Source organism: Patescibacteria group bacterium (assembly GCA_018817715.1).
Lineage (GTDB): Bacteria > Patescibacteriota > Patescibacteriia > Veblenbacterales > UBA10138 > JAHITT01.
Window position 1 is genome coordinate 115,344 of sequence record JAHITT010000006.1, and the last position, 115,343, is coordinate 230,686.

112 protein-coding genes, 2 tRNA genes, 1 pseudogene and 1 other annotated feature (2 of these 116 cut by a window edge) are annotated in these 115,343 nt (G+C 36.6%); of the genes and pseudogenes, 17 read left to right on the top strand and 98 right to left on the bottom strand.

Annotated elements, in window-relative coordinates:
• The 17 genes from lysS to KKC17_03730 all read right to left on the bottom strand — a co-directional run.
• Nucleotides 1-115, bottom strand: the 5' end (the start) of a protein-coding gene (lysS, locus tag KKC17_03650) for a lysine--tRNA ligase (protein ID MBU1039286.1). The gene continues 1,370 nt to the left of window position 1, outside the view; the window shows 115 of its 1,485 coding nt (coding positions 1-115); its start codon is at nt 113-115; its stop codon lies off the left edge, out of view.
• A gap of 103 nt (nt 116-218) precedes the next feature.
• Nucleotides 219-689, bottom strand: coding sequence for a transcription elongation factor GreA (gene greA / locus KKC17_03655; GenBank protein ID MBU1039287.1), 471 nt, complete (start codon nt 687-689; stop codon nt 219-221).
• Between the two features lie 122 nt (nt 690-811).
• Complete coding sequence (mrdA, locus tag KKC17_03660; GenBank protein ID MBU1039288.1) at nt 812-2,764, bottom strand: penicillin-binding protein 2; 1,953 nt, start codon at nt 2,762-2,764, stop codon at nt 812-814.
• Nucleotides 2,757-3,263: a hypothetical protein gene (locus KKC17_03665; protein MBU1039289.1), complete on the bottom strand. Its 507-nt coding sequence runs from the start codon at nt 3,261-3,263 to the stop codon at nt 2,757-2,759. Before KKC17_03665 ends, mrdA begins: the two co-directional genes overlap by 8 nt.
• Nucleotides 3,264-3,269: 6 nt before the next feature.
• On the bottom strand, nt 3,270-4,082 hold the full coding sequence (mreC, locus tag KKC17_03670) for a rod shape-determining protein MreC (GenBank protein MBU1039290.1): 813 nt from the start codon (nt 4,080-4,082) through the stop codon (nt 3,270-3,272).
• A gap of 15 nt (nt 4,083-4,097) precedes the next feature.
• Complete coding sequence (locus KKC17_03675; protein ID MBU1039291.1) at nt 4,098-5,135, bottom strand: rod shape-determining protein; 1,038 nt, start codon at nt 5,133-5,135, stop codon at nt 4,098-4,100.
• A 39-nt stretch (nt 5,136-5,174) separates the two neighbouring features.
• Nucleotides 5,175-6,422: a hypothetical protein gene (locus KKC17_03680; GenBank protein MBU1039292.1), complete on the bottom strand. Its 1,248-nt coding sequence runs from the start codon at nt 6,420-6,422 to the stop codon at nt 5,175-5,177.
• 68 nt (nt 6,423-6,490) lie between these two features.
• Nucleotides 6,491-6,634 carry a hypothetical protein gene (locus KKC17_03685; GenBank protein ID MBU1039293.1) on the bottom strand — a complete coding sequence of 48 codons (144 nt, stop codon included), beginning with the start codon at nt 6,632-6,634 and terminating at the stop codon, nt 6,491-6,493.
• Nucleotides 6,635-6,638: 4 nt separating this feature from the next.
• Nucleotides 6,639-7,004: a hypothetical protein gene (locus tag KKC17_03690; protein ID MBU1039294.1), complete on the bottom strand. Its 366-nt coding sequence runs from the start codon at nt 7,002-7,004 to the stop codon at nt 6,639-6,641.
• 369 nt (nt 7,005-7,373) lie between these two features.
• Nucleotides 7,374-7,871, bottom strand: coding sequence for a DUF2127 domain-containing protein (locus KKC17_03695; GenBank protein MBU1039295.1), 498 nt, complete (start codon nt 7,869-7,871; stop codon nt 7,374-7,376).
• Entirely contained in the window at nt 7,864-8,535 is a 672-nt protein-coding gene (locus tag KKC17_03700) for an ROK family protein (protein MBU1039296.1), read from the bottom strand. Before KKC17_03700 ends, KKC17_03695 begins: the two co-directional genes overlap by 8 nt.
• Before the next feature lie 3 nt (nt 8,536-8,538).
• The gene (locus tag KKC17_03705) at nt 8,539-9,186 is read right to left on the bottom strand and encodes a YdcF family protein (GenBank protein MBU1039297.1); all 648 of its coding nucleotides are present in this window, start codon (nt 9,184-9,186) and stop codon (nt 8,539-8,541) included.
• Between the two features lie 18 nt (nt 9,187-9,204).
• The gene (locus tag KKC17_03710) at nt 9,205-9,966 is read right to left on the bottom strand and encodes an SDR family oxidoreductase (protein ID MBU1039298.1); all 762 of its coding nucleotides are present in this window, start codon (nt 9,964-9,966) and stop codon (nt 9,205-9,207) included.
• A 7-nt stretch (nt 9,967-9,973) separates the two neighbouring features.
• On the bottom strand, nt 9,974-10,624 hold the full coding sequence (locus KKC17_03715; GenBank protein MBU1039299.1) for an HAD family hydrolase: 651 nt from the start codon (nt 10,622-10,624) through the stop codon (nt 9,974-9,976).
• A 5-nt stretch (nt 10,625-10,629) separates the two neighbouring features.
• Nucleotides 10,630-11,994 (bottom strand): NAD-dependent succinate-semialdehyde dehydrogenase, encoded by a 1,365-nt coding sequence (locus KKC17_03720; protein ID MBU1039300.1) that lies wholly within the window; start codon nt 11,992-11,994, stop codon nt 10,630-10,632.
• 137 nt (nt 11,995-12,131) lie between these two features.
• Nucleotides 12,132-13,793: an acetolactate synthase large subunit gene (locus tag KKC17_03725; GenBank protein MBU1039301.1), complete on the bottom strand. Its 1,662-nt coding sequence runs from the start codon at nt 13,791-13,793 to the stop codon at nt 12,132-12,134.
• A gap of 149 nt (nt 13,794-13,942) precedes the next feature.
• The gene (locus KKC17_03730; GenBank protein MBU1039302.1) at nt 13,943-14,638 is read right to left on the bottom strand and encodes a VTT domain-containing protein; all 696 of its coding nucleotides are present in this window, start codon (nt 14,636-14,638) and stop codon (nt 13,943-13,945) included.
• 128 nt (nt 14,639-14,766) lie between these two features.
• On the opposite strand from KKC17_03730, the gene KKC17_03735 reads away from it, so the two are divergent.
• Nucleotides 14,767-15,474 (top strand): hypothetical protein, encoded by a 708-nt coding sequence (locus tag KKC17_03735; GenBank protein ID MBU1039303.1) that lies wholly within the window; start codon nt 14,767-14,769, stop codon nt 15,472-15,474.
• A gap of 122 nt (nt 15,475-15,596) precedes the next feature.
• Here KKC17_03735 and KKC17_03740 read toward each other — a convergent pair whose 3' ends face one another.
• From KKC17_03740 to KKC17_03775, 8 genes and pseudogenes are all read right to left on the bottom strand, one after another.
• Complete coding sequence (locus tag KKC17_03740) at nt 15,597-16,418, bottom strand: inositol monophosphatase (GenBank protein MBU1039304.1); 822 nt, start codon at nt 16,416-16,418, stop codon at nt 15,597-15,599.
• A gap of 72 nt (nt 16,419-16,490) precedes the next feature.
• Nucleotides 16,491-19,232, bottom strand: coding sequence for a DEAD/DEAH box helicase family protein (locus KKC17_03745; protein MBU1039305.1), 2,742 nt, complete (start codon nt 19,230-19,232; stop codon nt 16,491-16,493).
• Nucleotides 19,229-20,760 (bottom strand): annotated as a pseudogene (locus tag KKC17_03750) (site-specific DNA-methyltransferase). The gene KKC17_03745 and the pseudogene KKC17_03750 overlap by 4 nt, the downstream one beginning before the upstream one ends.
• A 666-nt stretch (nt 20,761-21,426) precedes the next feature.
• Nucleotides 21,427-21,497: transfer RNA gene (locus tag KKC17_03755), tRNA-Gln, on the bottom strand.
• A 71-nt stretch (nt 21,498-21,568) separates the two neighbouring features.
• Entirely contained in the window at nt 21,569-23,131 is a 1,563-nt protein-coding gene (gene dnaX / locus KKC17_03760; protein MBU1039306.1) for a DNA polymerase III subunit gamma/tau, read from the bottom strand.
• Between the two features lie 124 nt (nt 23,132-23,255).
• A complete protein-coding gene (locus KKC17_03765) occupies nt 23,256-23,960 on the bottom strand; it encodes a hypothetical protein (GenBank protein MBU1039307.1) in 705 nt (234 codons plus the stop codon).
• Nucleotides 23,961-24,132: 172 nt separating this feature from the next.
• A complete protein-coding gene (locus KKC17_03770; GenBank protein ID MBU1039308.1) occupies nt 24,133-26,682 on the bottom strand; it encodes a type IV secretion system DNA-binding domain-containing protein in 2,550 nt (849 codons plus the stop codon).
• Between the two features lie 3 nt (nt 26,683-26,685).
• Entirely contained in the window at nt 26,686-27,144 is a 459-nt protein-coding gene (locus tag KKC17_03775) for a hypothetical protein (GenBank protein ID MBU1039309.1), read from the bottom strand.
• A 75-nt stretch (nt 27,145-27,219) separates the two neighbouring features.
• On the opposite strand from KKC17_03775, the gene KKC17_03780 reads away from it, so the two are divergent.
• Nucleotides 27,220-28,920, top strand: a complete 1,701-nt coding sequence (locus tag KKC17_03780) for a cation:proton antiporter (GenBank protein ID MBU1039310.1) — start codon at nt 27,220-27,222, stop codon at nt 28,918-28,920.
• Nucleotides 28,921-29,044: 124 nt separating this feature from the next.
• On the opposite strand, the gene KKC17_03785 is transcribed toward KKC17_03780, so the two are convergent.
• Nucleotides 29,045-29,470 carry a hypothetical protein gene (locus tag KKC17_03785; GenBank protein MBU1039311.1) on the bottom strand — a complete coding sequence of 142 codons (426 nt, stop codon included), beginning with the start codon at nt 29,468-29,470 and terminating at the stop codon, nt 29,045-29,047.
• A gap of 1 nt (nt 29,471) precedes the next feature.
• Nucleotides 29,472-29,942 carry a hypothetical protein gene (locus tag KKC17_03790; protein ID MBU1039312.1) on the bottom strand — a complete coding sequence of 157 codons (471 nt, stop codon included), beginning with the start codon at nt 29,940-29,942 and terminating at the stop codon, nt 29,472-29,474.
• Nucleotides 29,943-30,030: 88 nt separating this feature from the next.
• Between KKC17_03790 and cysS the strand changes: the two genes are divergently transcribed.
• Together cysS and KKC17_03800 are read left to right on the top strand one after the other, a co-directional pair.
• Nucleotides 30,031-31,407: a cysteine--tRNA ligase gene (gene cysS / locus KKC17_03795; GenBank protein MBU1039313.1), complete on the top strand. Its 1,377-nt coding sequence runs from the start codon at nt 30,031-30,033 to the stop codon at nt 31,405-31,407.
• 366 nt (nt 31,408-31,773) lie between these two features.
• Nucleotides 31,774-32,793, top strand: a complete 1,020-nt coding sequence (locus tag KKC17_03800) for a tRNA-dihydrouridine synthase (GenBank protein MBU1039314.1) — start codon at nt 31,774-31,776, stop codon at nt 32,791-32,793.
• A gap of 661 nt (nt 32,794-33,454) precedes the next feature.
• On the opposite strand, the gene KKC17_03805 is transcribed toward KKC17_03800, so the two are convergent.
• The 24 genes from KKC17_03805 to KKC17_03920 all read right to left on the bottom strand — a co-directional run bounded on the left by KKC17_03805 (nt 33,455) and on the right by KKC17_03920 (nt 54,338).
• A complete protein-coding gene (locus KKC17_03805; GenBank protein ID MBU1039315.1) occupies nt 33,455-33,706 on the bottom strand; it encodes a hypothetical protein in 252 nt (83 codons plus the stop codon).
• Between the two features lie 127 nt (nt 33,707-33,833).
• The gene (locus KKC17_03810; GenBank protein MBU1039316.1) at nt 33,834-34,202 is read right to left on the bottom strand and encodes a hypothetical protein; all 369 of its coding nucleotides are present in this window, start codon (nt 34,200-34,202) and stop codon (nt 33,834-33,836) included.
• On the bottom strand, nt 34,196-34,564 hold the full coding sequence (locus KKC17_03815) for a hypothetical protein (protein ID MBU1039317.1): 369 nt from the start codon (nt 34,562-34,564) through the stop codon (nt 34,196-34,198). The genes KKC17_03810 and KKC17_03815 overlap by 7 nt, the downstream gene beginning before the upstream one ends.
• 92 nt (nt 34,565-34,656) lie before the next feature.
• Nucleotides 34,657-35,781, bottom strand: coding sequence for a molecular chaperone DnaJ (dnaJ, locus tag KKC17_03820; GenBank protein ID MBU1039318.1), 1,125 nt, complete (start codon nt 35,779-35,781; stop codon nt 34,657-34,659).
• A gap of 348 nt (nt 35,782-36,129) precedes the next feature.
• Nucleotides 36,130-36,555 carry a hypothetical protein gene (locus KKC17_03825; GenBank protein MBU1039319.1) on the bottom strand — a complete coding sequence of 142 codons (426 nt, stop codon included), beginning with the start codon at nt 36,553-36,555 and terminating at the stop codon, nt 36,130-36,132.
• Nucleotides 36,556-36,565: 10 nt separating this feature from the next.
• Complete coding sequence (locus KKC17_03830) at nt 36,566-36,874, bottom strand: hypothetical protein (GenBank protein ID MBU1039320.1); 309 nt, start codon at nt 36,872-36,874, stop codon at nt 36,566-36,568.
• 217 nt (nt 36,875-37,091) lie between these two features.
• Nucleotides 37,092-37,382, bottom strand: coding sequence for a DUF3467 domain-containing protein (locus KKC17_03835; GenBank protein MBU1039321.1), 291 nt, complete (start codon nt 37,380-37,382; stop codon nt 37,092-37,094).
• A 71-nt stretch (nt 37,383-37,453) separates the two neighbouring features.
• Complete coding sequence (gene dnaK, locus KKC17_03840) at nt 37,454-39,382, bottom strand: molecular chaperone DnaK (GenBank protein ID MBU1039322.1); 1,929 nt, start codon at nt 39,380-39,382, stop codon at nt 37,454-37,456.
• 115 nt (nt 39,383-39,497) lie between these two features.
• Nucleotides 39,498-39,914: an Hsp20/alpha crystallin family protein gene (locus tag KKC17_03845; protein ID MBU1039323.1), complete on the bottom strand. Its 417-nt coding sequence runs from the start codon at nt 39,912-39,914 to the stop codon at nt 39,498-39,500.
• Nucleotides 39,915-40,228: 314 nt separating this feature from the next.
• On the bottom strand, nt 40,229-40,780 hold the full coding sequence (locus KKC17_03850) for a nucleotide exchange factor GrpE (GenBank protein MBU1039324.1): 552 nt from the start codon (nt 40,778-40,780) through the stop codon (nt 40,229-40,231).
• Complete coding sequence (locus KKC17_03855; protein ID MBU1039325.1) at nt 40,758-41,447, bottom strand: hypothetical protein; 690 nt, start codon at nt 41,445-41,447, stop codon at nt 40,758-40,760. The genes KKC17_03850 and KKC17_03855 overlap by 23 nt, the downstream gene beginning before the upstream one ends.
• 116 nt (nt 41,448-41,563) lie before the next feature.
• Entirely contained in the window at nt 41,564-42,817 is a 1,254-nt protein-coding gene (locus KKC17_03860; GenBank protein ID MBU1039326.1) for an ABC transporter permease, read from the bottom strand.
• Entirely contained in the window at nt 42,818-44,062 is a 1,245-nt protein-coding gene (locus KKC17_03865) for an ABC transporter permease (GenBank protein ID MBU1039327.1), read from the bottom strand.
• 15 nt (nt 44,063-44,077) lie between these two features.
• Entirely contained in the window at nt 44,078-44,803 is a 726-nt protein-coding gene (locus tag KKC17_03870; GenBank protein MBU1039328.1) for an ABC transporter ATP-binding protein, read from the bottom strand.
• 1 nt (nt 44,804) lies between these two features.
• Nucleotides 44,805-46,373 (bottom strand): efflux RND transporter periplasmic adaptor subunit, encoded by a 1,569-nt coding sequence (locus tag KKC17_03875; GenBank protein ID MBU1039329.1) that lies wholly within the window; start codon nt 46,371-46,373, stop codon nt 44,805-44,807.
• Between the two features lie 12 nt (nt 46,374-46,385).
• Nucleotides 46,386-46,718 carry an AbrB/MazE/SpoVT family DNA-binding domain-containing protein gene (locus tag KKC17_03880; GenBank protein MBU1039330.1) on the bottom strand — a complete coding sequence of 111 codons (333 nt, stop codon included), beginning with the start codon at nt 46,716-46,718 and terminating at the stop codon, nt 46,386-46,388.
• Between the two features lie 84 nt (nt 46,719-46,802).
• Nucleotides 46,803-47,843: a tRNA preQ1(34) S-adenosylmethionine ribosyltransferase-isomerase QueA gene (gene queA / locus KKC17_03885; GenBank protein ID MBU1039331.1), complete on the bottom strand. Its 1,041-nt coding sequence runs from the start codon at nt 47,841-47,843 to the stop codon at nt 46,803-46,805.
• Nucleotides 47,840-48,976, bottom strand: coding sequence for a tRNA guanosine(34) transglycosylase Tgt (gene tgt / locus KKC17_03890; protein ID MBU1039332.1), 1,137 nt, complete (start codon nt 48,974-48,976; stop codon nt 47,840-47,842). The genes queA and tgt overlap by 4 nt, the downstream gene beginning before the upstream one ends.
• A complete protein-coding gene (locus KKC17_03895) occupies nt 48,973-49,725 on the bottom strand; it encodes a prolyl oligopeptidase family serine peptidase (GenBank protein MBU1039333.1) in 753 nt (250 codons plus the stop codon). Before KKC17_03895 ends, tgt begins: the two co-directional genes overlap by 4 nt.
• A gap of 4 nt (nt 49,726-49,729) precedes the next feature.
• The gene (locus tag KKC17_03900) at nt 49,730-50,704 is read right to left on the bottom strand and encodes a hypothetical protein (GenBank protein MBU1039334.1); all 975 of its coding nucleotides are present in this window, start codon (nt 50,702-50,704) and stop codon (nt 49,730-49,732) included.
• Between the two features lie 14 nt (nt 50,705-50,718).
• Nucleotides 50,719-51,639 carry a DUF2090 domain-containing protein gene (locus KKC17_03905; GenBank protein MBU1039335.1) on the bottom strand — a complete coding sequence of 307 codons (921 nt, stop codon included), beginning with the start codon at nt 51,637-51,639 and terminating at the stop codon, nt 50,719-50,721.
• A 33-nt stretch (nt 51,640-51,672) separates the two neighbouring features.
• A complete protein-coding gene (locus tag KKC17_03910; protein ID MBU1039336.1) occupies nt 51,673-52,932 on the bottom strand; it encodes a divalent metal cation transporter in 1,260 nt (419 codons plus the stop codon).
• A gap of 16 nt (nt 52,933-52,948) precedes the next feature.
• Nucleotides 52,949-53,344: a hypothetical protein gene (locus KKC17_03915; GenBank protein MBU1039337.1), complete on the bottom strand. Its 396-nt coding sequence runs from the start codon at nt 53,342-53,344 to the stop codon at nt 52,949-52,951.
• Nucleotides 53,345-53,405: 61 nt separating this feature from the next.
• Complete coding sequence (locus KKC17_03920) at nt 53,406-54,338, bottom strand: GerMN domain-containing protein (protein ID MBU1039338.1); 933 nt, start codon at nt 54,336-54,338, stop codon at nt 53,406-53,408.
• A 107-nt stretch (nt 54,339-54,445) separates the two neighbouring features.
• Here KKC17_03920 and KKC17_03925 point away from each other — a divergent pair, with 107 nt between their 5' ends.
• Nucleotides 54,446-55,852 (top strand): DnaJ domain-containing protein, encoded by a 1,407-nt coding sequence (locus tag KKC17_03925; GenBank protein MBU1039339.1) that lies wholly within the window; start codon nt 54,446-54,448, stop codon nt 55,850-55,852.
• A gap of 73 nt (nt 55,853-55,925) precedes the next feature.
• On the opposite strand, the gene KKC17_03930 is transcribed toward KKC17_03925, so the two are convergent.
• Nucleotides 55,926-56,801: an EamA family transporter gene (locus KKC17_03930; GenBank protein MBU1039340.1), complete on the bottom strand. Its 876-nt coding sequence runs from the start codon at nt 56,799-56,801 to the stop codon at nt 55,926-55,928.
• A 100-nt stretch (nt 56,802-56,901) separates the two neighbouring features.
• Between KKC17_03930 and KKC17_03935 the strand changes: the two genes are divergently transcribed.
• The gene (locus tag KKC17_03935; GenBank protein ID MBU1039341.1) at nt 56,902-57,702 is read left to right on the top strand and encodes a 1-acyl-sn-glycerol-3-phosphate acyltransferase; all 801 of its coding nucleotides are present in this window, start codon (nt 56,902-56,904) and stop codon (nt 57,700-57,702) included.
• 108 nt (nt 57,703-57,810) lie between these two features.
• Here KKC17_03935 and KKC17_03940 read toward each other — a convergent pair.
• The 9 genes from KKC17_03940 to KKC17_03980 all read right to left on the bottom strand — a co-directional run bounded on the left by KKC17_03940 (nt 57,811) and on the right by KKC17_03980 (nt 64,922).
• Nucleotides 57,811-57,888: transfer RNA gene (locus KKC17_03940), tRNA-Glu, on the bottom strand.
• A gap of 139 nt (nt 57,889-58,027) precedes the next feature.
• The gene (locus tag KKC17_03945) at nt 58,028-59,314 is read right to left on the bottom strand and encodes a UDP-N-acetylmuramoyl-tripeptide--D-alanyl-D-alanine ligase (protein ID MBU1039342.1); all 1,287 of its coding nucleotides are present in this window, start codon (nt 59,312-59,314) and stop codon (nt 58,028-58,030) included.
• Between the two features lie 4 nt (nt 59,315-59,318).
• On the bottom strand, nt 59,319-61,049 hold the full coding sequence (locus KKC17_03950; GenBank protein ID MBU1039343.1) for a penicillin-binding protein 2: 1,731 nt from the start codon (nt 61,047-61,049) through the stop codon (nt 59,319-59,321).
• A 6-nt stretch (nt 61,050-61,055) separates the two neighbouring features.
• On the bottom strand, nt 61,056-61,394 hold the full coding sequence (locus KKC17_03955; GenBank protein ID MBU1039344.1) for a hypothetical protein: 339 nt from the start codon (nt 61,392-61,394) through the stop codon (nt 61,056-61,058).
• Nucleotides 61,395-61,417: 23 nt separating this feature from the next.
• Entirely contained in the window at nt 61,418-62,347 is a 930-nt protein-coding gene (gene rsmH, locus KKC17_03960; protein MBU1039345.1) for a 16S rRNA (cytosine(1402)-N(4))-methyltransferase RsmH, read from the bottom strand.
• A gap of 18 nt (nt 62,348-62,365) precedes the next feature.
• Nucleotides 62,366-62,797: a division/cell wall cluster transcriptional repressor MraZ gene (gene mraZ, locus KKC17_03965; protein ID MBU1039346.1), complete on the bottom strand. Its 432-nt coding sequence runs from the start codon at nt 62,795-62,797 to the stop codon at nt 62,366-62,368.
• 261 nt (nt 62,798-63,058) lie between these two features.
• The gene (locus tag KKC17_03970; GenBank protein ID MBU1039347.1) at nt 63,059-63,436 is read right to left on the bottom strand and encodes a hypothetical protein; all 378 of its coding nucleotides are present in this window, start codon (nt 63,434-63,436) and stop codon (nt 63,059-63,061) included.
• A gap of 6 nt (nt 63,437-63,442) precedes the next feature.
• Nucleotides 63,443-64,345: a DMT family transporter gene (locus KKC17_03975; protein ID MBU1039348.1), complete on the bottom strand. Its 903-nt coding sequence runs from the start codon at nt 64,343-64,345 to the stop codon at nt 63,443-63,445.
• A gap of 10 nt (nt 64,346-64,355) precedes the next feature.
• Entirely contained in the window at nt 64,356-64,922 is a 567-nt protein-coding gene (locus KKC17_03980) for a hypothetical protein (protein ID MBU1039349.1), read from the bottom strand.
• Nucleotides 64,923-65,041: 119 nt separating this feature from the next.
• Here KKC17_03980 and KKC17_03985 point away from each other — a divergent pair, with 119 nt between their 5' ends.
• Nucleotides 65,042-67,195, top strand: a complete 2,154-nt coding sequence (locus tag KKC17_03985; GenBank protein ID MBU1039350.1) for a hypothetical protein — start codon at nt 65,042-65,044, stop codon at nt 67,193-67,195.
• Nucleotides 67,196-67,276: 81 nt separating this feature from the next.
• Here the strand turns inward: KKC17_03985 and rplL are convergent, their stop codons facing one another.
• The 17 genes from rplL to rpsB all read right to left on the bottom strand — a co-directional run bounded on the left by rplL (nt 67,277) and on the right by rpsB (nt 84,791).
• Nucleotides 67,277-67,681, bottom strand: a complete 405-nt coding sequence (rplL, locus tag KKC17_03990; protein ID MBU1039351.1) for a 50S ribosomal protein L7/L12 — start codon at nt 67,679-67,681, stop codon at nt 67,277-67,279.
• Between the two features lie 46 nt (nt 67,682-67,727).
• Entirely contained in the window at nt 67,728-68,249 is a 522-nt protein-coding gene (rplJ, locus tag KKC17_03995) for a 50S ribosomal protein L10 (protein ID MBU1039352.1), read from the bottom strand.
• 3 nt (nt 68,250-68,252) lie between these two features.
• Nucleotides 68,253-68,411 (bottom strand) — a sequence feature (ribosomal protein L10 leader region).
• Between the two features lie 77 nt (nt 68,412-68,488).
• Nucleotides 68,489-69,463, bottom strand: a complete 975-nt coding sequence (locus KKC17_04000) for a lytic transglycosylase domain-containing protein (protein MBU1039353.1) — start codon at nt 69,461-69,463, stop codon at nt 68,489-68,491.
• A gap of 207 nt (nt 69,464-69,670) precedes the next feature.
• A complete protein-coding gene (mltG, locus tag KKC17_04005) occupies nt 69,671-70,714 on the bottom strand; it encodes an endolytic transglycosylase MltG (GenBank protein ID MBU1039354.1) in 1,044 nt (347 codons plus the stop codon).
• Between the two features lie 12 nt (nt 70,715-70,726).
• Nucleotides 70,727-71,794, bottom strand: coding sequence for a hypothetical protein (locus KKC17_04010; protein MBU1039355.1), 1,068 nt, complete (start codon nt 71,792-71,794; stop codon nt 70,727-70,729).
• A gap of 60 nt (nt 71,795-71,854) precedes the next feature.
• Entirely contained in the window at nt 71,855-72,478 is a 624-nt protein-coding gene (locus tag KKC17_04015) for a protein-L-isoaspartate(D-aspartate) O-methyltransferase (protein ID MBU1039356.1), read from the bottom strand.
• A 37-nt stretch (nt 72,479-72,515) separates the two neighbouring features.
• A complete protein-coding gene (locus tag KKC17_04020) occupies nt 72,516-73,052 on the bottom strand; it encodes a phosphatase PAP2 family protein (protein ID MBU1039357.1) in 537 nt (178 codons plus the stop codon).
• 4 nt (nt 73,053-73,056) lie between these two features.
• Nucleotides 73,057-73,914, bottom strand: coding sequence for a DNA-formamidopyrimidine glycosylase (gene mutM, locus KKC17_04025; protein MBU1039358.1), 858 nt, complete (start codon nt 73,912-73,914; stop codon nt 73,057-73,059).
• Nucleotides 73,915-73,920: 6 nt separating this feature from the next.
• Nucleotides 73,921-75,501, bottom strand: a complete 1,581-nt coding sequence (gene gpmI, locus KKC17_04030) for a 2,3-bisphosphoglycerate-independent phosphoglycerate mutase (GenBank protein ID MBU1039359.1) — start codon at nt 75,499-75,501, stop codon at nt 73,921-73,923.
• 2 nt (nt 75,502-75,503) lie between these two features.
• On the bottom strand, nt 75,504-77,072 hold the full coding sequence (gene gpmI, locus KKC17_04035) for a 2,3-bisphosphoglycerate-independent phosphoglycerate mutase (GenBank protein ID MBU1039360.1): 1,569 nt from the start codon (nt 77,070-77,072) through the stop codon (nt 75,504-75,506).
• A 4-nt stretch (nt 77,073-77,076) separates the two neighbouring features.
• On the bottom strand, nt 77,077-78,336 hold the full coding sequence (eno, locus tag KKC17_04040) for a phosphopyruvate hydratase (protein MBU1039361.1): 1,260 nt from the start codon (nt 78,334-78,336) through the stop codon (nt 77,077-77,079).
• A 4-nt stretch (nt 78,337-78,340) separates the two neighbouring features.
• Nucleotides 78,341-79,525 (bottom strand): phosphoglycerate kinase, encoded by a 1,185-nt coding sequence (pgk, locus tag KKC17_04045; protein MBU1039362.1) that lies wholly within the window; start codon nt 79,523-79,525, stop codon nt 78,341-78,343.
• Nucleotides 79,526-79,823: 298 nt separating this feature from the next.
• The gene (gene gap / locus KKC17_04050) at nt 79,824-80,852 is read right to left on the bottom strand and encodes a type I glyceraldehyde-3-phosphate dehydrogenase (GenBank protein MBU1039363.1); all 1,029 of its coding nucleotides are present in this window, start codon (nt 80,850-80,852) and stop codon (nt 79,824-79,826) included.
• A gap of 145 nt (nt 80,853-80,997) precedes the next feature.
• Nucleotides 80,998-81,657 (bottom strand): hypothetical protein, encoded by a 660-nt coding sequence (locus tag KKC17_04055; protein MBU1039364.1) that lies wholly within the window; start codon nt 81,655-81,657, stop codon nt 80,998-81,000.
• 930 nt (nt 81,658-82,587) lie between these two features.
• Entirely contained in the window at nt 82,588-83,301 is a 714-nt protein-coding gene (locus KKC17_04060) for a uridine monophosphate kinase (protein ID MBU1039365.1), read from the bottom strand.
• A 113-nt stretch (nt 83,302-83,414) separates the two neighbouring features.
• Nucleotides 83,415-84,032 (bottom strand): elongation factor Ts, encoded by a 618-nt coding sequence (locus KKC17_04065; protein ID MBU1039366.1) that lies wholly within the window; start codon nt 84,030-84,032, stop codon nt 83,415-83,417.
• Nucleotides 84,033-84,059: 27 nt separating this feature from the next.
• Nucleotides 84,060-84,791: a 30S ribosomal protein S2 gene (rpsB, locus tag KKC17_04070; protein MBU1039367.1), complete on the bottom strand. Its 732-nt coding sequence runs from the start codon at nt 84,789-84,791 to the stop codon at nt 84,060-84,062.
• 247 nt (nt 84,792-85,038) lie between these two features.
• On the opposite strand from rpsB, the gene rpmE reads away from it, so the two are divergent.
• The 4 genes from rpmE (at nt 85,039) to KKC17_04090 (ending at nt 87,567) form a co-directional block, all read left to right on the top strand.
• On the top strand, nt 85,039-85,293 hold the full coding sequence (rpmE, locus tag KKC17_04075) for a 50S ribosomal protein L31 (protein MBU1039368.1): 255 nt from the start codon (nt 85,039-85,041) through the stop codon (nt 85,291-85,293).
• 110 nt (nt 85,294-85,403) lie between these two features.
• The gene (gene prfA, locus KKC17_04080; protein MBU1039369.1) at nt 85,404-86,453 is read left to right on the top strand and encodes a peptide chain release factor 1; all 1,050 of its coding nucleotides are present in this window, start codon (nt 85,404-85,406) and stop codon (nt 86,451-86,453) included.
• Nucleotides 86,453-87,301, top strand: a complete 849-nt coding sequence (gene prmC, locus KKC17_04085) for a peptide chain release factor N(5)-glutamine methyltransferase (GenBank protein ID MBU1039370.1) — start codon at nt 86,453-86,455, stop codon at nt 87,299-87,301. The genes prfA and prmC overlap by 1 nt, the downstream gene beginning before the upstream one ends.
• A gap of 14 nt (nt 87,302-87,315) precedes the next feature.
• Nucleotides 87,316-87,567, top strand: a complete 252-nt coding sequence (locus tag KKC17_04090) for a hypothetical protein (GenBank protein ID MBU1039371.1) — start codon at nt 87,316-87,318, stop codon at nt 87,565-87,567.
• A gap of 46 nt (nt 87,568-87,613) precedes the next feature.
• On the opposite strand, the gene KKC17_04095 is transcribed toward KKC17_04090, so the two are convergent.
• From KKC17_04095 to KKC17_04110, 4 genes are read right to left on the bottom strand one after another with little or no spacing between them, the layout of a single operon-like run.
• The gene (locus tag KKC17_04095) at nt 87,614-88,285 is read right to left on the bottom strand and encodes a 50S ribosomal protein L25 (GenBank protein MBU1039372.1); all 672 of its coding nucleotides are present in this window, start codon (nt 88,283-88,285) and stop codon (nt 87,614-87,616) included.
• Between the two features lie 3 nt (nt 88,286-88,288).
• Nucleotides 88,289-88,609: a hypothetical protein gene (locus KKC17_04100; protein MBU1039373.1), complete on the bottom strand. Its 321-nt coding sequence runs from the start codon at nt 88,607-88,609 to the stop codon at nt 88,289-88,291.
• A gap of 35 nt (nt 88,610-88,644) precedes the next feature.
• Entirely contained in the window at nt 88,645-89,793 is a 1,149-nt protein-coding gene (gene rodA / locus KKC17_04105; GenBank protein ID MBU1039374.1) for a rod shape-determining protein RodA, read from the bottom strand.
• Between the two features lie 3 nt (nt 89,794-89,796).
• Nucleotides 89,797-90,624 (bottom strand): hypothetical protein, encoded by an 828-nt coding sequence (locus tag KKC17_04110; GenBank protein ID MBU1039375.1) that lies wholly within the window; start codon nt 90,622-90,624, stop codon nt 89,797-89,799.
• A gap of 83 nt (nt 90,625-90,707) precedes the next feature.
• Here KKC17_04110 and KKC17_04115 point away from each other — a divergent pair, with 83 nt between their 5' ends.
• The 4 genes from KKC17_04115 to thrS all read left to right on the top strand — a co-directional run bounded on the left by KKC17_04115 (nt 90,708) and on the right by thrS (nt 97,787).
• A complete protein-coding gene (locus KKC17_04115) occupies nt 90,708-91,010 on the top strand; it encodes a hypothetical protein (GenBank protein ID MBU1039376.1) in 303 nt (100 codons plus the stop codon).
• Between the two features lie 93 nt (nt 91,011-91,103).
• Nucleotides 91,104-94,571, top strand: coding sequence for a DNA polymerase III subunit alpha (locus KKC17_04120; protein MBU1039377.1), 3,468 nt, complete (start codon nt 91,104-91,106; stop codon nt 94,569-94,571).
• Between the two features lie 57 nt (nt 94,572-94,628).
• Nucleotides 94,629-95,774, top strand: coding sequence for a baseplate J/gp47 family protein (locus tag KKC17_04125; protein MBU1039378.1), 1,146 nt, complete (start codon nt 94,629-94,631; stop codon nt 95,772-95,774).
• A 258-nt stretch (nt 95,775-96,032) separates the two neighbouring features.
• Nucleotides 96,033-97,787, top strand: coding sequence for a threonine--tRNA ligase (thrS, locus tag KKC17_04130; protein MBU1039379.1), 1,755 nt, complete (start codon nt 96,033-96,035; stop codon nt 97,785-97,787).
• A gap of 45 nt (nt 97,788-97,832) precedes the next feature.
• Here the strand turns inward: thrS and KKC17_04135 are convergent, their stop codons facing one another.
• A complete protein-coding gene (locus KKC17_04135) occupies nt 97,833-98,402 on the bottom strand; it encodes a hypothetical protein (GenBank protein ID MBU1039380.1) in 570 nt (189 codons plus the stop codon).
• Between the two features lie 64 nt (nt 98,403-98,466).
• Here KKC17_04135 and miaA point away from each other — a divergent pair, with 64 nt between their 5' ends.
• Nucleotides 98,467-99,429, top strand: a complete 963-nt coding sequence (gene miaA / locus KKC17_04140; GenBank protein ID MBU1039381.1) for a tRNA (adenosine(37)-N6)-dimethylallyltransferase MiaA — start codon at nt 98,467-98,469, stop codon at nt 99,427-99,429.
• 2 nt (nt 99,430-99,431) lie between these two features.
• Here miaA and gatB read toward each other — a convergent pair whose 3' ends face one another.
• The 6 genes from gatB to KKC17_04170 all read right to left on the bottom strand — a co-directional run bounded on the left by gatB (nt 99,432) and on the right by KKC17_04170 (nt 104,058).
• On the bottom strand, nt 99,432-100,886 hold the full coding sequence (gene gatB, locus KKC17_04145) for an Asp-tRNA(Asn)/Glu-tRNA(Gln) amidotransferase subunit GatB (GenBank protein ID MBU1039382.1): 1,455 nt from the start codon (nt 100,884-100,886) through the stop codon (nt 99,432-99,434).
• 43 nt (nt 100,887-100,929) lie between these two features.
• Entirely contained in the window at nt 100,930-101,331 is a 402-nt protein-coding gene (locus KKC17_04150; protein MBU1039383.1) for a hypothetical protein, read from the bottom strand.
• A gap of 20 nt (nt 101,332-101,351) precedes the next feature.
• On the bottom strand, nt 101,352-102,023 hold the full coding sequence (tmk, locus tag KKC17_04155) for a dTMP kinase (protein ID MBU1039384.1): 672 nt from the start codon (nt 102,021-102,023) through the stop codon (nt 101,352-101,354).
• A gap of 85 nt (nt 102,024-102,108) precedes the next feature.
• Nucleotides 102,109-102,528 carry a hypothetical protein gene (locus KKC17_04160; protein ID MBU1039385.1) on the bottom strand — a complete coding sequence of 140 codons (420 nt, stop codon included), beginning with the start codon at nt 102,526-102,528 and terminating at the stop codon, nt 102,109-102,111.
• Between the two features lie 115 nt (nt 102,529-102,643).
• Nucleotides 102,644-103,177, bottom strand: a complete 534-nt coding sequence (locus KKC17_04165; protein MBU1039386.1) for a dihydrofolate reductase — start codon at nt 103,175-103,177, stop codon at nt 102,644-102,646.
• A 62-nt stretch (nt 103,178-103,239) separates the two neighbouring features.
• Nucleotides 103,240-104,058, bottom strand: coding sequence for a thymidylate synthase (locus tag KKC17_04170; protein ID MBU1039387.1), 819 nt, complete (start codon nt 104,056-104,058; stop codon nt 103,240-103,242).
• Between the two features lie 162 nt (nt 104,059-104,220).
• Here KKC17_04170 and KKC17_04175 point away from each other — a divergent pair, with 162 nt between their 5' ends.
• The gene (locus KKC17_04175; GenBank protein ID MBU1039388.1) at nt 104,221-104,889 is read left to right on the top strand and encodes a hypothetical protein; all 669 of its coding nucleotides are present in this window, start codon (nt 104,221-104,223) and stop codon (nt 104,887-104,889) included.
• 38 nt (nt 104,890-104,927) lie between these two features.
• On the opposite strand, the gene dut is transcribed toward KKC17_04175, so the two are convergent.
• The 9 genes from dut to gyrB all read right to left on the bottom strand — a co-directional run.
• Nucleotides 104,928-105,353 carry a dUTP diphosphatase gene (gene dut, locus KKC17_04180; protein MBU1039389.1) on the bottom strand — a complete coding sequence of 142 codons (426 nt, stop codon included), beginning with the start codon at nt 105,351-105,353 and terminating at the stop codon, nt 104,928-104,930.
• A 48-nt stretch (nt 105,354-105,401) separates the two neighbouring features.
• Nucleotides 105,402-105,980, bottom strand: a complete 579-nt coding sequence (locus KKC17_04185) for a hypothetical protein (protein ID MBU1039390.1) — start codon at nt 105,978-105,980, stop codon at nt 105,402-105,404.
• Nucleotides 105,981-106,040: 60 nt separating this feature from the next.
• Entirely contained in the window at nt 106,041-106,598 is a 558-nt protein-coding gene (locus KKC17_04190) for a dCTP deaminase (GenBank protein ID MBU1039391.1), read from the bottom strand.
• Between the two features lie 89 nt (nt 106,599-106,687).
• Nucleotides 106,688-107,407 carry a 50S ribosomal protein L1 gene (gene rplA / locus KKC17_04195; GenBank protein ID MBU1039392.1) on the bottom strand — a complete coding sequence of 240 codons (720 nt, stop codon included), beginning with the start codon at nt 107,405-107,407 and terminating at the stop codon, nt 106,688-106,690.
• A 68-nt stretch (nt 107,408-107,475) separates the two neighbouring features.
• Entirely contained in the window at nt 107,476-107,904 is a 429-nt protein-coding gene (gene rplK, locus KKC17_04200) for a 50S ribosomal protein L11 (GenBank protein ID MBU1039393.1), read from the bottom strand.
• Between the two features lie 66 nt (nt 107,905-107,970).
• A complete protein-coding gene (gene nusG, locus KKC17_04205) occupies nt 107,971-108,516 on the bottom strand; it encodes a transcription termination/antitermination protein NusG (protein ID MBU1039394.1) in 546 nt (181 codons plus the stop codon).
• 11 nt (nt 108,517-108,527) lie between these two features.
• Complete coding sequence (secE, locus tag KKC17_04210; GenBank protein ID MBU1039395.1) at nt 108,528-108,716, bottom strand: preprotein translocase subunit SecE; 189 nt, start codon at nt 108,714-108,716, stop codon at nt 108,528-108,530.
• 137 nt (nt 108,717-108,853) lie between these two features.
• Nucleotides 108,854-114,103: a hypothetical protein gene (locus tag KKC17_04215; GenBank protein MBU1039396.1), complete on the bottom strand. Its 5,250-nt coding sequence runs from the start codon at nt 114,101-114,103 to the stop codon at nt 108,854-108,856.
• A gap of 3 nt (nt 114,104-114,106) precedes the next feature.
• Nucleotides 114,107-115,343: the 3' portion of a DNA topoisomerase (ATP-hydrolyzing) subunit B gene (gene gyrB, locus KKC17_04220; protein ID MBU1039397.1), read on the bottom strand. The gene runs 785 nt beyond the window's last position; only the last 1,237 of its 2,022 coding nucleotides appear in the window; its start codon lies off the right edge, out of view — the gene reads right to left on this strand; it ends in the stop codon at nt 114,107-114,109.

Below are 115,343 nucleotides of genomic sequence, written 5' to 3' on the forward strand. Positions count from 1 at the left end.
CGGCTATGGTCTGTTGTCTTTTAAAATCACTAGGATATTGCTTAAAACCCAAATCCTGCCAAGTTTTTAGCTTGGCCTGACGACTTTTTAATTCTTGATCTTGGCGTATAGACATAAGTTAAAGATATGGCTAATTTTACCCTTTATTTAGCGGCTTGGCAAACTAAAACAAGCCATCTTAAAAAACTAAAGATGATTAAAAAAATATTCAACAATTATTAACTTATTTTAGTAATTTTATAAATCACTCGACCAACTGGCAAACTAACCTCTACTTTATCTCCCACCTTGCGCCCTAAAAAAGCCTGGCCCAAAGGTGATTCATTGGAAATTAAACCCATTACTGGGTTAGCCTCATTGGAACCCACAATAGTGTATTCTTTATCACCCTGAGGAGAAGTAAAAGCCACTTTGGAACCAACCTGCACCTCATCACCGCCGGTTGAATCTGGTATAACCTCAACATTTTTTAAAATATTCTCCAACTCAATTATTTTACCCTCAATAAAGCCTTGTTCAGTCTTAGCTTCCACGTACTCGGCATTTTCCGACAAATCTCCTAATTCTTTAGCCTCTTGAATGCGCCAAGCAATTTCCTTACGCTTAATTGTTTTAAGCTCCTTTAATTCAATTTTAATTTTCTGCAAACCGTCTTTAGTGACGTAATTTTGTCCATTATTATTTGTCATAATATATACAATCTAAAAACCGGCTCTAAATTTATACTACTTAAAAATGGCCGGTCATTAAGAATAGCTAAAAGATACTGGTCGACACTTATTTTGTCAAGATTTAATAAATACCAAGATGCTTAAATTTCTGAATCTAAAAAATCAGAGCCAGTAGGTGCATTAGAAAAATATTCGGCCATCATTTTACGCACAATTGGCACAGCTACACTAGAACCTTCTCCACCTTGCTCCACCATAGCCACCACTAATAAAGTTGGCTTATCATAAGGCGCATAACCCATAAACCAAGCATGGGTTAAGGTCTGACTACCGGTTTGAGCCGTACCGGTTTTACCAGCCGCTTTAACCGGCAAACTATTCAAATACCTAGCACTACCATCGGTAACGGTTTGCCTCATACCTTTTTGAACAATTTGTAGAATTTCATCACTTAAACCAAAATCTTCCATTTCTGTAACAGGTGTTTGTTGTGTCCGACGGTCCGGCCAAACTATTTCTTTTAGTAAATGAGGTTTTTTAATTCGACCATTAGTAACCAAGGCTGAATAATTAACAGCTAACTGCAAAGGGGTAACCAATAAATCACCTTGACCAATAGAAATATTATAAGTATCACCTTTATACCAACGCTCATTTAATTTATCTAACTTCCATAAAGGGGTTGGAATAAAACCCAACCTTTCACCAGGTAAATCTATGTTTCTTGGTTGCGAAAAACCAAATTTTTCCAAATAAGCGGTCAAACGACTTATACCTAAACCGCTGTCTGCTTCACCACCGCCACCCAACAAATAAAAAAAAGTATTAACAGATTCAGCAATCGCCTTATAGACATTAACTAAACCATGCCCACCGGCTTTCCAATCAGCAAAATATTGATCTCCCAGACGAACCCCTCCACTACTAAAAAAAGTAGTTTGCTCGGTTATAACACCTTCCTTTAAACCAGCGGCTGCCCAAAAAGGTTTAATAGTGGAACCAGGCGGATACTCGCCAGCCAAAACTCTATTAAATAAAGGTTTGGTTTGATCTTTAAGCAAATCCCTAATTTTATTATTATCACGATTAATAGTAAAAATATTAGGATTATAACTAGGATAACTAACCAGGGCTAAAATTTCACCGGTTTGCGGATTTAAAGCTACCACACTGCCACCTTTTTTAGCTGGACTAGCCGCCTCTTTTAAAGACTCATAAGCAACTTTTTGTAAGCCGGCCTCTACTGTTAAAACCAATTTAGCGCCCGGCACAGAAGCTTGGGCGGCATAAATTTTTCTTTCTTTCCCAAAAGCATCCACTTCCACTTGTTTTTTCCCAGGCTGACCGCGTAAAGCCTCTTCATATTGCATTTCTAAACCAGCTTGACCTATATAATCATTTATTTGATAACCTTGATTTTTTAAATCAGTATATTGTTGAGCAGAAATTTTTCCTACATAACCCAATAAATGAGCAAAAGATTCACCAGACAAATAATCTCGAATATTGCTAGGCTCAACTCTTAAGCCTTGGTAATCACGGCTAACCACCATAAGTTTTAAAGCCAAATCATGAGGAATATTTTGGGCAATAATAACCGGTAAATAAGAAAAAGTAGACAAATCAACTAATTCATCTTTATCAATGTATTCAGCTGGCACCGAAGCCAAAATCTCGTTTAAAAATTGCTGACGAACAGTTTCATCGCGTGGCATATCAGCTGGAATAGCCACCACGCTAAAAGTAGAATTATTCCGTATTAAAGGTTGGCCCTGCCGATCGGTAATCAAGCCTCGTTGAGCGCTAATTATTTCTAACCTAATACGGTTACCCTCAGCCACGCTACGCCACCTTTGGCCTTGCCAACCTTGTAAATAAAAAAGTTTTATAAAAAATATAAACAAAACTAAAGCCACAGCCACAGCCAAAACCATAGGCACGGCCTGACTAATAACTCGTCGCAAAGTACCAACACCGCTTTCTCCCAAAGTAGTACCCTCTAATCTGCGCCAACTAAAACCAGTCACCTTACGGTCCTTTATGTTACCGCCATATTCTTTTATAACAAAGGGATCACGACGCCAATTAGACATAATTAAAAGTTTTTTTAAATTTAACTTTATACCAACCTATTATACTCAAAATTATTAAAACTCCGGCAATATAGCCCAACCAACTTAACCAAGATAACCAACTAAAAGACACTGGCAAAAAATAATCAAAACCCAAACGCCAACCTAACCACATCACACCCCAACGAATCAGCCGCCAACTAATAACCCAAGCAAACATATTAAGTGCCCGACCTAAATTAGAAGATTCGGCTAAAAAATCTTCAATAAATTGACGATAAATTATGCCGGATAAAAAAGCGGCTATAGTATAAACCGGCCAATTAGAAAAAGTTATAACATCTATTAAAAAACTGGCTACTAATAAAGCCGTCCAAGGTTTTAAAAAACCCATTTGCCAAACTAAATAAATTGGCCAAGCTAACAATACAGCATCAGCCAACAGCGGATTAAAAGTGGCTAAAGCTTGGCGCACTAACCATAAAACAATCCCGAATATAATATTAAACCACCAAGACATAATAGCTTATGGTTTTTTTAAAACGTAAAGATATTTAAAACGGTCTAATTTAACTGGCGGAGTTACCACAGCCGATTTAAAAAAGGATCCTTCGTTAGCCTCAATAGCCGAAACCACTCCCAACAAAAGACCGCTCGGTAATTGCGGATCAGTATTACTAGTCACAGCTAACTCTCCTACCTCCACCGACTGATCCTGAGGTAAATAACGAATACGTAAAGCTAAATTATATTCACCCACTGCTAAACCCTGAGTACGACTATCATTTAAGACTTGGGAAACTAAACGACTATTAGGGCTAGTAGTTAAAATAAAACCAGCTGTTTTTTCATTAACACTTTTTATAGTACCTACTAATAATCCACCGTAAGAACCTTCATTAGTTTTAAGTCCAGCGACCACAGCCAAACCAGGCTGTAAATTCTGTTGCTGACCAGCGTTTATTAAATATAATGTCCCACTATCATCGCTTTGTCGCCCAAGCACTTCAACAGCTTGAGCTTGCCAATCTAAAGGTTTAGATAAATTCAGTAAAGATTTTAATTCAACGTTATCTTTTTTTAATTGTTCTTTGTCCGCCTCTAAAAAAGATAACCCAGCTACCTGATCTATTAATTCGTTATTCTGTTTTTTTAGTTCTTGAGCTTTTAAAAATACCCCAAACCAATCAACCGTCCGGCTCCAAGTGGTAACCACTGGAACAGTAACATATTGAAATGTACCAACTATAAAACCCCAAACATAAGGATTGGCTAAAAGAAAAATAATCAGTAAAGCCGCTCCTATTTTACCTAAGCGGCGCCCTAAACTAACTGGCATAATTTTTATTGTCCATTATTTAGTGGAAGGCAATAATAAATCCCTAGTATGTTCAATATCATCCAAAATAACTCCAGCCCCGCGCACCACAGCGGTTAAAGGATCGTCGATTACTTGAATCGGTATAGCCAATTCACCAGCCAACAATTTGTCCAAACCTTTAAGTAAAGAACCCCCGCCAGTCATAACGATACCTCTTTCATAAATATCAGCTACTAATTCAGGCGGGGTGTTTTCAATAGTCGATTTAACATTTTCCACCATAGCCCGAAAAATCTTTTGTAATGATTCACGAACTTGCGTATCATTAATAACCACTTCCCTGGGTAAACCAGTCATTAAATCGCGTCCCCTAATTCGCATTTCTATTGGTTCGTCTAGGGCTACAGCACTGCCTATTTTCATTTTTATTTCTTCAGCTGTCCTATCGCCCAACAATAAATTAAAATGATCACGAACAAATTGAACTATATTGTCCGTCATTTCATCACCAGCAATACGCAAAGAGCGTGACATTACCACGCCACCCAAAGAAATAACAGCAATCTCGGTAGTGCCGCCGCCAATGTCAATAATCAACTGACCGGTAGCATCCCTGACTGGCAAACGCGCGCCCAAAGCCGCCGCCATTGGTTCTTCTATTAACAAAACTTCCCTGGCTCCGGCCGACTGTGCAGCATCTTCCACTGCTTTGCGTTCCACTTCAGTAACATCCAAAGGAATGCCTATGACTACGCGGGGCCGGGGGGAAATGGCATAACTTTCTTTATGCACGCGATCAATAAAATACTTAAGCATTTTTTCGGTAACTTCAAAATCCGAAATTACCCCGCCAACCAATGGCCTGGTGGCCACAATATGCGGTGGAGTTTTGCCTATCATTTTTTTGGCATCATGACCAACGGCCACAATTTGATCGGTTCTGGTGTTTATAGCCACCACCGAAGGTTCGTTTACGACTATCCCTTTATCCTTAACATAAACCAAGGTATTAGCCGTACCCAAATCAATTGCTATATCGCGGGAAAATCTACCCAAGAAAGACTTAAACATACAGCCTAATTCTATCTGATGCTAAGCCTTATGTCCAGACTAAGATTGAACACTAAATTTATTCAGTACTTCCGACACTGTCAGCAAAATACTTTCCTGAGAATTTCTAGCTTTTAATTCTACTTTGGGCAAGTTTTTTTGCCCAACTATAACTCGCCAAGGCATACCCAACAAATCAGCATCTTTAAATTTAACCCCGGCTGATTCATCCCGATCATCATATAATACCTCCACTCCGGCCTTACTTAGTAAAGTATATAATTCTTGGGCTGATTGACTAACACCAGCCTCTTTACCCAAATTAAGCAAATGAATTTTAAAAGGCGCCACTGCTTCCGGCCACATAATTCCCGCCTCGTCATTAAAAACTTCTACAATCGTACCCATTACCCGCCCGGGCCCAATACCATAAGAAGCCATAATAACCGGTTTTAACTCGCCGGCTTCATCGCTGTAATAAAGTTTAAGGCTTTCGGAAAATTTAGTGCCTAATTTAAATATATTTCCAACTTCAACGCTCTTGCCTTTAAGCAACTTGGTTTGGTGGCAATTAACACACTCTTCACCTGCCTGGCCTTTGGCTACTTCTAAATTCTGAGCATAGCTACAATTTGGACAATAAATTACGTAATCCTCACCCGCTTCAGTTAAAACCTGAAATTCATGGGAATATTTTTTAGTAAAAGCCCCACCCGAAGCTTCCACCACTAAAGCCTTAAGTCCACAACGTTCAAAAACTTTTAAATAAGTTTGTTTAACTTTTTCATAATAAGCATCCAAATCCTCTTCCGTAGTATGAAAACTGTATAGATCCTTCATAACAAATTCCCGGGTACGCATAATGCCCGATTTAGCCCTGGGCTCATTGCGGAATTTGGTCTGCAATTGATAAACGTATTTAGGCAAATCACGATAAGAACTGATAAAACGTTTGGCAATTTGCGTTATGGGCTCTTCATGAGTCCAAGCCAGCCCCACACTGGCACCTGATTTTTCTTCAAATTTATACATTATTTCTTCCGGCGTTACCCAACGATCAGTTGTTTGCCATAATTCTTTGGGTTGCAAAGAAGTCATAACCAATTCTTGGCCACCCACGGCATTCATTTCTTCCCTAATAATCTGGCAAATCTTATTAAAAACCCTTAAACCCAAAGGCAAATAACTATAAGCGCCAGACATTTGCTTGTCTATGTAACCGGCCTGGGTTAATAAACGGGCATTAGTTGATTGTTCTTCACTGGCCACTTGCCGAGCGGTTTTACTGAATAATTGTGATTGCAACATATTCTAAGGCTAGCAAACTAAACCACAAAAGACAACTTTTGTTAACTATAATCAACTTTATTTAAAAATTAAAATTTTCCCCTTTTGTACCAGGCCATTAACAACAACACAACAGCCGCCAAAAGCAACCAAGAAGTAACTGTCCAATCTACAAAAGCCACAAATAACATTAAAACTATGGCGCTGGCGGTAAAAATTTGATCTTTAGGCATAAAATTAATCAAAAATAATTTTTTCCAAAGCATTTAATTTTTCTTGAAACTCAATCATTATTTCCTCAGGTATTTTATCAACAAACCCGCTATATTTTTTAGCCCTATCTTCGACCCATTGACGCATTGTTTCTAATTGCATTTTAACTGTTTCATAAACATTCGGATCCAATTCCCCTTGAGCTGCTTGCAAATGTAAAAAAATAGCGTCAAAGCTAGTAATAAAACAATCCGCTAAATTATAAGCCGGTAAACCTTCTGGAGACTTTGGCCTATTATAAAATTCCATTTGGGCGGCGGCTGGAGTTTGTTTAAAAACATTACGCAACGCTTCTAATTTATTTTTTTCTGCTAAAGGTTCTTTTTCCATAAATTAAAGCAACTATCAAGAATAAACTCTCTGCTACTGTAGTTTAATACCTAAACCGCTTGCTTGACAAACTAGTGTAGAACAATCTTATTAAACCTTACTCTAAGCTTAAAAATAATTTACCTAATTTACCTGTTCCACAACCCTTGACTTTCTCACCTCTAATTATATATTTAACTGTTATTTAACAATCAAGTTTTGTGCTTAATAACTTGGAGGGGAGACAAAATTAATTGTGCTGGTCTGTTTAGCTGGTACTAACTAGCTCTAACCAGAGGTCAATTAATTCGAAACAGTGATCTTTGGATCAAAACTGTTTCCTAAGTTCTCCTCCAGATTAATAAATTCAAACCATAAATATCCAGCTTACTACAAGCTGGATATTTTATTCAATAATCTTTTCCGGTATTCCATTTCTATTAACCAAATAGCTAAACAATCAAAAATTATAAAACCAGCCAACCACCAAGTTGGCCTAATTAACCAATGATACGCTTGGTATGTTAATATAATAGCCAAAAATAATTCATACCAACGGTAAGACCAAAGCCAGCCACGATAAACAGCTGCCGATAGCACTATTTTAGCTGAGCCCTGTAATAAAAAATATACAGCCAAAAAAAACTGCACTTTAAAAGAAATATGGCTGGAAAGATTGGTTAAATAATTGGCTATAAAATCTGATGGATCTTCAGCTAATTCCCGCCAAAATAACCAACCCACTAAACCCACAATCGATCCGGTCGGGTTAAACCAAAGTATTAAGCCGGCAAATAATTCAGCCAAACCTTCCAAAGATTTACTAATAATCGTAATATCAAACAAACCGTGTAAAACCTTATAAAGCCTGGCTTTTTTCTTAATCATAAACAGCCACTAATTTACTACCAAATTTTTTAATTTTTTTTAACAAGACAAATAACAAATCCTTTTTTCTTTTTAATAAGCCACCAGCTAATATTAATATCTCCGGATTATATTTATTTGCTAGATCAGCTATTTTTGGATGTAACCAACTAACAAAGTTATCTAATCCGTCAGATTTTTTAATTTTATACTCGCTTTCCCACGGTTCGCGCTGTTCCAACTTTTTTATTTTCTTAACCCGACCGTTCTCGGCCACAGCTCTCCCCACACCCGTACCTAAAGTTATAAGCAAAATTTTCTTAGTTTGCCAAAGTGGTTTAGTTTTTAAAATTTGCCGCAAACGCCATCTGGCATCATTATCTACTATTAATTTAACACCAACTGGCAGTAATGTTTTAAAATTAAAATTCTTTAAAAAAGGGATGTTACTGCAACTTATAACTTTAGTACCACTTACCCGCCCGGCCACGCCAATATCCACCACACTAATCTGCTGATCGCCTGATAATCGACTAAACAATTTGCTAAAATTTTTTTTAAAATCTACTAAATTAGCTAACTGTTTAATTTTAATGGTCTTAATTATTTTTTGTCCACTAACCAAGCTAGCTCGAACATAAGTACCGCCGATATCAAACAAAATTTTAAAAATTCGTTGGCTCATAAATCAGTCTTTTATCAAGTGTCTATTATATCCTTCTTTTACTAAAAATTCATAAGCTGCCCAAACGTCATCAGGAATCTCTTGCGGTATTTGAAAACCTTTTTCTGGATATAATTTAATCCTTTGTAAATCTCCAACTATGATATTTATTAAATCGATTTCGGGTATCTGCTCGTTAGGGTAATCTTCAAAAGATATTCTAGGTGAAGTAACTATTAAACTCTTTCCCGGCCATAATTTTTTAAAAGTTGCGTAAGCTCTTCTCTCCATATAAGGCTTTTGTACCACCATAAAAGAATTAGGATTGACGTTCTTTTTCCTTAAAAGCTCTTTGGTAAACAAAATATTTTCTCCAGTGTTAGTGGATTTATTCTCGATAATAATTTTTTCCTTAGGTACTCCTTTGTTAACGGCAATTTCAGCAAAGATATCCGCTTCACTTTTTGACCAAATATCCTTAGTCAAATTACCCAATCCACCGGAAAAAATAATCAAAGGGGCATAACCTTCCAAAAACAAATCAGCACCCATCTCGCCCACTCTGACGTCATGACTGCCTAAAACAAATATACAATCAGCTTTTTTCAACGATTGATTAAGCCGGTGGTAGTTCCACAATATTTTAGCCGCTTTATGTACCTCATTACCCATAAAACTAATTAACGTAAACTAAGTAGCTAGCCAACCGCCGTCCACATGTAAAGTGGCGCCGGTTACATACCCAGCTTCCCCTGAAGCCAAAAACACAGCCGCGGCCGCCACTTCTTCGGGTAAACCCATTCTGTTAAGCGGTATGCGAGCCATAAGCCCTTGTAAAGCTTCTTTGGGTATATCAGAGGAAGAGGCCATAGGCGTATCTATAGCGCCGGGGGCTATAACATTAACTGTAATACCCAAAGGCGCCCATTCTATAGCCATAGTTTCGGACATACCAATAACCCCTCCCTTAGAAGAGGTGTAATGAACACCCCCAGCAATACCCACACCTACCTGCCCCGAAGCTATAGAAGAAATATTTATAATGCGACCCCATTTATTCTTAGTCATCAACTTAGCGGCCGCCTGGGCGCAAAAAAACTGACCTTTTAAATTTATATCTATAGTTTTATCCCAATCGCCTTCTGTTAATTCAGTGGCGGCTTTAGGCAGATAAACTCCGGCATTGTTTATTAAAATATCCAGCCGGCCATAGTGTTTTTCCACTTCAGCAAATACCTGATTAATTTCTTGTAAATCAGTTACATCCATTTTAAAAGCTATAGCCTGGCCACCAGCGCCAATTATTTCTTCGGCTACTTTTTGGCACTCTGCCAAATTTATATCTGTTACCACCACCTTAGCGCCCTGACTAGCTAAAGCTTTAGCATGCGCTAAACCCATGCCCTGCTTAGCTCCAGTAATAAGAGCGACCTTGCCTGTTAAATTAAACATAAATTTATTAATTTAAATAATTAGCTAAAGATTTTATCTTTTTTATCTGAATATCAGCTGCCGATAAATCCCCACTGACTTGCGAATACAAACCTACTGTTTTAAAACCGATTTTACTGGCCACAGGAAACATTTTCGGCATATCATCAACATAAATAATTTCTGTGGGTTGTAATTTAAAAAGTTTAATAGCTTTTAATAAGCCTTGCGGGTGCGGTTTGGGCTTAACAACGTCTTCCCCAGCCACAATAAAAGAAAAATAATCTTCTAAATCAAATTTTTGCAAACCATTTTTTACAATATCTTGCCCGGCCGCACTTAAAATTCCCATTTTTATATTATTTTTATTTAACTTTTGTAATAAACTTTTAACACCCGAATTTGCTTTAATGTATTTTTCGTATTTTTTATATCGACTGTTCATTAAATTATGAACTTTAGATAATTTATTTTTAGGTACGCCGTGCTCCAAATAAAACCCCTGCCAATCTTGGTGTATGTTTTTAAACCAATAAGCCATAGACAATCTTTTTCCGCCTAAATCGACTATCACATCACACTCGGCCCGACCACAAGCGCCTAAATCATCCACTATAACCCCGTTATAATCGAATAAAACAGCTTTTATTTTATTTTTTGTTTTAATTTTGCGAATCATAATAACTACTTTATCCACACTGTTTTAATATTAGTAAAAGCCTTAATACCATAGGCACCCATTTCCCGGCCATAACCGGATTTTTTTATGCCGCCAAAAGGCAACCGGGGGTCAGATTTAACCATAGAATTCACAAACACCGAACCGGCTTTTATTTGTGGCACTAATTCTTGTATTAATTTTTCATCCTTAGTCCACAACGAAGCGCCCAAACCAAAACGGGTGTCGTTGGCTATAGTAATAGCTTCGGCTGAATTTTTTACTTTTATAACCGCCGCTACCGGACCAAAAACTTCTTCCTCATAAGCCGGCATACCTGGTTTAACATCTGTTAAAATAGTTGGCTGATAAAAATAACCGGTTTTAGCCAAGCGCCGGCCACCGCACAAAATTTTGGCCCCTAATTTAACCGAAAGATCCACTTGTTTTTCCACTTCTAATAAAATTTGCTCTGTAGCCAAAGGGCCAACATTGGTTTCTTTATTTTCCGGATCGCCCACTATTAAATTTTGATAATGTTTTAACAACTGACTAACAAACTGATCATAAACTGGTTCTTCCACAATAAATCTTTTAGCCGAAATACAGGTTTGTCCGGCATTATTAAGCCTGGCTGTTACAGCCACCTGGCAACTTAAATCCACATCCGCCTCTTGTAAAACTATAAAAGGATCACTACCGCCTAATTCCAAAACTGATTTTTTAATAGCTTGGCCGGCAATAGCGGCCACGCTTTGCCCGGCTGCTTCACTGCCGGTTAAACTAACTCCTTGTATTCTGTCATCCTTTATCACCTCGGCTACTCTGGTTGAGCCTATTAATAAATTTTGATAAATATTTTCCGGACAACCACTATCTTTAAAAACTTTAGCAATTAATTCAGCTGATTGTGGCACATTGGAAGCATGTTTTACTACCACAGTATTACCAGCCATTAAAGTAGGCGCCACAAACCGAAAAACCTGCCAAAACGGAAAATTCCAAGGCATTACTCCCAAAATAACGCCTAAGGGTTCAAAAACAACATAACTGGAACCAGCGTCGGTTTTTATGACTTCTTTATTTAATAAATCTTCTCCAGCTTCAGCGTAATACTCCAGCACCCAAGCACTTTTTTCTACCTCACTATTAGCGGCCGCCAGCGGCTTACCCATTTCTTTAGTAATAATAAACCCTAAATCTTCTTTATGGCTTCTTAAATAAGCAGCTAATTCATTTAAATGTTCTGCTCGCTCCTTATAACTTAAAGCACTCCAAGCGGTAAAGGCCTGCGCCGCCAAAGCCAGCTTATTATCAAGTTCGCTTGAAGAAATTTCTTGATACTCAGCTTCGACTTTTAAAGTAAAAGGATTTTTGGAAATAAAAGGCATAAAGTTTAAATCCTAATTAATTGACACGTTAGATGTCATCCTGAGGCCTTAGCCGAAGGATCTCAACACCTAAAAATTTGCTAACAAAATTCTTCACCCTACGAACGAAGGGTTCAGAATGACCCTACTTTTGATTCTTACAGTTCACAGGTTTTTTGTTTTAGCTCTTCATCAAAAACTTTTTTATTTTCACTGTAATCTATAGGACAATCTATTATTTGCACCCCGCCTAAAACCTTAGCTTTATCTAAAGCCTTGGTAAAACCTTCAGCCGATTCTACTTTTAAACCACCAGCGCCAAAACTTTTAGCTAAACTAACAAAGTCGGGGTTAGTAAAATCTAAACCAAAATCAGTAAAACCCATTTGCTGTTGTTTCCACTTTATCATACCCAGGCCTTTGTCATTTAAAACAACCACTACTAAATCCAAACTCAAACGAACAGCTGTTTCCAAGTCGCCTAAAGACATCATAAACCCGCCATCACCCACCACGGCCACCACCAATTTTTCCGGATTAAGTAATTTAGCCGCCATAGCCGAAGCTAAGCCGGCGCCCATAGTAGCTAAAGCGTTATCTAACAAAACTGTATTAGGTTCCCGAGCAGGAAAATTCCTAGCCAGCCACAATTTATACATACCATTATCCAAAGCCAAAATACTGTCTGCTGGCATAAAATCCCGCAAGTCTTTAGCTAATCGTTGCGGTTTTAAAGGCCAAGCTGAATCGTCAGCTTTTTCTAAAATATGTTCTTTTAATTTTTGGCTTAACTTTTTATAATAAGAAAAATCCCAAACAACACTAGGTTTAATTTTTTCGGCCAGCGCCCACAAAGAATGAGCAATATCGCCTACCACTTCCAAGGTTGGCGCATAAACATAATCCACATCCGCCTCGGAAAAATTTATATGAATAACCTCTCTGTCACCCTGAGCCATAATTAACGGCGGTTTTTCCACTGTTTCATGACCAACAACAATTAATAAATCTGCTTTTTGCAAAGCGCAGTGAATATAATCTCCCTCGCTTAAAGCTGTATTGCCGATATAACATTCTTTGGTTTCGTCTAGCACGCCTTTACCCATTTGCGTGGTTATAAAAGGAATACCGGTTTTTTTTACAAACTCGCTTAAGTGCTTATGAATTCTTTTGCGATTGGCCCCAGCGCCAATTACTATTAACGGCCGTTGAGCTGACATTATTTTGTTAGCCGCCTCGGTAATAGCTTTGGGGTCGGGCCCGGGTCGTCTAACTTTTACTGGCAACAAAACTTGCTTGTCGGTTATATCTTCGGCTATATCCTCAGGCAGTTCTAAATGAACCGCGCCCGGCCGTTCGCTTTCGGCCACTTTAAAAGCTTCCCGCACCATAAAGGGCGCCCGATCAGCGCTAACTATAGTACTAGCCAGTTTAGTAACCGGCTCCATCATTCTAACCACATCTAATATTTGAAAATGACCTTGCCTAGATTTACGCAAAGCTTTTTGCCCAGTAATTATAATAAGTGGCATACCACCTAAATTGGCATAAGCCGCGCCGGTTACCAAATTGGTAGCACCGGGGCCCAAGGTACTTAGCACCACGCCAGCTTTACCTGTTAAACGGCCATAAGTAGCCGCCATAAAAGCGGCGGTTTGCTCGTGTCTGGTTAAAATAAACTTTATTTGCGTTGATTTACTTAAAGCTTGTAACAAAGACAAATTTTCCTCACCAGGCAAGCCAAAAACATATTTTACGCCTTCTGTTTCCAAGGCTTCCACTATAATTTCCGCTGCTGTTTTAGGGTTTTTATTTAACATAAACGTCCATCTATTTTAGCAGACTACCGAGCTTGTATCAAAAAAACCCGCTAACCTTCTTAAATTCACAAAAACATAAGGAACTGACGAACACCTCAAAGTAAAAAACACTGAGCCGTTCAGTGATTTTTTGGCTAAAATTAAATAATTTAACCTGCCTTTTCCTTATCAAACAAATAATGTTTTAATAAAATAATCAGCACCCACGCGACGCAAATAATTAAAACCCACTTTAAACCCATAATTTTAAGGGCCGATGGACCAAGTTTAAAAACCAATATACCCCAAAAAGTTTCCCAAAATACTATGCCAGCCAAAGAATAAGCGGCAAAACGACGCCAAGGAATTTGTAAAATTCCCGCGGCCGTAGCTGTCATGGCGGCTAGATTAGGATTCCAGTAAGTAAACAAAACCGCTGTGGATTCCTTACTAACTAGTTTTTGTTTAGCCAGTTCAATGGCTTTGCTAAAACCGAATTTCATAAATAGTTTGTACCAACCATACTTACCTAATAAATAACTGACTGAATAAGAAGCCACAAAAGCCAGCATAACAATAAGCACCATAGTAACGACTTTTAAAATATCCTGACCCGAAGATATTACTCCCAAAAAAATAATGACTCCACCCGGAAAATACTGGCCAACAATAAAAAACCCTTCTAAAAAGGCGCCCAGAAATACCACCCACAAACCTAATTCAGAAAACTTTTCCAAAATCATGTTAGCGACTGATTCATCCACTGGCAATCCCAATAGGCGCCAAATTACGTAAACAACCAAATAAGTGCTCAGCACTATAATGGGTAAAATCAACAGACCGATTATTTCTTTAAATTTAGTCATACTCAAAATATAACATTAATTTAATAAATAATCACAGAAAAACTAATAAATTGACTTTTCTAAGTATTGGCTTTAAGGTAAGGGCAAATAAATAAAGCATTATTAAAAACAACATATAAAGGTGCCAAATGAATCTACAAAAATTAATGGAGCATTTTTTTAAACTCTACGGCAAAAGAAATAGAATATTCCTGCAAAACTTATTGCAGCGCATAGTCTTTTTAAATCTGGCTATAGCCGATTTACAAGAAGCTATCAGAAAACAAGCCGACCCAGCTGATTTAAAAATAGCTTTAGCAAGAATAGTGTCTAGAATTTTCTGCGTAGCCGATTACTTTGCTAGCGACCAACTGGCGGTTGTTATGTCTCAAAAATACCCCAATAGCCATTGCAGTTACTGCCAAAAATTACCTTGTAAGTGTCCAGAAAAAAGACCTAGCAGTATATTAACAAATCCAAACCCTACTCAACTGAACTGGACCTTAAAACAATGGTGCCGACATTTTAAAAAAATCTACGGCGCTAAAAATAAATCCAAGGGTCTTGAAAATATTCTTAACCGCTTGTTCAAGGAAATAAGCGAACTATTGATACTAGCTATGAAAACTCCCAGCACTTTTTCCGCCCATACAACCATAGACGACATAGAAATAGAATTTTCCAAAGAACTAGCTGATACTCTAGCCTGGACAATAGCTATAGCCAATTTATTGACAGTTGATTTAGAACAAGCTGTTTTGGAACGTTATGGTAATGGCTGCTGGAAGTGTCATAACACTACCTGTACCTGCACGGAATTCAATTATGACCAAGTGTTTTGGCCATCGGTAAAATAATAATTATTATGACCAAGTTGTTTAAAAAACAACTTGGTTTTTTAATATTAAAAACAACAAAATAACCTAAATTAACCTGTGGATAACATAGGCTAATTCGTACGAATTAGCCTATAAAGAAATTATTTAAAGGGATGAGACTTTTTAAACTCTTCTAGGACTCCAGATTTTTTGGCTATGGACAACAATTTTTTATGCAAATGTTTGTTACTTAATAAAGCGCCTTTAATAAACCCGTTATACTTTTGTTCCTTCCCCCATAAATCTGTTACCTTACCACCAGCTTCCTCCACCACTATTTTAGCCGCCGCAATGTCATGGGCTAATTTACCATTAAATATACAACCATCAAACCCGCCAGTAGCTATTAAAGAAGCCGCTTCAGCTACCGAATAAACCTCGGGCGTGCGAGCGTTTTGTTTATGAAGTAAAACAGAAGCGGACGAACTTTTCCAACCGGTTTTTATTAAAGCGCCAGCCAAAATTTTTTTATTGCTTACTGATAACTTAAAATTCTTTTCCACCAAATAAGCGCCCTTGCCTTTTTCGGCCAGTACTGTGCGCCTGGCTAAAGGATTACACAGCACTCCAGCCACTGGCCGACCATCTATAACAATAGCGGCCGAAAAAACAAACAACGGCGCGCCAATAATAAACATATGCGTGCCATCTATGGGGTCCACCACAAATAATTTACGACCAATTGTTTTAGAACTTATTTCTTCACCCAAGACATCAAAATCCGGGTAAGCCTTGGCCACCTCGCGCAGAACCATTTGGTTAACAGCAATGTCGGCCTTGGTTACGGCATCCAATCCCCAATCAGCCTTTTTATTTTTAATAGTATAACTTACCCCACAAGGATTGTAATACTTAAGCATTAGCCGACTAGCTTTGCTGGATAAGTTTAATAGGAATTTTGTTTGCTTGCTAAATTTTTTCATAAAGACAAATTAAGATTGCCATTCAAAACTATCTCCCAACCAACCGCTTTGGATAACAAGTTTGTAGTAAAATTATTCTTTATCAAACAATGTTGGCTTCTGTCCGTTTGTAAATTCTTCGGTTGCCAATTCCTTGTGGCGTAATTCGTCATATCCCTCAAAATCGCTCACGCTCGCAATTTTAACTGCCTTGAACCCTCTTTTTTCCATTGCCTTGTCCACGAGGAAAAAAGTTTGAACGCCGCCCTCTTTTTCTAAAAGTTTTAGGGCTTTCTTGCGGTCATCAATTTGTTTCGCTTCGGCAAGATGCTTGCCTTTAACATCAACGACTATCCACTTGCCTTCGATAAACGCAAGAAAGTCCGGATAAAATGGTGCTGGCTTTACTTCAACGGGATACTCAAAAGGATCATTTCTAACCCAAAAACTTTTCTTTTTCTTGTCCAATGAACAAAGATGCTCCAAAGCGTCAGCGACCCATTTTTCGGGCGGCGAATCAAACTTTACAAACGGACGAGCAGAAAATTTATATCCTTCAACAATAATACCTTTCTGCTGTAAGTGCGAGGACATGGGTTGATGAGAAGGAATCAAGTTGAGAGTAAGTCCGTCTCGTTTTCTAACAGTAATTTTGCCATCCACAAAAATATCTTTTACATTTTTCTTTCGGAATATAAATTGTCTCTTGAACATCAATTCAAATGCGCCTTGTCCGTAAAATTCAATAATACTCTTTTTTAGAGCTTTCAAGGCGCGTTTATAGTCCACCGCGTAGGCGGTATCAACCTGTATTCCGGCACCAATAATGTTTTCTATCAGCTTCTTTGCAGTATCAAATGAGTTATTTCCGATAAATGAGCCAGTTTGTTCTATAAAATCTAACGCCCAGCGCGCAATTTCGTTTTTAGGCAAAGCTATTGTTCTGCGGGTAGTCGCTGGCTTGTCAGTCTGCATGGCGATTTCATCAGTTGTAATTTCCGCATAGTCAATCATTGCCAAAACTTCTGGCTTTAGAACTTTGTCACCCTTGGAAAGCCCGCACACCTCATCAACAAACGCTTTAACGCTTAACGATTGATCTTTTAGCGCGTCTTCAAAACTTTTACCGGTTGCAGTTGGTTTGATCTGCAAAATTGGAATTTCGTAGTCATCAATAATTTTTCTGTTTACTTTATTCTCGCGGTCTTCTTCCTCGGTTGGAATTTCAACATTTGCCGGCGACAATGCTAATTTTTGCCGAATTTCTTCTACGATTTGATCAAAGCGGCGGCCCCTCTCGCAAATAACATGTAAAATTTCGCTCTGCTCTTTTAGTTCATCGCCCAAAATATCAAACTCCCGTTTTTCTTTGTAAAGTCGGAGACCACGCCCGATAAGTTGGGCCGCCGCGAGACCAACTTTCTCAACAGTATCGCCCAAAACAACGATTGTATAAAAATTGTCGTAATCAACGCCCTCGGTGAATATACGGACTTGGTTTACAACTTCGGCATTATTGTCGTCGAGCGATTGATAATCTGTCCAGACCTCTTCCTCGCTTTTATTTTCGCTATGAATGGTGAAAACAGATTTTGCCACTCGCGACAATTTTTTTACTAATTCTGATTTGTTTTTTGGTATATTCGTACGAACAATTTTAGCAATATCGGTTCCTTCACGATTTACTTGTTCCAACACATCATCAAGCTCGCCCGCAACCGAATCAGGCCAATTTTTGAGATAATCATCAATCGCGTCCGCGTGTTTTATAGTTCTTGCTTTGGTAAGCAACATCGCTTTTTTCACTGGCGCGTTAGCGGCGGCAAGCGACTCGGTTTTTAGCAAATGAATCAACATGCCCCAAACCAATTTCTGCTTATCACTATCGGTCACTTCGTCTGAAATTTTCTCGTCGCTTGTTCCGCAACCAACCGCAAAAATCCTCTTGCCATATCCCTCTCCAATATATCTTTGCATTGGATACTTGTATAAGTTGTCTTGTCCAAAACTCTCGCTACCACCTTTTTCAAGTGATGTTGCGGTAAATTCCAGCACAGCGCTCGGCAAGAGCTCAAAAATTGCTTCTGCGGTTTTCTTTTGCTGGTAGTGGTGTGCTTCATCAGAAATAATGACTGGCCGCTTTTCGCGTAAAAATTCCACAAACGATATGGTGTGTTGCCCGCTTTTATCACGCCACAATGATTCTTCAAGCGGCCGGCGAACATATGGTGTCCCTTTCATTGTATCTTCACCGTCTTTTTTGTTCGATGAAGCCGCTTTATCGTAAAACTTCTGCATGTTGAAAACATAGAAAGAAACGTCGCGATCATCTTCGTAATTGCAGGTTTTATCACGATAAGAATTTCCCGTAACCAAGTTGTAGGTTAAATTCCAACCGTCGCCAAAAATGCTTTTTACTGCGCGCGGCGTAAAGTTTTCTATCGTCTTATCAAACAAAATTGTGTTCGGAGTGAGAATAAGAAAATCTCTAAAACCTCGGTGGTATAAGTCCAAAATCGCCGCGCCCATCAAAAGGGTTTTGCCGGAACCGGTCGCCATTTCAAAACCGACCTTATTCCACCCAACAATCTTATCGTCATCGTCTTTTCCTTGTTGAAGTGTTTTCTGCTTTAAGCTCCGGCTGTCAAACTTGTCTTTCCAAAAAAGTTGAAATGCGCTCAATGCTTCTATTTGATACGGGCGCAAGGCAAATTTAAGCAAATGCTGTATCTTTTCGTAATTCTCAATCGTTTTTGGCGACGGCGAACCGACGGCAATTTTGTATTGCTGGTCTTGGCTCACTAAATCGTAAAATGTTTGCGGTTTTGTTCTCATAGTAATTTATATTCTCTCAAAATTGCTGCCGGTATCTTTTTTACCATAACGCGATCGTCCAACGAATCTGGCGGCACGGAAACGGCGACATTGGTAAAAATTGTTAGGTGTTTGAATTTTTCTCTTTCCAATTCGGCAATAATTTTTTCATATAGATCAGCCGTTAGTGTTTTTACTTCTCTTGAAGCAAAAGAAATGGCGAAATGATAGCGTGCAGATTGGTGCTTGCCGAGATACATACCTTCCTTCTCCACCCACTTCGTCTCTATCGGTCTGTATTGGAAATGTAAAAATACTGCTTCGGCCATTTCTGCTGCTTTCAGCGACCAATTCATATCTTGTTCATGTATCACGCTCTCGCCTAGTTGGTAGTATTTGAACCCTCCGCCACCTTTCCAGTTCACATCCTTGCTTATCCCTGTTTGATCTTTCCCAGAGATGATTTTTTGTAGGCGTGGCATGATGAGTTCGTCAGCGTGACGTCCCATTTCTACCATAATCCAACGACGTTCCATTTTGTGCGCCACGGCTCCCGTGGTCCCAGAACCAGCAAAAGAGTCAAAAACCAAATCATTTTTTCAGTCGAGATTGAGATAATACGCTGTATAAGTTTTTCAGGTTTTTTTGATTTGGGAAAGTCAACCCCTCCTTCGCCCGCAATTCCTTCCCAAGAAATATCGTCCCAAATATCTGTTATCGCCTCTACTGGCAATAGATTTCCATCCACTTCCTGTAATCTTTCTCTATAAAATAGGACTCTCTCGCCCCCAATGAATAAATAGTCCATATCATCATTTGGATGTCTAACAATTTTATTCTTGAGTTTGCGCGACTTTTCAAGAGTCTTAATCCTCTTGAGACGAGCTCCACCAGTAACCGACGCCGTACGAAAGACTCTCTCGGCATTTTTAATTGCAAAAACTCCTCTTTCAGCATTAAATTCATCCTCTCTTAATTCTTTTTTTGCGTCCCTTGCATTTGAAAATCCAAGCTCTAGCGCCACAACTTCATCAATATTCTTCCATGACCATTTATCTTCTGGTTTTTTTATATCGTCAAAAACCCAACGATATGCTTGATCATATCCCTTTTCAATAAATGTCTTTTTGAATTTCAGTTGAGCAGAGTCTTTTGCGAAAATCAAAAGGTTATTTGCTGATTTGAAAAGCTGATTTGAAGTGTGCTTAAAACCAAAAGGACTATTTGCTTTTATAGTCACAGTATTTAGATAATTCTGTCTGCCAAATGTCTCATCAAGCAAAACACGGCAATACGCGACTTCTTTATCATCCAAATGTACGAAAAGAATCCCGTCCTTTCTCAAGAGTTTGCGTAGCAGAAACAACCTGTCGCGCATCATTGTTAGCCATTCAGAATGTTCAAGATTGTCGTCATAGTGTTTGAAGGCGTTCCCTGTATTAAATGGAGGGTCAATATAAATACATTTCACTTTTTCCTTATCCGGTCGGCCCTTAAACATCTCAACCAAACTTCGCAAAACTAACAAGTTATCGCCCTTGATAAGCATGTTATCGCCTGTCTTGTCGCCAAAGTCTTTGGCAAAGCGTAAAATGCGCGGTTCGGCAACGCGAATATCATTTTTCGGCACCCAAACCGGCCGGACACCCTTGCCCTCCTTTTCGTCAATTTCGTAGTAAAGCGAAAGGTCTTTGTTTATCCAATCCAGCCGTAACGAGCCCTTGTAACTTCTTTTTTGCATAATTACTTTATTAAATCATCTAAGGTAACACTAAGAGCCTTAGCGATTTTCCGCCAGAGGAGGACAGATTTTAACTATCTCAATAGTCGGATTAGGGGTGGCGCCGGCTTTGATTTTGGCCATAGTTAGCATATTCATATAGCTTTACTATACCAAAAATTACCAAACAAGATAACTAAGCTAAAATCAGCCAAAACCAGCCTGTGGATAACATAGGCTAATTCGTACGAATTAGCCTATGAGGAAAATTTAGGCCAAAATTCAAAAAATTATAAAATCCTATCAGATTGCTTCCTCCTTCGCTATCCTCCTTTATTAAAATTTCGGCAGGACTAGAAGCTACGGCGGACAAGTCGTCGCCGTGCTCCTCGCAATGACAAAGGAAATATCATCGCGCCCTTCGAATCCATTAACTTATCCCAAACAAAAAAACAGACTAATGTCTGTCATCTTATAAACCATTTATGTACAAAGCTGGGAGACATGGATTCGAACCATGATTACCAGGGCCAGAACCTGGCGTCCTACCATTAGACGATCTCCCAGCTTTAAACACAAATACCAAAAAAGCCAACGACCAATATTGTAATGTTTAACAATATAAAAATCAAGACTCTTAGACTAACTCACCGCCAAAAGTGCTTAAAACATTACTAAGCAAATCCCCGCTTTTTCCCTTAGTAACTTCTTCCATTTCAGTCTTAACCAAAATAGTTCCGCCGATAACCTGGCTTAAAACATCTTCTACCTGCTGTCTTATTTTTTTATCTCGCACTCTTTCCTGATGCAATTTATATTGAAAACTAATAGTTAATTCATTACCAACCAATTTAAACGGTTTGGCAATACTAAGAATAAAAGATAATGAATGATTAAGGTCCCGTAATTTATTTATTACCTCGGCCCAGTCTTGGTTTATTTTTTCCAAGGTTAATTCAGCTGAAAGTGTTTTGGCCCCTAATTTAGGCTGTTGTGGCTCGGCTGGTTCCACTACTGGCGCCAGAATAGGTTTAACCGCTTCTAGAGGCTGGTTAGTCTTAGCCGCTGGCGGATTAATCTTGCTAGATGGCTTGGTAATACTTTCTTCGTTCTGGCAAATATTTATAACTGCCAATTCCAAAGGAATTTGAAAAGACTGCGATTGTTTTCTTAAATTATCCACTTCCAGCCAAATAACCATCATCCTTTGCAAAGCATTTTGGCTTATCTTTAAAGCCCACTGAGCCAGTTCTTTTTCTTGCTCCTCTTTTAGTTGCAAGGAAGAATAATCTGTTAAATTGCCACCTAATTTATAAAGAAGTAATTTACGCAATAATTCCAAAACCTGGCTATAAAAATAACCTAAATCTCCGCCAGCTAATAAAAAATCATTTAATTCAGCAATAGCCTGAGCTGACGAATTATTGACTAAATGACCAATAAAGCCCAAAGCAATAGCCGCGTCGGCCCTGGGTAAAACCAAACCGGCTTGAGCATAAGTAATAGTGGCTTCGTTTAAGCTTAACAGTTTACCTAAATAACTTTCGGCATCCCGCGTAGAACCATTGGCTAAATGAGCCACTTCGCGCAAAACATCCTCGGCTATATCCACCTTTTCGGCAGCGGCTAATTTTTTTAAACGAATCATCAGGTTAGCCACGGCTAAACGATGAAAATCAAACCTTTGGCAACGGGATAAAATTGTTTCGGGTAATTTATGCGGCTCGGTGGTGGCCAAAATAAAAATAACGTGGGCTGGCGGTTCTTCCAAAGTTTTTAACAAAGCATTAAAAGCTTCGTTAGTTAACATATGCACCTCGTCAATTATAACCACTTTATATTTAGACCGGGCCGGACCATAAGGCACCTTATCTCTAACTTCCCGAATGTCGTCTATACGCCTGTTAGAAGCCGCGTCAATCTCGATTAAATCCAAAGAACGCCCCTTATTTATTTCCAAACAAGACTGACACTTATTGCAGGGCTCGGCCAGATTATTTTTTCTGGTTTCACAATTAATCGATTTAGCTAAAAGTCTGGCCATAGTGGTTTTGCCAACTCCCCTGGTACCACAAAATAAATAAGCATGGGTTAGCTTATTATTAATAATTTCCTGTTCAATAATAGTTTTTACATGATCCTGCCCAATAACTTCGGCAAAGGTGCTGGGACGATATTTACGGTAAATTGTTTCAGTCATAGCAAAACTTATTGTAACGCGTAACTGCCGCTTAAGCAAACAATTAAAAAATTACCAAATAAAACACCCGCCTTTGTTTAAGTTTAACCAAGACGGGCGCTTAATTTACTAAAATAAGATAGGATTAAATCTCTATTTTTTCCGCTTTCAGCTCGCCAACTTTAACCTTTAAACCGTTTTTAACCGCTGTTTTAGTGGTTTTTTTAAGCGGGGCTTTAGAAGTTGTTTCTAAGGTGTCTGTTGAACTATTTTCCAAAATTGGCGCTTCTTGGCCAGCTTTAATAACATTTTCCACAGCCGCCCAAGTGGAAGTAGTATTCTTGGGCACCAGAATAACAATCTCATCGCCCAATTCACCTTTAAAATAAGTAACACTGGCCAACAATAATTTATAATAACGACCCTGGCACAAAACTCTAAAATCTTCACTCTCTTCGTCTTTTACCAAAACACCCATTAATCTATCCCGATCCACCGGACCAATTTGTTTATAAATAAAAGAACCATTAGCGCTAATGGTTAACTTAAGCAAATCACCTTCAACTAATTTAGATTTAGAAGCATAGTTGGCTGGCACACTGTACATTTTTCCATCCGGACCGACCATATTTTGCCCGTCAAACACGCCTTCAATTATAACCGCACCCTGCTCGGTTCTTTGAATTCCGCCACCGCCCTCTTCGTTTGAAGTAGGAGGCAAAATTTTCTTACCACCGCTGGTAGTTGGAGTTCCAGCCACATCATTTAATAATTGATTGGCTGTTATAAGATTGTTACTGGCCGCTTCCACCAGTTGTTTTATCAGCGTAATTTTATTTGTGCTCGGCATACTTTTGTTTCCTTTAGCAAACCTTTTTGGTTTAACTTTTTAAGTTTTATTTTAAATAAGAACCTATAGCTAAATTATATAGCTATAACTTAAAGACAGTCAAACAAACAACAGCGGTTCCTGCTACCGCCCTGAACACAAAAATTATTCAGCTGTTTAAAAGTCTGCTAACCTAAACAACTTCGGTGCTAGCCTTAACCCGATTAATTATTTCTTGTTCCACTTCCTGCCGCGGCTTACCATATTTTTGTCGGGATTCTTCCTTTAAGCGATTAGCTATAGTTAAATCGGCGGGCGGTGGCGCTAAAGTTTTAAAATTAAAAGGCCTAGACGGTATATTGTTTATTAACAACTTAGCGTAAGCATTATAAAGCTCCAAGTTAATTAAATCATAAGTGGTAAAAACCGGAGAAAATTCTTTAGCCAAAAACTCGGAGTCTTCCACACCCACCCTAAAACTAACAATGGTGCCAACGTTGCCAAAAACAGCATCGCGAATGGAAGTATCGTTATGTTTAACCAATTGGCCAATATATTGGTGCGCGATTATTAAATTAAGGCGATATTTTCTAGCCTCAGATAAAATAGTGGCTATAGAATCAGTTATAAAATTTTGAAACTCGTCTATGTACAAATAAAAATCCGGTCGCTGTTCTTTGGGCACATCGGTTCTAGATAAAGCGGCCATTAAAATTTTGCCCACCATAACCAACCCTAATAAATAAGCATTGGTATCGCCTAATTTACCTTTACTTAGTTTAACTAAAAGAATTTTTCTTTCATCCATTACTTGCCGTAAATTAAAAGCACTGGTTTGTTGGCCAATAATCGGCCTCATTAAATCGTTAGCTACGAATTGTGTAAGTTTAGAAGTAATATAAGGCACCATATTGGCCAAAGCCGCTTCACCGCCGGCTTTTTGCGCTTCTTTTACCCAAAAATCATAGACTACAGGGTTTTTTACTTTAGCTAATTTAGCTCGGCGATAATCGGCATCAGCTAACACTCGAGGTATTTCCATTAAAGTGGAACCAGATTCCGGATCTTCCATAATAAGCAACATGGCGTTGCGCATGTACTGCTCAAACATCGGACCACCGGTTTGTTTAAGGTCGTAAAGCTTATCCAATATTTTAATCATTTCGTTAATAACAAAACTTTTTTGTTCCGGATATTTTGGGTCGTATTCCAAAAGATTCAAACCTTGTGGCCGCTCGCTATCAGTCGGGTCAAACAAAATAACATCTTTTAACCGGTGGGCTGGCAAACGGCCTAAAATAGCCTCTACCAAATCGCCATGTGGATCAATAACGCACAAACCTTCACCATTAGCCGCGTCTTGCACTGCCATATTTTCAATTAAGACACTTTTGCCTGTACCGGATTTTCCACAAACATAAAAATGTCTGGCCCGATCCTCCCGACTTAATTTAATTTCCGTTTTTGTTCCCCGATATTCACTGGTGCCTAAAACCACACCATCGGCCAACATATTATTGGGCGGTGGGGCCTTACGCGAAGTTAACCAGCGTATATTGGGTGCTTCGCTATTAGGTAAAGGAAAATGATAAAGCGAAGTAAGCTCTTCGGTATTTAAAACCATTCTAAATCTGTTATCAAAAACCCGATGTATAAACTTATAAAGAAAACGATTTAAATTTAATGGCCGACGAGCTTTAAAACTATTACCATATTGATAAAAATTAAATTGGGCAAAAGAATTTACTAAACTATGTAAACCACTCTCCGCTGTTTGGCGATTGGGCGCCGCTACCACTAAACGAATTACCACATCCAAACCGGCTTTAGCGGCTTTTTGTTCCAAACCTTTAACCATCTCCTCTTCCAGAGGTGACAGGCGATAATTTTCCTGACCGGTAACTTTAGCTTTATTTTTCTTTACGGTGCTAAAAAAATCACCCAAACCTTGAATAACCCGTAGTCCCCAACTTAAACCAGCCGCTTCCACTAAACTTTTACCTTGTTGCATTTGCGAAGCCAGCCACACACCGCGCCGACGCCAACTTTTATGAGCCGACCGAACAACCAACTGCACAGCAGCCGCTGAATCAGCTGGTATTTTAGCTAAACCGTTAGTTAATCCGTTTAAAGTATCACTATCAAACTGTTTATAAGTTTTTATGGGAAAAGCCGGCGAACGACTAAGCCTAAGGCGTGCTGCCGCAGTTACTCCGCGAGCAGAAAAAATATTATAGTCAGCAACTTCTTCCAAAATAGCATAAGGATAACTGGATTGAATTTGTTGTTCCAAAAAAATTCTTAATTTTTTAGGCACGGCCACATAAAAAGAAGTTAAACCGCCCTGATAAACCATTTCAAAAGATAAATGGTCCCGTCCGCCCATAAACCAACGTTTTAATCTGGATTGTGGCTTTAAACCGCCTAAAGCCGACCACAGAACTTCGGCCACACCCATTTGATCCTCTATAGTTTCTGGAGTCTGGTTGGTTTTATGGTCCTTATCTGTTGGCGAGCCGATTTCTCTGGGTAACAAGACCAACAATAAAACCATATCTAAACTGGCTCGTAAGGCACTTAGTCTATTAAATAAAAAACGTAAAAAAAACAACAAAAACACTAAAGCCAAAATAATCCCCACCACTGGCCACAACCAAGAGGTTTCCTGGCTTAAATCGCTGGCTAAGGCATCGGCTAAATCAGAATTTCCCAAATGATATTGAAATAAAAAACCGACTAGCATAAACTAATGCAATTTTAAAATTTTATCTGCTTTAATTTTAGCAGTTTGCTCTAAAAAATATTTATTAACGCCCGGTATAACCGACAACCACTGGCGAATTATTTTTATAATCTGACTTAAACTTATTTTAACTTTCCGCATAAGTCGGCTTATTTTTTTAGCAGCTATTTCTCCGGCTTTTTTAAATTCCTGTTGTTTATCCGGACTTAAACTTAAATAAACATCGGCCAAATCTTCTTCCAAAACATTTTCTACTTTTTTTTCAAAAGATGTTAAATCTGTAGGCTTAACCGAACCTAAACCATCTGCCGGAGTTGGTTTTAAAACCACGCCACCCACTATTTCAGCCTGGTCTGGTTTTTCGGCTTTTTTAACCAAAGGATCCATTTCCGGTTTAACCGGCTGCTCGGGTAGAGTATCGGGTCGTAAAATTTTATGCTCTGTCTTTATAATTTCAGGCATAGATGGTCTAACTATACCACTTTTCTAGCCAACTAACAATAAAAACTGATATACTATCTTAAGTATTTAAAATATATGCAAAATTTGTTCACTGACGTTAGCTTTATTGTTATTGGTGCCTCAGTTTTAGGTTTACTGGCCCACTTTATTAAACAACCAGCTATTTTAGCTTATGTGGCTGTAGGTATTATACTGGGTCCTTTTGGTTTTGAGCTTATTAAAGAGCCTGAATTCATACATACTCTATCTACCTTTGGCATTGCCCTATTGCTTTTTATGGTCGGTTTAGAATTGGATTTAAGAAAACTGGGGGAAATTGGCAAAGTATCTTTATTCTTAGGCGTGGGCCAGGTTTTATTCACAGCGGCCATTGGCTTTTTTTTAGCCACCTTATTCGGCAACGGCCTTATTCCTTCAGCCTACATAGCAGTAGCTTTAACTTTTTCCAGCACCATAATAATCGTTAAATTGTTATCGGAAAAAAAAGCGGTTGATTCTTTATACGGCCGTATAGCCATTGGTATGCTTTTGGTACAAGATGTTATGGCTATTATTGCTTTAATTATTTTGTCTGGCTTTAACAACGGCCAAGGGCCTTCTTTGGTAAATTTTATATTCATCGCTGGTAAGGGCCTAGCTTTGTTAGCTGTTGTTATGTTAGCCTATCGTTTTTTGGTAGAAAAATTATTCCGGTGGCTAGCGGGTTCGGGTGAGTTGTTACTGTTGTCGGGCATTGCCTGGTGTTTTGCCCTGGCTATCTTATCCGTTTGGTTGGGTTTTTCTGTGGAAATAGGCGCTTTTATTGCTGGCCTATCTTTAGCCTCCTTACCCTACCATTTAGAAATGGTCGGCCGGGTACGCCCCTTGCGCGATTTTTTTATTACCATATTCTTTGTTGGTCTGGGCAGTCAATTAGTATTTAGCGCCGCCTCTTCGTTATGGCTTCCTATAATCGCCTTGTCTTTATTTGTACTCATAGGCAACCCCATTATTGTTATGGTTATTATGGGTTTAATGGGTTATCGCAAAAGAACCGCCTTTTTAGTTGGTTTAACAGTTGCCCAAATTAGTGAATTCTCTTTAATCTTAATGAGTCTGGGTGAAAAATTGGGCCATTTATCCATTGAACAAGTTTCTTTAGTAACCATTATTGGAGTAATAACCATTACTCTGTCCTCTTATTTTATTACCTATGACGAAAAACTGTACCGCTTCTTAAAACCTATTTTGCGAATATTTGAAAAAAACAAAACTAACGAACCTGTTGATTTATCAACCGGGCCTTTAACCAACCATACTGTGGTGTTTGGTTATCATCGTTTAGGCGAAAAAATCGTAGCCACCCTTAAAAAACTTAACCAGGAAATTTTGGTTATAGATTTTGATCCTGAAGTTATAAAAAAAACAGCTCCTGAAAAAGTTAGTTTTATTTATGGCGATATGGCCGACTTGGATATTTTGGAAAAAGCCCGCATTGACCAGGCTAAAATGATAATTTCTACAGTACCCGATGTCAACGACAACCTGCTACTTATTAAAGATATGAAAAAACAGCAAGCTACAGCCCCGGTGTATTTAACAGCTAATAACTGGCCCGACACCAAAACTTTATACGAAGCAGGCGCCGATTATGTTATCTTTCCTCATCATTTATCCGGTGAACACTTTAGTTTAATGCTACAAAATCAACTGGTAAATAAAAATCGTTTTTTGGTAGATAAAACTAAACACTTAAAAGAACTGGAAATACATTACTCTGCCAGACAAAGAAACTAGAATTAATCTATTTTTTGTTGTTGCGAGAATAACGACTTGTCCGCTGTAGCTTTTAGTCCTTCCGAAATTTTAATAAAATAAATACCGGACAATTCCATTACAGAATCGTCCGGTTTTGGTTTTATTATTGAAATAATTTTAAAGCTAGGCCGCCGAAATAGATTAAGCCAAATAGCATAGTTAAACCGAATAATTTCGGGTGACGTTTTTTTAGATCCAGCCTGTGCTCGTCAGTATTATCACTATAAACCATTAGGCTTAATAAAAAGCCTATTAAGCAAACAACCGCCACTAAAATATTCAATCCGACCCCAAAATTAATGCTATGTTGAATCGATGTTATTAAACCAATGGTAAAAGAAATAAAAGCCGCCACTAAATAATTAATACCATTGGCTAACTTTTTTTCTTCATCTTTCATAACACCGGTTATGGCCGCAATTATACCAATCAGACAGAAACTGGTATGAGCAGCCACTTCCACTGAACGAGCTAAGTAATACAAGAAAATAACAAGTATTACAACGAATATTAAATGAATTTTTTTCATTTTAGACTCCAAATTGATGATAAAAAATTACTATTATAAATAAGATTAAATTACTAATAACCAATTTAATATTTTTTTCTGAATAATACAGTACAAATAATCTTGTCCCTATCAAAATTACTGAAAAGGATAACAAAATTATAACTTTTAATTCACCTACCCCCGAGCTGTAAATAGCTACCTGAATCAAGCAAACCAAGCGGGCCAAAAGCGTAGTCAGTAAAAACTGGCTAAACATTTCGCCTAAACTACCATTTACCTCGGGTGCGTCTAATTTTTTTATTTTATCAGCATACCACAGCAACATATGTGGCACTAACAAAAAAACAAAAAAATCCAGCATCAATAACAATAAAAAAATCAATAACTCGTAACTGAAAATAAAACTCACCAATACTTGAGACAAAACAACATACAGTAAACAGACCGCCGGCACCAGCAACCTTTTATCTATTATTTTTTTAAATAACATTTTTACCTCTCCAATTGTTTTTATTAAACACATCTAAATACATCTAGACCGATTTGTCAACTTAAGCGTAAAAAAGTAGAATTAAACTATGTCTTTATATCTCTACAATACTTTAACCCGAAAAAAAACAGAATTTAAACCACTTACTAAAGGTAAGGTGGGTTTATATACTTGCGGACCGACAGTTTATGCACCAGCTCATATTGGTAATCTGCGTACTTATATTTTTGAAGATGTTCTAAAAAGAACTCTGTTATTTAACGACTTCAAGGTAAAACACGTTATGAACATAACCGATGTTGGCCACCTAACTAGCGATGCCGACGATGGCGAAGACAAAATGGAAAAAGGCTCGCGCACCTCTGGCCAAACTGTCTGGCAATTAGCCGAACAATACACTAATCTTTTTAAACAAAATCTTAAAGACCTAAATATTTTAGAACCAACTATTTGGTGCCAGGCTACCGACCACATAAAAGAACAAATCCAGTTGATAAAACAATTAGAAGATAAAGGTTTTACTTATAAAACATCAGACGGCTTGTATTATGATACTAGTAAATTTTCTCATTATCACGAATTAGCTCGTCTTAATTTATCTGGCCAAAAACAAGGCACCCGCCTAGTTATTAATAAAGAAAAAAAGAACCCGACTGATTTTGCCTTGTGGAAATTTTCATCCCAAAAACAACAAAGACAAATGGAGTGGCCCAGCCCTTGGGGAGTTGGGTTTCCGGGTTGGCATATTGAATGCTCGGCTATGAGTATGAAGTATCTGGGTAAAACTTTTGATATCCACTGTGGTGGCATAGACCACATACCAGTCCACCACACTAATGAAATTGCCCAATCCCAAGCCGCGACTAATAAACCGCCGGCTAATTGGTGGCTGCATGGTGAATTTTTGGTAATTAATGAACAGCGTATGGGTAAATCTGAAGGCAACCTATTAACATTGACTACTTTAATTGAACGGAATATTTCTCCCCTAGCTTATCGCTATTTTACTTATTCGGCTCATTATCGCAGTCAACTTAATTTATCGTTTACCGCCTTAGAATCGGCTCAAAAAACCTTAAACAATCTACAAGCTAAAGTAGCTATGCTAAAAGGTAAACCGGCTGTCGGCTGTGCCGAGTTTGAAAAAAAATTCCAAGAGGCTGTAAATGATGATCTAAACATGCCCCAAGCACTGGCTATAGTTTGGCAAATGCTTAAAAGCGATTTACCGGATAAAGCCAAAAGAAAATCCATTAATTTGTTTGATACCATACTAGGTTTGGGCTTAAAAGACATAGAAACTATTAGCATTCCCAAACAAATAGACAAATTAATAGCTGAAAGAGAAACCGCTCGCCAACAAAAAAATTGGCCTAGGGCCGATGATCTAAGAGAAGTTATAAAAAACCAAGGTTTTTACTTAGAAGATACCGAAGCTGGCCCCGTAGTTAAATTAAATAAATAAAGAGCGGTTTTGTCTTATTTTTTAAGACCCGCTCTTTAATATTTATTTGTTTTTGATTTTTTGGTCCATTTTATGAGACCAAGATAATAAGGCAAAAGGACCCACCAGACAAATAATAACCCAAGTAATATAAGACAATATTATAAATATAATCATTTTATTTCCTTTTTGTTTTTGTTTTTAAAAAATTTTAGGAGAGTGCTTTTATGTTAGATTTTTGGTTGGCAAGTGGGTAAGGTGCGTCCCCAATAGAGTTTAGCACTCTCCTTTGTTTCCTCCTTCTTTTTGTTGGAGAAAGTTATAACACAATATATTTTTATTATTCATTTGTCAACCAGTCGACTTTATAGTTAGAATATAGGCCATATGGTAAATTTTTGGCAAAACCTGCCTAAACCCTTTTTGGCTCTAGCGCCCATGGCCGGCGTAACCGACACGGCTTTTAGACAAATGTGTAAATTATACGGCGCTGATGTTATATATACCGAATTTGCCTCGGCCGATGCTTTAATTTACGAAAATAAAAAAACCAAGGAATTTTTATCGTTTACTGATTCGGAGCGACCAGTGGTTTGCCAAATTTTTGGCCGAGAACCTAACAAATTTTATAAAGCCGCCGCTATTTTAGAACAAATGGGCTTTGATGGTTTAGATATAAATTTCGGCTGTCCGGCCTATAAGGTAGTAAAAAACGGCGGCGGTGTTAGCCTGATGCGCAATTTAAAGCTTTACCAAGAAATTGTTCAAGCAACTTGTGAAGGCTCTAACTTACCAGTTTCTATAAAAATAAGAGCTAGTATAAAAAAAGGGCAAGACACTAAAGATAAAATAACCGCCGGCGGACAAGGAAACGACAGTGATTCTACAGCCTGCTTAAACAATTCCATAACAGCCGTAGATTTAGTTTCCCAAATTAAACACCTACCCGTTAGCGCCATAATGCTCCATGCCCGGTCTTTTGAACAACCTTTTGACGGACAACCCAAACTGGAAATTTTAGAGCAAGTTCGGCAAATTTGGCCGGGTTTATTAATTGCCAATGGCGGCCTAATAACACCAGAAATCGCCATAGAAACACTTAAACAAACTAAAGTAGACGGCTTAGGAATAGCCCGAGGCGCTTGGGGTAAACCTTGGCTGTTCAAACAAATTAAAGATTATCTGGCAACTAATACCTACCATACCCCTCTGTGGCCAGAAATTAAACAAATTATGCTCCAACATGCTAAATTGGCCTTACAAACTAAAGGAGAGCACGGCTTAATTGAACTTAGAAAACATTTAAGCTGGTATGTTAAAGGCTTTACCAACGCCTCAGACATCCGCTCTCAATTAGTACAAATTAAAACCTTAGACGATGTTAAAAAAATTTTAAAGGCTAGTTAATTTTAATATGAGTCTTTAATTTTTAAAACAATCTATTTTTACTCCCTTCTCTTTCTTTTGCGGGGAAAAGTGTCCACGTGGACACTTTTCCCCGCAGGTATTTTTTTGTTAACTAAAAATATAACAACTAAAAGTTTACTACCTATTTTAATCAACAATAGTGAAATTCCGCGACCGCGGAATTTCACTATTGTTACAAAAATAAAAGCGTTCTTCTGTTTAATTATTCACAGAAAAACGCTTGGTTTAAAATTTATTTTTTATTATATAACTTTAATTTCCAATCATAATAATACATTAATAATATTGAAAATAAAGTAATTCCTAGCCAAATCATTATTGGAGCGGCAAAATTGACATCTGAATTTATTGTCCAAATAATAATATGACTTATCACTATAACTGATAACAAACTAAATAGTCTACTAACTGGATTTTTTATAACTTGGCTATATTTAAATTCTTCTTTAAGTAATCTATTATTAGTCTTTCTAAATACAAGAAGAAAACAAAAAATCCACAAAGAATTAAACCAAACCTCCGCTATTTCTTTGGCTTCTACATTTTTAATAACGAACAATAAAGAAAAAATTATAGAAGAAAAATAAACTAATTTTATAAAACCCGTTGAAAAACTTATACCCAGCGTCATTTTAGCCTCCTATAATAGATATTTCTTCAATAGATTAATAATTTCTTCTTTTTCTTCATTACTACCTAGTAATGAAGAAATAAAATCAACCACGTAAGAATAAACTAAAATAGGTTCATAATAATTAAACAACTCAAATTGAACCTCATTTAAAACCTCTTCAGCTAAAGGATTATTAATAGCCAAAGTAGAAAGCTCCGAATTAAGTTCAACTATTTGGGTTTCGTGGCTAGCCACTAAATCATTTTTAAAAGAACTCATTTTCTCTCCGATTGTTGTTTATAATTTTTAATTGTTATTTTTATTTTAATAGATTATTCTAGTACATTTCTTTAAAAAAATCAAGCCCTTGGGGAAATTATAATATTCCAAGGGCTTTTTAATATTTTTAAGCGACCATTCTTTTTGCTCTGCTTATATTACTGTGGAAAAAACTATTAAATCTAGTTTTTTCCAATTTGGATATAAGAGACTCATAAATTACCATTAATTCGACCTGGTCTCTTTCTAAATATTTAGAAATTTTATCCCAAGCAAAAGAAAATGAAAAGGCTATACTACTAGATAACTGACAAAAATTTATAAAATTATCATAAACAATTAATTCTTCCGGAGAAGCTACTTCACTAACAATATTTTTTAATAATTTTTGAGTTGCTTCCGTCACCTTCTGGTTATTCAATAGATAAGAAACAGAACTATAATAACTAGCTCCAACCAAAGACGAAATTACTATTTCTTCTCCCGGTTTTAACATAATATTTCCTCCTCAACTTTGAAAATTATTTCTGTAACGCTTTCGGGTGAATGACCAGACGTAATTTTACTTGAAGAAGCATATTCTTTAAACAACTTAACAAAATTAGATTTGATTAATTTGTTATGAATTTCATTTAAAGATATCTCCTGATTAGCATCGGGAATTATAATTGGCTCACCGTTTTTATTGATTCCATAACAACCAAAAAATAATTCTTTTTCCCTTGTGTCTAACAAATTTTCACAATCAATTACTAGAAAACTTAACATCCTCTTTTCATCTTCTGTAGAGAAAGCTAAATATCGATAAGCGCCTGCATAAGCCGCGCCAAACAGTTTAACCAACAGTTGACGATACATTTCGCCTGATATTTTAAGTTGCATTTTTGCCTCCGTGGATTGTTTTTATTTTTTGTTTAGTATATCTGTTATTAATTTAACAAGCAACTATATCAAAACCAACCACTATTGTCAATATCCTCACCATTAAGCTCGGGTAAATTTTTTAAAGATTCTTTAGCTTTTTTGCTTAATTTATCCGGAGTTTGTATTTGCACAGTAACCAGTAAATCTCCCCTATTTTTACCCCGAACATGTGGCACGCCTTTACTTGGCACTTTAAATACTTGCCCGCTTTGCGTACCAGCTGGAATTTTTAACTTAATATCACCATCTAAAGTAACTACTGTAGCTTTACCACCTAAAGCTGCTAGAGTAAAACTTATTTGTTGTCTGGTTAGTAAATCATAACCGCGGCGGTTAAATACCTTGTCCGGTCGTACTTGAATAGTAAGTAATAAATCGCCAGCTACACCGCCTTTAATTCCCGGCTCGCCTTCGCCAGCTAATCTAATACCTTGCCCATCATTAATACCAGCTGGAATTTTTACTTTTAACTCTCGCACTCCCATAACCGCTCCTTGGCCATCACATTTTTTACATTTTTGGCTAACGCTTTTGCCTTCACCCGCACAATTAGGACAAACACCCACGCTACGCATAGCACCCAAAAAAGTGCGTTGAATTTGTTCTACTTGGCCCCGGCCGCCACAAGTGACGCAAGTTGTTACTTTGGCTCCTGGTTCCCCGCCAGAACCTTGGCAATTGTTACATACTATGGCTTTTTCAAAACGCAAAGTTTTAGACGCGCCAAAAACAGCTTCTTTAAAATCCACAGCTGTTACAAATTCCACATCACTACCGCGCCTAGGCCCGGCCCGTCTGCTAGAACGACCGCCGCCGCCAAAGATATCACCAAAGATATCGCCTAAATCTCCAAAATCAAAATTGGCATTAGCGCCACCTTGATTACTATAACCACGTTGAAAATCCTGCCAGTTAAAACCGCCAGGTCCCGAACCAGCTTGATTAAAGTTGGCGCCAAATTGATCGTATTGCTTTCGCTTTTCGGCATTACCTAACACCTGATAAGCTTCATTAACTTCTTTAAACTTATTATCTGTGCCACCGTTTTTGTCTGGATGGTGTTGGTGCGCTAACTTACGATAAGCTTTTTTAATCTCTTCGGCTGAGGCGTCTTTTTTTACGCCTAATATATTATAATAATCTGTGGACATAATTTAATTAGTATAAAATCCTTACCAAAAAACCAATTGTGCCTTAAACACAAAATAATCAAAATGGCAAAGTAAAATTCACAATAAACTTAATTTGCATTCTGAAATTTACTCTGACATTAAATAAGACGCAGTCAATACTACAACTGCGTCTAAAAAAATTAATTTTTTAAATGAGTACCGCGATGATCGGTACTATTTTTTCTTTTTATCCTGAGGTAGCTTCGATTAATTATTGAAGATGAACCTCTTAAATGTTTAATATTAATCGTTAAATAAACCGATGTTGATTTTGGCATACTAGCCTGACCCCTAAGATGAAACAAACTATTGCTATTGCCTCTCATTTTACTTGCCTCCAAATGGATTTTGATGTGATATGTGTATATTAAACGGTTTATTGCTATAACTATATGAAGCAATTTTTGCTAAATTTTCCTCTTTATCATTTTCTTCATTACTATCATCATCATTTACATTTTTAACAATAAGCCTTATCTTTTCTTTTACTAATATATTAACAACCATCATCTTTCCAGAAAAAGAAAAAATATTATCAGGAATATCAATAATTTGTTCTAAAAATACTTTTTCGAATTTTACAATCCATGTAGCTTTATTAAAACAAATTTTTAATCTGTTTTTTTCTACCACTTGAACTATAAATTCTATTGACTTCTCTGAAGCTTTAACACACAAAAAAAATTTTCTACCTTTTGGCAATTCAGTTATATCCAACTCCGAAACAGACACGTAGCCATTATTTTTAGACATTTTTAGCTCCCTATTTTAACATTTTTTGAGAAAATTGGCTTTTTTTAATAATAATATCCTGAAGTGTCATACTACCGCATTGATTTATTGGAATTATATTTCCAATAATTAACTCAGTAACTATTGTTACTCCACAGTAACCATTTAAACTCAAACTTATCTGACCAGATTCATTTTTAACACCTTTAAACTTTTTAACTTGATTACCTGTATTAGGGTCAAATTTTTTGAATGAAGCGTGAAAAGAATCCGGCAATTGAGCTATTTCAATTGCTTGACCGAGGTTAGAAATAACTACAAACTTATCATTTTTAGCCATAACAAGTGCCTCTTAATTTAGTTTTATGTATTGATTTGTTAATTAACTTTTTTTATCTTAGTTTATTACTCTACTAAGACGCAGTTCAATTGTCAAATTGTAAAAGAGCTTATAACTAAACCTCTTTTTAAAAAAGAGGAGTAAGAGGAAATTATTAAGACAAAGTAATAACCCCCTCTCACTCCCCCTTAAGATAAGGGGGAGAATGAATAATTTTTTACTCAGTTTTAAAACCAATTTCTGGAGCATTGTGTCCAGTAGATTCTATTTTACCAAACTGCTCTTCATGCTTTTTTATATTTTCTGTTAAAGCTGCAGCCAAACGTTTGGCATGAGCCGGATTCAGGTACACTCGAGCTGCCACAATACCCTGAGGCGGCATAAGATTAAGAAAATCAATCACGAATTCTTCTTTAGTATGAGCAATTTGCGCCATATTGGCATAAACGCCTTTTAATACTTCGTCGGTTATTTTAACTTGAATTTGTTGGGGTTGTGCTTCTGACATAATGTTGATTAATAATAATGATAATTTCTCTAAGAGTAAACGCTAAGAACTCTTACTCTTAAGCATAATATTTACTTTTTAACTTCCTCGTATTGACCTTCTACTGGACCTTGGTCTTTTTTGCCTTCGGTTGTTGAAGAGTCACCTGCTGGCTGTTCTCCATCATCACCAGGCTTAGCTTCGGCTGCGCCAGCGGCTTGTTGGGCCTTATACATAGCCTCACCTATCTTAATAGCAGCCTGCTGCAAAGCATCTAAAGCGGTTTTAATAGCTGCGGCATCTTCACCATCTTTAACTTTTTTAACTTCTTCCAATTTAGCTTCCACTTCAGTTTTAACTTCGGCCGGCACTTTATCCGCCTGTTCTTTTAACATTTTTTCTGTTTGGTAAACAGTGGATTCGGCCACATTTTTCATATCTATCAATTCACGACGTTTTTTATCATCTTCCGCATGAACTTCCGCTTCTTTTTTCATTTTTTCCACATCTTCCTTAGACAATCCAGAAGAAGCTGTAATAGTGATATGCTGTTCTTTATTAGTGGCCTTATCTTTAGCTTTGACAGATAAAATACCATTGGCATCCAAATCAAAACTCACTTCCACTTGAGGCATACCCCTCGGTGCCGGTGGAATACCATCTAAAATAAATCGGCCTAAAGCTTTATTATCTTTGGCAAATTCTCGTTCACCTTGCAACACGTGAATTTCCACACTGGTTTGACCGTCGGCAGCTGTAGAAAAAGTTTGGCTCTTGGAAGTTGGTATAGTGGTATTTCTATCTATTAACTTAGTCATTACCCCACCCAAAGTTTCTATACCCAAAGATAGCGGTGTAACATCCAACAATAAAACATCCCGAACCTCCCCCTGCAATACTCCACCTTGTACAGCCGCCCCAATGGCTACCACTTCGTCTGGATTAACTGAGACATTAGGTTTTTTGCCAAAGAATTTTTCCACAGTTTGAATTACCAAAGGCATACGAGTCATACCGCCCACCAAAACTATTTCGTTAATATCGCCAGGTTTTAAACCCGCATCAGCCAAAGCCTTTTTAGTCGGCTCTAAAGTTTTAGTTATTAAATCACCAACCAATTCTTCCAATTTAGCCCGCGTCATCTTCATAACCATATGCTTAGGACCCTCGGCGCCCGAAGTTATGAAGGGCTGATTAATTTCTGTTTCCGTGGCAGTAGATAATTCAATTTTAGCTTTTTCGGCCGACTCTTTAACACGCTGTAAAGCCAAAGAATCTTTAGATAAATCTACACCGTTTTCTTTTTTAAACTCTTCGATTATCCAATTAATTATTTCCTGATCAAAATCATCCCCGCCTAAGTGGGTATCGCCATTAGTGGCCTTAACTTCCACTGTATCGGAAGAAACTTCCAAAATAGATACATCAAAAGTACCGCCGCCTAAATCATAAACAACTATTTTTTCATCTTTTTTCTTATCAAAACCATAAGCCAAAGCAGCAGCTGTTGGTTCGTTAATAATACGTTTTACCTTAAGACCGGCAATTTCACCAGCATCTTTAGTAGCCTGGCGCTGAGAATCGTCAAAATAAGCTGGCACAGTAATTACCGCTTCAGTTATAGTTTCACCTAATTTCGCTTCCGCATCGGCCTTTAATTTTTGCAAAACCATAGCCGAAATTTCTTGGGGACTATATTGCTTGCCGTTCATTTCTACCTTAACACCTTCTCCGGATTTTACCATTTTAAAAGGCAAAACTTTAAGATCACGCTGAACTTCTGGGTCTTCCCAACGACGCCCGATTAAACGCTTTAACGAATAAAGAGTATTTTGTGGATTGGTAACTGCTTGACGTTTAGCTAATAAACCAACCAAACGTTCACCTGATTTATTAATGGCTACCACCGAAGGAGTTGTTCTGGCTCCTTCCTTATTTTCCAACACTTTAGGCTGGCCGCCCTCGATAACAGCCATACAAGAGTTGGTTGTTCCAAGGTCTATTCCTAATATCTTAGGCATAAATTTTATTTGCTAATAATTATTAATATAGGCTCAAGCGAAATTTTAAATTATCTTAAAACCTCGCCCGAGTTTCGTATTTTTAATTAAAAATACGAATCGGGAATAAACTTAATTATTTAATCTCTACTTTAACTGTTTTTGGTTTAGCTCTTTCTTCTTTGGGAATTTCTATTTTAAGCATACCTTTTTCGTAAACTGCTTTAGCTTTATCGCCATTAACAGCTGTAGGCAAAGCCACCGAACGATGAAAACCACCCGAACGAATTTCCTTACGATAATAATCCCGCTCATCCACTTCTGTCTTTTTTTCAAACTTACCTTCAATAGTCAAAACATCGTTCTCAATGGCGATGTTAACATCCTTAGGATCTAAACCAGGTAATTGGGTTTCCACCACAACATTATCCTTGGTTTGGTAAACATCTAAGGCTGGTACAAAGCCGCTTAAAGATGGTGCGCCAAAATCGTCAAAAAATTTATCCGCATCAAACCAGCTAGGCATTATTGGACTGTAACGTATGATAGACATATTAACACCTCCCTTCTTTAAAAATTTAATTAGCTTTTTAACAAAACTATCAGCTAACAGAAATAAATGGAGTCTTTATTCCCCGGCCAGACTAACTAATGTAAAATTAGCCTGGCCGGAGAGGCGATCTATTATCGCCTCTCCAACTCTTTAAAAAGAATCATTGTTATCGGCCTCACTATCCGATTCACTCTCACCCACATCATCAATGTGAATAAGAGGAACATTGCAAGATGGGCAACGCCCTCTGGCATCATCGGTGTAGGCACATTCCGGACAAATATAGTCCATATATTACATTTTAATGTTAATTTTTATTTAGCAACTTTTACTTGGGCTGGCTGCAAAACCTTGTCGTGCAGTAAATAACCAGCCTTAACTTCCTCCACCACCAAACCTGATTCTTTGGTCGTTTCGGCCACTTCTTGAACAGCTTCGTGATAGTAAGGATCAAATTTTTTACCTACTGATTCTATTTCTACCAAACCATGACCGGCTAAAACCTGCCACAGCTTACTCTGAATATGAACAATTCCTTGTAACCAAGATTCAGTTGATTGCTCCTTAGGAACTGTCTTAAGAGCCTGCTTAAAATAATCTAACACTGGCAAAATCTCCAAAATAAGCTGGCTGTTGGCAAATTTAGCCAAAACTACTTGTTGGTGCTCTGTTTCTTTTTTTAAATTAGCATAATCAGCTTGAGCCCGTCGCCAACCAAATAAATAATCCTGAACTTGTTTTTTTAATTCCACCAAGTCTTCTAACTCAGAATCATCCGGACTAGAGGTTGGCGAATTGCTTTTATTTTTAATATCTTCAGACATTTCTTGGTTTTTTAAAGAATTATTGGAAAAGTTTTTTAACATATTGCAAAGTTCCTACGTTATAATCATAATCCATTCTTAAGGGTCCTAATAAACCGACTAATTGCGGATGATGCTTACCAGGATAAGCCAAACAAACAACGGCACAATCAGCACCAAACGGATTATCACGGCCAATTTTTATTTGCACATCACTAGTCATAGTTTTATAAAGCTGAGCCATAGATTCATCCAACTGATCTATTGCCGAACTAATAGAACGAATCATATCCAAATGGCTAAACTCTGGCTGATAAAACAAATTAGACAATCCAGTGTAATAAACATCGTGGCCACTAAAACCAATAACCGCCGCCTGATTTGTTAGGCTGGCTAATTCCTTAGCCAATTGTCGTAAAACAGTTTCTGGCTCTAAAGAGGTTCTTCCATAAAAAATTTGTTCTAACTTTTTTTTGTCATCTTGATTAGGCTCCACCGGAAACATTATCTTATCTAAATAATAACGGTAAGCCTTAATAGTGGGCTGGCGACCAGCTGAGGTATGAGGTTGTGCTAAATAACCTTGATCGGTTAAATCCACCATTTCATTACGAATAGTCGCTGAAGAAATACCTAAGTTCCCTTGCAAAGCTTTAGAACTTACCAATTCAGCATTTTTTATGTAACTTCTTATAATTTCCGCTAATAAAGTGTGTTGCCGTTCATTCATAAAATTATCCTCTATTAGCACTCTCCAGCTTAGAGTGCTAATTCATTGTAGGTATAACTAAAAAACCTGTCAAGAGACAGGATTCCAAATAATATTTTTAGCTAAAATTAGCCTTTTTATTCTCGACGTAAAGCTTCGATAGGGTCCAAGGCAGCAGCTTGCCTAGCTGGATAAAGACCAAATACTAAACCACAAACAACCGAAAAAGAAGTGGCCAATACTACTGAATACAAAGGCACTACAAAATCCCAAGCAAAACCCTGCCAAGCAGCAACTAAAGATATTAAATAAGACACAGCCACACCAGCTAAAATACCGCTTAAACCACCCAAAGTAGTTATTAAAACAGCTTCAGTTAAAAACTGTAACAATATTTGTTTGGGGCGAGCGCCAATCGCCTTTCTTAAACCTATTTCAAAGGTTCTTTCCAAAACCGACACATACATAATATTCATAATGCCCACCCCACCGACAATCAATGAAATGGCGGCCAAAATAATCAGTAGTATAGTAAAACCACCTATCACCGTATCTAAAATATTTACAAAATCATCATTGGATTGAACTTGAAAATCATCTTTATCGGGATTAGAGTCGTCTATATTATGACGGTCACGTAACAAATCTTCTACTGCGGCCACTGTTTGGGGTAATTTATTTTCATCTTGATATTGATTCAAAATATAAGACACATGATCTATACCCAAAATTTGTTTTTGCAAAGTACGTATTGGTAAATATACAAAATCATCATAATTAACAAACATCACAGCTCCTTTAGATTCAAACACTCCGATAACTTCAAAATTTTTCTGCTTTATTTTTATATCTTGACCAATAGGATTACTATCACCAAATAATTCACTAGCCACATTAAAACCTAAAACCGCTACTTTAGCCAATGAATCATCTTCTTCTGGACTAAAAAATCGTCCCTGAGCAACTTTACTGGTGTCAATTTCTAAAAATGTCGGTGACACACCAAATAAAGTTATAGTTTTTTTGGCTGAACCAGAATTAGCCACAGCCTGACCCATTTGACCGGCATAATTATTTTTTATATTAGGCAACTTACGTAAAGCTTTCATGTCATCCAGGGTTAAAGTTTTAATAACAGTGCCAAAAGCTTGGGCATTAGCCCCTTCGGAAGAATTTTTAGCTGTTTCCGGAACTTTAACTTCCACATTCAAAATATTGGTACCATAAGTTTCAAACTGACCAATAATAAAACCCTTAACACCTTGAGCCGCCGAAATAACCACAATAACCGCCGCAATGCTAATAACTATACCCAAACCAGTCAACATCGTACGCGTTAACTGACGGCTAAAAGAAAATATAGCTAATGATATGTACTCTTTAAATTTCATTTATTCGTAACGTAAAGCTGTTATGGGATCTAACTTAGCAGCTCGCCTGGCAGGATAATAACCAAAAGCCAAACCAATTGATAAACCCACCAACAAAGCAACTATGACAGATAGTGGTGACACAATAAACGCCCAATCATAATTAAGAGCTTTAACCACTACTGTGATCAAACCAGATAAGATAGCTCCGCCCAAAATACCCAAAGTTGAACCGATTAAAGTAATAATTATAGTTTCCAACAAAAATTGATTTTGAATACTAGAATTGGTAGCGCCAACCGCCTTCCTTAAACCAATCTCCTTGATTCGTTCGGTAATGGCCACCAACATTATATTCATAATACCAATACCACCAACTAATAACGAAATGGCAGCAATGGCTGCCAAAAAATAACGAAAAGCATCGGTAATACTTTTAAGCATGTCCACTGCCTGAGCCATAGATCGAACGGAAAAATCTTCCTCATCAGCTGTATCTATTTTATGCTGAGCGTTTAAAACTTGTTTTACGCCAGCCATTGCCGAATCTAAATAAACAGGATCACCTAACTTAGCCCTGATTAAAGACAAATGACGCCAACCCAACATTATTTTTTGAGCTGTTTGCAAAGGTATAATTACTTGATCATCTTGGTTACTAAAACCAGCTGAACCTCTTTTTTCTAAATAACCAATAACTTTAAAGGACTCTTTTTTAATCTTAATAGTTTTACCTATGGGATCATCACCTTGGAATAACTCCTCCACTATGCCACTACCTAAAATAGCCACCCGGGCCAAACCACCATCTTCTTCCGGTGTAAAAAAACGACCAGCCACTAAAGTAATATTTTCTACTTGAGGAAAAGATGGTGAAACACCCATGTAAGTTCCGCCCTCAATCACTCTATTCTCATAAGTCATTTTACCCAAACCGCTGGCATAACCGGAGATGGCTTGTAAATGTAAAGATTGAGCATTGTTTTCCAAAGCTTTAATATCGTCATTAATTAAAGTTTTAACCTGAATGCCAAAAACCGAAGCTGGCGGACCGCTGGCATCGGAAGCCCCGGGTAACACCGCTATTAAATCGCTACCCACTCGGTTAACTTGAGATAAAATTAAAACCTGAGCACCAGCGCCAACCGATATAATAAGCACTACTGAACCTATACCAATAATAAGTCCAAGCATGGTTAAAAAAGAGCGCAACGGATTGCCCAATAAATTAGCTAAAGTAAGTTTTAAAGTATTACGTGCTTCCATTAGCAATAATTAAAGCTATTTAAGCTGACCGTTGATAGCTGATTGTCTAACTTGTTCTGGCACAACCTCGTCTGACTCAATTAAACCATCTTTAATCCGTAAAATCCTACGAGCATAATCAGCTGTATTTTTTTCATGAGTAACTAGAATAATAGTTTTACCTCGCTGATTCAGATCATCCAGAATTTTCATTATCTGAAGACCTGATTTAGAATCTAAATTACCTGTTGGCTCATCGGCAAAAATAACTGAAGGGTCGTTAACCAAAGCTCGAGCAATAGCCACCCGCTGCTTTTCGCCACCTGATAATTGATTGGATAAATAATCCAAACGATGCGTTAAACCAACCGCCTCAATGGCTTGTTTGACTAGTTCATCTTTTTTGGATTCTGGCATAGTCACATAAAGCAGGGGTAACCTGACATTTTGCAAAACCGAAGTTTTAGATAAAAGATTAAATTGCTGAAAAACAAAACCTACTTTAGTAGAACGCATAAAAGCCAATTCATCTTCGCTTAAGGTATCCACTTCCTTACCTTCAAACCAATATTGTCCACTAGTTAAGCGATCCAAAAAACCTAAGATATGCATTAAGGTTGATTTACCTGAACCAGAAGGGCCCATAATAGAAACAAACTCCCCGGCCTGCAAAGTAAAAGAGACTCCATGCAAAACCGGTGTGGCCACACCCTCATTTTCGTAAATTTTTTTTAAGTCTTTAACTGTAATTAAATCAGACATGTTATTTAGAACCGTTAGATTTAAAAGTTATAATTGCCTCCCCATCCTTTAAACCTTCTTTAATTTCCACTAAACCATCATCACCCTTTAAACCTATAACTACATTTTTTCTTACCAACTCATTATTAAGTAAAACTTCTACATAAACTTGACCACTATCATACCTAACAGCCCGCAAAGGCACCACCAAAACATCTTTAACCTCCGCCGACATTATATCTAGATTTGCCGTCATGCCAGGTTTAATTCTATCATCTTGAGCATCATCAAAAGTTACTGTAACTTCATAATAAACAACGTCTTGTATGACCGTAGCCGCTGGATCAATAAAAGCAATATGGCTACTAAAATGCTCACTGCTACCAAAAGCGTCTAAAGTAATATCAACTGGTTGACCGATTTTTAATTTAGCAATATCTGATTCAGGAACCTGAACTTTAATTTCTGTTTGGCTATCGGTTAATAAAACCGCCACAGCCGAAGACAAAGAAGTTGTTTCCCCTATTTCATAATTGACTCTAGTAATGGTGCCATTAACCGGCGTCGTAAGATAACGATCACTTAAATTATTTTGCGCTTGAACCAAAGTAGCCCGAGCAGCTGCCACCTGTGCTTCAACATTTAATATATCATAACTCCTAGGTGGCGCTGTTTTAAAATTAAAATTAGCTTTAGCTTGAACTAAAACTTGTTCAGCGGTTTTAATCACTGCCTCAGCCGTATCTATTTGCTGCAGTTTATTAACCAAAGCCGCTTCATAAGCCGCCTTATAAGTAGTATAAGAAGCAGCTGAAGTATTTGGTATATCTATGGTCCAAGTATCACCAGTTGCCAAAACACCAGTAGATGAAAACTGCAAACGCAAACCTAATACACCAATTGGTGTTGAAGTAGTATAACTACCTTCTTGATAATCATTTTCCAAACCATACACCGAATAGGCCAAATTAGAACGATTATCAAACCTAATAGTGTAAGTACCAAAATTAGTTCCCTGATAAGTACCACTTAAAGTAAAGCTACCTGTGGAGATATTGGTTCTAGCTGGTATAGCTTGTGGTGTTAAACCAACCAACTGAGCTAAAGCATTAGCCACTGCCCGATCTTGACTGGCTTTAATATTTATTAAAGATTGCTTAGCATTATTTAAAGTGGTTTCGGCCGCTGACACCCCAGCCTGACTAACCGCCACATCCTCATCTTGAGCACCAGCCTTTAATTTGGCTAAATTAGCCTCGGCTGATTTTAAATTAGCTTGAGCTGTTAATACCGAAGCTGCTGCATCCTTACTGTCCAAACGAGCTATTACGGTATTGGCTTTAACCTTATCGCCCACCTTAACCATTAAAGAAGTTAATCGTCCAGGTGCTTTAAAATTCAAATTCACTTGTTCGGCGGCTTTAACTGTACCGGTCACCGAAACAGTCTGTTTTAAATCTTGTTGCTTAACTGTTTCCGTAGTATATTTGGGCTTGGCTTGTTGATTACGACTATAAAACACCAAACCAACTATTATTAACACCAACAAAACAGGAATCCAAACTTTTTTGAGCTTTAATATTTTCCACATAGTATATTTAAATTAAAATTTATTTTTTTTATTAGTAAAAGAGGATAAATGCCGGGTAAATTCTACCAGCATATCCTCCAGGTCGTCCATTTTAAAAATAGCCGCTACTTTACGCATTTTTACAAAAATCATCAATTTTTGACCAACTTTTATATCCATAGCCTTCCTAATATCAGCTGGTATAACAATTTGGCCTCTTTGACCGACTGTTACAGTATTAAAAAATTCAAAATTACCAGGCAACAAACTTTTTAAATCACCAACCGCCTTGGACTTAGTTAAATTTTTTATTTTCTTATTAGTATTTTTAATAGATAAATTCTTTGATTTTGTAAATGTTTTCATAAGTTTATAAAAACTGATTATACAGATAAGTATGAAAATTCATACTTATTAATAATAGCATACTTTTATAAATAAGTCAACCTGTTACCTAATAAACATACCGTCTCCAAAAGAAAAAAAACGCATTTTTTTCTTAATAGCTTTTTGATAAATACTTAAAAGTCTTTTACGACCTATTAAAGCTGCCACTAACATCATTAAGCTGGAAGATGGCACATGAAAATTAGTAATTAAACAATCAACAATATGAAATCTATACCCCGGACTAATAAAAAGTTGGGTTGAACCTTGCTTATTCAAACAGTCAGCTTGCTGATTAAAAGCCGATTCCAAAGTCCGTACCACTGTCGTACCTATGGCCACAACCTTATCTCCCCGCTTTTTAGCCACAGCCACAGCTTTAATCGTTTTGGCAGGAACTTGCCAAAATTCATTATGCAACTTATTTTTTCTAACCTGCCCCTCCTTCAAGGAGGCAAAAGTACCTAAATTAACATGCAAAGTAACAAAACAAACTTGATGACCTTGTTTTTTTAAATTATTAAATAAACGTTTGGTAAAATGAAGCGAAGCTGTCGGAGCGGCTATTGAACCAAAATCTTTAGCAAAAACTGTTTGATATAAACGCCGCCTGTCTGATTCTTTAAGCCCGCTAGTTTTTAAATAAGGCGGCAAAGGCGTTAAGCCATAACGCTGTAATAAGCGATAAAATTCTTTGGCCTGACCAGGTGGTTTTAAAAAATAACTACCACCACTTTGCCTAACAACTTCAAAATAAAGTCGCTTAGTTAAACGTAATTTTTGGCCAACCAACAGCCGTCTATCGGACATAACTTCAACCAAACCAACCACCGTATTTAAATAAAGAACATTAACCTTACCACCAGTCGGTTTAAATAATTCTAAACGGGCCGGTAAAACTTTAGTGTCGTTAAAAATCAGCAAAGAATTGGGTGGTAAATACTTACCTAAATTAAAAAAATAATCAAAATTAATTTTGCTTGATTGCTTATCAAATACTAATAAACGAGCGCCGTCTCTAGGACTAACCGGACGCAAAGCCACCAAATTTTTAGGTAATTGGTAATAATAAGATTTAAGAAGTTGCTTAAAAGACTGCTTCACAATTTTCCCGATTTAATCATTTTACGCCAACCGGCCACCACAGCATTAAAAAAATACAAATTATGAAAAGTCAGTAAAGACAAAGCGGTTATTTCCCGAGCCCGTAATAAATGATGTATGTAAGAACGCTGATAGTCACGACAAACAAAACAACCGCATTTAGAATCTAAAGGTTTTTTGTCAGTCTGATAAATTTTTTTAAATAAATCCTTTGGGCCTTGAGTAGTAAAAGCCGTGCCATGCCTAGCATAATGAGTAGGTGTAATACAATCAAAAGTATCTACACCGGCTTTAATAAGTATGGGTATATCAGCCAAATGGCCAATACCTAAAAGATGTCGCGGTTTACTGTCGGGTAATTCTTTGATTACTAAATCTAACGTTTTAGCCATATTAGTTTTATGGCTACCAAATTCACCACCAATACCAAAACCGTCAAAAGGTAACTTGGACATAAACTTGGCGCTAGTGGAACGTAGTTTAGTGTAAGCCCCGCCTTGAACTATGCCATATAATAACTGCTGATTATTTTTGGTTTTTAAACAAACCTTGGCCCAACGATGCGTTCGCGCCATAGCTTCCTTGGTATAATTATAATCCGCCAAAGGCGGTGGACACTCGTCAAAATTAAATACAATATCAGCGCCTAATTGTTTTTGTATTTTCATTGATTCCGTAGGCCCAATAAAAATCTTTCGACCGTCAATGTGCGATCTAAATTCCACCCCTTGTTCGGTAATTTTTAAATTATTCGGTTGCTGACCTGATTTTACAACGGCTTTAGTTTTTTGCTTAACCACCTTATTAATTTTAAGTTCCCGACCAAAACCCAAACTAAAAACCTGAAAACCACCCGAATCAGTCATCACTGGCCCGGCCCAATTCATAAATTTATGCAAACCACCCTGTTTTTTTATAACAGCTTCACCGGGCCGCAAATGCAAATGATAGGTATTAGCAATAAGAATCTGCGTACCCGTATCCACCACTTGTTGACTGTTTAAAGTCTTGATAGTCGCCTGGGTAGCTACTGGTACTAAACTGGGCGTCAGAACTTCACCATGCTCGGTCATAAGTCGGCCTAAACGAGCTCGACTTTTATTGGATTTTTTTAAAATTTTTAAACCCCTCATACTTTAAAAAACTTTTTAATTTTTTTAAACCAAACCGGCTGAATAATCAAACGAGCAGATAAATGCCCACCTCTTTTTAAAGGATAAAAATTGGCACCAATCTGTTTGACAAACTTTTTAACATCCTTAAATCTAACCACCTTATCGTCCTGACTGTGTATAATCATCAACTTTCTACCATCAATTAAAGATACTTGCTTTATAGGATTATAAAAATTACCTCTAATTAATTTATCCCAATTAGATTTTTTTAAACGGTAACCCATACCATAAACTGCTTTAAGAAAATCATATTGTTTTTCCAACGGCTCTTCTTGACTAGGCGCTTGCCAATCTACCACTGGAGAAAAAGCCACACCAGCAGTAACCCGTTTATCTTGACTAGTTAAAATAACCGCCGAACCACCAAAACTACTACCTAATAAAAAAATTTTAGGTTTCTTAATAATATATTTTTGGCCAGTATGTAAATTCTCAATTTTTTTAAACAAACCGTCAATAACATCAATGATATCTAAATGGGGCGACCTAGCTAATAAACTTCCGCCGCTTTCCCAACTACCCCGATACCGAGGATAAAAAACCCAATAACCCTGCTTGGAAAAAAAATCCAACAAATCATTCTTGCCAGGAACTACTGGCAAGCCATCGCACAATATTAGTACTTTATTAGATTGTTTAACTGGTAACAACCATTCAGCCACTATATCTTTCTTAAATCTGGTTCTATAGGTTCTTATTTTTTTCACAATTTTAATTAACCAATTTTGCTTTAAATTCTTCTACCAAAGGTACGGCTGTAGGTTCGGCTTCGTAAATAAGCGCCGTATAGTAAGCTAGCCAATCAGCTAAAATCAAAGAATTAAAAATTTTTTCTAAATCGTTTTGACCTGTTAATTTTATAGTAGTCACCGGCAAATCCCGATCTTCTAATATTTGAGTTAAAACAGAAATTCTTTTTTGTATTTTAAGATTATCCGCTTGGTCAACTAAAATTATAAAAAATAATTTATCTGACAAAGAACGACTAAGATCTGTATAATCATAACCAGTCATTTCGTTATGATTGAGTTCGGGCAATAAATTATAAAAAGCCGGCACCTTGCCTGTTTCATTCAATTTTATTTTCCAATTATACGCCAAAGCATAGTTCTTAGACGAAGCATAAACAACAGGAATATGGCCCTTAAGCTCCTCAGCTAAAATTTCTCCCTGACTTTCCCAAACCGACGGATTAAGAGTACTAGCTAATTGACTAATAGTGCTTAAAATATCTTCCTGATTAGTGGCTTTTAACATAGCTATTAAACTAAAACCCAAAGCTGATCGTGGTTGAATTCCGGTATCGGGCAATTGGATATAAGGTAAGTTTTTTTCTTTAGCTATTTGCAAAAGCTGGCCACCAACACTAATTACCAAACAATTTAATCCTCTATCTAAAGCCTGATTTAAACTGTCCAAAGCCTCCTCGGTGTTTCCAGAATAAGAACTTATAATAACCAAAGTTCCACTTGGTTCAACCGTTATAAATTCCGGCAACCCATAGTCGGAATGAATTATTAAATTAAGTTGCGGCTTAATTCTTTTTAAAACATCCGCTGCTAAATGCGAACCCCCCATACCACAAACCAAATAATTAAAAAATTGTTTTAAATCAATTTGCCCGCCTTGAATTTTTGGTTGAAAAGAAAATTGTTTGGGAAAATCCCGAATAGCTTGTTCCATCATATAATTTTATAAGATTAACTGACTGATTGATCTTTAAAAAATTTATAAAGATGATAAAAATTAGCCGCTATAACCTGAATAGCTGCCGCCGAATTATTATCTTTAACATATTGTTGAAGAGGTTCTTGAAAAACTGTCCGACCAACGGCAAAACCAAACCAGCCAGCCTGAGCAGCCGCTTTTAATTGATTTTCCACCTTTAACAACGGTTGATTTCTACCCAACATTATAATATTAACATTCTGACCGCCCAAACGACGAGCGGTTTGTAAAATATTTTGACAATAATCCAAACGACTGCAACCTTCCAGCTTCCAAATATCCGGTTTAACCCCGGCTTGATATAATTCTGCTAGCATTTTTACAGCCAAAAGTGGCCTAACATCTTCATCATACCTTTCTTTATCGCCTTTAACCTCCCTTAGCTGAAATTCTGTCGGAGGCACTAAAGGCTCCAGCATAAAAATATAACCGTTAGTCTGACAAAAATCCGACAATAATTTAAGTTTCAAAGCTTGGCGCTTATTTAACTCTAAATCATCCGAAGGGTTATATTTTATTAAAGCCTTAACAATAGCTGGTTTTAACTGATTAATTTTTTCTGGCCAAGCGGCACCATAAACAAAACCAAACTCTTTAGTATTATGTTCTTCGACTCCCAAACAAACAGCCACACCGTCGCGCTGAGCAGCCTGTAAAATAGGCTGACCAAACAATTCATCAACTATAATAGCTGAACTGGTTTGGGGAACACCTAATTGCCAAGAACGCAAAAAACCCTGATAAATTAACATCTTTAACTCAGCTATTTTTGGTATATCTTTTTCCTCCACCACAGCCCCCGGAGCAACTACTAATTCCGTAAAGGCTGAGTAATGATCAAAGGGTAGAATGAATAAATTATTGTAAAAACTAGCTTTTTTTAACTGATTCATAGTTTATATTCTATCATATTAATCAGCTTTATTCTATAAATAAAGATAAAACAAAACTATAGCCAAACTGACAAATAAAGCCAAGTAACCCAAAACTTTTACCAACCAACCATTAACATGCCCTTTGGTTAAAACTCGGTCACTAGATAAACGCAAAATAAACCAAATCAAAGGCGGTGTAATCATGGCGTAAGCAAAAGCCGTATAAATTAACATTTTTATCGGGTCAAACTTAAGAACTGCTAAAAATAAACCCAGCAAGACAGCCAGGGCAATAGCTAAATGAAATCCCCTGGCCTGATGAAAGGGTTTAGCCATACCTTCTTGCCAACCAAATGTTTCAGATAAAATATATCCAACACTACCAGCCAAAACTGGAATAGCCAAGAGTCCAGTACCGACAATACCGGTAGCAAAAGCTAAATAAGCCTGCTGGCCCAACAACGGCTCTAAAACCAAAGCCGCCTGGTCAAAAGTTTCTAAGGAATTTAAATTATAACGACTAGCTAAAGTAGCGGCGCTAGCTATAATAAACCACATAATCAAATTAGACAGGCTCATGCCCAAAATCGTATCCTGTCTTAAATTTTTTAATCCCTGTTTGGTAACTGTGAACCTTTTTAAAGAACGTTTAATAATCGATTCTTCCCTTTCTTCCACTTCCTCACTAGCTTGCCAAAAAAATAAATAAGGAGAAATAGTCGTGCCAAAAACAGCCGCGATGAGCATTATTTCGGTAATATTAAAATTTAATTGAGGTCTAATGGTGTGCAGAAATAACTCCGACCAATTTAAATGAATGGATAAGGCCACAGCCACATAAAAAAATAAAGATAAGGTAAGCCACTTTAAAAAATTAGCCAGCTGCCGATAAGAAAACTTTAAAGTAAATATTATAATAACTGCCGAAGTTAAAATTATCCACAATTCCCTTGGCCAACCGACTAATCTTTCCACTACTACGCCAATGGCTAATAAATCAGCACCAATATTAAAAACAATCACAGCCACGGCCACCACAGCCACTACTTTAACTAACCAAGGATTGTATCTCCTCTTTATTAAAGACAAAAGGCCTTGACCAGTTATTAAGCCTAATCGAGCGCACATTTCTTGAACAGCCGACATTAAAGGCAGGGTTAATAAAGCCAACCATAATCCCCGCACACCCATAACAACACCTACTTGAAGATAGGTTAATATACCAGAAGGGTCGTCATCAGAAGCGCCGGTAATAATACCCGGGCCAATTTTATTCCACCACTGGCGCCAAGTTCTGCTTTTATCAGCCATAACCGAATAAATTAAGCTAAGCTAAAAAATCAAAATATAAACCTATTAACAAAGCGACAGCCGAAGTAAAAAAAATAAAAATATAATTCAATTTTTCTTTACTAGACTGTAAGCTATACAAAATATAATGCAAAGTGGATTTTTCTTCATTGCTTAAAGCTGTTACAGCTGAAATCCTATTAGCTAAATCGTAATTCTTTATCAAAGCGACCCGGTGCTGACTTATTTGATAACGATGAATAAAATATAAAATAAAACCAACTGTACCAATGTACCAGGATATTTTTACCCACAGAGCACTATAATTATTCAACACAATAATTATCCGATAAGCCAAAGTGGCCACCAAACCTGACCAAAAATAAAACTCTCTAACCAAACGACTATGGGTTTTTGTTTGCGGTAAATCCATAAAAATTTATTTTAACCCCATCTTAATGGGGCCGGCTGCACAAGCCAACCAAACTTAATAATTAATTATTAAACAATTGTGGATCGCACAACTTATCTTCATTGTTACAATCTAATTGTAACCAATTATAAAAATTTTCCGGCGAACCATCAAAAGCAAAAAATACCTGTTTAACTGTAGGAAATTGTTTAAGAGTATTTTCTAGTTGTCCTAAAAACTGAGCTGAACCGCAACTACTACTAGCGCCAGGAATTATTGTTCTTAAATCCCGTAAATTAACATAAACTCGACCCTTTTTAAAAGACATGCTAATTATTTTATTAGCTGTCTGTTGACTGAACCAAGAGTTGTAGCCTTGCTTTTTTTCCTCAACCGTTGGGCCTAATAACAATTGATTCAAAGCCTGCTCTTCAATTCGAGAATTTTTTTGCACTAAACGTTTAACCGGCTCAACTAACGAACAATCAAAATCTTTTTCTACTGGCTGGCTAAAATAAACATCATAAGATACTGAATGGTCCTCTTTAGAATAATCCACTTTAAAAGTCCTGGCTATTCTAGCAAATAAATCGTCAGCTATATCAGACTGCCAAATAAACACTTTATCCTTGGTCCAAGTCAAAACAAACTCTTTGTCAGACAGGCTATTCTTAAGCCAACCATCCAACGGATAAACTAAAATCGCAAATTTCTTTTGACCAGCCTGATAAAAAACTATATCCACCTTATCAGCCAAGACGCTTTTAACGACCTCGTAATTACCCGCCCAACTAGTGGGCAAATTTAAAACAAAATTATGAGCCAAACTTTTATAAAAAACTGTTAATTCTTCGGCCTGATTAATCTGATTATTCTGAGGTAAGGCCCGCTTCGCTGGCCCCAGCCTAAAATACCAAAACAAAGCCAATAAACAAAAAGTCAACAAAATAAGGCTCTGACCAAATCCACGTCCACAAACGGGCTTAGATTTTATAAAACAAAAAAATTTATTCATCTAATTAAAATATTAACGGCTTACCCTTTATAAATATAGCAAAATTACCCCAGGACGGACAGTAAACCTAGCCTAAGATAAAAATCTTCTGCTATAATAAATCTATTATGTCCAATCTTATACCCAATTTGTCCCAAAGCTCCGAATCAAATCAGCTACTTAACCCACCCAGTGGCACCCTAACCCAACAAATTAACAATCATTTTAAAAACAATAAAAAAAGATATAAAAATACCTTTTACATTGCTATTATTTTGGTTATCTTTGCTAGTGGCGGCTTAGGTGGTTATTGGTATTCACAAAAAAAGGGCCCGCCAACAACCGAACAACTAAATCCCAAAACTGCTTTCCTACTAGAAATCTACGATAAAATTAAACAAAACTATTGGGAAAAAATACCCGACGATCAACTGGCTGGTTTATACAAACTGGGAGCGGAAAAAATTACCAACCGACCACAAAGCATGAATTCATTGGATAAAGAGGGAGTTAAAAATCTAGCTGATAGAATTCTAAGCAATTTAAACGACCAAGAACAAAAAGAATTGGCTGTAAACTTAGGCGACATGGTACTAGCTAATCTTAAACCATTTAACCGTAGCCGACTTTTTACAATTACCAAGGAAAAAGAGCTTAGAGAAACCGTTAGTAACATTGATCGTACAGCCGATCTTTATGAAAATTTAGATTTAGATAAAAACGCTTCCCAACAACAAATAACCGATACTTTCCAAACCAAAGCGGCTGAACTAACTAAAGACACCTCTCCTGAAGGCCAACAAAAACTGGCCCAAGTCAAACGAGCTTATGAGGCTTTAGGCGATAAAGCTAGCCGCCAAATTTATGATTCTACCGGCATAGAACCAACTGTTCTGGGAAAAATATTTGAACCAGATATTTACTACATCCAAATAAAACGTATTTCCCCCACAACTTTTGATGAATTTCAAAAAGTCGCCAACAGCGTTAGTAACAACAAAAACCTAAATAACCTTATTTTGGACTTACGTAGTAATATTGGTGGCGCTATTGATATCCTGCCCTACTTTTTAGGCTTTTTTGTGGGTGAAAATACCTACGCTTATGAATTTTACCACCAAGGCGAACCCCAACCCTTTAAAACCAAAACCGGCTGGCTAAACAGTTTAGTAAAGTATAAAAAAGTAGTTATTTTAACAGATGGCGCTACCCAATCCTCGGCTGAAGTTATTGCCGCTAGTCTTAAAAAATACAATGTCGGTGTTGTTTTGGGCAGTCCGACTAAAGGTTGGGGCACAGTAGAAAACACTTTTCCACTTAATACTATAATCGACCCTAATGAAGCTTATTCTATATTTATGGTACACAGTTTAACCTTGCGCGACGACGGCCAACCCATTGAAGGCAAAGGTGTGGACCCTTTAATAAACCTAAGCGACCCGACTTGGCCCGAACAACTCTATGCCCATTTTAATTACCAGGGTTTAATAGATACTATAAAAAAAATAATTGCCCCAACCAAAACAACTGACTAATTAAGTTACACCTAAAAATACTTAATCCTTACCAACTACAAACTACCGGATTTATAAGTCCGGTAGTTTTTAATTAACCTAAAACTATCAAAACAGTTCCTAAAATCATAACACCAGCGGCCATTAATTTATGAAACAAATTTTTTTCCTGCCAAATTTCACCGCCAACTAAAGTAGAAAACAACGATTCTGTTCTTTTAATGGCTATAACCAAACCAACATAAGCCATAGAGATGGCTTCGGCCTGAAACCAACGATAGCTAATAGTTAAAAAAGACACCAAAACAATCCACCAACCGGCTTGTTTAAAACCTATTTTTAAATCATTAAAACCATCGTGCCAAATAAAAATCATGGCCAATAAATTTATTCCCAAAAATAAATGAATTAAAAAAATATAAGTTAGGGTATCCAACTGATAATAACCCAAAACTACTCTATCAACGATACCGGTAATACCATAAAGCACTAAAGCCAAAAAAATATAATGAATATATTTATTACCTCGAATAATTTTAAAAGGTTCCAACCAACCGGCGGACTTATGACTTTCCAATATATAAAGCCCAAGGATTAAAAAACCTAAACCTAAAGTTTGCCAACGACTAAAAGACTCGCCCAGTATAAGATAAGCTAAAAGCGCCGTAATGGCTGGACCTATAATAAATAAAGGAGAAGAGGCACTAATTTCCATATGCCTAACCCCTTTAGCTACCAACAAAAAAGCTGCGGCGGCCACAAAAGAAATTAATAATAAATATATAAAAACCTTTAAATCAATACCCCGCCAATCAACAAAAAAAATCAAAGGCAGGCACAACAATAAATTAGCCAAACCCAAAGTAGCCGCATAAGACATAGCGTGCTCTTTTCGCAAAACATTTTTTTGGGTGATGGTGGCCAAGCCGCCTAACAAAGCGGCCATAATAGCAAAAAAATACCAAGGCATAATAAAAATATTATATCATACCTACCTTAAGTTTAAACAATTGACAGTTTCTAATCTATCTGTTTAGATAGACTTAAAAACAAACAATAGGAACTTAACAATGAAAAACTATTATAATTTTCGCACAGCTCTGCGCTATGATTTATCTTACCAATCCAAAATAAAAGATAAATCTATCTTCCCGAATTTCTTTTTTTATTTACGAGTTTTTGTCGCTATTCTTCAAGGTGCTTGGCTGGCTAAAAAAAGAAAATTTAATGAAAGTACTTGGGCTGAAACTTCCTTAAAAATGATTGAAGCGGCTGAAGCAGTTGGTGGCCAGTTTTATATAAACGGACTACAAAATATTAGTAAAACTTTTAACCGTCCAGTGGTGTTTATGGCTAACCATATGAGTACTTTAGAAAATTTCTGTTTGCCGGTTATTTTGTTAAGTTTTAAAAATATTACCTTTGTTGTAAAAAAAGAACTTCTAACCTATCCTATTTTCGGCCATATTATGAAGGCTACTAATCCAGTAGCTTTAAATAGACTAAACCCTAGAGAAGATTTACAAACCATGATGGCTGATTGTTCAAAAAAGTTAAAACAAGGCATCTCAATAATAATTTTTCCCCAACATACGCGTCGTGACAAAATAATTCCCAGTCAATTTAATTCTATAGCTGTTAAAATAGCTACCGCTAACAATGTACCCATAATTCCTATTGCTCTTAAAACAGACTTTTGGGCTAATGGAAAAAGGCTAAAAGATTTTGGTAAGATTAATCCTAATAAGAAAATTCATATTGCCTTTGGTCAACCCATCAAAATGTCCACTAATCCTTCAGCGGCTGAACAAAAGATAACCCATAATCAAGCTGTTGATTTTATAGTAGCCTGCCATAAGCAATGGCAATAATAAAATTACCTCGGATTTACTTTTAAACCTTTTACAAAAGTAAATCCGTTTTATTTTATAAAAAAGCTTACAAAAAAACTCCACCTTAAACAGGTAGAGTGTTAAAAATGGTAGTCCCATGGGGATTCGAACCCCAGTTTTCTCCGTGAGAGGGAGACGTCCTGGACCGGACTAGACGATGGGACCAAAATAACCTATAACCAAAGTTTGATAGCTAAATAACAGTAAATTAGAAAATAACCCAAGTCAAGCCAAAACAAAGCTAATACTTTAAATTATTTTAAAACTATAAAATAAACGTTACTATTTATAAACTGTTTATCTATTAACTATTAAGCCAAGGTCCATATTGCCTAACTAATAATTCCCCGGCTTTTAGGGGTTCGGCCATTAATTCTTTGGTTATTTTTTCGCAGCGCACACCCTGAGAACCCTTTATTAAAACCACATCCCCTTGATTTAATCTATCTTGAATAAACAAACCAGCTTCTTGAACATTAGCAAAATGCCAAATTCTATCTTGATCCATTCCCTTAGCCAAAGCGCCGTGGCCAATGACTCTTGATTCATTGCCGACTGTTAACAAAAAATCTATGGCCAAGTTAGCAACTGTTTGCCCAACTTCTGAATGTAATTTCTCACTTTGTGAACCCAACTCCAGCATATCACCCAAAACTGCCCAACGCCGTCCGCCTACCTTAGGTAAAGGCAATCTGACTAAAGCTTGCAAAGCCGCGGCGGCGGCCCGAGGTGAAGAATTGTAAGTATCATCCAATAAAATTGTTTCTTTAATACCGGGCAATAAACGCAACCGACCCGCTGGCAAGGTTAACTTCTCTAAACCTTCCAATATTTGTAAATTAGTAAAACCCAAGGCTTGACCAACAGCCGCCGCCGCCAAAGCAGTCAAAATCACCGGACTACCCACCGTACCCAAAACAGTAATCGGTAAATTATTACCTTGTAAAGCTAATTTAAAACTCATACCCAAAGACGGTTTCATGGTTACAGCCGCTGACTCCGTATAAATATCAAAACCAGCGGCTTGACCATAAGTTAAAACCCGCGACTTTAAAACAGTTTTTAAAGACAATACTTTTTCATCCTCACCATTTATAATGGCCGTACCATCAAGCGGTAAAGCTTTTAACAATTTACTTTTTTCTTCCAAAATCTTTGCCAAACTACCCATAAACTCCAAATGACTGGCTGACACAGCTGTTAACACCGCCACCTGGGGCCGAACAATTGTTAAAAGATAATCCATATCCCCGGGATGATCCACGCCATACTCCAACACTAAAAATTCCGGATAATAAAGATCCTTTTTAATTAACCGGCCAAGCGACTTGGTAAAAATAACCAACCACAAACCTAAATTTCGATAAGCCGAATCCTTAGCCAATAAAACAGTTAAAGGCAAGCCTATTTCATTATTTAAATTTTTTTGGCTGTGCCAAACAGTGCGACCACTCGTTGATATTAAATCGGCCACTGCCTGTTTAACGCTGGTCTTACCAACCGAACCGGTTATACCAATAATCACCGGACGATAACGGTATAAAGTCAGTTTGGCTAAAATCTTTAAAATAAATCTTAATATCTTTTTCATAAATTTATCTCTCTGGTGGCACCTGATAATACTCTAACAGAAACTTAGCCAGCTCTCCAAACAACGGAGCGGCCGAACTTTCAGCAAACACCACATCTTTCGGTTCGCTAATTTTAACCGCCATAACAAATCTAGGATTATCTATTGGTGCAAAACCAACAAAACTACCAATGGTTTTTTTAGGATCATAGCCTTGGCCACCGGGCAGTGGCACTTGGGCTGTACCGGTTTTACCAGCCACATAATAACCGGGCACACCAGCCCTTTTACCATGCCCTTTTTCCACCACATTAACCAACATAGCCGAAACCATTGCAGCTGACTGCGGAGAAATTACCTGACGAACTGAATGAGTTTTAGTTTGTTCTATTTTACCATTAGCATACCGTATTTCTTCGGTTATATAAGGTTTCATTAAACGCCCACCATTAGCCAATGCCCCATAAGCGGTTACTAATTGCAAAGGTGTGGCTGTTATACCTTGTCCAAAAGAAGCTGTAACTGGATAAATGTCATTGGGATCTTTAAGAGAATTTATATTACCCGGTTTTTCATGAGGTAATTCCACTCCGGTATTTTGGCCAAAGCCAAATCTTTTAACATAATCGGCAAATACTTGTCGACCAGTTTGACGCATAGCAAATATTACTCCCGTATTCAAAGATTTTTCTAAAACATTAGTCATTGTTTGAACCCCATTGGCTTTTAAATCCGAATTTCTTATAACATGACCAGACACAGCCACCTCTCCAGTATCCACATAAGTCGTGGTTGGTTTAACCTTACCGGCATCTAAAGCCGCTGCCATGGTAAATGGTTTAAAAATCGATCCCGGCTCGTAAGCTTCCGAAACTATCGGGTTACTAAATAAAGCTGAATTGGTTGTTTTGGCATAATTATTAGAATCAAACGACGGCATATTACAAGCGGCCTTAATAGCGCCAGTTTTAGGATCAATAATCACCACACTGCCGGAAGCCGCCCCGTGTTTCTTAACCGCCTCTTGTAAAGAATTACAAGCCTTATATTGAATATTCTTGTCTAAAGTTAAAACCAAATCCGCCCCGTCTTGAGCCGGTACTAATTGCCGCTGGCCAATAGAAATTATTCCACCGGCCGCATTCCTTTCCGATTTAAGCTCTCCCTGCAAACCGGCTAAATCTTTTTCCCACTGTTGTTCAATACCATACTGACCTTCTTTACGTTCACCAACATAACCAACAAACCCCAAGATCTGCGACAAAATCCCTCCATCGGGATAAAACCTAACCACTTCAGGTACTATATGAATCCCCTCAATTGCCAAATCAGCCACCTCTTGAGCTTGCTTGTCATCGACAGCATGTTTTAAGGGTTCGTAAGGATCATCTGGCTTAGCCAACATAGCTTTTAATTTCTCCGTATCATCACCCCAAAAAACTTTTAGTTTTTCCACGGCTTCATTAACATTTTTTATTTCTCTAGGTACAGCAAAAATAAAATTCATTGGTTTATTTACAGCCGCTGGAAACACCCGATTTACTGCTAAAGAATCTTTAACGTATATTTCTCCTCTTTCGGGAATTAATTCAGAAAAGATATCATGCTGTCCTGAAGCCAAAGCGCTATACCAACCATAACTTACAATTTGCAACTGAAACAAACGCCAAACTATCACAATCAAAAACCCAAAAAATACCAGTCTAATAAAGGCCAGCCGATAAGCTGTCGCGTTATCTTTGCTAGACTCTGGCATTTTAAATTATTTAATAGCTACACCGATATCTGGTGGCAAGGTGGCTAAATATTCAATCTTTTCCACATTAACGTAATCAGCTTGAGCCAAACCTTCTTTAATAGCACTTAAAGACTGTAATTCTGTACCTTTAATTTCCAATTTTTTATAAGACTCCTTAATAGTACTCAATTTATATTCTAAACCCTTAATTTCATAACCCTTAGTGGCCACCGAATTAGTTAAGACTAAATAGACTAAACCGGAGAACACCAAAGTTACAGCCAAAAATAAACCAAACCACCGCTGAGGTTCTGGCCGTCGGCTGTTTTGGTTAAAAAAATTTTTATGGCTATGTGGTAACATTTTATTTTTTATTATTTTAATATCTAGATAACTTGAGCGATTCTTAATTTAGCGCTACGGGCTCGAGAATTTATTTTTATTTCCTGAGCCGTTGCCTCTAAGGGCTTAACTGTAATTATTTTTAAACGCGCTTGGTGCTGGCAGCGGCAAACCGGATAAGCTGGCGGACATAAACAATTTTTAGCTTCTGTTTTAAAAAAATCTTTTACTATTCTATCCTCGCCAGAATGAAAACTAATTATAGCCAACCGACCACCCAACGATACTAATTGTAAAATTTTGGGCAAAACCTGTTTCAACTGATCCAACTCGTTATTAACAACTATCCTTAAGGCCTGCCAAACTAAAGCGGCTGGTTGAAGCGAGTGGCGTCCACCTCCCTTAATTTTATTTACGGCCGATAATAAATCCTCGGTCGTACGAAAGGGGGCCAAACGTCTCTGCTCCACAATAATCCGGGCTAAAGTTTTAGACTTAGGCAATTGTCCATAAACTTCAAAAATTTTCCATAATTCAACAAAGGTTAAATTGTTAAGTAAGTCAGCTGCTGTTTGCCCTTGGCTAACATCAAAACGTAAATCTAGTGGTCCATCATTTTTAAAAGAAAATCCTCTAGTGGTATCAGATAATTGAGCCGATGATAAGCCCAAGTCGAGTAGCACTCCAGCCAAGTTGTTAAAGCCGTTAGATAAAGCATAATCAGTTACATTAATATAAGAATCCTGAATAAAAGTTACTCGGCCGTTAAACTGTTTTAAATTTACAACCGCGGCGGCTAAAGCGACTTTATCCCTATCCATAGCCAGCAAACGACCCTTAGGGCCAGTTGAAGCTAATAAGGCAGCCGCGTGACCTCCACCCCCCACCGTGCCATCAATAAAATTTTGTCCCGGCTGGGGGTTCAGGCCATTTATTACTTCTTGTAAAAGAACCGGCTCGTGCTGATAAGTCATGGCATCTAGAGCCAATTATTAAACACCTAGTTCACCCAAAGCTTCGGCAATAGCCGTAGAAGACTTTTCGGTTGTTTTTTTATAAATTGCCCAACGTGACTTATCCCATAATTCCAATCTATCGTATAAACCAGCTACTACTATTTCTTTTTTTAAACCGGCATAAGATCTTAAATAATCAGGCAACAAAACCCGACCCTGACTATCTACTTCCACATCCATGGCACCAGCCAGCATTAACCTGGCAAAAGCTCTAGTATTAGCCTGACTAATCGGTAAATTAGCTAATTTTTTAGCCAAAACATTCCAAGCTGATTTAGTATAAACAAATAAACAGTTGTCCAACCCTCTGGTAACAACTGCTCCACTCTTTAATTCAAGTCTAAATTTAACCGGTACGGCTAACCGCCCTTTGTCGTCCAACGCGTGTTGATATTCGCCAATAAACATAAATTTGCGATTAAGCCCTTAAAAAACTAAAAAATAAACAAAAAGTCAATTCTCTAGGCCAGTTATCAACTTATCCCCACATTTATCCACCTTTCTACCTTCTTATCCCATTTTACACCACCTATTTCCAACTGTCAACACCATAAACTAAGCTAAATGTAAATATCGGATAGCTTAAAAAACCAAAAACGTTACGGAAATTATTCCTGTAACGTTTTTATAGCTAAACTAAAAAAACAAAATTAAACAACTTATACCTACCTACCCCACTCCCGGACCTGAATAACGAGGTTGAATAAAAGAACCTATTTCAGCCTTTTTTATTCTTTGGATAATAGCCAAAAAAACTTTGTCTTGGCCTGACCAAGTTATTACTGGCACAGTCCAAGCCCAAGCCAAAGCATTAAGTAAAACACAAGATTGACGAACTTGAGAAAAAGTACCTCCCTCATTTACACCAGCTAAACCTATTATTTTATTAGTCGCTTGCTGGTCAGATAAAAAATCAACCAATTTATTTAAAAAAACTTCACGACAACTACCCTCTTTTATTAAACGACGACTAATTAACTTACCCTGACCATCCACCAGAAGCAACAATAAATCCCTGGTTGTAACAGCGTCCACTAATAAATACATAATTAATTATATGGATTTAATCCTAAAATAGGGCCAAACTGTCAAACGACCAATGGCTGCTAACAAAATAAAACCACCAACCAATTGCCCAGCTAACAAAGGTTGATTTAAAAAATACCAATTTAAAACCACAGCAATAACCGGCCACAGTAATTCTAAAACAGCCGCCAAAGAAGCTGGTGTTTTGCGCAAGCCAAAATAATATAAAAACATTGCACCCAAACCAGGACCTAACAAAATAAGTCCTAATTTAATAAGATCGCTTGATTGGGGCAAAGAAAAACCTAACCACCCTTGTTGCCAAAATAATAAAATAGCCAAAGCTGGCAAAGCTATTAAAAAACGTAAGGCTGTTACTAATCGATAATCAAGATTATTAACCAAATAACGACCAACCACTGTAGCGCACCCCCAACTCACAGCCGCCGTAACTGCCAATAAAGCCCCTAACCAAGCCAGCTTAGACCCTATTGGCCAAACCGGCCAAGCAAAAGAGAAGGCTGCCAAATAACCACCAACCAAAGCTAAAATCGCCCAATACCAAAAATGCTTGGGTAATTTTTCTTTAAGCCAAATAGCCGCTAGTAAAAAAGTTACTAACGGTTGAAGCTTTATTAATAAAATACTGGACGAAGGATTTAAATATTTAAAAGAAGCGGTAAAAGCCAAGGTAGCCAAGGCCGAAGCTACTAAACCGATAAAAATAATAGCCAACCACTCCCGAGCCTTAATTTCCTTCAGTTTAGACCAATTATAAAAAATAATTGGTCCAACTATAAAAATAGCTATCCCGTGCTCCCAAAAAACAATAGCAGCCGAAGTTAAATTTTGAGTTAACGGCAAACGCAAAAGACTATCCGTCGCCCAAAGTAAAGCGGCACCAATTATAAAAAGAGACTGCCCATTCATAAATAACCCGCTAATCTTCCTGGTTGATATCGTCTACCACTACAACCTTATTACTATTTAAAATTGTTACCAAAAACTTATCACCTAAACTACGTCTTTCATTATATTCACGAGTAGATAAAACAGTATAATTAATTTCTCGGTTAACTTCTTTTTGAAAACGTTGAATTATTCGGTTAAGCAAAGTTTTATCCACTCGACCAACTATAATTATATCGGTTGGCATATTTTTCGCACCAGTAAAATGTCCGGTCAAAGCCAAAAAACGTAACTTACCCGATTCTTTAAGTCGCTTAATTAAATCTTGTTCAATTAAAAGCTGAGACTTAGTTAATAAAGCTTTTAACTCTGCATTCAAAACAAAAGACGGACTTAACTGATAAAACTTTTTATCGTTTTTTTGCTGGTGAGTAATCATGCCTAAATTAGTCAAATTGGCTAATTCACGACGAACAGAATTAAGCTGCTCGTCTATTTTACGAGTTAACTCACGCACGTAAAAAGAACTGTCCTGATTTTCCAAAAAAAACTTCAATAATTTCACTCTTGTCCGCGAACCAAATAATTGTTCAAGCATGATTATATTATGACTTTTAATAAACTAACAAATGTCCTAAGCTATTAGTAGAATGGTCTACCCTAAACTTAAGAGAACAGCTATAGTATACTCAAAGTATAATTATAGGTAAAGTCCTTATGTCTAACAACGCCATTGGCCCGACGGCCAAAGTAGCTACTTTAAATATACCGACCAAAGACACAAAAATTACCACTTCCGTCTGGCCAGCCACTAACGGTACTCTTTTGGTACTCTTTGAATTAAATATTTCACCAGCCTTAGCTCAAGATTTTGTAGCTACCTTAACACAAACAATTGAAAAACATTGGCCTCAACTATCATTACAAAATCTGCCGGCCGATAATCTTTTGGAACAATTATTAGCTCATTTAAATTTTGTTTTGGAAGCAAAAAAAAGATTAATGGGTAACCCCTTAGCACCACGCTATCACTTAGCCGTGGCTTTATTACAAGAAAATAACTTAGCTTTATCTATTGTCGGTCGAGTAAATGCCCTTCTAATAACATCCGATAAAATAAATAACCTAATCAATCAAAGTGGGCCAACCGGTAAACCAATAAGTAAACCAACCTTTGAACAAATTACCAGTGGCCGACTGGAAGCTGGTGAAAGTTTTATTTTAGCCAGCACTTGCCTGCTTGATTATTTTTCTATAACTAAATTACAAAAAACACTTAATTCACAAAATCCGGGAGCCGCCTTACGAGACATAGAAAAATACATAAACCAACTACCCCATAGCACACCTTTGGGTATAATCGCTTTACGTTTTGGTTCAGTTTTTCTACCTAGCGGTACTGCTCCATCTTTAGATAAATTAATTAGCACCGAATCAGCCACCTCTCAACTGCTTAAACCAAAATTATGGCAATATTTAAAAAATAAGTTACTAAAAAACCAAACTAAACCGATTGCGTCCATAGCTCCAGTCAAACCAATGAAAGATAATTTAGTTTCCCCAGAAATCATTAATCAACCCGTTGCTACTCCAACCCCAGTATTCCCTCCTAAAATTAAACCAAACCAAGGAAATATATTAGCCAAAATAAAAACCTTTAATAAAAATTTACAAAAAACATTAGCTAAACTAATTTGGCTAACCAGCCGGGAAACAGCCAAAAATACTTTAGCTAATTATTTAGGCCATAAGATAAAAGAATGGCGTCGACTATCTTTAACAAAAAAAATAACCTTTATCTTGGCCGTTCTTTTACTAACAGCTTTTTCTACCAGTATTATTTCTTTAGGTCGTGACCGGCTTAACCTAAAAGACAGCGAACTTTACAATGAATTAGTTACTAATTTAACCGAACAACAAGCTGGTTTAGAAGCAGCCTTAATCTATCACGATGATGATAAAGCACAAAATTATCTAAACGAAGCAGAAAACCTCCTTAAACAATTACCGCGCAACTCCTCTTCTAGGCAAGCTCAATATAAAGTTTTACAAGAACATTTAACAACTCTAAAAAATCGACTGCAAAGAAAAGCAGACTTGGTCAACTTAAAAAAATTCAGTACGCTTCCTCAAGAACAAAATTGGCTTGGCTTAAATTTTAAACAAAATTCTCTTTTAAGCTATAGCGTTCAAGGCCAACTTTACCAAACGGACAACCAAGGTAAAACTAAAAAATTATTCGACTTGCCAACCGAACTGATAGAATTAAAAAATGCTTTTATCACCGACAATGACGGCCCTTTACTTTTTCAAGGCACTAATAACAAATTAGCCTTGTTTAATAATTTACAAAGCCAAGTTAGTTTAATATCAAACCCACCCGCTCTCCTAGCCGCTACTTGGTATGATGGAAAACTTTATTACTTGGATGCCGAATTAAAAACCATTTTTCGTAGTCGCCCTCAAGGTAATAACTTAAATACTGCTCGTTGGCTTAAAGCCTCACAAGGTGAAATAACAGACGGTTTGGCTATTGGTGTGGATGGTTCTATTTATATTATTACAGCCAATGATCTTAAAAAATATACCTCCGGGTTATTAAACGACTTTTCCTTGCAACAAATTGATCCACCCCTGCAAAAATTGTCGCAACTTTGGACACAAATAAATAACGATTATATTTTTTTACTGAGTCGTCAGGACAAACGCCTAATAATACTAAATAAACAAGGCCAGTTAATAATACAACTTTACTTCCCGGAAATTAATAACTTACAGGATTTTACACTGGATACCAAAAGCCAAATTATTTACCTGCTTGATTCCATAGGGTCTATTTATAAAATAGAACTGGCTGGCTACTTAAGTTAACAATAAAAAATAAATAATTAACTACACAAAAACACCTTGTGTTATATAACACAAGGTGTTTTTTAAACCGGCTTGAATTATTTATTTCAAAGTCACTTTGGCACCAGCCTCTTCCAATTTTTTCTTCATAGTCTCAGCCTCTTCTTTAGGAGCGCCTTCTTTAACTACTTTAGGAGCGCCATCTACCATATCCTTGGCTTCTTTAAGGCCCAAAGCGGTTATTTCACGCAAAGCCTTAATGACGCTAATTTTATTAGCACCAGCTTCGGTTAACTCCACATTGAAAGAATCCTTCTCTTCAGCGGCAGCTGGAGCGCCGGCGGCAGCTGGAGCTACGGCCATAACTGGAGCGGCGGCGGAAACGCCGAATTTTTCTTCAAGCACTTTTACCAACTCAGCCAAATCTAGTACCGAAAGTTTTTCTATTTCGGCCACTAATTTCTCAAACTTAGCTGGCACTACAACTTCTTTTTTATCTTCTGACATAATTTCTTCAGATTAAGAATAATTAAATTAAAAATAATAAATAAATTTATTTGCTAGACATTGCTTTAAATACCTGCACCAATCCTCGCAAATTGCCTTGCAAAACATTAACAAAACCACTTAACGGTGCAGCTATGGTACCAACCACCTGACCAAGCAATTCTTGCTTACTAGGCAATTTAGCTAATTCATTAACTTTATCCGCGTTGACAAAAACCTTTTCCAAAATACCTCCCAAAATTTTAAACTTATCATGACTTTTACCATAATCAGCTAATAACTTGGCAGCCTCTACTTCATCTACCTGACTAACAGCCAAACTAACACTGCCATTAGGTAAACTAACTTCCGAAGCCTCTTTTAAACCAGCTGATACTAAGGACCTTTTTAAAACAGTCCTTTTAACAACCTCATAACTAATTCCTTTATCGCGTAAAATTTTACGCAATTCTTGCAAATCCTTAACACCCAAACCGGTAAAATCAGCCATAACAATACCCTTGGCTGTTGTTAAAGATTGGCTTAAAGAATTAGCCGTGGCTACTTTACTAGAACGTGATTTTGCCATAATTTTATAAAAATAAAAAATCTGAGGATACTTTCCACAGACTTATAAAAGCTTTTAGCTATATTATCTAATAGCTAGTGGCTAATAGGCCTCGGCAGGCCCTTGAGGCTTAACCCCGCGTAGGCGGGGACCTGCTGTCTGTGGCTATTTATTTACGAAATTAATTATATAGCAACAATTTAGCTATGTCAAGGTTTTAAATAAAATCGGCACCGCTATTACTAGCAGTGCCTTAAAAGTTACTTAACAACCACATTAATTCGATGGTTACCTTTCACCACCAAATTACCAGTAAAAGATGGATTAGTTTCCATAAATATCAATGGGTCAACTTTTACTAATTTGGCTAAATCATCAATTTTAATATTTTTTTCCAACTTAATACTAACTTTGGCTATTCTTTTAAAAAGAGAATCATACTTTTGTACATCGATCAAACCAGGTAAAAATCTATCCGGCTGGCTAAAAATTAATTTAACAGCCATAATCAGAAAAAAATATCGCCGAGTTTCGTTTGGCAGCCGTAGAACAAAATAATTATCAGTTTTTTGTTCTAACATCTGTTTTTGCACCCTAGCTGAACCGGCGTTGTAACAAGCCAGAGTTATGGGCCAACTTTTATTAGCTTGATATAAATCAGCCAAATGTTTAACCGCTGCCTTGGTAGCCGCTATAGGATCGCGCCGCATATCCAAGCCTTGCTTAACCGGCAAATTATATTTTCGGCCAGTTGATTCTATAAATTGCCATAAACCAACCGCTTTAGCCACCGAAATTATAGACGGATCCAAACCACTTTCCAACAAGGCCAGGTACTTTAAATCCTGAGATAAACCGGCAACAGTTAATTCATTTTCAAATAAATCAAAATACCGACCCGACCTTAACCAGGACAAAAGCAAAAACTGTTGGCGTTGCAAAAGAAAAGTTATTTCTGTTTGTAACCTTTCCCTGATAAATTCATTTTGCATAGTAAATAGGCTGTCGCAAAATAAAATTTTTTCCTCGGGATTAATAACAAAATTTATCAACTGCCCCCGACTTAAACTGTCAGCTAAACTTTTTGCGCCATCCAGCTGACTGATCAAAATACTGTTCTGTTTATCAAGCTGCCTGATAATCAAGTCTTTTTCCGTATTTTTAACCAGACTATAACCCAACCAAGCTGATAATACGACAAAAAATACGATGATAAACCTATTATCGTTTTTCATTTGTTCACCTTTATTTTTAATTTACTTTTTTATTATCTTTTTAGCTTTCCTACTACCTTAATACTGATAAACCAACTCTGTCAACTAAATTATCGCCTCCCCTTACGACTGACTAAATACTATTCCTTAGCATATTTATAAAAACTTTAAAATAACTCTTCACCATCTTGGAAAAGTTTTTTTAAAGTCTTAATAGACTAATTTAAATTATCTTAAATATTTTTGCTTGGCTGCTTTATGCTCGTCAAAATTTCTAGAATAAATAACCTGCCCCTGCGGAGTAGTTAAAAAATACCAATAATCGTTAGCTTTAGGGAAAAGACTGGCCCGCAAAGACACTAAACCGGGGTTACTAATTGGTCCTGGCGGCAAACCACGATATTTATAAGTATTATAAGGAGAATCAATCTTTAAATCCTGCAAAGAAACTGCTGGCGAACTTTTACCAGTGGCATAGTTAACAGTTGAATCAGCCTGCAAACCCTGACCAACGGCTAAGCGGCGCCAAAAAATATCCGCCACCATAGCTCGATCAATATCCGTTTGAACTTCTCTTTCCACAATACTGGCCAAAGTAACCAAACTATGAAGGGAAATTTGTCGCTGGTCTAATTCTTTAAGCCAATCCTCATTTATTTGTTTTTGAAAATGACTTAACATTTTTTCCAAAATATCCTCTAGCTTACCCGAACGATAAACACGGTAAGTATCGGGAAACAAATAACCTTCCAAGTTGCCATTTTTTACAGCCCCAGCAAATAAAGCCGGCTTTAAGTCAGGATATTTAACCAAAAAATCCGCCGGTTTATTAGTCAAAGCTTTAAAATCCTTAGCCGTTGTTAAATCATTACTAGCTAAGTAATCAGCCATCTGATTAATTGTCCAACCTTCAATAAAGGTTAAAGATAATTCATTCGCCGGCCTAACCCCACCAGTTAAAAGCTTGGTGATATTAACTACATTGGCATCGCTAGGTAATAAATAATCGCCAGCCACGAATTTTTTTTCGGCTCTTTTAAGCCATACCCAAGTTTCAAACCACCAACGATTACGAATAAGATTGTTCTGCCAAAGATTATAACCAATTTGTTTAACACCTTCACCAGCCACCACGGAAACAGGTGTTAAAGAACCCGCGGATCCAACCGGCACATAAAATTGCCAAAACACATAACCGCTTAATAAAACTACTATAAATAAACCAATGGCTGATAGTTTAAAAAAATTACGCTTTGGTTTGTTAAAAAACATATTTGTTCAAAACTATAAATATTTTATTAAATCGGCTGGCTTTAACATAGCCACCAAATTTTTAACAGCCTGGGCTTTATTAATCGGACAAATCAAAAGAACTTCTTTGGTATCTATAACGGCCATATCTTTAATTCCAGCTGTAGCTATTAAACGATCACTTAAACTATAAATCAAATTATCGGTCGATTGCCAACCCAAATACTTTCCTTTGACAGCATTAGTTTGAGTTTTTTTCTTAATGATATCAAAAACCGAACGCCAATTACCAACATCCACCCAGCCAAAATCAGCCGGCAAAACCAGTAAATTATTAATTTTTTCCACTACGGCGTAATCAAAAGCAATTGATTTTAATTTAGCAAAAGAATTAGCCGAAACTGTATAATAATCGGTTTTTTTTAAAATCGATTGAGTTTTTAAAAATTTAAAAATAGCCGACGCATAAATCGATAAGTTCTTTTCCAAGGTAACTGGTTTAAAAAAGAAAATTCCCGAATTCCACAAATAATCCCGACTAGCTAAATATTTTTCCGCCTGATCAAGTAACGGTTTTTCGGTAAATTTTTTTACTCGGCAAGCCGGCTTTAATCCTTTAATCGTTTGGCCGACTTTTATGTAACCATAACCAGTTTCAGCATAACTTGGTTTTAAACCAATTAATAAAATACTTTCCGGTGACTTCTCGACAATCTTAGCCGCTTGGCGCAAAACTTTTAAGTAACCAGCTACCCGCTTAATATAATGATCGCTATTAATAGTACCCACTACCTCACCTGGATAAATTTCGTTTATTACTTTAGCTGCTAAAGAAATAGCTGGCGCGGTATTTTTAGATTGTGGCTCAACAATTAAATGATTGTTCTGTAATTCTGGCAATTGTTTTTTTACAGCTGCCAAATTAACCAAGGTCGTAGAAACAAAAATATCTTCTATTTTAAAAGACTGGCGCAAGCGACGCCAAGTATGTTGCAATAAAGTAAAATCATCAAAAAAGGGTTGGATTTGCTTGGGATTGTTCGATTTAGATAAAGGCCAAAGCCTAGTACCTGAACCGCCAGCTAAAATTAACAATTTCATAATAAAAGTTTAAATATTCTATCGTAATTCAACAAAAACGACAAATTACTTCCGCCCATCTTAAGCCGAAACCAAAGGTACAAAAATAAAACCGGGGTAAATTTTTTTTATGATTTTATTTTTTTGCCTTTGCCAAACCAATAAACTGTGTTCATGGCGACCAACTGGCGCCACTAAACGCCCAGTATCGGATAATTGCTCCAATAATTCCTCTTTGAGCTCCTGAGCCGCGGCTGATAAAATTATCCTGTCATAAGGTGCTTCTTTTTTATAACCACCACTACCATCAGCCGCTAACAAATTAACATTGGCATAATTATAAAAAGATAAATTCTGCTTAGCCTGCTCAACTAAAGTAGAAATTATTTCCAAAGAAATAATTTTTCCTTGAGGTCCAACCAAGGTGGCCAATAAAGCCGTAACAAAACCAGAACCACTGCCGACTTCTAAAATTTTCATACCTTTTTTTACTGCCAACAAATCCAACATAAAAGCTACAACCGACGGCTGAGAAATCGTTTGCTCTTTGCCAAGTGGCAAGGGAGTATCTTCATAAGCTTGATTAATAAACTCCGGCGGTACAAATTTTGCCCTGTCTACTTTTAACCAAGCCTCTTTTAATTCAGTTGATTTCAATAATCCCCTGCCTAAAAGACCTTCTAGTAATTCTTTTTGGCTGGACATAATAAAGGCTCCTACAATTTAAAGGGTAACACTTAATTTATAGCTTGGCTATTTTTTTAAACCGCCAGTTTAATAACTTTTCTTTTATAATCCAAACTAAATAACCAAATAAAATTCCTAAAAAAGCGCTAACTACAACATCAGTAAAATAATGTACTCCCACCCCCAGCCTGGCTAAAGCCACTAAACCAGCTAGACTATAAGCCAACCATTTACTAGTCGGCTGATACTTAGCTACTAAATAAGCTAACAAAAAAGCTAAACCAGCATGCCCAGAAGGAAAAGAACTGCTTAAGGGAGACATATTAATCAAAGGGGTAAAACCAAGACTCACAAAGGGCCGGGGCCTAAACCACAAAAAATTAACCACTAATAAAAAAACATAAAATGATCCAGCGCCAACTAAACTTATAGCTAAATCAAAAATAGTTCGCTGGTTTTTTCTAAAAATTAAAATAATATACCAAAATAACATTAACCAAATTAAAACCACGGCTAGAAAAATTATAAGCAAAGACCAAGCTGGTGAAGAGTTGGCTAAAGCATATAAAAAATTTACTATTTTTTCATCCATACAACTATTTTTGACAAATTGAACACCAATGAGTGCCTCGACCAGCTACACGACTTTTACTTATCAGCTGGCTACAATTAGGACAAGGTTGACCAGCTCGACCATAAACTAAACGTTTAGACCAATAACTGCCCGGCCGGCCAATAGCGTCTACATAGTTACTAAAAGAAGTACCCCGCGCCTTAACAGCCTTTTTTAAAACCGACTTAATTGACTGATAAATTTTTTTAATTTCTAAAGACGTTAAACTTTTAACTCGCCGATCAGGCTTAACACCTGACAAAAATAAACTCTCATCAACATAAATATTGCCCAAGCCCGCTATTACCGATTGATCCAACAAAACCGCCTTTAGCAAAGAACCAGACCGTTTTTTAAGATTATCCGTCAAAATCGGTAAAGTAAAATTTTTAGACAACGGTTCTGGTCCGTATTTTTTTAACAAAGCTGACAAAGCCCCTTCTGACAAAAATAACCAATAACCAAATTTGCGCACATCATTAAAATAAAGGTTCAAACCACCAGATAAACTTAAAACCAAACGCGTAAATTTATTCGGCACTGTAGTAACACCGCTAATAGGGTGACCCCCGCTGGCCAGGCCTTTTTTGGTTTTTATAACTATTTGACCAGTCATTTTTAAGTGCACCGCTAAACTAACCCTCCTGCTTAAATGAAATAGTAAAAGTTTAGCCCGCCGATCAACTGATTTTATTTTTAATCCCTTAAAAAATTGCTGATAATCTTTAGGCTGGTTACGCAAAACTGTTTTATCTATAACTAACAATTCTTTAATAGTCCGGCCAATCACCAGCTTTTTTAAATCCTGCCTGATGGTTTCTACTTCCGGCAATTCGGGCATAAAATCCTACAACAGACTTTGACCTGTCATCTCCTTACTTTTAGGTAAATTCAAAACATGTAAAATAGTCGGCGCCACATCAGCCAATACCCCTAAAGGTATTAACTGACTTAAATCATCGGTTACGGGCTGGCCAGCTAAAGCCTTATGTTGCAGTTGACGACTGGCGATAATAAAAGGCACTGGCGTATTAGAATGCTCTTTATCCACTGAACCGGTTTGTAAATTTATTAACCCTTCAGCATTACCATGATCAGCTGTAATAAAAATAGTACCGTCAAATTCCAAAGTCGCCGCCACTATTTCCCCCAAACATTCGTCTAAAATTTCCACGGCTTTAATAGTAGCCGGTAAATTACCAGTATGCCCAACCATATCGGCATTAGCATAATTAATAATTATAAAATCATACAAACCTCGCCTGATTTCTTGTAAAAACCGATCCGTTATAGCCCGAGCCGACATGGCCGGTTTTTGATCATAAGAAGTCACAACTGGCGACGGTATTAAAGCGTGATCCTCCCCAGCAAAAGGCTGCTCTTGTCCGCCATTAAAAAAATAAGTTACATGAGCGTATTTTTCTGTTTCTGCTAGATGAAGTTGTCGCAAATTATTTTCCGCTATAATCCTGGCCAAAGGATACTCCACTTTTTCTGGAGGAAAAATAACTTCTACTGGCAAATTCTTATCATATTCCGTCATGGTGACAATCAGCAAATTCTTCACTGGCTCAACTTTAAACTTATCAAAACCAGGTACTGATAAAGCCTGTGTTAATTGTCTGGCCCGATCGGATCTAAAATTAAAAAATATAACAACATCGTTATCTTGCAACCCTGGATAATCAAAAGTCTTATCTTTAACTACCGTGGGTATTAATTCCTCATCGTAAACACGAGAAGCATAAGAACTTTTTATAGCTTGGGCAGCGCTGATAGCCGGCTTACCTTGAACTTTAGCCAAAGCCTCGTAGGCCGCCTGAATTCTATCCCAATGATTATCCCGATCCATGGCAAAAAAACGACCCATAACAGTTACAATACGGCCGCATTTATTTTTCTTTATTTTATTTTCTAAGTCCTTAATAAACCCGGCTCCGGAATTGTAAGCTGTATCCCGACCGTCTAAAATAACGTGAATTACCACATCAGTTAATCCGTTGTCCTTAACTAAATCCAACAAAGCATACAAATGATCGATAGAACTATGCACACCTCCCGAACTAACCAAACCTAATAAATGCAACCGACTGCCCGACTGCTTAGCTTGAGCTATAGCTTTTAATAAGGCCGGATTGGTAAAAAAACTTTTATTAATGATACTATGATTTATACGCAATAAATCCTGATATAAAATTTTTCCCGAACCAATAGTCAAATGTCCAACCTCACTATTACCCATCTCACCCCAAGGCAAACCAACCGCCTCACCCGAAGACTGCAAGACACAAGTCGGATAAGTAGCTATTAATCTTTTAAAAACTGGAATATTAGCCTGATTAATGGCATTGCCTGGCGAAGGCGGAGCCACACCCCAACCATCTAAAATAACCAAAACAACAGGTTTAAATAATTTTCCTTCTGACATAATTAAGACAACAATCCTGGCCTAGTCATTTCTTTTGGCCGAGGCACCTTCATTAAACTAAGAATAGTTGGCGCAATATCACCTAAGACCCCCTGTTTCTTTTTAAAACAGCGGTCACGCCAATCAACTTGATACAATAAACAGGGTACCGGGTTGGTTGAATGTTCGGTATCCACCTCACCAGTCTTTGAATTAACAGTTTCTTCTACATTACCATGATCGGCTGTAATTAACATGCCTCCATGATGCTTAGCCACTTCATGGCCGATTCTGGCCAAACATTTATCTACTGTTTCCATAGCTATAATACAAGCTTTAGTGTTACCCGTATGGCCAACCATATCTGGATTAGCAAAATTTAAAGTAATAAAATCATACTTTTTATTGCGTAAAACCCTTACAACCTCTTTAGTTATTTCTTTGGCCGACATGTCAGGTTTTTTATCATAAGACATAACATTAACAGAAGGAATTACCAGCCGCCCCTCAGCCGCTATTGGCTGATCATAACCACCGTTAAAAAAATAGGTCACATGGGCGAATTTTTCACTTTCAGCTATATAAAATTGCCGGAATCTTTTTAAAGCCATGGGCAAGGTACCTTTAATATTTTCACTAGGATAAGCTGTTAAAGTATTGCCCAAATCTGGACCAAAATCAGTCAAAGCCACAAAACATAAATTCTTAAGTACTTTTTGCCTTTTAAAGGCCCCGGGGTTAATTTCTTCAAAACGCGACTGAACAAAAGGCTTGGTTAACTGTCGAGCCCGATCCGACCTAAGATTAAAAAAAATGACCGCATCATTATCTCCTATTAAACCGCTACTTCGTCCAGCTGTTTTTAGATAAGTCGGTTTAATAAATTCATCGCTCTCGCCACGATTATAAGCATGCCTAATAGCATCCTCAACTGATTTATCACTTAACCCTTTACCTTGAGTTAATAAATTATAAGTCTGTTCAGTAACCGACCAGTTCTTTTTTCTATCCATGGCATAAAAACGTCCGGTAATTGTAGAAACCACTTCACCGTTTTGAAAGTTTTTCTTTACTTCCTGAATGAATTTTAAAGCGTCATACCGGGCTGAATCTCGGCCATCAGTAAAAAAATGAATAAATATTTTTTTAAACTTAGCTCGTTCAGCCATTTTTAAAAGGGTTATTAAATGATCAGGTGAAACATGGCCACTATTATAATTAGATAACAAACCCATTAAATGAAGCGAAGAACGATTTTTTTTAACATGCTGAAAAGCGCTTCGCAAAGCCTTATTACGAAAAAAACTACCATTGGCTATACTTTTATTTATAATAACCGCATCCTGATCCACTATTCGGCCAGCGCCTATATTCATATGCCCAGCTTCTGAATTACCATCTTGATTCTTGGGTAACCCCACGGCACTACCACTAGCCGCTAATAAAGCTGAAGGATAATTTTTCTCGACCTCTTTTAAAAAAGGTGTCTTAGCTATTAGTAAAGGATTATTCTTTAATTTCTGGGGTGATCTACCCCAACCATCTAAAATCGCTAACACCAAAGGTACTACTGGTTTTTGTTGTTTAGTCATATTATTACCTATCTTGGTTTATAGTCATTAACCGATTATATTTAGCTACTCTCTCTCCCCGACTGGGCGCGCCAGCTTTAAGATAATTGGCCCCAACGGCCACAGCCAAATCCACTATAAAATCATCCATTGTTTCGCCAGAACGATGTGAAACAATTACTTTATAATTATTAGCCTGAGCCTCTTTAACAGCCATGATTGTTTCCCCTATAGTACCAATCTGATTAGGTTTAATTAAAATAGCATTAGCTGTTTTATCCACAATTCCCTGCCTTAAACGGCTTAAATTAGTAACAAATAAATCATCTCCTACCAACATTAATTTTTTACCCAACTGCTCGGTCATAATCTTCCAATTGTGCCAATCATCCTCGGCTAAACCGTCTTCTATAGAAATTAAATTAAAATCTCTGGATAAACTATCATACAATTTTATTAAACCATCGGCTGTAATGGTTTGGCCTTGATAAGTATAGACGCCTGATTCATAAAATTCTGAAGCCGCCACATCTAAAGCCAAACCAACCTCGGCTGATTTATAACCAGCTTCTAAAATAGCTTGCTGTAACAAACCTAAAACTTCTTTAGCCTCTTTAATATTAGGGGCATAACCTCCTTCATTACCAACATTAGTATTGAGTTTATTAGTTTTTAATATTTTTCCTAAAATGTGAAAAATTTCAGCCCCAGCGCGAACCGATTCTGTAGCAGAAAACTTTCCCTTAACAATCCGCTTCGGCACAATCATAAATTCCTGAAAAGACAAGCCATTATCCGCATGACAACCGCCGTTAATTACATTCATCATGGGCACGGGTAAATTATCTGTTATTTTAAAACCAAAAATATCGGCCAAATAAATATAAAGAGGTTGCCCGGCCACTCCAGCGCCCGCTCTCATTAAAGCCATAGAAACACCTAATAAAGCATTGGCGCCTAATTTTGATTTGTTAACCGTACCGTCTACTTCCAATAATAACTCGTCTAATTTTTTTATCTCCGCCATTGACCGACCTTTTAAGGCCCTTTTTATTTCCGTTGTAACATTATCTATTGCCTTAAGAACACCCAAACCATTATAACGCTTACTATCACCATCTCTTAATTCCCAAGCTTCATGCCGGCCAGTAGAAACTCCGGAAGGCACGGCCACGCTATAAACACTTTCATCACTTAAAACTACCGCCACCTGCAAAGTGGGATTGCCTCGCGAATCCAATATTTCTCTGGCTGTTAAATCTTTAATTAATGGAAAATTTGCCATAATTTTATTTTTTACTCTTTAAATAACCTAAAGCTTTTAAAGCCGGCAGTGTTTGGCCAGCCAAAAAATCTAACAAAGCGCTACCAGCTGTAGAAATATGATTCAAAGATAATTTAGCTTGATGCAAAAAAGCCGCTGTTTCACCGCCACCAGCTACCACATAAGCCCTAGCTCCTTGACTACGCGCCTGCATTAACCAAGCTAAAGATTTAGTGCCATGCGACCATTTTATTTCTTCGGTCAGCCCTAACGGACCAGCCCAAAAAATTGTTTTAGCTTTTTTTAGAACCACAGCGTAATCAGCAATAGTCTGAGGGCCAATATCCACTATAGCTTCTGATTTTTTAACTAAAGTAACACTTTTAACTAAAGCCTGCTTAGTACTTAATGGCCACTTGGTCACTAGAGCATCAGACGGCAGTAATATTTTTTTGCCAGCCTTTTTTAATATTTTTTTAGCCGCTAATAAACTTTTCTTATCTACCAAAGATCGGCCAACTTCCCTGCGACGAGCTAATAAAAAAGTGTTAGCTACCGCCCCGGCTGTTAAAATATATTGGCAACGCGGTAATAATTTTTGTATAACCGGCAATTTATCAGCTATTTTAGCGCCACCCACTAATAAAACCACTGGCTTGGTTCCTTTTTTTATTACTTGCTCCAAACAATCAATTTCATGACTTAAAGCTAAACCAGCATAACTTGGCAAATACTTGGTAATAGCCACCAAAGAAGCGGCCGCTCTGTGGCAAACCGAAAAAGCTTCATTAATGTATAAATCCCCCAAGCTGGCTAATTGTTTAGCTAAAGAGGGTTCATTTTTATCTTCACCTGATTCAAACCTAATATTTTCTAATAAAATCAAATTTTTCTTAGCCGCCTGTTTAATAGCCAAAGAACCAAAAGATAAAGGTAAAACCTTAACTGGCTGGCGCATTATTTTGCCCAAAGCATAACCAATGGGCTTTAATGATAAATCAGACACTACTTTACCCTGTGGCCGGCCTAAATGGCCGACAATAATCGGGTAAGCACCTCTGTTAATTAAAAAACGTAAAGTCGGCACAGCTTGCCTTAAACGACTATCATCCAAAACTTTTTTACCACTAAGTGGCACATTAACGTCCAAACGCACTACAACCAACTTACCCTTAAGCTTTGGAATCTGAGAAATATTATTAATAGGCATATCGTATATTATAAAACATTTAGCCCAAAAAAACTAATGACTAATAAATAAACATTTCGCCGCTATCCATGGAGCTTAACAAATAACTTAAGCATTACTTAAATATTTAATTAACTAAATATTAAAAAAATTAAAAATCAAACACCAAGATGACAAACTTAAAATTCAAAATTTTTCCATTTTGATTTATCATTTTCCGTTTTGATTTTTACTTTTTGAATTACTACTATTATCACTCTAACAATTCGCACTCCTCAATTCTAATATTAGTACTCAAATTCTTAACCTTTTAATTAACTTAACTTATCTTTTCCGCCAATTCCACCAATCTATTAGAATAACCCCATTCATTGTCGTACCAACCAATTACTTTAACCATATTGCCGTCTACCACCTGAGTTAAAGACAAATCCACAATTACCGAAGCCGGGTTACCAATAAAGTCCGAAGAAACCAAAGGTTGGTCGGTTACTTCCAAAACACCGCGATATTGTTTGCTACGGGCAGCTTTTTTAAAAGCAGCGTTAATTTTGGCTACTGTTAAATTTTTTTCCCTAACCAAAAAAGTAAAATCGGATAAAGACACGCAAATCGTGGGTACGCGTACCGCCAATCCATCAAACACACCTTTTAATTTAGGTATAACTTCGGCTGTAGCTAAAGCTGCCCCAGTGCTAGTAGGTACTATATTTTGGGCAGCCGCCCTAGCTCGGCGCATATCGTTATGCCGAGCTGGTGGCGGACCATCCACCAAGTTCTGCTCGGCTGTATAAGAATGAATAGTGGTCATCATGGCCTTATGAATACGAAAATTTTCCTGCATTACCTGAGCAATTGGCGTAATACAATTGGTAGTACAAGAAGCATTGGATATTATTTTATCTTGCAGTTTATCCACATCGCTTACCCCCAAAATAACTGTTGGCACTTCCCCGCCTTTAGCTGGCGCCGACAAAACCACTTTTTGCGCCCCAGCTTTAAGATGCAAACTAGCATCTTGTTTTTTAGTAAACCGACCAGTACATTCTAAAACCGCTTGCACTTCTAATTTTTGCCAGGGCAATTTGTCCGGCTCTTTTTCAGCTGTGACTAAATACTTAATACCATCTACAATCAAGTGTTTATTATCATAAGACACTTCCTTATTAAAAACACCGTAAACCGTGTCGTACTTTAATAAATGAGCCAAAATTTCCGGCGCCATTAAATCGTTAATGGCTACCACTTTTAAATTCGGTTTGGTTAAGGCAATTTTAAAAGCCGCCCGGCCAATGCGACCAAAGCCGTTAATAGCAATTTTAGTAACTGATTTCTTAAGGCTAGGCATAATATAAATCTTTAAAAATAAGCACTCTTATTATAGCTTTTTTAACATAAAAAAAGAAGGCCTTTGTTAGCCTTAGTTTTTAAAATAAATAATGGTGCGGGTCTGTCTTTCCTTAAAGACTTTTGATACCCGCACCACAGAAATGTTATGTTAATCTCTTCATCATGTTTGTATTAGCGTTACCGGCTGCATTGTTGTGTGTCATCAGCAAATTATCATTTTTATCGCTGAGTCGTGCCACCTCCGAAGACACGGGCCGGTTAGAATTATTTGCGGCATTATTTTGTACGTTGCAGGGTGCATTGTTAAAATTCATCACCAAATTGTTGTTACCAGCTACCAGTGCTACATTGTTGTTATCATTTAACAAATTATTTGTAGCCTGCGCCGAATTGTAAGATACATAGTTTACTACAGAGTTGTTACTATTCTGAACCACCACGGCTTCGTTGTTATTGTTGTTCAACGTGTTTTCTTCGCTCTGTGCCGGGTTGTAAGATACGTTAGATGTTAAGTTTACATCAAGATTTGTTGCAGAGATACCATTGAAATTTACCTGATTCAGACTATTCTGAGTCGCCGCTTCATTAACTGTTTGCAATATTACGGTGCTGTTTTCTACCTGAGCTTTTTCAAATTGATTGCTATCTGTTGTAGCTACCGGCGGTGCTAAATCATTTTCAGCTGCCATTGCCACAACGTTAGTATTGTCATTTACGCTATTATCCACATTTGTCTGAACATTGAATATTAATAGAGTAAATAATAATCCTAGCAAAGGGATAAAAACTTTTTTTACATTCATTTTGAATCCCCTTAAATTTGTTTTTTGTTAATTAATTGTTAAAAACCAAAAAGGAAGTATTACGCACCAGGTGGCCTAGGGAGTTCATTAAAAGCAACCTGGACTTGACTATACCCGCAACAAATATCAGCGGGTACGAAATCGGGTACAACGCAAACAAAAACGCTTGGATTTAGTACCAATTTGTACCTCCGGTTTAAAATTAGTTAATTAATTGTTTCTGTTAGTTATGGTACTAACAGAGGCAGGATTTTAAAGAACAAGGACTATTAAGAAATAAGACTTTCCAATTTATTTTTTATCTTACTATGTTTATAGCTTTATAAAAGACTTATAAACGTTAAGACTTATTTTTGGTTGGCCTTTCTTTACAGACCGTCTTACTTCTTGGAACAATTTTTTATTTTTAATGTGTTAAATTTACTACTTTAACAAAAAATGTCAAATTTTAGCCCAAACCAACGCCTCAATTAAACAAACAACCTGAGGCGTTCAAGTATTTATATCACCTCGCCGCCGCTATCCGCAGGTTGGCTTGCGGAGCGTAAGCCAAGCGAGGACTCTAGCGGCGATTCTTTGTAATCCTTTCTTTAAAAGAAAGGATTAGATATATATTTAATTACGTAATTAAATAAGTAATTATAACCACTTCTTTAAAAGAAGTGGTGCAAGAATTGCCACCATATTTAAGCCCCTACAGTGCTCGTTGCCTGCCAGGCCAAGGCTACCTGCCCGCCATAGCCTGTACTCCAGATAAAGATAGGAATTTAGTTTTAGTGTATCGCTTATTTACGCACTGATACTTAAGGACAGTCAAATGGCAGGCGGGTCCTGAATCTACCACAAACACGCCTTGACTTATCTGTCAGGCAACTTCCGCTCTGTTACCAGGGCTTAAATATGGTGGCAGTTTAATACCAGATAAAAACTTTATGGTCTAACCAGTGTCCCGCCTCGCCCCGCCTTCAAACAACCAACCAAGCGTTTAGCACTACCCCACTTACACACTAAAATCGGAATTTTATTTTTTTGGCAAATTACAAAAGCTTGCTGATCCATTACCTTAAGACCCAATTTAATAGCTTGTTTCATTTCTAATTTCAAAAATTTTTTAGCCGCTTTGTATTTATTAGGATCTTTATCATAAACTCCATCCACCGGCCCTGTTTTAAGCAATAAATCCGCCTTAATCATAACCGCCTGCTTAGCCGCGGCCGTATCAGTGGTAAAAAAGGGTCTACCCGTACCGCCGGCAAAGATAACTACCTGACCCTGCTTTAAAGTTGTTTGAGCTTTCTTTTTATTAATAGGTTCTGTTAATTCTATTTCACTGCCCACAAAAGTTTGCACAATTGCTTTTACTTTTAATTTTTGTAAAGCTTGTTGCAAAGCCAAAGCATTCATTAAGGTGGCAGTAATTCCTATATAATCAGCCGTCTTAGGATCCATACCCTGGCCTTGCTGACGCTTACGCCACCAATTACCAGCGCCCATAACTATGGCTAGTCTTAAACCACTGGCTTGTAGTTTATTTATTGTCGTAGCGGTTTTATTTAAAGTTTTAACATTAATACCCTGGCCTAAACCACCCAAAGCTTCGCCAGATAATTTTAATAATATCGTCTTGTGAATATTTTTTTTCATAATTAATAAATAATTTTGGTCTGTTCTAATTTTACCCACCTTGATTAAAATAATAAAAGCGGTAAATCCTTTTTGATTTTACCGCTCTTAAATCATAAAAACAAATTAATAACTTATTCCTTAACTGTGCAAGTAACACCAGGGCCAGCCAATTCAAAACGACAAAAACGCTTTATTTTAATATTTTCACCTGTCCTGGCTATGGCTTCAGTTACCACATCTTTAACTTTTAATTTATCATCTTTAAAAAAAGGTTGCTCTAACAAACATATTTCTTGATAATACTTTTGAATTTTCCCTTCAATAATCTTAACTAACATATCACCAGTTTTACCCTCGGTGGCCAATTGTTCCTGATAAACCCTTTTTTCCCGCTCCACCACTTCAGCTGGCACATCTTCGGTCGACAAAAATAAGGGGCTACTAGCCGTTACTTGCATAGCTAAATCATGAACTAATTCTTTAAATTGATCCGTCCTAGCCACAAAATCTGTTTCACATAAAACTTCTACCATAGAACCTACTTGCCCGCCGGCATGAATATAAGATTCTACCAAACCTTGACCAGTCGCTCTAGCGCCTCGGCTCATAGCTATTTTGCCACCTTTTTTCCTTAAAATATCCGTAGCTTTTTCTAAATCGCCACTAGCCTCGGTTAAAGCTTTTTTGGCATCCATCATGCCAGCGCCAGTTAACTGACGCAATTTTTGAACATCTTGTGCTGTAATCATAAGTATTTTCCTCTCCGAAAATATTAATTATTCTTGAACTTTAACAGTTTGAGTTGGAGCTGCCTGGCTTAAAAACTCGGCCTTGGCTTCTACAACGGTTTCGGCGGCCAAACCAACAATCAATTTTATGGAATTTAAAGCATCATCGTTGGACGGAATAGCGTAATCCACCAAACTGGGGTTGGTGTTAGTATCCACCAAAGCCATTACCGGTACTTTAACCTTATGTGCTTCCCGAATGGCATTTTTACCCTCACGAGTACCAACCAAAAAAATTACTTGAGGTAATTTTCTCATGGCACGAATACCACTAATAGCTGCTTCTAATTTTTTAAAATCCCTGTCTTTTTCTAATTGTTCTTTTTTAGAATATTTTTCCCACAAACCATTAGTCTTTTCTTGTTCTAGTTTTTCCAAACGACTAATTAATTTAGAAATTACTCCAAAATTCGTAAAAACCCCGCCCAACCAGCGCTCTACTATGTAAGGCATACCGGTCTTAGTAGCCGCTTCCTTAACAACCTCATTGGCTTGCTTTTTTAAACTCACAAACAAAACAATTCCACCAGCAGCCACGATATTATGCAAAACCTTTAAGGTATCTTCCAATTTTTGACTGGTTTTTTCCAAATCTAAAATGTGTATATCATGTCGAACAGTATAAATAAAATCCCGCATTTTAGGATGCCATTTGGCCTTTTGGTGACCAAAATGCACCCCGGCTTTAAGCATTTCTAACAAAGATGGTATTTTTGGCATAAAAAAATAGACTCCTTTACCCCGCCAGCTTATTTGCTGACAGGCTACTGCCGGTTACTTTAAATGGCTGATAAAAACCCGGGCAAAATGCTAACGGATTCAAGGAATCAGCCAATAACAGGCATGATTGATTAAGTGACGAAATTATAAACCTTTTTTGTTTTTTTGGCAAGTTTGGCAAGATTAAATTAAAATTAAAGCCGACCCCTTGTCAAAGACTAATTTATATGTTACACTTGGCCACACTATGAAAACCGATATCCATCCTAAATATCATACCAAAGCCAAAGCAATTTGCGCTTGTGGCAACACCTTTACCGTAGGTTCCACAATTGAAGAAATTCACGTGGAAATTTGTTCTAATTGCCACCCTTTTTACACGGGTAAGCAAAAAATCTTAGACGCTGCCGGCCGAGTCGACCGCTTTAAAAAACGAACTGCTCGCACCAAAGTCGCTACGGAAAAAAAACTCAAACCTAAAACAGCTGATAAAGCTGCTTAAAACAGTTATTAAAAACTACCCCGTGCCTTTTAGGCTGATACCAGCCAAAATCGGGGTAGTTTTTATTTGTCCACATGGGATTATCAACCATAATAATATAGAATTAAAATATGGATTTACCTTTTCATCTTAAAAAAAATCAACAACAGCTGACTGATTTAGCTAATCAACTGCAACAACCAGAAATTTTTAACGACCAAAATAAATTGGCTAATGTTAATCGCGCTTATAGTGAAGCTAAAGAAATAGCTGATTTGGGGGACAAATTAAACCACCTCCTAGAACAACAAACTAATTTACAAAATAGTCTACAAAACGAAAATGACGCCGAGCTTAGAGAGTTAGCCGCTGAAGAATTAACCGAAGTTAAAAAACAAATTTTAAGCACCGAAAGCGACTTAACTGAACTTTTAGAACCTACAGATCCTTTAGATGCCAAAAATACCATCGTGGAAATAAGAGCTGGTGCCGGCGGAGACGAAGCAGCCTTATTTTCCGCGGAAATATTCCGTATGTACTCAAGATTTGCCGAAAGAAAAAGCTGGCAAGCAAAAATAATGTCTTCTAGCCGCAATGAACTCGGGGGTTATAAAGAAATAATTTTTGAAATTACCGGCCAAAGAGTTTATTCTTATTTAAAATATGAAAGTGGTGTTCATCGCGTTCAACGTGTACCAGCCACGGAAAAAAACGGTCGGGTTCACACCTCCACCATTACCGTGGCGGTTCTACCGGAAGCGGCCAGCGTGGATATAGACATTAAACAAGAAGACTTAAAAATTGAAGCCACCACCGCTTCTGGACACGGCGGCCAAAGCGTTAATACTACCTATTCAGCCATTAGAATAGTTCATTTACCAACCGGCCTAACTGTTATTTGTCAGGACGAAAGATCACAAAAGCAAAATAAAGAAAAAGCCATGGCGGTTTTAAGATCCCGCTTACTAGCCCGTCAAATTGAAGAGCAAAGGCAAGTTAGAGATTCTTCCCGTCGAGCACAAATCGGTTCGGCTGACCGATCAGAAAAAATAAGAACTTATAATTTTCCACAAGACCGCCTGACTGACCATCGTTTAAAAATGAATTGGCATGACTTACCAGTTATTATGGATGGACAAATTGAAGAAATAGTGAATGAATGTAAAAAAATCCTTGGCTAATGACTGTTCAACAAGCCTGGCAACAGGCTATTAAACAACTTAATATCAGCCCGTCACCTATTTTGGACGCTGAAGTTTTATTGGCTTACTGCCTTAAAACTAACGTTACAAAAATCAGCACCCACCAAACAACCAAACTTAATCTTTGGCAAAAAATTAAATGGGTTTATTTTTTAAATTTACGAAAAAAAGGTTGGCCCATCGCCTATCTTGTAAAAAACAAAGAATTCTACGGATTAAATTTTTATTTAAACAAACACGTACTAGTGCCCAGACCGGACAGTGAATTGTTAGTTGAACAAACTTTAAAAAAAATAACTAACCGACCAGACATTAAAACCATAATAGATTTAGGCACTGGTAGTGGCTGTCTAGCTATAGCCTTAGCTAGTAACCTGCCGAATAATAAAATAATCGCCACAGACTTATCTAAAAAAGCCTTAAAAGTAGCCCGCCAGAATGCCTTAAATCATCAATTAACCAATTTATCTTTTTATCAAGGCGACAAACTAAAACCTATTAAAAAAATACTAACCTCTAAAAACCTTCCCTATCTTATAGTAACTAACCCGCCTTATTTAAGTAACCAAACATATTCCCTGGCTCTTAAAAAAGAACCTTACTTAGCCTTATGGGGCGGACCAGATGGACTTACTTGGTATAAAGATTTTTTTAACCAACTAACCAGCTGGACCAATACTTATTGGCCCGATTACCTTATAATGGAAATTAGCCCAGAATTAATCGCTCCTTTAAAACTCCTCAATAAGACTTTAGTAAAACCTTATCAAATAGATATACAAAAAGATCTTAATCAAAAAGACCGACTTATAACTTTTTCTAAATAAAAACAGAGGCGCAGATGCAAACATTAATAGAACACTGGGAATATTTGGCCAGAAACTACAACAAACAATTCCCTTTGACTGTTGTTATAACCAATGGCCAAAAAAACATCGGCCTGGTTATAAACAAAATAACTTTTGACACTGAAAGAATAATCTTGGATATAAATGAAAAAAATGAAAAATTTTTAGTGTCAAACGAAAATAAATGGTTGGTTAAATACGGCAAAACCTATAATAATCAACCAATTTTCACGACAGATATTTAAAAAAATACCCCTCTGTCTAAACAGAAGGGTATTTTTTAATTTAAAATTATTTATCAGAAGAATCCTTTTCTTCGTCTTCATCCTCCTTACCTTCTTTATCTTCCACTTTAGCTATCTTAGAAACATCTTCTTTAACTTCTTGCTTAAGTTCTTCCAATTCCGCTTCCGATCTAGGTTCTGTTACCACCACCAAAACTTCTTCACCACCGCTAATCAATTTAAGGCCTTGGGGCAGTTTAATTTCTTTAATCAACAAGCCTTTATTAAATTCAGCCAAACCAGTAATATCCACCTCTATTTCATGAACCAAGTCTTTAGGCAAACATTCCACTTCTATAGAGCTTATATTTTTTACCAAAATACCACCTAATTCTTTAACCGCCTTAGGCTCACCGATAAATTTAATTGGAACTTCCACAGTAAGTTTTTCGTCCATTTTTATTTGATGAAAATCCACATGCCTAACCTGTCCAGTAGTCGGATGAATCTGAACTTCTTTAACCAAAACCTTAACTGGCTCCCGACCGTCTACCACTAAATCAAATAAACTACTTTCACCAACTTGACGATAAATTTTATCAAAGACTAATTTATCAACAGACACCGGCTGATTATCTACACTATTACCATAAACAACACCCGGCACTAAACCTTGCGTTCTTATTTTTTTAACCGTCTTACCTTGATCGCTTCTAGAAGAAACAGATAATTTTATCATAATTTATAAATAATTAAAAAGTAAATCATGGATGGCTATGACATCATCAGTGGTTATTTTGGGGCTGTTCTGAAAATGCATTGCTTCTTCGTCCGTTAAATCTGTAGCCAAACCGACTGAAGTAACTCCATAACCAGAGTTAATAACCAGAGCTAAAATTGAGCTATGACACAAGCTACAATCTATATGAATTAGTTGATTATCATCCTTAGTCTGTAAAACTCTTATTTTCTTAGGCCGAGCCGGAGCCTGACATAAAGGACAATATGACACTAAATGCAAAATCTCTTTAGATAATTGATTACCTTTACCATCATTTGTCATAAAACCACCAACCAATAAATGTTAAATTGTGCCAATTATAATACCAAAGATGAGGCCCGCCTGTCAATCTCGGGTAAAGCTTCTTGCGGGGCTCCCCGACCATAATGACGGAATAAATTCAATAAAATACCCACCGCTGCCAAGCTCATTATTAAAGAAGAGCCGCCATAACTCAAAAAAGGTAAAGTTAAGCCAACCACCGGAAATAAACCAATATTCATGCCGATATTAAAAGTAACCTGGGTGGCAAAAATACTAAAAATGCCCACTGCTAACAAAACAGCAAAATCATCCCTTAAACGTCGCAATAACCAAACCAAGCGCCCAAACCAAGCGCCCCACAAAGTCAAAACTAATAAACTGCCAATTAATCCCAATTCTTCGGCAATAGAAGCAAAAATAAAATCCGTGTGTTGTTCTGGTAAAAATTTAAGCTGGCTCTGTGTACCCAAACCCAAACCCCGACCCCATAAGCCCCCTGAACCCACAGCAATAACCGATTGCGTTACATTGTAACCACTACCTAATCTGTCAGATTGAGGATTAAATAAATTAGACAAACGTTGTCGTTGATAATCTTTTAAGAAAAAACTACCTACCAAAGCCACTACCGCCACCAAACCCAACATAACAAACCACCATTGCTTAGTTTTAGGCACCGCCGCCAACAAAACACCCCAAACTGATAAAAGTAAAAAAGCTGAACCGAAATCCGGCTGTACTAATATCAAAAAAACTAAAGGCAATAAAAGAACTGTTGCCCAAAATGTTTTACTCCAAGTTAAGGGTGGTCCAGCCTGAGCTAAATAACCAGCCAAAACAATAACCCAAAAAAATTTAACTAACTCCACTGGTTGAAAATTAAAATAACCCAAATTAAACCAACCAGTTGTACCACGCACGGTTTGACCAAATAGCAAAACAGCTACCAACAAAACTAAGCCCCCAAAATATATCAAACGCGACCAAGAACGATAAATTCTATAATCAACCAAGGAAATAACCAATAAAGCTACCAAACCTAAACCAGCAGCTGATAATTGCCGCCAAAAAAAAGGTAACAGCTCTGGCCTAGTTAAAGCGCTGGAATATATTTCGGCTAAACCTATGCACATCAACAAAAAAGTCAACAGCAACAAAGTAACATCTAAACCGATAAAAAATCCTTTAATCTTCAACCACATCAATTAAAACGTTAAAATACTATCGCTTCTAAAAATATTCACTTCTGGTTTTATTAAAAGTTTGTCAGCATAAATAACCTGCCCTGGCCAATAAAATTCCATCTCTTTAGTTTGACCACTAATTAATTCAGGCAAAATCTGACGAGCCACCGCTACCACTTCATTACCACGCAATAAAATTGCATTAACTGGCACCTGCAAATAACCATAAGCTGATAAATTCATTAAAGAAAATTTTAAACTAGAACTGGCTTGACCATCTCCTTCAGCAAACAATTGTTCAAACTTTTCATTTTTGACAGAAAAATTAGACCAAGCATAGCTATTATTTTCTCGAATACGCCGCCAACTTAAATTAGTAATTTCTAAATCGAATTGGGACGGACGATACTTTAACTCCACCTGAGGTATAATCAAATATTTATCTTCCTGCGGTAAAAGAAAATTTGTACCCTTAAATTCTTGCCCCTCAACTAATAAACTATAAGAAAAATCCGTAATCGCCCAATTAGCATTATTATTCCTAATAGCCACCACTAAATCATACCGACCAACCCCGGCTGGTACGGCCGCTTTATAACCTACGGCAATTTCCTCTGGAGCGTGCCGTTGATTATAATCATAAGTTTCTACACGACTTTCCACCAATTGTTTTAACATTAACTCTTCATTTTTCCAATTAAGAAGCAAAGAAGTTATTTGCCAACCAGCATACACCAATAACAAAACTAATCCGGCTCCAACTACACCAAAAATACCGGCCTGCAAAGTTTCTTTATGTTTAATATACCAATAACCCAGCTTAAGCTGTTGATTATTTAACTCATCCATATATTATATATAATAGCATAAATAATGTATGCCCAGCAGGGCTTTATGCTATACTTAAAAAAGTTACTCTTAAACAATAATTTATGTATCTACAAACTAGTGCCGACATACTAAATATCGCTATTGCTATTTCAGTAGTCGGTGTTTCTTTTTTACTAGGCTGGCTGTTAATTTACGCCCTAGTTATCATCCGACGCTTAGTCAAAATAACCGCCCTGATTGAACAAGGTGCTCTAAAATTAGAAAATCTAATCAATCTGGTAAAAGAAAAACTAGAAAGTTCTGCTTCTTATTTATCTATTTTAGCCGTTGGCTTAAAAGATTTAGTCGGCTACATCTTGGAAAAAAAATTAACCCAAAAAACCTCCTCTACTAAGAAAAAATAAAAAACCCTTACAAGCCGCGAATTAAGAACTCTTAAAAACCCTAAAAATATTATAATCACGACCCATAATTCTTGATTCGTGTTTTTATTTATTATGTCTAATTTTTCCCACCTTCACGTACACTCCCATTACTCCTTGCTTGATGGCCTGCCTAAAATACCCGATCTAGTAGCCAATGCCAAAAACAAAAGTTTTACTTCTTTGGCTTTAACCGACCATGGAGTAATGTACGGTTTGGTGGAGTTTTACAAAGAAGCCACAACTGCCGGATTAAAACCTATATTAGGTATGGAAACCTATGTTGCCCCTAGACGCTTAGTAGACAAACAAACCAAAATAGATGACCATAATTATCATTTAGTCCTGTTAGCTAGAAATTTACAAGGTTACCGCAACCTAATTAAATTATCCTCTATTGCCCATCTACAAGGTTTTTATTATAAACCTCGAATTGATCAAGCCACTTTAGCCCGATACGCTGAAGGTTTGGTGGGTTTATCTGCTTGTTTAAAAGGTGAAATACCGCAAGCTATAAAATTAGGTGACACTAAAAAAATAAAAAAAACCATACGAAACTATCAACAAATATTTGGCGAAGAAAATTTTTACTTAGAAATTCAATCACATCCGGAATTAACAGAACAAATTGAACTAAATAAATCTTTACGACAATGGGGTAAAGAATTAAGTATCCCCTTAGTGGCCACCCAAGATTGCCATTACTTAGAAAAAGAAGATGCTGCTGCTCAAGACATAATGGTCTGCATCCAAACCGGCAAAACCGTCACCGATGATAAAAGACTGGATATGAGGAAGGTAGATAGCTCCCTTAAAACCGAAGCCGAGCTACGCCAAGAATTGCCAGACTTCCACGACGCCCTAGACAACGCCGGCGATTTAGCTGATGAACTGAACGTAGATATTTCTTTAGGTCAAAGATTTTTTCCTACCTACCCAACACCAGAAAAAGAAACACCCGAAGCCTATTTAAGATTACTGACCGAACACGGTCTGGCCAAACATTATAAAACTGGCGTTACGGAAGATGTTAGGCAACGATTGGAATACGAATTAAATATCATAATGAAAAAAGGCTATGCCAGTTATTTTTTGGTCGTAGCTGACTTTGTAAACTGGGCCAGACAGCAAGGTATTATAGCTACTACTCGAGGTAGCGCCGCCGGCAGTTTAGCTTCTTTTTTAATAGGTATTACTACGGTTAATCCCCTAACTTATAATTTGCCCTTTGAACGATTTCTTAATCCAGAAAGACCGTCTCCACCTGATGTTGATATGGATTTTTCCGATAATAAACGTGATCAGGTAATCGCTTACGTAACTGCCAAATACGGAATTGATCATGTGGCTCAAATAGTTACTTTTGGAACTATGGCCGCCCGAGCAGCCGTACGTGATGTCGGCCGAGCTTTAGGTTACCCATATAGTTTATGTGATCGAGTGGCTAAACTAATCCCTTTTGGCCAACAAGGTTTTCCTATGACTATAAAAAGAGCCTTGCAAGAAAACCAAGAACTAAAAGAACTAAACGATAATGACCCGCAAATCAGCCAACTGCTTAGCCTGGCGCAAAAAGTTGAAGGTTGTGTTCGGCATTCTTCAGTCCACGCTGCCGGTGTGGTTATTTCACCTACCCCCTTAACCGACTACACCCCCTTACAATACGATGGCGAAGGTAAGCATGTTATAACCCAGTACGACATGTGGTCATGTGAAGATGCTGGCTTGGTTAAAATGGACTTTTTGGGTATTCGCAACCTGTCTATCATGGGTAATGCTGTTGAAATAATTAAAAAAACCAAAAACGTCAATATAGACTTAGGCAGTATTCCTTTAAATGATGAAAAAACTTTTTCCTTAATGGCTCAAGGAGAAACTATGGGTATGTTCCAATTAGGCGGTAGTGGCATGACTCGCTATCTCAAAGAACTTAAACCGTCTAGTATCACGGATATTATGGCTATGGTCGCCCTTTTTCGGCCTGGCCCAATGAATTCCATACCAGAATTTATCAAACGGAAACATAACCCTAAAATGATTTCCTATCTTGATCCTCGTTTAGAAAAAATTCTTAAAGATTCCTACGGTATTATTACTTACCAAGATGATGTCCTTTTAATAGCTATTGAATTAGCTGGTTATAGCTGGCTAGAAGCTGATAAGCTTCGTAAAGCCATGGGTAAAAAAATTCTTAAGGAAATGGCCCGACAAAAAGAAAAGTTTATTACCGGCTGTATTACCGGCGGCTTAAAAGAAAAAAAAGCTCTACAGCTTTGGGAGCTAATTGAACCTTTTGCCGCTTATGGTTTTAACAAATCGCACGCCGCTTCTTACGGCATCGTAGCCTACCAAACAGCTTATTTAAAAGCCAATTATCCAACAGAATTCATGTCTGCTTTAATGACAGCTGAAGCTGGTGACTTACCGACTATTGCCCAAGCTGTAGCTGAATGTAAAAGACTTAACATACAAGTTTTACCACCGGATATAAATGAAAGTTTATCAACTTTCACAGTTATAAACGATAACATGATCCGCTTTGGATTAAACGCTGTTAAAAATCTAGGTGAACAAGTGGTAGCTTCCGTAATCCGCGAACGAAAACAAAATGGCAAATTTGCCAATTTAGAAGATCTGCTTTGGCGTTTGTCGGGCAAGGACATATCAAAAAAATATTTAGACAGCCTTACTAAATGTGGCGCCTTAGACAGTCTGCACCCCGAAAGACAGCAGTTGTTGGATAATATGAATGAGCTTTTGGCCTATGCTAAAAACGCTTCTAAACTTAAAGCTTCTAAACAAACCAGTCTATTTGCTAGTAGCCAAACAGACTCTCGACCACCTCTAAAATTAACCAATTCTAACAAAACAGACAAAGATGATAAATTAAGCTGGGAAAAAGAACTCTTAGGTCTTTATGTTAGTGAACATCCTTTTTCCAAATACGCCAATGAATTAACAGTCCAAACAGTTCCTTTAAATAATTTAAATGAACTACCAGGGGAACCAAATGTCACAGTAGCCGGGCTAATCACCAAAACCAAAGAAATAAATACCAAAAAAGGTGAAGCCATGGCTTTTTGCTCAATCGAAGATTTAACTGGTAATACCGAATTAATAGCCTTCCCTGAAACTTATCGTCGTTATCGCAGTCAATTAATTAACGATAATATAATCATGGTCAGAGGAAAACTCTCCAGTAAAAATGGGGAAAGAAAAATTTTAATAAATTCCCTACAACTTTTATCTGATGCCTCTCTTAAAAAAAATAACGAGCCAAAAACTTCCGAAGAAGAACCCCTTAAAAAAACTACTTCCTTTCCCAAAGAATGCTCCATAAAATTACCAGCCAATATCTCAACTGACGCCATGCAACAACTAAAAGCTTTAATTATGCGTTGGTCTGGTCAAACTAAAGTATATTTTGAGATTTATCAAAACGGTTTTTGGAAAAAAATTGCTACCCCTTATCGTTTAAATCTATCATCTGATTTTATAACAACCTGCCAAAAACTATTAGGCCCCGATTGTCTAACTAGCTGACTTATTAAACTAATTCTGTTATAGTAAGAATAGTAATTTTCCTTAACCAATCTTTTTATGTCACGTCATCGTATACCAACAATACGAGACACTGAGCCAACTCCTCTAAATAACAACCTACCTATCAAAAGGATTGTTATAAGTTTTTTAGTGGCCGTAGTAGCTATAACATCGTTGATCCTATACTATTCCTTGGCTCGAGCAACAATTACTTTGGAAATAAAACCCGATAACACTGTAATGGAAGCTACCTTAGCAGTTGGACAAAACGGCATTAAAGCAACCGTAAAACAACTGGAACTAAGTCAAGAAAAAACCTTCCCAGCTTCTCCTTCCGACGAATTGGAAGAAAAGGCCTCGGGATTATTATCTTTAATAAACGAAAATAACGCCGACCAAACTCTTATTGCCACTACCCGTTTATTATCAACCGATAACATATTATTCCGAATTCAAGAAACTGTAACTGTACCGGCTAAGGGTAAAATAGAAATAAAAGTAGTGGCCGATGAACCTGGCTCAGGTGGAGAAATAGCCGCTGGACGTTTTAGTATTCCCGGTCTTAAACAACCCTTACGAGATAAAATATACGGCCAGTCAACTAATCCAATGAAAAGAGCAGCCAAACCAGGTAATAAGGTTACCTCTTTAGATTTTGAACAAGCCCGTAAAGAATTAAGCAACCAGTTGGTACCTCAAGCCTTATCCAAACTAAGGGAACAATTGCCAAACGAAGAAAAATCTTACGCTGTGGTTTACCAAAATGAAACTATTAACGAAAAACCAAGCGTTCCGGCTGGTACTTCAGCTAGCGAATTTAAATATCAAATAACTGAAAAAATAACCGCTATTTTTTATGAGTCAGCTGATTTGCGTACCCAATTACTAGACTACCTGCAAAATCATCAAGAAAACGGCAAAAAAGTTTTATCCATTGAGGAAGAAAGTCTAACTATTAATATTGATATAATAAACGAAGATTCATCAGCTGCTGATTTAAAAATAAAGTTTTTAGCCCAGGTTACAATTACCGAACCTGATAAAGCCTTTAATAAATATGATTTAATCGGCCGAACTCCGGAAGAAATAAAAAATTATTTCGATACCATCCCTGGTGTAATCAGAGTAGAAACAGAGTTGGCTCCCTTTTGGGTAACAACCGTACCAACCGTACCGGAACACATTACATTAAAGGTAAAATAATTTTTAAGACCATTTGACTAAGTCTAATAATTAACTTTATACTTAATAAGACGTGAAGTTGTGGCAACTACCAATTGTCAAAAGGATTTTATCAAGCCCTTTCCTTAAGTTTATAGGCTAATCACGCCAAACAATTTTTAAAAGAGCGCCCTAGCCTTAACCAGCCAAGGGAATTTGGGTGGAACCACCCTCATGTTAAATGAGAGTCCCAAACGATTATAATCGTTTGGGTTGTTTTATTTTATAAATAATAAATTTATGACTAAAGAAGAAATTTTGTCTACTAAACGACACTCCCTCGCTCATTTATTAGCGGCGGCAGTTTTAGAAATCTGGCCTCAAACCAAAAGAACTATTGGGCCAGCTATAGAAAATGGTTTTTACTATGATTTTGAATTTCCTGAACCTATTAGCCAAGATGATTTGCCAAAAATAGAAAATAAAATGAAAGAAATTTTACTTAGCTGGTCTAATTTTGAAAAAAAAGATATTTCCTACAAAGAAGCTAAAGAGTTTTTTGCCGACAATCCTTACAAATTGGAATTGATAGAAGAATTTAATAACCAAGCCCAACAATTAACTCTCTATACTTCCGGTAAATTCACCGACTTATGTCGTGGCGGTCATGCCGATAACCTAAAAGAAATAGATCCTCAATCCTTCAAATTAGACAGATTAGCCGGCGCCTACTGGCGGGGTGACGAAGCTAATATTATGTTAACCCGTATTTACGGCTTAGCTTTTAACGATCAACAAGAACTTAATGATTATCTTGAATTAAGAATTGAAGCGCAAAAACGTGACCACCGAAAATTAGGTAAAGAACTGGATTTATTTGTTTTTGCTGAAGAAGTTGGACCTGGTCTACCCCTTTGGACAGACAAAGGCGCTACTATTCGTCGTGAAATAGAAAGATTCATTACCGATGAAGAAATTAAACGGGATTATAAACATGTTATTACACCCGATATCGCTCGAGTAAAACTTTACGAAATCTCCGGTCATTATCCCTACTATAAAGACACCATGTACCCGGTCATGAATATTGATGAGGATAAATTAGTCCTAAGGCCAATGACTTGCCCACATCATTTTATGTTGTATAAAGATAAGTTACGCAGTTATCGCGAATTACCTTTGCGGTTGGCCGAATTAGCTCAACTTTACCGATACGAAAAATCTGGTGAACTAACCGGTTTAATGAGGGTTAGAACATTTTGTTTGGCTGATTCTCATATTTTTTGTCGGCCTGATCAAGCACTAACTGAATTAAAAGAAGTTATTGATTTAATAGAGTTTTCTGTAGGTCAGCTTGGTTTTGAAAAAGGAGTTGATTATTCCTATCGGCTATCTTTAGGCGATATTAACAACACTAAAAAATATTACGACGCTCCAGACAAATGGCAAGAGGCTGAAAAATCTTTAAAACAAGTATTAACAGATCTTAAGGCTCCTTTTGTAGAAGCTCCGGATGAAGCAGCTTTTTACGGCCCCAAAATAGACATTCAAATGAAAAACGTGCTAGGTAAAGAAGATACGGCTTTTACCATCCAATACGATTTTTGTTTACCAGCCAGATTCAATCTGGAATATATTAACGAACAAGGGATCAAAGAACAGCCAGTCGTTATTCACCGCTCTTCCGTAGGCGCTTTGGAAAGAACCATTGCTTTTATGATAGAAAAAACAGCTGGCAATTTCCCCCTGTGGCTATCACCTATTCAAGTTAAAATATTACCAGTTGGACAAAATCATCATGACTTTTGCCAACAATTGGCCGCTGAATTAAAAACTCATCAATTGCGTGTGGAAGTGGATTTTAATAACGAAACAGTGGGTAATAAAATAAGACAAGCTTCCCAAGAAAAAATACCCTACAGTTTAGTTATTGGCGACAAAGAAATAGCTTCCGGTAAATTAGCTGCCCGGGTACGTGGCCAAAAAGAACTACTTAATATAAATAAAGAAGATTTTATTAACAAACTTCTAGAAGAAATTAAAACCCGTAGCTAATAAATAAATTAAGGGCTATTCGTTTTTTAACGAACAACCCTTTTTTTAAAAATTATATATACCAAAAGTAGTATAGAATATTTTTATTTCCGAACCAACAAATAAAGCTATAAACAGCCAATTATTAAATTTATACCACGGTCTATTGACTGTTAAAGCTACATAAGCTAAAACCGGAGTAGCAGCAAGAATAGGTAAGGCTGGTATAACTGACATAAAAAAGATAGCTATAGCACCCACACCAACCATCCAATTTACTAACCGGTTCTTTAATCTGTTAGCGGCCTTAATTGGCTTATGGTAAATAAAACTTAATCTGCCAAAAAAGGTGACTATTTGGATTACCTTTAAATTCTTTCTGGATAAACTTTTTGTATAGAAAATATTTTTTTTCCAGAAAAAAATCTTTAACAAACGCCAGGCGCGCTTAATTATTTTATGAACAACCAAAAAAACAAATCTTATAAAAAAAACATCTACTACCAACTTTAAAGCCATAATTATTAAGCTTATTATAGTTGCTTGTTGATAGTTAAAACCGTATTCAAATAATATATAAGGAACACTCTCGGTAAAAACTATTGGCAATATAAATTTAATAATATCTTCCAACATTATTGGCTCCCATAATTATTTTAAAGTATTGTTTTTTATTTTTATTAGCCTTACCTTATAGGTAATGATTAAAAAAGTCAACTTAGCCAAAAAGCCTTGGTTATTGGTTATTACCGGCCCGACGGCCAGTGGTAAAACCGATTTAGCTTTACTATTGGCCAAAAAATACCATGGTTGCATAATTTCGGCTGATTCCAGGCAAATTTATCAGCAAGCTCAAATTGGTACGAATCAACCAACGGGTCATTGGCAAAAAACAAACAAACAGTGGCGAAAAAACTTAGGGATTAAAAAAGTATATTCAGTAAATGGTATACCTCACTTTTTCATTGACGAACTTAAACCAAACAAAACTTATTCCGTGGTAAAATTCCAAAACCAAACCAACCAGCTTATCCATAAACTATCAACCAATAGTTATTTACCTATTATGGTAGGCGGCACTGGTTTATATCTTTCGGCCATTACCCAAGGCTATCTATTTCCCCAAGCCAAACCGAATAAAGCCTTACAAAAAAAACTAAACAAATTAAACCTAAAACAACTACTCATCCAGCTTAAAAAAGCTGACCCAAAAACTTACGCTATTATAGACAAACAAAATCCCCGACGCCTTGTTAGAGCTTTAGAGTACGTTTTAACCACTGGCCAATCCTTTAACAAAAATCAACAATCCGAATCCAGACCCAATACCTTAATTTTGGGAATAAACTTAAATAATTCTAAATTATCCAGCAAAATAAAAAAACGAACTAAGCAAATGCTCAGGCAAGGTTTAATAAAAGAAACAACTTTCCTGCTTAAAAATTATCCTAATTCCGTACTGCTTAAAACTATTGGCTATAAAGAAACGACTCAATTAATAAAACAACAAATCAATCTAAAAGAAACTAGCGACCTAATAAACTTACACACCAAACAGTACGCCAAACGACAAATGACTTGGTTTAAAAAAATGCCAGGCATTACCTGGATTACCAGCGCCAGACAAGCTAAAAAAATAATAACAAAAAACTTAAGCCTCTAAATTTATTTTAAAAATTCTCTTAAATTATTTTCCGCCTCCAAAGGATCAGCCTTGCCCTTAGCCTGCTTCATAACTGCACCCAGTAAAAATTTTATCACCGGATCCTTGCCGGCCTTAAACTGAGCTACTTGATCGGGATATTGACTAACAACCGTCTTTATTATTTCAATTAAACCGTCACTGGAAGACGATTGGGCTAAATCATTATCTTCCAAAATAGCTACGGGTGGTTTACCTGTTTCTACCATTGTTTTAAGCAATAGTTGGGCATTAGTGGAATTAACTTGCCGGCGGGATACCAAAAGCAAAAATTCTGTCATTTGGCTTAAGGAAAAAGGTAATTTATCTATAGTTAAACCAGCCGCTAACATAATTGGTGTTAACTTATGCAATATCCAATTAACTGCCAATTTAGCCGCTGCTTTTAATTCTCCTTCTAGTTCATTACTTAAAGATTTAACTACCCTTTGTACATAATCTCCTAATTCCTTATCATCTGTTAAAAGCTGAGCCTCGGCCAAAGCTAAACCATAATCGGTTTGCAAACGCCAACGACGATTAGCTGGCAATTCTGGCAAACTAACTTGCCAATTTTGTATTTCTTCTGGATTAATATTTAAGGGTGGTATATCTGGTTCAGGAAAATAACGATAATCATTAACCGCTTCCTTTTCCCTTTGTTCAACTGTTATTCCTTTTTTATCGTCCCAACCACGAGTAACTGTTTTAATTGGCGGATTATTGTGTTGCCATAAATCAGTTTGCCGATTAATTTCGTAAGCCAAGGCTTTTTCCACTGACTTAAAAGAATTCATATTCTTTATTTCTGTTTTGGTATAAAATTTATCTTCCCCTTTCGGTCTTAAAGATATATTAGCATCGCAACGCAAATGACCTTTTTCCATATCAGCATCAGAAACTTCCAAATAACGCAAAATAAGTCTAAGTTCCTGCAAAAAAACCCTAGCCTGTTCCGGAGTTTTAATATCTGGCTTGGTTACTATTTCCATTAAAGGTGTACCAGCCCGATTAAAATCCACTAAAGTTTTACCTTGTCCGTGTAAAAGCTTGGCCGTATCCTCTTCCAAATGAAGCCTTTCTATACCAATACGAATCGTTTCTTTAGCAACCACTATTTCTAAATAACCCTCGCTGGCTAAAGGCTCGTCATATTGAGATATTTGGTAGCCTTTAGGCAAATCGGGGTAAAAATAATTTTTTCTATCAAATTTAGAATGACTGTTAACTTTTAAATGCAAAGCTAAAGCCGCCTGACTAGCCATAGCTATAGCTACTTTATTAGGCACAGGCAAAGTGCCGGGATGTCCAGTGCAAATTGGACAAATAGTCGTATTGGGCGCTTGGTCCTCGCCAGTATTGTCGCAAGCGCAAAACATTTTAGATTTAGTTTTTAGCTGAACATGTATTTCCAGCCCGATAATCGGTTCCAGTTCCATATAAACAAATTATATCAGATTTTAAAAATAATAATACCAACCACTAAGAATAGAAACCTAAACTTATTGCTAAAGGATGAGCATCCACCACTACTGAAGAATAATGGCCAGAATGACAATAATCAACCAGTCTGGTTATAAACTTTTTTGCGAAACGATTATTGGGTATTAATTTTGAATTATTAACAAAATTAATTAAGGCTTGACCAATTTGATCTTTTAAAGAATCACTACCTAATTCAAAATAACTGTGATTCTTTTCATCAATCAATAATGATAGGTGGCTATAAAATTCAAAAAATAAATCTTCCTGCTCTTCCAAATTATTTACTTTAGAAAAATACCCAGTAATATAACGAGAAAATTCAGTGGGCGAAGTAGCCAATACTTTAATTAATACCGTTATCGTATCAATCATTCTTTGGTTAATTTTTAAATTATTCACTTTGTTCCTCCTTGAAATTTTTATTTTATTATTTTTTGAAGATTATTGTTTATTTTTTGTGGTTCTAATAATTTACCTCCTTCCTGACATTTTATAACTTTTAACTTATATAACTTAACCAACTCTAAATAAGCCTTCTCCGCCGCTTGCAAATGATTCAAATCATTCTCGTGTATATCTCGCTTTTTGCCAGACTTTATATAAGACCGTTTGGTTTTTTTATCCACTAATTGCTGAGCTAATTTAGCTGAAACATGGAGTAAAAAAGTAATATCTGGTTCGGGTATATTTAACAGATTATATTCTAAATCAATTAGCCATTGCCAATACTTTTTTCTTTCTTTAATGTTTACTATTTTACCACCTTGATGAGCGGCATTACTAAAGACATAACGATTGGCTATAACTATCCGCCCCTGTTTTAACCAATTTCTTATTTGCTTAGTCGCCGCAAACCTATCCACTGCATAAAACAATGAGGCTTGATAGGGGCTCACCTGCCAGCTTTGGCCAAAATAACCATTCAAATATTGCTCCACTAACTTAGCCGACGGCTGACCATAACGAGGAAAACTGATTACTTGCACTTTTTTACCTTGCTTACGCAAAGCCTTAGACAACAAAGCAGTCTGCAAGGTTTTTCCCGAACCGTCTGTTCCCTCTATTACTATAAATAGCCCCTTTTTAATCATAGTTTAAAAGTTAACTATACATATCCTAACCCAACTAAACAAAAAAATAAAGCTGATTACCCTTTTTAAGATAATCAGCTTATGTTTAAACAAAAATTTTTTTTAATACTTCTATTTTATCAGGATTTATCCCCCATTTTATAATTATTAAATCTGTTTTTTTAAATTCCAGATTCTTTTTTACTTCCAATAAGGCTTTTTTATTCATAAAATCATTATTAATGATCACTAAATCATACCTTCTGAAATTATCTAAAGTTGATAATATATCCTCCAAATCATGAATAAAACTCCAATGATCTGCCTCCCATATTTTATTCAGATTAGAAATAAAATCTTTACTAAGTAGCCGGCTGGTAATATGTTCTTTTATTAATTTGATTAGGCTTCTGTTCCTAATATCAAAAACAATCACATTATTGATATCATATTTACCAACCTCTATAAAAATATCTTCAATTTCTTTTAAAGAAATTATTTTCTCAGTAAAAAACGGGTAAACCATTTTATCTCCATTTTTAAAGTTAATGTTTTATTTTTATTTTCAATCTATAATAACATAAAAATATTAACTCGTCAACAAGTTAAGTAAATATCTTCTTAGTTAAAACTACGTAAGGTTATTCTACTATTTTAACGTATTCAAAAAAACGATAGCTAATATCCTTTTCCTTCTGTTCTGGCGAAACTACGGCTTCCACAAAAACAGATTCATCCACGCTTGGAAAAAATACATCGCAATCAAATTCTTTGTCTATTCTGGTTAAATAAATCCTGGTACAAGCCGGCTGCTTAATGGCCATAGCATAAACACTAGCCCCACCAATAACAAATATTTCCCCTATATCATCCCGAGCCACTAACTGTTCTAAAGCTTCGTCAAACGAAGTGGCCAAAATTACCCCGGCTGGCAAAATAAAATCCTGATGATGATTTAACACCACATTAAGCCTATCCGGCAAAGGCCTAAATTGTTCTGGTAAAGAAAGCCAAGTAACACTACCCATTATAACAGCATTCTGCTTGCCCAAGGCCACAGAACGCGTTGTAATGGCCTTAAAATGCTCTAGGTCGCCTTTTAAACGCCAAACTAATGTGCCAGCCTTACCGAGGCCATTATTTTTATCTACAGCCGCTATAATTGAAAATTCCATAATTTAACTACTTTTTAGACCTCCTCACCTATTCATGCAAACGGAGGGAATAACTTTAAAAATTAAACAGCTACTTCAAATTTTATAAAAGGATGATGCTTATAATTTTCTAAAATAAAATCTTCTACTTTTAATTCAACTAAAGGTTTTTTAGCAACAATTAATTTAGGTAAAGAATAAGGTTGTCTGTTTAACTGCTCTTTTACCCCAACTAAATGATTAAGATAAATATGCGTATCACCATGAGTATGCGTAAAAATCCCTGGCGTTAAATTACACTCCTGAGCCACGATAGTTAACAGAGTGGCATAACTGGCAATATTATAAGGCACACCCAAAGCCATATCGCAGCTTCTTTGATAAAGCTGCATATCCAGTCTGTTATTTACCACATAAAATTGAAACAAAACATGGCAGGGTAAAAGGGCCATTTTGGGTAAATCCGCCACATTCCAGGCGCTTACTATTAACCTACGGGAATCAGGTTTATTTTTTATTTCTTCAATAACCCAATTTATTTGATCTACGTAACTTTTTTGGTAAGACTTGGCAGATTCATCCCAAGTGAATTTTTCCCATCTGCGCCACTGATAACCATAAATCGGACCCAAATTTCCTTGTTCATCAGCCCAAGCATCCCAAATAGGCGTATGGTCGGTTAAATTATCATCGTGGATATTAGTAGCACCATGCAAAAACCATAAAAGTTCTCTAACTATACTTTCATACTTAACCTTTTTAGTGGTTACCAAAGGAAAACCTTGGCGTAAATCATACTTACGCTGAGCGCCAAATAAAGAAATAGTGCCCGTACCAGTACGATCGGTCTTAGTTTCGCCTTTGTCTAAAACTTCCTGCAGTAAACTTAGATATTGTTGCATTTGATTATTTTAGCCCTAACTAGCCAATTGGCAGATAGGATAACAATAAAAAATAATAACTTTTATTCTTTTATTAATTATACCTTATAGCTTGACTGAGTGACAATTCAAGGTTAAGGTAGAGGCAAATAAACAAAATGTCCATTAAAAATGGAGTCAAAAATGAATAATTATAGAGACTATAATAATAAAACTTCTTTAGAGAAATGGTTAAATCTCCCTATAAAAAAATTAAAAACCGTATTAAGGTGGGGTGATTTTAAAAACCATAAACAAAGAGAAAATACTCTAGAACATACCGTAAAACAAACTCTCATAACAATCATAGCCATAATAATAGAGTATGGAGAAAAAGCCACCAAAGATCCTTTCTTCCTTCTGGTGGTCTCAGCCCTAATTCATGACTTTGGGGAAAGACCAAAAAGAAAAGCCAATAAAAAATTTGGCTATGACCAATCGGTAGAAGAAAAAAATAACGGTGATAAAGAAGCTATACAAAATACTGAAAAAAAAATTATGTATGCTTACTTAGATAGCTTACCGATTTCCAATCCAGAAATTAAAGACCTAATAATAGATTTCTTTATCGAAGCCTATGAACTTCAATATGAACAGACTGATTTGGGTAAATATTTCAACAGTCTAGAAAAATTGGGTTATATTACCCATGCTATTGACGAATGCTTAGAACAAAATACGGAATACAGTAAAGTCCTACGAGATCACTATGTTGATTTATCAGAATATTCTAAAAAATTCAAAAGCATTCATTTTCTTTTCTCAGAAAATAAAGACTTGATTGACTCTGCTATCGATTCAATAAACAAATAATTCTCAAGGCTTGCTCTTTTATAAAGGCAAGCCTTGATTTATTTCCCCGTACTACCCCAACTACCTTGACCGCGGGAAGTATCGTCTAAGTCCTCCACTTCTTCCACTTCTACGGATAAAACCGGTTGAATTAATATTTGCATAACTTTTTCACCAGCCTTAAAAGTATAATCCTGATTGCTGGTATTAAATACGACTAATTTAAGTTCCCCGCGAAAACCACTGTCTATAACCCCGGCCATAACCTTTAAACCAGCTTTGGCCGCTAAGCCAGATTTATCCCAACACAAACCCACATAGCCTTCCGGTATAACCATAGCAATACCGGTACGAATATCAGTTAAACGTTGGCCTGCTGGAACCACATAGTCCTCTAAAGCAAACAAATCTAAACCAGCATCATAAGGATGCACATAAGAAGGCACTTTAGCTCTTGCATCCAACTTTTTGACTAATAATTTCATAATAACTAAATCAAAAATTAAATAGGCCCTACACTGACTTTATAAAACTTACTTCTTTAAATTCTTTTTGCCCATTATCTTTTCATCTATTTGTCGGTACAAACCAATTAAATCCTTATCATTAACTAACTTAACATCAGCTTTTTTACCTAAACGACGAATAAATAATTCTGTTGGTAATTTTTCTTCCCGTTTAAAATCGGCCAAACTAAATTTACTTTCCCCTACTTTTTCACTTCTTGATTTAGCCCGCTTAAATCTAACCTCTACCGGAGCGGTTAAATAAATTAACTTAAAACCGGCCAAAGACTTTAAAATTTCATATTCAATAGGGTGTCTTAAACCATCAATAACCACTCGAGCATCTTTTTTTAATTGCAATTTATTCTTAATGGCTTGAGCCAAAACCCCACCACCAAATCTTTCTCGTAAAGCGCCCACTAAATTAGCTTCGTTCAGTCTAGTTACGGGCAAATCCAATGTTCTTAAAATATCCACCAATAATTTGGAAAAACGATAACCTTTAAAACCATATTTTTTAATTAAATAACGAGCCGACATTTCCTTACCAGCCAATTTTTCTCCGACAAAAACCAGTATTATTCTTTTATTTGATTCTTTTTTCATTTGGTACTTATAAAAAATCCGTTGCTTAGGGCTTTAACCCCTAGCAACGGATTTGGCAATTTAAGATTTAAAATTTTCGTGAATCTTACTAGCCTGCGGATCAGACGCTCCATAATACTTATGTGAAGAATCATAAGGATTTTCCGCTGGCGAAGACATGGGCATAAAAGCCACCTGGGCTATGGCCATATTGGCGTATAATTTAACCGGTAAGTTACCAATATTATGAAGCTCTAAAGTCGGCTTTAAAGAATTACCTGGATCGATAAATCCGGCTGTGGCATGCACAATAATGCCAATGCGGCCTAAGCTAGATTTACCTTCCAAGCGAGCTACCATATCGTTTCCTAAAGTAATTTTTTCTACCGTAACACCCAAAGCAAATTCACCGGGATGTATTATAAAAGGTTTATCGTCACTAATTATTATTTCCTCCATTAAATCGGCAATCGGCTCCTTAACATCTATAAAAGCATGTGAGGTGTGCCGAAAAATTAAAAATTTTTTATCCAAATGCAAATCTACCGAAGCTGGTTGCACCGAACCTTCTAACAAAGGATCAATGCCGATTTTTTTATCCTGTAAATACTTCTTAATGTCACGATCGGATAATATCATAAGCTAATAAATAATTAATAGTCTTGATTTTAATCTAAATTATTTAAATTTACCCACTCACCAACCTTGGCTTTTATCTTAAAATAGACCTAAACAGAACTCACCTTAATAGCCGGTCCCATAGAAGTACACAAAGTAAAACTACGAATATAAGTACCTTTAGTGGCCGCTGGCTTGGCGCGCTTAATCGCCTCCAATAAGGTACTAATATTATCTGCTAATTTAGTAGCATCAAAAGAAAGTTTTCCAACCATTTGGTGCAAATTACCAGTACTGTCTAACTTAAAATTTATTTTACCTTTGCTTAATTCTTTAACCGCCTGAACAACATCTGGCGTAATAGTTTCGGTTTTAGGGTTAGGCATTAAGCCTTTTTGTCCTAGAATTTTAGCAATCGGAGCTAACTGACGCATAATATCTGGCGTGGCCACAGCAATATCAAAATCACAACGGCCAGTAGTTTGAATTTCCTTAATCAACTCTTCACCACCCACCAAAACTGCGCCGGCTTCTTTAGCGGCTTTGACTTTATCTTCAGAACAAAAAACTGCCACGCGTTTTTGTTTGCCTAAACCATGAGGCAAAACAGCTGAACCGCGCACCTGTTGATTAGCTTGTTTTACATCCACACCCAAACCAAAATGAGCTTCTATGGAAGCGTCAAACTTGGTAGCTGGCATTTTTTTAAGCAAATCTATAGCTTCTGTTAAACTATAAATTTTACTCTTGTCTATTAACTGACTGGCGGCAGCATAACGCCTACCACCTTTATTCTTGGCCTTTATACCGACCGATTGTTCTTTGGTCATAAGACTGTCCTTGACGTGGTACAAACCCTCTGCCTTAAGCCGAGGTCCCACATATTAATAAATAAATTTTAATCCTCTACTGTAACACCCATTTGCCGAGCCGTACCTTCAATAATCTTCATAGCACCCTCTAAATTATTGGCATTTAAATCTGGCATTTTTTTCTCGGCTATTTCCTTAACCTGTTTCTTGGTTATTTTACCTACCTTAGTCTGCAAGGGTTTACCAGAACCCTTTTCTATGCCAGCTGCTTTTTTAATAAGTTCAGCGGCCGGCGGTGTTTTGAGTATAAAAGTATAAGTTCTATCTTCAAAAACCGTTATTTCTACTGGAGTTATTTCGTTTCCTTTGTCTTTGGTAGCGGCATTAAACTTGGTACAAAACTCTTGAATATTAAGACCATGCTGACCCAAAGCTGGACCAACTGGCGGAGCTGGATTAGCTTTACCGGCTGGAATTTGTAATTTAATTACTGTCTTTATTTTCTTGCTAGCCATAAAATTAATGAATAGATAACTATCCGCCAAAGGCGGACCCGCCACTGGCGGGAAATTTAAAGTAAATTATAATTTCTGAATTTGCAAAAAATCCAATTCTACTGGAGTTTCTCGACCAAACATAGAAACTAAAGCCTTAACCTTACCGCGCGCCTCATCCACTTCAGAAACCTTGCCTTCAAAATCCTTAAAAGGACCATCGACAATTTTAACCGGCGTACCAGGCGTAACATCTATTTGATACTTGGGCTCTTCTATACCCATTCTTTTTTGTAAGGCCTTTATTTCGTCCTCGGCAATCGGCGTCGGCGTCGTGCCGGCACCAATAAATCCGGTAACATTGGGGGTATTACGAACCACATACCAAGAATCGTCCGTTACCTGCATTTCCACTAACACGTAACCAGGGAAAATTTTTTCTTCCACTATACGACGCTTGCCATTTTTAATACGAATTTTCTTTTCTGTAGGAATAAGCACGTTAAAAATCCTATCTCCCATATCCATTGATTCAATACGTTGCTTTAAATTACGAGAAACATTTTCCTCGTAACCGGAATAAGTATGCAGAGCATACCAACGCCTACCTACGCCACTTGTTTGCCTAGACATAAATTAAATCTTTAAAAACCTAACAATCTTTCCAAACCAAGATTCAAAAAGTAATCAATCGCACCTAAAAAAACCGCCACAGCTAAAGATATCCCAATAACCAGCAAAGTATGCTGGGTGGTTTCTTTTTTGGTTGGCCAGGCTACTTTTTTAAATTCCTGGTAAGAATTTTTTAGATAATCTGTCAATAAATTAGCCATAAAATATTCCTTTATTAGCTCCTAGCCTTAGGCTACAAGCTATTTTAGACTCTTTTAAAAGGCCCGTGTCAGGCCTTTTACAAAACGAATAATATCAACCTTTATTAAATATGTCAAACTGGAACTATTAAGTTAATCTAGCGAATAATTGATCCAGAAAACTTCCTTTCACCATGTTCCCTAGACGATCCATTACCAAACTCCACATAATTATCGCTAAACGAAGACTTGGGAATATCAGCTACCAAATCCTGAACTGATTCCGAAACCTTGATATCAGGCAAAACTGACTGCAAGCGTTTGTTTAACAGTGCTGCGTCTAAGCCTACACTTGACATAGCCTCCTGAGAAACCGACACAGATATTTTAGCTTCGGGTATTTCTTTTTTTATGGATTTATATTTTTTAACAATCGATATAATATTACTGATAAGAATATCCGGCGACTTAGAGCCATAAACTCTATCCATTACAAAAGACATTTCCTGGTTTCCCGCGGTGTCCTTGGTAGGTACAAAAAATACTATCTCATCAGAAATACTACCCTTATCTTTCTCGGTCTGGTTTATAATGAAAAATTTATTAGAGTCACCAAAAGCCAAATTAGTGTCATTGTTTATCTCCTTTCTTAGGCAACCCAAACATTGACGCATATTTTCTATTATCAAATTCAAATCCTTAGTTAAATGACTAACCACCATAGTATTAGTACTCTCCGAAAAAACAATTTTCTCAATATCAGCCAAACGTTTTTTCAACAACTCATGATTCTCTAAATGACTACTTTTCTTTATTTTGATAAAATATTCTTTTACTTTATCTAAAGTGATCTCTAAATCTTTCATTTTTTCTTTAATAGAAGAAAGATAATTATTAACTTCTTTTTTTTCTTCCAAACTTATCTTATTTTCATCCTTAACTACTAAATTTTCTAAATAAATAATATCTTTACCTAAAGCCAAAGCTCCCGATGTTTGGGTAAAACTTTCACCCAACCTATTAAATATCTCTATAATCTTTTGTGATGGCGTAAGTCTTTCCCCTAATTCATTGATATTTCTTTCTACTCCTTCTTCCTGCATTTTACTAATCATATTGGAAACTAAACTAAAAGGCTGTAACTTATCTTGCGTCTGCTTTATTTTTTCTTTAGTCCAACCACCTATCCCTAATATTTCCGCCAATCTCGCCTGCAAAGCTTTTTCCTTGTCATCAAGGGTTATATCTTTACCATCCAAACTACCATAGACTTTAGCTAAAACGGCCCCCACTTGCCTCCCTTCTATCTGCAATATCCTCATAATTTCCTTATCTAATTTATCTGGATAAATATCGGGGTCGGCCAATTCATCAATATTTCTTTTAATATTGCCTAATTTAATATCTACTGTTTCAATACTACCTACTATACTACTCATAACTTCTTCTTGTAATAATTGCTGAAACTCTTCAGCTTTATCCAAGCTAATACCAGCTACCTCCAAAGACAAAGAAGCTATCTTAGTTTTATTTTCTAAAATAGGTTTAACTAATTTTATTTGTTTATCCGAAAGGTATTCTTCTAATATAATAGCTTTATTCTCGCGAAAATCAGACCATTTACTGTTCAATTCCAAACCTAAAAATAAAGCTACCAAAGCTTCTTTAGTTTCATTACGGTTATTAATATTTCCTATATAACGGACACAATTATGAACAGATCTTATATGTTCTTTAGTAAAATTTTCCGGAACATTTATAATACCAAAACGTTCCTTAAAACTATTCTTAACAACTTCCACTAATCTTACTTTTTCTGCAGACAAACAATCAGCTTTTTCTTTTGGGCTATTTTTTAAATTATTTACTAACTCACGGATAGTCAATCTAACTCCAACCAAATCCTTAGCCTGATAACTTGGCTCGCCCTCATCATCTATTTTTTGCAAAATTATTAACTGCGCTTGGTATAAAGGCAAAAGTTCTGTTAAGACAATTTTCATTTCTTTAGCTGATAATTCAGCAAATAATGATTCAAAGGTTGTATATAAACTTGGTGCCGCCTCTATTATATCATGTGATAAATTATAAAATTCAGCCTTGTCATCTTGTGGCCATCTTTCCCGATTCATTCGATTTTCCTGATTTGTTAACAATTCTTTAATTTCCTTAATTGTTCGACTGGCTGTGGATTTACTCCTAGAAACAACATTAAATTGATAGACTAAATTTCCTAAAGACTCAACATATTTTAATGTCCCCGCCCCACCCATCTGATCTATAAAATTAGTGACTGCTAATAAATTTAAAGGCACTATTTTATTATCGCCCTTCAAAAATTCTATCCATTCTTTATGCATACTACCAAAAGCGGCATCTTTATAATCACTGTTAAATAAATTTAAAATCCTGGTTTTATTTTCCGAGGTCAGATTTAATTTATTTTCTTGCTCAGCTACGTCTATATAACTATACAAACCCGCCGGCCACTCATTATCTTGAAAATCAACTTTTTGCTGTCCTTCTAAACCAGGGATTTGCAAAACCTGCTCACATTTTTCCGGCGAATAATCTATCAAAATTTCGTATAATTCCTGAATTGAATAACTGTTGCCAAAATATTTTATGTGACTTTTTAATTTATTTATTATACCGGTTCGAATTTCTAACTCCTGCACCGAACACTCTTTTAAAGAATCATATATCCAAAGCCAATTATCCATTAAAATATCCTTATCTATCAGATTAATTATGTCTTTTATAACATTAATTTTTTCCGGATTATTGGCTACAGTTTTTAATATCTGATTATTTCTATATCCATCCCAAATACTTTTTAAATTATTAATAAATTCCACGGGTGTTTTAACTAAAACATCTTTTTCCTCTTGATCAGTTAATTTACCGTATAAAAAATCATATAAATCTGACGGCACCAATAAACCAGAATTGTCCGCCTGTCTTAACCCTGTAACCAATTTATTATATCCTCGGGTGTCTACCGCTTTATCTAACTGACCATTATTCAAAAATACTACTATTTTACTTTCTAAAATTTTTTGTTTTACTTCGTCAATATTTATATTTATATCTTTTGAATACTTATCCTTATCCAACAAAGAATCAAAAGCTTTTTCTCTAAACTCTAAAGATAATCCCTCAAATAAAGAACTTTTTTCTTTAAATAAACGATAAAGTTTATTAACATCACTGCTAGAATAAACATCTACCAAATTAACAAAATATTCATTTTCTATGTCTGGCCTCAACTGACCTGATATTTCAATCAAAGTTTCAATAGCATAAATACGTAAGTTAATCGACCTAGCAGTGTCTTTTAAAATCTCTTTATATTTATCTAAATTGCTATTTATAATCTCAATTGACTGTTGGTGGCCACTCCTTTTTATATCTCTTAATTTGGCCCAATTCTTACTTTCAAAAGCTTGTTCAATAATTTTTTCACTATGGTTATCTAAACAAATTTTATTTTCCCCAATTAAATTAAAATTGCTAACAAATTTATTTATATTATTATAACCATCGGCATAGTTTATATAATTACCCTCTTCAATTATTTTTGTTATAGAATTAATTACTTTATCTCTGGATAAACCAAAAATTTTTATAACCTCTTCAAAATAATTATCGGGTTTATTTTCATAATCATTAGATGATAACACCAAATCTACCAACATTTTTTCTATGGCCGTACAAACTTCTTTATCAGCTGTAATAAAAAACTTATGCGTTTCCGGATAATAATCATCTATAAACTTTTTAATGTCTTTGGCCTCTTTAAATGATCTTAACCTACTTTCATTACACAAAGCTTTTTTAACAGCCAAAGCTCTAGCCGACTTATCTTCAGGTAACCAATCAAGGCTGAATTTACTGTCCATATGTTCCAAATCATCCAAATCAGCTAATTCTATCTTTGATAAATACAACTTTTTCAATCTTTCTTGGGTTTCCGAATTATTATCATTAAATTTCTCAATATTAAAATTCTTTAAAATCCTTTCAATTACATACTTATGATAATTATAACCAAGCAATTCAATAACCCCTTTAACTAAAGCCTGCTTAAATTCTGCCTCGGTAAAACCAGCTTTAATTTTTAAATTATTTAAATTATCATAATTCACCCCGTTCTTATCCCTTAACAAAAATTCCACAGCTACTTCAACGACCTTTTTAATTATATTGTCTGGAACGCCAATTTTTTTTAAAACACCAAAAGTATCATCTACCTTAAAATCAAAAGATAAACTATAAGCAATACCGTTTATAAAATTCTCGGTCTGGCCATAATTATTTATAATATCTAACCAATCTTCTGGTTTAAGAATATCTTGCGATCTCTCAATACTGTAAAAAATATACTCGTCAGCGCTTTTATCTTTTATTCTATCAATAAGATATTCTTTTTCCCTTAACCGTCTTTTTTCTCTTAACTCCTTAAAATCAAATTGATTTTCTTTAAGGGAAAAATAATTCAACAATCTTTCATCTTTATAACCCTCATTATTAATATAAGAATCTTCAAACTTATTAACGGCAGCTATTTTGGCTTTGTCAGAAGATAAAAAATCGTCAATGAATTTATAATGCTTTCTTAATTTATCACAGTCTTCTTGATTACTTATTTTTTCTCTCACTAATTGATTTATAACAGATTGTTCGAATTCTTCTTCGGTAATATTAAAAATCTTCTTGTAATCCCCCAAAACATCTCGCTCATAATCATTATTTCCTCTAAACCAAAAAACATTATGCACTAATCCTTTTAAAGCCTTAGCTTTTATCTCTGGCAAATCAGCCTTGATACCAGAAGATTTAAAATCTCCAAAATTAATTTCTTCAATTGATTTTTCTCTACTTAAATTTTTTTCCCTATCCTCTTTTATATAACCATAATCATCTCTATTAATCCTGTCCTTATCATTAATAAGTTCGCCGTACTCAATCCTATGCAACCAATTACTCTGCTTAAAGTTATTAAATAAATCGCTTTTAAAAAAAGCGTCGTCTATATCATAATATTTTTTAAAATCTAAAAGAATGCCTTTATAACCACTAAGTCCATCTCCCGTCTTTAACATCCTTTCTACCTGTTTAACAACTAAATTCTTAACGTAATCTGATTTTATAACTTCTGGGGGAAATTTCTCAGCATAATCATTAATAGCATAAAGATTCGGGCGTAAAGAAGCTTTGTCTTCTTCGGTATAATTCAAATATTTAATGTATTTTCTAAGTTCTAACCTATCAGCTGGGGACAAATCAAAAGAATACAAGAAATCTTTTTCTTTCTTGCATTCTATATCTTTATTAAAATCTAGTTCCTCTTGTAAATCAGAAGGGTTATTTTTTATTGTTTCTTTACTAACCCCGTCCTTAAACATAAATTATATATCCAAATTCTTTACACTCTTAGCGTGGGTGTGAATAAAACGTTTTCGAGGGGCAACTTCAGCGCCCATTAGAATTTCAAATATCTCATCAGCCCGGGCAGCATCTTCAATAGTTACCTTTTTCATTAAACGTTGTACCGGATCCATGGTTGTGTCCCACAATTGCTGTGGGTTCATTTCACCCAAACCTTTGTAACGTTGCACGGCTATACCGCCAACCGAAGCTGTTTCTACGCCATCCTCAATATTTTCTTCAGTATCATCCTTAAGCACTGCTTTTTTAGCTGCTACCTTGCTAACTTTAGCTGTTTGCATTTCTTTAAGAGCCTTATCCAAAGCTTCTTCATTATAAACAAAACGAATATCCTTACCTTTTTGCACGCGATAAAGTGGCGGTTGAGCTATATAAATATAACCAGACGTAATAAGAGACTTAAAATGACGATAGAACAAAGTTAACAATAAAGTTCTAATATGAGCGCCGTCCACATCGGCGTCGGTCATTATAACAATTTTATGATAACGTAAATCCTCTATGTTAAATTGCTCGCCAACATTGGTGCCTAAAGCAATAATCAACGACTTAAGTTCATTGTTAGCTAAAATCTTTTCAAAGCGAGCGCGCTCCACGTTTAAAATTTTCCCCCTAAGTGGCAAAATAGCCTGGAACCTGCGATCGCGACCCTGTTTAGCACTACCACCGGCTGAATCACCCTCTACTATATAAAGTTCGCTTTCCGAAGCGTCTTTAGAAGAACAATCAGCCAGCTTACCCGGCAAAGTAAAACCTTCCAAAGCGCCTTTCCGTAAAACTGTATCCCTAGCCGCCCGGGCAGCCAAACGAGCTCTGGAAGCCAGCAAACACTTACCGATTATAGCTTCACCGTCGCGTGGGTTTTCTTCCAAAAAAATCGTCAAACTGTCAGCCACCACACTTTCCACCGCCGGCCTAATTTCCGCATTACCCAACTTGGCTTTAGTTTGGCCTTCAAACTGTGGGTCTTTAAGTTTAACGCTTATAACAGCCGTTAAGCCTTCACGCGTATCCTCGCCGGTTAAATTATCATCCTTTTCTTTTATGTAATTTTTAGCTCGAGCATAACTGTTAAGCGTCCGAGTTAAAGCTGTTTTAAAACCTATCAAATGCATACCACCTTCCACCGTATAAATATTATTGGCAAAAGTAAAAACTGTTTCTTTATAATCATCCACGTACTGGATAGCCGCTTCC

What these genes read in the sequence shown, in the direction of transcription:
- KKC17_04165 (MBU1039386.1), bottom strand. Translation starts at nt 103,177, where the DNA reads ATGGAATTTTCAATTATAGCGGCTGTAGATAAAAATAATGGCCTCGGT.
- KKC17_03710 (MBU1039298.1), bottom strand. Translation starts at nt 9,966, where the DNA reads ATGTTTAATTTAACAGGCAAGGTCGCTCTTATTACTGGAGCTAAGCAG.
- KKC17_03770 (MBU1039308.1), bottom strand. Translation starts at nt 26,682, where the DNA reads ATGCTAGTCGGTTTTTTATTTCAATATCATTTGGGAAATTCTGATTTA.
- mraZ (MBU1039346.1), bottom strand. Translation starts at nt 62,797, where the DNA reads ATGTTTATTGGCGAATATCAACACGCGTTGGACGACAAAGGGCGGTTA.
- KKC17_03855 (MBU1039325.1), bottom strand. Translation starts at nt 41,447, where the DNA reads ATGAATGAACGGCAACACACTTTATTAGCGGAAATTATAAGAAGTTAC.
- KKC17_04190 (MBU1039391.1), bottom strand. Translation starts at nt 106,598, where the DNA reads ATGATATTATCCGATCGTGACATTAAGAAGTATTTACAGGATAAAAAA.
- KKC17_03850 (MBU1039324.1), bottom strand. Translation starts at nt 40,780, where the DNA reads ATGTTAAAAAACTTTTCCAATAATTCTTTAAAAAACCAAGAAATGTCT.
- KKC17_03740 (MBU1039304.1), bottom strand. Translation starts at nt 16,418, where the DNA reads ATGAAAAAATTTAGCAAGCAAACAAAATTCCTATTAAACTTATCCAGC.
- greA (MBU1039287.1), bottom strand. Translation starts at nt 689, where the DNA reads ATGACAAATAATAATGGACAAAATTACGTCACTAAAGACGGTTTGCAG.
- mrdA (MBU1039288.1), bottom strand. Translation starts at nt 2,764, where the DNA reads ATGTCTAATTGGCGTCGTGATCCCTTTGTTATAAAAGAATATGGCGGT.
- KKC17_03955 (MBU1039344.1), bottom strand. Translation starts at nt 61,394, where the DNA reads ATGTTACCACATAGCCATAAAAATTTTTTTAACCAAAACAGCCGACGG.
- KKC17_03905 (MBU1039335.1), bottom strand. Translation starts at nt 51,639, where the DNA reads ATGAATCAGTTAAAAAAAGCTAGTTTTTACAATAATTTATTCATTCTA.
- cysS (MBU1039313.1), top strand. Translation starts at nt 30,031, where the DNA reads ATGTCTTTATATCTCTACAATACTTTAACCCGAAAAAAAACAGAATTT.
- KKC17_03860 (MBU1039326.1), bottom strand. Translation starts at nt 42,817, where the DNA reads ATGAAATTTAAAGAGTACATATCATTAGCTATATTTTCTTTTAGCCGT.
- KKC17_04065 (MBU1039366.1), bottom strand. Translation starts at nt 84,032, where the DNA reads ATGATTACAGCACAAGATGTTCAAAAATTGCGTCAGTTAACTGGCGCT.
- KKC17_03690 (MBU1039294.1), bottom strand. Translation starts at nt 7,004, where the DNA reads ATGGAAAAAGAACCTTTAGCAGAAAAAAATAAATTAGAAGCGTTGCGT.
- mutM (MBU1039358.1), bottom strand. Translation starts at nt 73,914, where the DNA reads ATGCCCGAATTGCCGGAAGTAGAAACCATCAGGCAGGATTTAAAAAAG.
- KKC17_04185 (MBU1039390.1), bottom strand. Translation starts at nt 105,980, where the DNA reads ATGAAAAAAGAATCAAATAAAAGAATAATACTGGTTTTTGTCGGAGAA.
- prfA (MBU1039369.1), top strand. Translation starts at nt 85,404, where the DNA reads ATGGATTTACCTTTTCATCTTAAAAAAAATCAACAACAGCTGACTGAT.
- KKC17_03980 (MBU1039349.1), bottom strand. Translation starts at nt 64,922, where the DNA reads ATGCTTGAACAATTATTTGGTTCGCGGACAAGAGTGAAATTATTGAAG.
- mltG (MBU1039354.1), bottom strand. Translation starts at nt 70,714, where the DNA reads ATGTTTTTTAACAAACCAAAGCGTAATTTTTTTAAACTATCAGCCATT.
- KKC17_03875 (MBU1039329.1), bottom strand. Translation starts at nt 46,373, where the DNA reads ATGTGGAAAATATTAAAGCTCAAAAAAGTTTGGATTCCTGTTTTGTTG.
- KKC17_03680 (MBU1039292.1), bottom strand. Translation starts at nt 6,422, where the DNA reads ATGTTGCAATCACAATTATTCAGTAAAACCGCTCGGCAAGTGGCCAGT.
- rodA (MBU1039374.1), bottom strand. Translation starts at nt 89,793, where the DNA reads ATGTGGTTGAAGATTAAAGGATTTTTTATCGGTTTAGATGTTACTTTG.
- KKC17_03830 (MBU1039320.1), bottom strand. Translation starts at nt 36,874, where the DNA reads ATGGCTAAAAATGATAAGTTTGTAGTTATTTCTAACCTCGGTCAAGCA.
- dut (MBU1039389.1), bottom strand. Translation starts at nt 105,353, where the DNA reads ATGAAATTATTAGTCAAAAAGTTGGATGCAAGAGCTAAAGTGCCTTCT.
- KKC17_03745 (MBU1039305.1), bottom strand. Translation starts at nt 19,232, where the DNA reads ATGAGAACAAAACCGCAAACATTTTACGATTTAGTGAGCCAAGACCAG.
- dnaX (MBU1039306.1), bottom strand. Translation starts at nt 23,131, where the DNA reads ATGACTGAAACAATTTACCGTAAATATCGTCCCAGCACCTTTGCCGAA.
- KKC17_03825 (MBU1039319.1), bottom strand. Translation starts at nt 36,555, where the DNA reads ATGTCTAAAAATAATGGCTACGTGTCTGTTTCGGAGTTGGATATAACT.
- KKC17_03975 (MBU1039348.1), bottom strand. Translation starts at nt 64,345, where the DNA reads ATGAATGGGCAGTCTCTTTTTATAATTGGTGCCGCTTTACTTTGGGCG.
- KKC17_03665 (MBU1039289.1), bottom strand. Translation starts at nt 3,263, where the DNA reads ATGTCTTGGTGGTTTAATATTATATTCGGGATTGTTTTATGGTTAGTG.
- KKC17_04120 (MBU1039377.1), top strand. Translation starts at nt 91,104, where the DNA reads ATGTCTAATTTTTCCCACCTTCACGTACACTCCCATTACTCCTTGCTT.
- KKC17_03920 (MBU1039338.1), bottom strand. Translation starts at nt 54,338, where the DNA reads ATGAATAAATTTTTTTGTTTTATAAAATCTAAGCCCGTTTGTGGACGT.
- KKC17_03685 (MBU1039293.1), bottom strand. Translation starts at nt 6,634, where the DNA reads ATGCCTAAAGATCAAATTTTTACCGCCAGCGCCATAGTTTTAATGTTA.
- nusG (MBU1039394.1), bottom strand. Translation starts at nt 108,516, where the DNA reads ATGTCTAGGCAAACAAGTGGCGTAGGTAGGCGTTGGTATGCTCTGCAT.
- gap (MBU1039363.1), bottom strand. Translation starts at nt 80,852, where the DNA reads ATGCCTAGCCTTAAGAAATCAGTTACTAAAATTGCTATTAACGGCTTT.
- gpmI (MBU1039359.1), bottom strand. Translation starts at nt 75,501, where the DNA reads ATGTCAGAAGGAAAATTATTTAAACCTGTTGTTTTGGTTATTTTAGAT.
- KKC17_04170 (MBU1039387.1), bottom strand. Translation starts at nt 104,058, where the DNA reads ATGCAACAATATCTAAGTTTACTGCAGGAAGTTTTAGACAAAGGCGAA.
- prmC (MBU1039370.1), top strand. Translation starts at nt 86,453, where the DNA reads ATGACTGTTCAACAAGCCTGGCAACAGGCTATTAAACAACTTAATATC.
- rplA (MBU1039392.1), bottom strand. Translation starts at nt 107,407, where the DNA reads ATGACCAAAGAACAATCGGTCGGTATAAAGGCCAAGAATAAAGGTGGT.
- KKC17_03805 (MBU1039315.1), bottom strand. Translation starts at nt 33,706, where the DNA reads ATGAGTTCTTTTAAAAATGATTTAGTGGCTAGCCACGAAACCCAAATA.
- KKC17_03725 (MBU1039301.1), bottom strand. Translation starts at nt 13,793, where the DNA reads ATGTTAAATAAAAACCCTAAAACAGCAGCGGAAATTATAGTGGAAGCC.
- KKC17_04055 (MBU1039364.1), bottom strand. Translation starts at nt 81,657, where the DNA reads ATGAATGTAAAAAAAGTTTTTATCCCTTTGCTAGGATTATTATTTACT.
- KKC17_03715 (MBU1039299.1), bottom strand. Translation starts at nt 10,624, where the DNA reads ATGATTCGCAAAATTAAAACAAAAAATAAAATAAAAGCTGTTTTATTC.
- KKC17_03950 (MBU1039343.1), bottom strand. Translation starts at nt 61,049, where the DNA reads ATGCCAGAGTCTAGCAAAGATAACGCGACAGCTTATCGGCTGGCCTTT.
- tgt (MBU1039332.1), bottom strand. Translation starts at nt 48,976, where the DNA reads ATGAGGGGTTTAAAAATTTTAAAAAAATCCAATAAAAGTCGAGCTCGT.
- KKC17_04175 (MBU1039388.1), top strand. Translation starts at nt 104,221, where the DNA reads ATGAATAATTATAGAGACTATAATAATAAAACTTCTTTAGAGAAATGG.
- KKC17_03835 (MBU1039321.1), bottom strand. Translation starts at nt 37,382, where the DNA reads ATGTCAGAAGCACAACCCCAACAAATTCAAGTTAAAATAACCGACGAA.
- KKC17_04000 (MBU1039353.1), bottom strand. Translation starts at nt 69,463, where the DNA reads ATGAAAAACGATAATAGGTTTATCATCGTATTTTTTGTCGTATTATCA.
- KKC17_03880 (MBU1039330.1), bottom strand. Translation starts at nt 46,718, where the DNA reads ATGAAAACATTTACAAAATCAAAGAATTTATCTATTAAAAATACTAAT.
- KKC17_03900 (MBU1039334.1), bottom strand. Translation starts at nt 50,704, where the DNA reads ATGATGGAACAAGCTATTCGGGATTTTCCCAAACAATTTTCTTTTCAA.
- KKC17_03865 (MBU1039327.1), bottom strand. Translation starts at nt 44,062, where the DNA reads ATGGAAGCACGTAATACTTTAAAACTTACTTTAGCTAATTTATTGGGC.
- pgk (MBU1039362.1), bottom strand. Translation starts at nt 79,525, where the DNA reads ATGCCTATTAATAATATTTCTCAGATTCCAAAGCTTAAGGGTAAGTTG.
- KKC17_03780 (MBU1039310.1), top strand. Translation starts at nt 27,220, where the DNA reads ATGCAAAATTTGTTCACTGACGTTAGCTTTATTGTTATTGGTGCCTCA.
- KKC17_04095 (MBU1039372.1), bottom strand. Translation starts at nt 88,285, where the DNA reads ATGATAAAATTATCTGTTTCTTCTAGAAGCGATCAAGGTAAGACGGTT.
- KKC17_03790 (MBU1039312.1), bottom strand. Translation starts at nt 29,942, where the DNA reads ATGTTATTTAAAAAAATAATAGATAAAAGGTTGCTGGTGCCGGCGGTC.
- dnaK (MBU1039322.1), bottom strand. Translation starts at nt 39,382, where the DNA reads ATGCCTAAGATATTAGGAATAGACCTTGGAACAACCAACTCTTGTATG.
- KKC17_03705 (MBU1039297.1), bottom strand. Translation starts at nt 9,186, where the DNA reads ATGGGTAATGAGGTACATAAAGCGGCTAAAATATTGTGGAACTACCAC.
- eno (MBU1039361.1), bottom strand. Translation starts at nt 78,336, where the DNA reads ATGGCAAATTTTCCATTAATTAAAGATTTAACAGCCAGAGAAATATTG.
- gatB (MBU1039382.1), bottom strand. Translation starts at nt 100,886, where the DNA reads ATGGAACTGGAACCGATTATCGGGCTGGAAATACATGTTCAGCTAAAA.
- KKC17_04110 (MBU1039375.1), bottom strand. Translation starts at nt 90,624, where the DNA reads ATGGATGAGTTAAATAATCAACAGCTTAAGCTGGGTTATTGGTATATT.
- KKC17_04010 (MBU1039355.1), bottom strand. Translation starts at nt 71,794, where the DNA reads ATGAAATTGTTAATTTTAGCTGGCGGTTCAGGTACTAGGCTTTGGCCT.
- thrS (MBU1039379.1), top strand. Translation starts at nt 96,033, where the DNA reads ATGACTAAAGAAGAAATTTTGTCTACTAAACGACACTCCCTCGCTCAT.
- rplK (MBU1039393.1), bottom strand. Translation starts at nt 107,904, where the DNA reads ATGGCTAGCAAGAAAATAAAGACAGTAATTAAATTACAAATTCCAGCC.
- KKC17_04090 (MBU1039371.1), top strand. Translation starts at nt 87,316, where the DNA reads ATGCAAACATTAATAGAACACTGGGAATATTTGGCCAGAAACTACAAC.
- KKC17_03945 (MBU1039342.1), bottom strand. Translation starts at nt 59,314, where the DNA reads ATGAAAAAGATATTAAGATTTATTTTAAAGATTTTAGCCAAACTGACT.
- KKC17_03735 (MBU1039303.1), top strand. Translation starts at nt 14,767, where the DNA reads ATGAATCTACAAAAATTAATGGAGCATTTTTTTAAACTCTACGGCAAA.
- KKC17_03675 (MBU1039291.1), bottom strand. Translation starts at nt 5,135, where the DNA reads ATGTTTAAGTCTTTCTTGGGTAGATTTTCCCGCGATATAGCAATTGAT.
- KKC17_03700 (MBU1039296.1), bottom strand. Translation starts at nt 8,535, where the DNA reads ATGAGCCAACGAATTTTTAAAATTTTGTTTGATATCGGCGGTACTTAT.
- KKC17_03985 (MBU1039350.1), top strand. Translation starts at nt 65,042, where the DNA reads ATGTCTAACAACGCCATTGGCCCGACGGCCAAAGTAGCTACTTTAAAT.
- KKC17_03915 (MBU1039337.1), bottom strand. Translation starts at nt 53,344, where the DNA reads ATGGATTTACCGCAAACAAAAACCCATAGTCGTTTGGTTAGAGAGTTT.
- KKC17_04215 (MBU1039396.1), bottom strand. Translation starts at nt 114,103, where the DNA reads ATGTTTAAGGACGGGGTTAGTAAAGAAACAATAAAAAATAACCCTTCT.
- KKC17_03810 (MBU1039316.1), bottom strand. Translation starts at nt 34,202, where the DNA reads ATGTTAAAACCGGGAGAAGAAATAGTAATTTCGTCTTTGGTTGGAGCT.
- KKC17_03730 (MBU1039302.1), bottom strand. Translation starts at nt 14,638, where the DNA reads ATGACTAAATTTAAAGAAATAATCGGTCTGTTGATTTTACCCATTATA.
- KKC17_03910 (MBU1039336.1), bottom strand. Translation starts at nt 52,932, where the DNA reads ATGGCTGATAAAAGCAGAACTTGGCGCCAGTGGTGGAATAAAATTGGC.
- KKC17_04100 (MBU1039373.1), bottom strand. Translation starts at nt 88,609, where the DNA reads ATGACAAATGATGGTAAAGGTAATCAATTATCTAAAGAGATTTTGCAT.
- KKC17_03775 (MBU1039309.1), bottom strand. Translation starts at nt 27,144, where the DNA reads ATGCCTGAAATTATAAAGACAGAGCATAAAATTTTACGACCCGATACT.
- rplJ (MBU1039352.1), bottom strand. Translation starts at nt 68,249, where the DNA reads ATGGCAAAATCACGTTCTAGTAAAGTAGCCACGGCTAATTCTTTAAGC.
- dnaJ (MBU1039318.1), bottom strand. Translation starts at nt 35,781, where the DNA reads ATGTCCACAGATTATTATAATATATTAGGCGTAAAAAAAGACGCCTCA.
- KKC17_04015 (MBU1039356.1), bottom strand. Translation starts at nt 72,478, where the DNA reads ATGTCCAGCCAAAAAGAATTACTAGAAGGTCTTTTAGGCAGGGGATTA.
- miaA (MBU1039381.1), top strand. Translation starts at nt 98,467, where the DNA reads ATGATTAAAAAAGTCAACTTAGCCAAAAAGCCTTGGTTATTGGTTATT.
- rpsB (MBU1039367.1), bottom strand. Translation starts at nt 84,791, where the DNA reads ATGCCAAAAATACCATCTTTGTTAGAAATGCTTAAAGCCGGGGTGCAT.
- KKC17_04125 (MBU1039378.1), top strand. Translation starts at nt 94,629, where the DNA reads ATGTCACGTCATCGTATACCAACAATACGAGACACTGAGCCAACTCCT.
- KKC17_03765 (MBU1039307.1), bottom strand. Translation starts at nt 23,960, where the DNA reads ATGCCGAGCACAAATAAAATTACGCTGATAAAACAACTGGTGGAAGCG.
- KKC17_04020 (MBU1039357.1), bottom strand. Translation starts at nt 73,052, where the DNA reads ATGGATGAAAAAATAGTAAATTTTTTATATGCTTTAGCCAACTCTTCA.
- KKC17_03800 (MBU1039314.1), top strand. Translation starts at nt 31,774, where the DNA reads ATGGTAAATTTTTGGCAAAACCTGCCTAAACCCTTTTTGGCTCTAGCG.
- KKC17_04060 (MBU1039365.1), bottom strand. Translation starts at nt 83,301, where the DNA reads ATGAAAAAAAATATTCACAAGACGATATTATTAAAATTATCTGGCGAA.
- rsmH (MBU1039345.1), bottom strand. Translation starts at nt 62,347, where the DNA reads ATGACTTATCAGCACGAGCCGGTTCTTTTACAAGAAGTAATAAATGGC.
- secE (MBU1039395.1), bottom strand. Translation starts at nt 108,716, where the DNA reads ATGGCTAATTTATTGACAGATTATCTAAAAAATTCTTACCAGGAATTT.
- KKC17_03925 (MBU1039339.1), top strand. Translation starts at nt 54,446, where the DNA reads ATGTCCAATCTTATACCCAATTTGTCCCAAAGCTCCGAATCAAATCAG.
- gpmI (MBU1039360.1), bottom strand. Translation starts at nt 77,072, where the DNA reads ATGACTAAACAACAAAAACCAGTAGTACCTTTGGTGTTAGCGATTTTA.
- KKC17_03870 (MBU1039328.1), bottom strand. Translation starts at nt 44,803, where the DNA reads ATGTCTGATTTAATTACAGTTAAAGACTTAAAAAAAATTTACGAAAAT.
- KKC17_03720 (MBU1039300.1), bottom strand. Translation starts at nt 11,994, where the DNA reads ATGCCTTTTATTTCCAAAAATCCTTTTACTTTAAAAGTCGAAGCTGAG.
- KKC17_03695 (MBU1039295.1), bottom strand. Translation starts at nt 7,871, where the DNA reads ATGATTAAGAAAAAAGCCAGGCTTTATAAGGTTTTACACGGTTTGTTT.
- KKC17_04135 (MBU1039380.1), bottom strand. Translation starts at nt 98,402, where the DNA reads ATGTTGGAAGATATTATTAAATTTATATTGCCAATAGTTTTTACCGAG.
- mreC (MBU1039290.1), bottom strand. Translation starts at nt 4,082, where the DNA reads ATGCCAGTTAGTTTAGGGCGCCGCTTAGGTAAAATAGGAGCGGCTTTA.
- KKC17_04160 (MBU1039385.1), bottom strand. Translation starts at nt 102,528, where the DNA reads ATGGTTTACCCGTTTTTTACTGAGAAAATAATTTCTTTAAAAGAAATT.
- rpmE (MBU1039368.1), top strand. Translation starts at nt 85,039, where the DNA reads ATGAAAACCGATATCCATCCTAAATATCATACCAAAGCCAAAGCAATT.
- KKC17_03785 (MBU1039311.1), bottom strand. Translation starts at nt 29,470, where the DNA reads ATGAAAAAAATTCATTTAATATTCGTTGTAATACTTGTTATTTTCTTG.
- tmk (MBU1039384.1), bottom strand. Translation starts at nt 102,023, where the DNA reads ATGATTAAAAAGGGGCTATTTATAGTAATAGAGGGAACAGACGGTTCG.
- rplL (MBU1039351.1), bottom strand. Translation starts at nt 67,681, where the DNA reads ATGTCAGAAGATAAAAAAGAAGTTGTAGTGCCAGCTAAGTTTGAGAAA.
- KKC17_03815 (MBU1039317.1), bottom strand. Translation starts at nt 34,564, where the DNA reads ATGTATCGTCAACTGTTGGTTAAACTGTTTGGCGCGGCTTATGCAGGC.
- KKC17_03845 (MBU1039323.1), bottom strand. Translation starts at nt 39,914, where the DNA reads ATGTCTATCATACGTTACAGTCCAATAATGCCTAGCTGGTTTGATGCG.
- KKC17_03930 (MBU1039340.1), bottom strand. Translation starts at nt 56,801, where the DNA reads ATGCCTTGGTATTTTTTTGCTATTATGGCCGCTTTGTTAGGCGGCTTG.
- KKC17_03935 (MBU1039341.1), top strand. Translation starts at nt 56,902, where the DNA reads ATGAAAAACTATTATAATTTTCGCACAGCTCTGCGCTATGATTTATCT.
- KKC17_04115 (MBU1039376.1), top strand. Translation starts at nt 90,708, where the DNA reads ATGTATCTACAAACTAGTGCCGACATACTAAATATCGCTATTGCTATT.
- KKC17_03970 (MBU1039347.1), bottom strand. Translation starts at nt 63,436, where the DNA reads ATGTATTTATTAGTGGACGCTGTTACAACCAGGGATTTATTGTTGCTT.